This is a genomic window from Streptomyces sp. NPDC099050, assembly GCF_044759865.1.
In the GTDB taxonomy this organism is placed as follows: domain Bacteria; phylum Actinomycetota; class Actinomycetes; order Streptomycetales; family Streptomycetaceae; genus Streptomyces.
In genome coordinates this window covers 113,816-229,158 of the sequence record NZ_JBIWAE010000012.1, presented here as the reverse complement: position 1 = coordinate 229,158, position 115,343 = coordinate 113,816, and the positions used below count along the sequence as shown (strand labels likewise).

94 protein-coding genes and 4 pseudogenes are annotated in these 115,343 nt (G+C 71.8%); 58 read left to right on the top strand and 40 right to left on the bottom strand.

Features of this window, described 5'->3' with window-relative positions; all coding sequences use genetic code 11:
• The first annotated feature begins 337 nt into the window (after nt 1–337).
• Entirely contained in the window at nt 338–514 is a 177-nt protein-coding gene (locus ACIQV3_RS21755; protein ID WP_403714117.1) for a hypothetical protein, read from the top strand.
• Nucleotides 515–749: 235 nt separating this feature from the next.
• Nucleotides 750–1,733 (top strand): NAD-dependent epimerase/dehydratase family protein, encoded by a 984-nt coding sequence (locus ACIQV3_RS21750; protein WP_403714115.1) that lies wholly within the window; start codon nt 750–752, stop codon nt 1,731–1,733.
• Here ACIQV3_RS21750 and ACIQV3_RS21745 read toward each other — a convergent pair.
• The 3 genes from ACIQV3_RS21745 to ACIQV3_RS21735 are packed head-to-tail and all read right to left on the bottom strand — an operon-like array spanning nt 1,719 to nt 4,782.
• Nucleotides 1,719–3,158, bottom strand: coding sequence for a lipase maturation factor family protein (locus ACIQV3_RS21745; protein ID WP_403714113.1), 1,440 nt, complete (start codon nt 3,156–3,158; stop codon nt 1,719–1,721). The genes ACIQV3_RS21750 and ACIQV3_RS21745 overlap by 15 nt on opposite strands.
• Nucleotides 3,116–3,730 (bottom strand): DUF1990 family protein, encoded by a 615-nt coding sequence (locus ACIQV3_RS21740; protein WP_403714111.1) that lies wholly within the window; start codon nt 3,728–3,730, stop codon nt 3,116–3,118. The genes ACIQV3_RS21745 and ACIQV3_RS21740 overlap by 43 nt, the downstream gene beginning before the upstream one ends.
• A complete protein-coding gene (locus ACIQV3_RS21735; protein WP_403714109.1) occupies nt 3,727–4,782 on the bottom strand; it encodes a YndJ family protein in 1,056 nt (351 codons plus the stop codon). Before ACIQV3_RS21735 ends, ACIQV3_RS21740 begins: the two co-directional genes overlap by 4 nt.
• A 174-nt stretch (nt 4,783–4,956) precedes the next feature.
• Here ACIQV3_RS21735 and ACIQV3_RS21730 point away from each other — a divergent pair, with 174 nt between their 5' ends.
• The 5 genes from ACIQV3_RS21730 to ACIQV3_RS21710 all read left to right on the top strand — a co-directional run bounded on the left by ACIQV3_RS21730 (nt 4,957) and on the right by ACIQV3_RS21710 (nt 10,124).
• On the top strand, nt 4,957–6,261 hold the full coding sequence (locus tag ACIQV3_RS21730; protein ID WP_403714108.1) for a DUF6777 domain-containing protein: 1,305 nt from the start codon (nt 4,957–4,959) through the stop codon (nt 6,259–6,261).
• Between the two features lie 7 nt (nt 6,262–6,268).
• Nucleotides 6,269–8,332 carry a SpoIIE family protein phosphatase gene (locus ACIQV3_RS21725; protein WP_403714106.1) on the top strand — a complete coding sequence of 688 codons (2,064 nt, stop codon included), beginning with the start codon at nt 6,269–6,271 and terminating at the stop codon, nt 8,330–8,332.
• Nucleotides 8,333–8,488: 156 nt separating this feature from the next.
• Nucleotides 8,489–8,674 (top strand): hypothetical protein, encoded by a 186-nt coding sequence (locus tag ACIQV3_RS21720; protein ID WP_403714104.1) that lies wholly within the window; start codon nt 8,489–8,491, stop codon nt 8,672–8,674.
• Nucleotides 8,675–8,786: 112 nt separating this feature from the next.
• On the top strand, nt 8,787–9,647 hold the full coding sequence (locus ACIQV3_RS21715; protein WP_403714102.1) for an Fpg/Nei family DNA glycosylase: 861 nt from the start codon (nt 8,787–8,789) through the stop codon (nt 9,645–9,647).
• Between the two features lie 69 nt (nt 9,648–9,716).
• A complete protein-coding gene (locus tag ACIQV3_RS21710; RefSeq protein WP_403714100.1) occupies nt 9,717–10,124 on the top strand; it encodes a hypothetical protein in 408 nt (135 codons plus the stop codon).
• Between the two features lie 57 nt (nt 10,125–10,181).
• On the opposite strand, the gene ACIQV3_RS21705 is transcribed toward ACIQV3_RS21710, so the two are convergent.
• Complete coding sequence (locus ACIQV3_RS21705; RefSeq protein ID WP_266962692.1) at nt 10,182–10,646, bottom strand: hypothetical protein; 465 nt, start codon at nt 10,644–10,646, stop codon at nt 10,182–10,184.
• 414 nt (nt 10,647–11,060) lie between these two features.
• Complete coding sequence (locus ACIQV3_RS21700) at nt 11,061–11,600, bottom strand: sigma-70 family RNA polymerase sigma factor (protein ID WP_403714098.1); 540 nt, start codon at nt 11,598–11,600, stop codon at nt 11,061–11,063.
• Between the two features lie 328 nt (nt 11,601–11,928).
• Between ACIQV3_RS21700 and ACIQV3_RS21695 the strand changes: the two genes are divergently transcribed.
• A complete protein-coding gene (locus tag ACIQV3_RS21695; RefSeq protein WP_403714097.1) occupies nt 11,929–13,146 on the top strand; it encodes a CapA family protein in 1,218 nt (405 codons plus the stop codon).
• On the opposite strand, the gene ACIQV3_RS21690 is transcribed toward ACIQV3_RS21695, so the two are convergent.
• Nucleotides 13,088–13,903, bottom strand: a complete 816-nt coding sequence (locus ACIQV3_RS21690; protein ID WP_403714095.1) for a DUF4328 domain-containing protein — start codon at nt 13,901–13,903, stop codon at nt 13,088–13,090. The two genes, ACIQV3_RS21695 and ACIQV3_RS21690, sit on opposite strands and share 59 nt — an antisense overlap.
• Before the next feature lie 189 nt (nt 13,904–14,092).
• Complete coding sequence (locus ACIQV3_RS21685; protein ID WP_403714094.1) at nt 14,093–14,554, bottom strand: universal stress protein; 462 nt, start codon at nt 14,552–14,554, stop codon at nt 14,093–14,095.
• A gap of 84 nt (nt 14,555–14,638) precedes the next feature.
• Here ACIQV3_RS21685 and lysX point away from each other — a divergent pair, with 84 nt between their 5' ends.
• On the top strand, nt 14,639–17,953 hold the full coding sequence (gene lysX, locus ACIQV3_RS21680) for a bifunctional lysylphosphatidylglycerol synthetase/lysine--tRNA ligase LysX (RefSeq protein ID WP_403714092.1): 3,315 nt from the start codon (nt 14,639–14,641) through the stop codon (nt 17,951–17,953).
• A 127-nt stretch (nt 17,954–18,080) separates the two neighbouring features.
• Complete coding sequence (locus tag ACIQV3_RS21675; protein ID WP_403714090.1) at nt 18,081–19,001, top strand: polysaccharide deacetylase family protein; 921 nt, start codon at nt 18,081–18,083, stop codon at nt 18,999–19,001.
• A gap of 69 nt (nt 19,002–19,070) precedes the next feature.
• Here the strand turns inward: ACIQV3_RS21675 and ACIQV3_RS21670 are convergent, their stop codons facing one another.
• Entirely contained in the window at nt 19,071–19,760 is a 690-nt protein-coding gene (locus ACIQV3_RS21670) for a class F sortase (protein ID WP_403714088.1), read from the bottom strand.
• A 353-nt stretch (nt 19,761–20,113) separates the two neighbouring features.
• Between ACIQV3_RS21670 and ACIQV3_RS21665 the strand changes: the two genes are divergently transcribed.
• Nucleotides 20,114–20,629: a hypothetical protein gene (locus tag ACIQV3_RS21665; protein ID WP_403714086.1), complete on the top strand. Its 516-nt coding sequence runs from the start codon at nt 20,114–20,116 to the stop codon at nt 20,627–20,629.
• A 313-nt stretch (nt 20,630–20,942) separates the two neighbouring features.
• Here ACIQV3_RS21665 and ACIQV3_RS21660 read toward each other — a convergent pair whose 3' ends face one another.
• The 3 genes from ACIQV3_RS21660 to ACIQV3_RS21650 all read right to left on the bottom strand — a co-directional run bounded on the left by ACIQV3_RS21660 (nt 20,943) and on the right by ACIQV3_RS21650 (nt 22,835).
• Nucleotides 20,943–21,581: a hypothetical protein gene (locus ACIQV3_RS21660; RefSeq protein WP_403714084.1), complete on the bottom strand. Its 639-nt coding sequence runs from the start codon at nt 21,579–21,581 to the stop codon at nt 20,943–20,945.
• A 299-nt stretch (nt 21,582–21,880) separates the two neighbouring features.
• A complete protein-coding gene (locus tag ACIQV3_RS21655) occupies nt 21,881–22,651 on the bottom strand; it encodes a hypothetical protein (RefSeq protein WP_403714082.1) in 771 nt (256 codons plus the stop codon).
• 40 nt (nt 22,652–22,691) lie between these two features.
• The gene (locus ACIQV3_RS21650; RefSeq protein WP_403714080.1) at nt 22,692–22,835 is read right to left on the bottom strand and encodes a hypothetical protein; all 144 of its coding nucleotides are present in this window, start codon (nt 22,833–22,835) and stop codon (nt 22,692–22,694) included.
• Between the two features lie 339 nt (nt 22,836–23,174).
• On the opposite strand from ACIQV3_RS21650, the gene ACIQV3_RS21645 reads away from it, so the two are divergent.
• The 3 genes from ACIQV3_RS21645 to ACIQV3_RS21635 all read left to right on the top strand — a co-directional run bounded on the left by ACIQV3_RS21645 (nt 23,175) and on the right by ACIQV3_RS21635 (nt 26,864).
• Entirely contained in the window at nt 23,175–23,393 is a 219-nt protein-coding gene (locus ACIQV3_RS21645) for a hypothetical protein (RefSeq protein ID WP_403714079.1), read from the top strand.
• Nucleotides 23,394–23,847: 454 nt separating this feature from the next.
• A complete protein-coding gene (locus tag ACIQV3_RS21640; protein WP_403714144.1) occupies nt 23,848–24,678 on the top strand; it encodes an SAM-dependent methyltransferase in 831 nt (276 codons plus the stop codon).
• Entirely contained in the window at nt 24,675–26,864 is a 2,190-nt protein-coding gene (locus ACIQV3_RS21635) for a putative bifunctional diguanylate cyclase/phosphodiesterase (protein WP_403714077.1), read from the top strand. The genes ACIQV3_RS21640 and ACIQV3_RS21635 overlap by 4 nt, the downstream gene beginning before the upstream one ends.
• A 75-nt stretch (nt 26,865–26,939) precedes the next feature.
• Here ACIQV3_RS21635 and ACIQV3_RS21630 read toward each other — a convergent pair whose 3' ends face one another.
• A complete protein-coding gene (locus ACIQV3_RS21630; RefSeq protein WP_403714075.1) occupies nt 26,940–27,818 on the bottom strand; it encodes a LysR family transcriptional regulator in 879 nt (292 codons plus the stop codon).
• Nucleotides 27,819–27,913: 95 nt separating this feature from the next.
• On the opposite strand from ACIQV3_RS21630, the gene ACIQV3_RS21625 reads away from it, so the two are divergent.
• The 5 genes from ACIQV3_RS21625 to ACIQV3_RS21605 all read left to right on the top strand — a co-directional run bounded on the left by ACIQV3_RS21625 (nt 27,914) and on the right by ACIQV3_RS21605 (nt 32,540).
• The gene (locus ACIQV3_RS21625) at nt 27,914–28,618 is read left to right on the top strand and encodes a succinate dehydrogenase cytochrome b subunit (RefSeq protein WP_403714073.1); all 705 of its coding nucleotides are present in this window, start codon (nt 27,914–27,916) and stop codon (nt 28,616–28,618) included.
• Nucleotide 28,619: 1 nt separating this feature from the next.
• The gene (locus tag ACIQV3_RS21620; protein ID WP_403714071.1) at nt 28,620–30,572 is read left to right on the top strand and encodes a fumarate reductase/succinate dehydrogenase flavoprotein subunit; all 1,953 of its coding nucleotides are present in this window, start codon (nt 28,620–28,622) and stop codon (nt 30,570–30,572) included.
• A complete protein-coding gene (locus tag ACIQV3_RS21615; protein WP_243341339.1) occupies nt 30,569–31,315 on the top strand; it encodes a succinate dehydrogenase/fumarate reductase iron-sulfur subunit in 747 nt (248 codons plus the stop codon). The genes ACIQV3_RS21620 and ACIQV3_RS21615 overlap by 4 nt, the downstream gene beginning before the upstream one ends.
• A 118-nt stretch (nt 31,316–31,433) precedes the next feature.
• Nucleotides 31,434–32,081, top strand: a complete 648-nt coding sequence (locus tag ACIQV3_RS21610) for a hypothetical protein (RefSeq protein ID WP_403714068.1) — start codon at nt 31,434–31,436, stop codon at nt 32,079–32,081.
• A gap of 87 nt (nt 32,082–32,168) precedes the next feature.
• Nucleotides 32,169–32,540: a cupin domain-containing protein gene (locus ACIQV3_RS21605; RefSeq protein ID WP_403714066.1), complete on the top strand. Its 372-nt coding sequence runs from the start codon at nt 32,169–32,171 to the stop codon at nt 32,538–32,540.
• Nucleotides 32,541–32,631: 91 nt separating this feature from the next.
• On the opposite strand, the gene ACIQV3_RS21600 is transcribed toward ACIQV3_RS21605, so the two are convergent.
• The 4 genes from ACIQV3_RS21600 to ACIQV3_RS21585 form a co-directional block, all read right to left on the bottom strand.
• Nucleotides 32,632–35,037: an ABC transporter gene (locus tag ACIQV3_RS21600; protein ID WP_403714064.1), complete on the bottom strand. Its 2,406-nt coding sequence runs from the start codon at nt 35,035–35,037 to the stop codon at nt 32,632–32,634.
• 10 nt (nt 35,038–35,047) lie between these two features.
• A complete protein-coding gene (locus tag ACIQV3_RS21595) occupies nt 35,048–36,142 on the bottom strand; it encodes an LLM class flavin-dependent oxidoreductase (protein WP_403714062.1) in 1,095 nt (364 codons plus the stop codon).
• A gap of 58 nt (nt 36,143–36,200) precedes the next feature.
• Nucleotides 36,201–37,253, bottom strand: coding sequence for a S41 family peptidase (locus ACIQV3_RS21590; protein ID WP_403714060.1), 1,053 nt, complete (start codon nt 37,251–37,253; stop codon nt 36,201–36,203).
• 110 nt (nt 37,254–37,363) lie between these two features.
• Entirely contained in the window at nt 37,364–38,863 is a 1,500-nt protein-coding gene (locus tag ACIQV3_RS21585) for a hypothetical protein (RefSeq protein ID WP_403714058.1), read from the bottom strand.
• Nucleotides 38,864–38,949: 86 nt separating this feature from the next.
• On the opposite strand from ACIQV3_RS21585, the gene ACIQV3_RS21580 reads away from it, so the two are divergent.
• Nucleotides 38,950–39,444, top strand: a complete 495-nt coding sequence (locus ACIQV3_RS21580) for a hypothetical protein (RefSeq protein ID WP_403714057.1) — start codon at nt 38,950–38,952, stop codon at nt 39,442–39,444.
• 186 nt (nt 39,445–39,630) lie between these two features.
• Here the strand turns inward: ACIQV3_RS21580 and ACIQV3_RS21575 are convergent, their stop codons facing one another.
• Nucleotides 39,631–39,846: a dodecin gene (locus ACIQV3_RS21575; RefSeq protein WP_403714055.1), complete on the bottom strand. Its 216-nt coding sequence runs from the start codon at nt 39,844–39,846 to the stop codon at nt 39,631–39,633.
• Between the two features lie 167 nt (nt 39,847–40,013).
• Here ACIQV3_RS21575 and ACIQV3_RS21570 point away from each other — a divergent pair, with 167 nt between their 5' ends.
• The 3 genes from ACIQV3_RS21570 (at nt 40,014) to ACIQV3_RS21560 (ending at nt 43,254) form a co-directional block, all read left to right on the top strand.
• Entirely contained in the window at nt 40,014–41,273 is a 1,260-nt protein-coding gene (locus ACIQV3_RS21570) for an extracellular solute-binding protein (protein ID WP_403714053.1), read from the top strand.
• Nucleotides 41,274–41,413: 140 nt separating this feature from the next.
• Complete coding sequence (locus ACIQV3_RS21565) at nt 41,414–42,250, top strand: GNAT family N-acetyltransferase (RefSeq protein ID WP_403714051.1); 837 nt, start codon at nt 41,414–41,416, stop codon at nt 42,248–42,250.
• Nucleotides 42,247–43,254, top strand: coding sequence for a lysophospholipid acyltransferase family protein (locus ACIQV3_RS21560; RefSeq protein WP_403714049.1), 1,008 nt, complete (start codon nt 42,247–42,249; stop codon nt 43,252–43,254). The genes ACIQV3_RS21565 and ACIQV3_RS21560 overlap by 4 nt, the downstream gene beginning before the upstream one ends.
• On the opposite strand, the pseudogene egtD reads toward ACIQV3_RS21560, so the two are convergent.
• The 4 genes and pseudogenes from egtD to egtA form a co-directional block, all read right to left on the bottom strand.
• Nucleotides 43,155–44,111: pseudogene (gene egtD, locus ACIQV3_RS21555) on the bottom strand (L-histidine N(alpha)-methyltransferase); the annotation flags it as partial. The gene ACIQV3_RS21560 and the pseudogene egtD overlap by 100 nt on opposite strands.
• The gene (egtC, locus tag ACIQV3_RS21550) at nt 44,108–44,980 is read right to left on the bottom strand and encodes an ergothioneine biosynthesis protein EgtC (RefSeq protein WP_403714047.1); all 873 of its coding nucleotides are present in this window, start codon (nt 44,978–44,980) and stop codon (nt 44,108–44,110) included. The pseudogene egtD and the gene egtC, both read right to left, overlap by 4 nt.
• Nucleotides 44,980–46,308, bottom strand: a complete 1,329-nt coding sequence (gene egtB / locus ACIQV3_RS21545) for an ergothioneine biosynthesis protein EgtB (protein ID WP_403714045.1) — start codon at nt 46,306–46,308, stop codon at nt 44,980–44,982. Before egtB ends, egtC begins: the two co-directional genes overlap by 1 nt.
• The gene (egtA, locus tag ACIQV3_RS21540; RefSeq protein WP_403714043.1) at nt 46,305–47,693 is read right to left on the bottom strand and encodes an ergothioneine biosynthesis glutamate--cysteine ligase EgtA; all 1,389 of its coding nucleotides are present in this window, start codon (nt 47,691–47,693) and stop codon (nt 46,305–46,307) included. Before egtA ends, egtB begins: the two co-directional genes overlap by 4 nt.
• Before the next feature lie 72 nt (nt 47,694–47,765).
• Between egtA and ACIQV3_RS21535 the strand changes: the two genes are divergently transcribed.
• Complete coding sequence (locus ACIQV3_RS21535) at nt 47,766–48,632, top strand: TIGR02452 family protein (RefSeq protein ID WP_403714041.1); 867 nt, start codon at nt 47,766–47,768, stop codon at nt 48,630–48,632.
• Here ACIQV3_RS21535 and ACIQV3_RS21530 read toward each other — a convergent pair.
• Together ACIQV3_RS21530 and ACIQV3_RS21525 are read right to left on the bottom strand one after the other, a co-directional pair.
• A complete protein-coding gene (locus ACIQV3_RS21530) occupies nt 48,629–49,090 on the bottom strand; it encodes a type II toxin-antitoxin system PemK/MazF family toxin (RefSeq protein WP_403714039.1) in 462 nt (153 codons plus the stop codon). The two genes, ACIQV3_RS21535 and ACIQV3_RS21530, sit on opposite strands and share 4 nt — an antisense overlap.
• Nucleotides 49,091–49,189: 99 nt before the next feature.
• The gene (locus tag ACIQV3_RS21525) at nt 49,190–49,822 is read right to left on the bottom strand and encodes a TetR/AcrR family transcriptional regulator (protein ID WP_403714037.1); all 633 of its coding nucleotides are present in this window, start codon (nt 49,820–49,822) and stop codon (nt 49,190–49,192) included.
• A 74-nt stretch (nt 49,823–49,896) separates the two neighbouring features.
• Between ACIQV3_RS21525 and ACIQV3_RS21520 the strand changes: the two genes are divergently transcribed.
• Entirely contained in the window at nt 49,897–50,304 is a 408-nt protein-coding gene (locus tag ACIQV3_RS21520) for a RidA family protein (RefSeq protein WP_403714035.1), read from the top strand.
• 142 nt (nt 50,305–50,446) lie between these two features.
• Here the strand turns inward: ACIQV3_RS21520 and ACIQV3_RS21515 are convergent, their stop codons facing one another.
• Both ACIQV3_RS21515 and ACIQV3_RS21510 read right to left on the bottom strand, forming a co-directional pair.
• Entirely contained in the window at nt 50,447–51,142 is a 696-nt protein-coding gene (locus ACIQV3_RS21515; protein ID WP_403714033.1) for an alpha/beta fold hydrolase, read from the bottom strand.
• 114 nt (nt 51,143–51,256) lie between these two features.
• A complete protein-coding gene (locus ACIQV3_RS21510; protein ID WP_403714031.1) occupies nt 51,257–52,501 on the bottom strand; it encodes an MFS transporter in 1,245 nt (414 codons plus the stop codon).
• A 345-nt stretch (nt 52,502–52,846) separates the two neighbouring features.
• Here ACIQV3_RS21510 and ACIQV3_RS21505 point away from each other — a divergent pair, with 345 nt between their 5' ends.
• From ACIQV3_RS21505 to ACIQV3_RS21495, 3 genes are all read left to right on the top strand, one after another.
• Entirely contained in the window at nt 52,847–53,875 is a 1,029-nt protein-coding gene (locus tag ACIQV3_RS21505; RefSeq protein ID WP_403714029.1) for a LacI family DNA-binding transcriptional regulator, read from the top strand.
• Nucleotides 53,876–54,258: 383 nt separating this feature from the next.
• Nucleotides 54,259–55,458 carry a thiolase family protein gene (locus ACIQV3_RS21500; RefSeq protein ID WP_403714028.1) on the top strand — a complete coding sequence of 400 codons (1,200 nt, stop codon included), beginning with the start codon at nt 54,259–54,261 and terminating at the stop codon, nt 55,456–55,458.
• A gap of 161 nt (nt 55,459–55,619) precedes the next feature.
• Nucleotides 55,620–57,059 carry an aldehyde dehydrogenase family protein gene (locus ACIQV3_RS21495; RefSeq protein WP_403714026.1) on the top strand — a complete coding sequence of 480 codons (1,440 nt, stop codon included), beginning with the start codon at nt 55,620–55,622 and terminating at the stop codon, nt 57,057–57,059.
• Here the strand turns inward: ACIQV3_RS21495 and ACIQV3_RS21490 are convergent.
• Nucleotides 57,056–57,628, bottom strand: coding sequence for a hypothetical protein (locus ACIQV3_RS21490; RefSeq protein WP_403714025.1), 573 nt, complete (start codon nt 57,626–57,628; stop codon nt 57,056–57,058). The two genes, ACIQV3_RS21495 and ACIQV3_RS21490, sit on opposite strands and share 4 nt — an antisense overlap.
• A gap of 92 nt (nt 57,629–57,720) precedes the next feature.
• Here ACIQV3_RS21490 and ACIQV3_RS21485 point away from each other — a divergent pair, with 92 nt between their 5' ends.
• The 3 genes from ACIQV3_RS21485 (at nt 57,721) to ACIQV3_RS21475 (ending at nt 60,382) form a co-directional block, all read left to right on the top strand.
• Entirely contained in the window at nt 57,721–58,194 is a 474-nt protein-coding gene (locus ACIQV3_RS21485; RefSeq protein ID WP_403714024.1) for a thioredoxin family protein, read from the top strand.
• Between the two features lie 39 nt (nt 58,195–58,233).
• Nucleotides 58,234–59,664: a dihydrolipoyl dehydrogenase family protein gene (locus tag ACIQV3_RS21480; RefSeq protein WP_403714022.1), complete on the top strand. Its 1,431-nt coding sequence runs from the start codon at nt 58,234–58,236 to the stop codon at nt 59,662–59,664.
• A gap of 148 nt (nt 59,665–59,812) precedes the next feature.
• A complete protein-coding gene (locus ACIQV3_RS21475) occupies nt 59,813–60,382 on the top strand; it encodes a hypothetical protein (RefSeq protein ID WP_403714020.1) in 570 nt (189 codons plus the stop codon).
• Between the two features lie 153 nt (nt 60,383–60,535).
• Here ACIQV3_RS21475 and ACIQV3_RS21470 read toward each other — a convergent pair whose 3' ends face one another.
• Nucleotides 60,536–61,369, bottom strand: coding sequence for a PIG-L family deacetylase (locus tag ACIQV3_RS21470; protein WP_403714018.1), 834 nt, complete (start codon nt 61,367–61,369; stop codon nt 60,536–60,538).
• Nucleotides 61,370–62,079: 710 nt separating this feature from the next.
• On the opposite strand from ACIQV3_RS21470, the gene ACIQV3_RS21465 reads away from it, so the two are divergent.
• Nucleotides 62,080–62,844, top strand: coding sequence for a metallophosphoesterase (locus ACIQV3_RS21465; protein ID WP_403714016.1), 765 nt, complete (start codon nt 62,080–62,082; stop codon nt 62,842–62,844).
• Here the strand turns inward: ACIQV3_RS21465 and ACIQV3_RS21460 are convergent.
• Nucleotides 62,817–63,116 carry a DUF2087 domain-containing protein gene (locus ACIQV3_RS21460; RefSeq protein ID WP_403714014.1) on the bottom strand — a complete coding sequence of 100 codons (300 nt, stop codon included), beginning with the start codon at nt 63,114–63,116 and terminating at the stop codon, nt 62,817–62,819. The two genes, ACIQV3_RS21465 and ACIQV3_RS21460, sit on opposite strands and share 28 nt — an antisense overlap.
• 236 nt (nt 63,117–63,352) lie before the next feature.
• Here ACIQV3_RS21460 and ACIQV3_RS21455 point away from each other — a divergent pair.
• Nucleotides 63,353–63,751, top strand: a pseudogene (locus ACIQV3_RS21455) (penicillin acylase family protein); the annotation flags it as partial.
• A 46-nt stretch (nt 63,752–63,797) separates the two neighbouring features.
• Here the strand turns inward: ACIQV3_RS21455 and ACIQV3_RS21450 are convergent.
• Together ACIQV3_RS21450 and ACIQV3_RS21445 are read right to left on the bottom strand one after the other, a co-directional pair.
• Entirely contained in the window at nt 63,798–65,003 is a 1,206-nt protein-coding gene (locus ACIQV3_RS21450; RefSeq protein WP_403714013.1) for a methyltransferase, read from the bottom strand.
• Between the two features lie 104 nt (nt 65,004–65,107).
• A complete protein-coding gene (locus tag ACIQV3_RS21445; RefSeq protein ID WP_403714010.1) occupies nt 65,108–65,476 on the bottom strand; it encodes a tetratricopeptide repeat protein in 369 nt (122 codons plus the stop codon).
• Nucleotides 65,477–65,572: 96 nt separating this feature from the next.
• Between ACIQV3_RS21445 and ACIQV3_RS21440 the strand changes: the two genes are divergently transcribed.
• Both ACIQV3_RS21440 and ACIQV3_RS21435 read left to right on the top strand, forming a co-directional pair.
• Nucleotides 65,573–66,538 carry a pirin family protein gene (locus ACIQV3_RS21440; RefSeq protein WP_403714009.1) on the top strand — a complete coding sequence of 322 codons (966 nt, stop codon included), beginning with the start codon at nt 65,573–65,575 and terminating at the stop codon, nt 66,536–66,538.
• Nucleotides 66,539–66,944: 406 nt separating this feature from the next.
• A complete protein-coding gene (locus tag ACIQV3_RS21435; protein ID WP_403714008.1) occupies nt 66,945–67,376 on the top strand; it encodes an STAS domain-containing protein in 432 nt (143 codons plus the stop codon).
• On the opposite strand, the gene ACIQV3_RS21430 is transcribed toward ACIQV3_RS21435, so the two are convergent.
• Entirely contained in the window at nt 67,373–67,780 is a 408-nt protein-coding gene (locus ACIQV3_RS21430) for an STAS domain-containing protein (RefSeq protein ID WP_403714007.1), read from the bottom strand. The two genes, ACIQV3_RS21435 and ACIQV3_RS21430, sit on opposite strands and share 4 nt — an antisense overlap.
• 609 nt (nt 67,781–68,389) lie before the next feature.
• On the opposite strand from ACIQV3_RS21430, the gene ACIQV3_RS21425 reads away from it, so the two are divergent.
• The 8 genes and pseudogenes from ACIQV3_RS21425 (at nt 68,390) to ACIQV3_RS21390 (ending at nt 75,493) form a co-directional block, all read left to right on the top strand.
• The gene (locus ACIQV3_RS21425) at nt 68,390–69,205 is read left to right on the top strand and encodes a sulfite exporter TauE/SafE family protein (protein WP_403714006.1); all 816 of its coding nucleotides are present in this window, start codon (nt 68,390–68,392) and stop codon (nt 69,203–69,205) included.
• 234 nt (nt 69,206–69,439) lie between these two features.
• Complete coding sequence (locus tag ACIQV3_RS21420) at nt 69,440–69,775, top strand: ArsR/SmtB family transcription factor (protein ID WP_403714005.1); 336 nt, start codon at nt 69,440–69,442, stop codon at nt 69,773–69,775.
• Between the two features lie 2 nt (nt 69,776–69,777).
• A complete protein-coding gene (locus tag ACIQV3_RS21415; RefSeq protein WP_403714004.1) occupies nt 69,778–70,497 on the top strand; it encodes a cation transporter in 720 nt (239 codons plus the stop codon).
• 224 nt (nt 70,498–70,721) lie between these two features.
• Nucleotides 70,722–72,659, top strand: a complete 1,938-nt coding sequence (locus ACIQV3_RS21410) for an amino acid transporter (protein WP_403714003.1) — start codon at nt 70,722–70,724, stop codon at nt 72,657–72,659.
• A gap of 84 nt (nt 72,660–72,743) precedes the next feature.
• Nucleotides 72,744–72,920 (top strand): hypothetical protein, encoded by a 177-nt coding sequence (locus ACIQV3_RS21405; RefSeq protein WP_243332524.1) that lies wholly within the window; start codon nt 72,744–72,746, stop codon nt 72,918–72,920.
• Between the two features lie 373 nt (nt 72,921–73,293).
• A complete protein-coding gene (locus tag ACIQV3_RS21400; RefSeq protein ID WP_403714002.1) occupies nt 73,294–73,443 on the top strand; it encodes a hypothetical protein in 150 nt (49 codons plus the stop codon).
• 173 nt (nt 73,444–73,616) lie between these two features.
• Nucleotides 73,617–74,474 (top strand): 2OG-Fe(II) oxygenase, encoded by an 858-nt coding sequence (locus ACIQV3_RS21395; protein ID WP_403714001.1) that lies wholly within the window; start codon nt 73,617–73,619, stop codon nt 74,472–74,474.
• Nucleotides 74,475–74,819: 345 nt separating this feature from the next.
• Nucleotides 74,820–75,493 (top strand): annotated as a pseudogene (locus ACIQV3_RS21390) (IS5 family transposase).
• On the opposite strand, the gene ACIQV3_RS21385 reads toward ACIQV3_RS21390, so the two are convergent.
• Nucleotides 75,461–76,171 carry a hypothetical protein gene (locus ACIQV3_RS21385; RefSeq protein ID WP_403714000.1) on the bottom strand — a complete coding sequence of 237 codons (711 nt, stop codon included), beginning with the start codon at nt 76,169–76,171 and terminating at the stop codon, nt 75,461–75,463. The pseudogene ACIQV3_RS21390 and the gene ACIQV3_RS21385 overlap by 33 nt on opposite strands.
• Nucleotides 76,172–76,979: 808 nt before the next feature.
• Between ACIQV3_RS21385 and ACIQV3_RS21380 the strand changes: the two genes are divergently transcribed.
• Together ACIQV3_RS21380 and ACIQV3_RS21375 are read left to right on the top strand one after the other, a co-directional pair.
• Complete coding sequence (locus ACIQV3_RS21380; RefSeq protein WP_403713999.1) at nt 76,980–77,366, top strand: hypothetical protein; 387 nt, start codon at nt 76,980–76,982, stop codon at nt 77,364–77,366.
• A complete protein-coding gene (locus ACIQV3_RS21375) occupies nt 77,363–78,697 on the top strand; it encodes a hypothetical protein (RefSeq protein WP_403713998.1) in 1,335 nt (444 codons plus the stop codon). Before ACIQV3_RS21380 ends, ACIQV3_RS21375 begins: the two co-directional genes overlap by 4 nt.
• A gap of 235 nt (nt 78,698–78,932) precedes the next feature.
• Here ACIQV3_RS21375 and ACIQV3_RS21370 read toward each other — a convergent pair whose 3' ends face one another.
• The 5 genes from ACIQV3_RS21370 to ACIQV3_RS21350 form a co-directional block, all read right to left on the bottom strand.
• Entirely contained in the window at nt 78,933–79,181 is a 249-nt protein-coding gene (locus ACIQV3_RS21370) for a hypothetical protein (protein WP_403713997.1), read from the bottom strand.
• A gap of 359 nt (nt 79,182–79,540) precedes the next feature.
• Complete coding sequence (locus ACIQV3_RS21365; RefSeq protein WP_403713996.1) at nt 79,541–80,014, bottom strand: MarR family winged helix-turn-helix transcriptional regulator; 474 nt, start codon at nt 80,012–80,014, stop codon at nt 79,541–79,543.
• 206 nt (nt 80,015–80,220) lie between these two features.
• Complete coding sequence (locus ACIQV3_RS21360) at nt 80,221–80,775, bottom strand: hypothetical protein (RefSeq protein WP_403713995.1); 555 nt, start codon at nt 80,773–80,775, stop codon at nt 80,221–80,223.
• A gap of 144 nt (nt 80,776–80,919) precedes the next feature.
• Nucleotides 80,920–81,300 (bottom strand): BlaI/MecI/CopY family transcriptional regulator, encoded by a 381-nt coding sequence (locus ACIQV3_RS21355; protein ID WP_403713994.1) that lies wholly within the window; start codon nt 81,298–81,300, stop codon nt 80,920–80,922.
• Nucleotides 81,301–81,455: 155 nt separating this feature from the next.
• On the bottom strand, nt 81,456–82,082 hold the full coding sequence (locus ACIQV3_RS21350; RefSeq protein WP_403713993.1) for a hypothetical protein: 627 nt from the start codon (nt 82,080–82,082) through the stop codon (nt 81,456–81,458).
• A gap of 285 nt (nt 82,083–82,367) precedes the next feature.
• Here ACIQV3_RS21350 and ACIQV3_RS21345 point away from each other — a divergent pair.
• Nucleotides 82,368–82,949: pseudogene (locus tag ACIQV3_RS21345) on the top strand (ABC transporter permease); the annotation flags it as partial.
• A gap of 51 nt (nt 82,950–83,000) precedes the next feature.
• Here the strand turns inward: ACIQV3_RS21345 and ACIQV3_RS21340 are convergent.
• Both ACIQV3_RS21340 and ACIQV3_RS21335 read right to left on the bottom strand, forming a co-directional pair.
• A complete protein-coding gene (locus tag ACIQV3_RS21340) occupies nt 83,001–89,342 on the bottom strand; it encodes an amino acid adenylation domain-containing protein (RefSeq protein ID WP_403713992.1) in 6,342 nt (2,113 codons plus the stop codon).
• Complete coding sequence (locus ACIQV3_RS21335) at nt 89,339–97,225, bottom strand: amino acid adenylation domain-containing protein (protein ID WP_403714142.1); 7,887 nt, start codon at nt 97,223–97,225, stop codon at nt 89,339–89,341. The genes ACIQV3_RS21340 and ACIQV3_RS21335 overlap by 4 nt, the downstream gene beginning before the upstream one ends.
• 195 nt (nt 97,226–97,420) lie before the next feature.
• Here ACIQV3_RS21335 and entS point away from each other — a divergent pair, with 195 nt between their 5' ends.
• The 8 genes from entS to ACIQV3_RS21295 all read left to right on the top strand — a co-directional run bounded on the left by entS (nt 97,421) and on the right by ACIQV3_RS21295 (nt 105,645).
• Entirely contained in the window at nt 97,421–98,680 is a 1,260-nt protein-coding gene (entS, locus tag ACIQV3_RS21330) for an enterobactin transporter EntS (protein WP_403713991.1), read from the top strand.
• Nucleotides 98,681–98,857: 177 nt separating this feature from the next.
• Nucleotides 98,858–99,802, top strand: coding sequence for a FecCD family ABC transporter permease (locus ACIQV3_RS21325; RefSeq protein WP_403713990.1), 945 nt, complete (start codon nt 98,858–98,860; stop codon nt 99,800–99,802).
• A complete protein-coding gene (locus tag ACIQV3_RS21320; protein WP_403713989.1) occupies nt 99,802–100,890 on the top strand; it encodes a FecCD family ABC transporter permease in 1,089 nt (362 codons plus the stop codon). Before ACIQV3_RS21325 ends, ACIQV3_RS21320 begins: the two co-directional genes overlap by 1 nt.
• 1 nt (nt 100,891) lies before the next feature.
• Nucleotides 100,892–101,734: an ABC transporter ATP-binding protein gene (locus ACIQV3_RS21315; RefSeq protein WP_403713988.1), complete on the top strand. Its 843-nt coding sequence runs from the start codon at nt 100,892–100,894 to the stop codon at nt 101,732–101,734.
• 103 nt (nt 101,735–101,837) lie between these two features.
• Complete coding sequence (locus ACIQV3_RS21310) at nt 101,838–102,893, top strand: ABC transporter substrate-binding protein (protein ID WP_403713987.1); 1,056 nt, start codon at nt 101,838–101,840, stop codon at nt 102,891–102,893.
• Nucleotides 102,894–103,160: 267 nt separating this feature from the next.
• Nucleotides 103,161–103,982 carry a thioesterase II family protein gene (locus tag ACIQV3_RS21305; protein ID WP_403713986.1) on the top strand — a complete coding sequence of 274 codons (822 nt, stop codon included), beginning with the start codon at nt 103,161–103,163 and terminating at the stop codon, nt 103,980–103,982.
• Entirely contained in the window at nt 103,982–105,355 is a 1,374-nt protein-coding gene (locus ACIQV3_RS21300) for a lysine N(6)-hydroxylase/L-ornithine N(5)-oxygenase family protein (RefSeq protein ID WP_403714140.1), read from the top strand. Before ACIQV3_RS21305 ends, ACIQV3_RS21300 begins: the two co-directional genes overlap by 1 nt.
• Before the next feature lie 83 nt (nt 105,356–105,438).
• Nucleotides 105,439–105,645, top strand: coding sequence for an MbtH family protein (locus tag ACIQV3_RS21295; protein ID WP_243340400.1), 207 nt, complete (start codon nt 105,439–105,441; stop codon nt 105,643–105,645).
• Nucleotides 105,646–105,732: 87 nt separating this feature from the next.
• Here the strand turns inward: ACIQV3_RS21295 and ACIQV3_RS21290 are convergent, their stop codons facing one another.
• Nucleotides 105,733–107,373, bottom strand: a complete 1,641-nt coding sequence (locus ACIQV3_RS21290; protein WP_403713985.1) for a (2,3-dihydroxybenzoyl)adenylate synthase — start codon at nt 107,371–107,373, stop codon at nt 105,733–105,735.
• 239 nt (nt 107,374–107,612) lie between these two features.
• Between ACIQV3_RS21290 and ACIQV3_RS21285 the strand changes: the two genes are divergently transcribed.
• The 4 genes from ACIQV3_RS21285 to ACIQV3_RS21270 all read left to right on the top strand — a co-directional run bounded on the left by ACIQV3_RS21285 (nt 107,613) and on the right by ACIQV3_RS21270 (nt 114,861).
• Entirely contained in the window at nt 107,613–111,110 is a 3,498-nt protein-coding gene (locus ACIQV3_RS21285; protein ID WP_403713984.1) for an amino acid adenylation domain-containing protein, read from the top strand.
• Nucleotides 111,103–111,891, top strand: a complete 789-nt coding sequence (locus ACIQV3_RS21280) for a thioesterase II family protein (protein WP_403713983.1) — start codon at nt 111,103–111,105, stop codon at nt 111,889–111,891. The genes ACIQV3_RS21285 and ACIQV3_RS21280 overlap by 8 nt, the downstream gene beginning before the upstream one ends.
• 102 nt (nt 111,892–111,993) lie before the next feature.
• Nucleotides 111,994–113,373, top strand: a complete 1,380-nt coding sequence (locus tag ACIQV3_RS21275) for a salicylate synthase (protein ID WP_403713982.1) — start codon at nt 111,994–111,996, stop codon at nt 113,371–113,373.
• Nucleotides 113,374–113,619: 246 nt separating this feature from the next.
• The gene (locus ACIQV3_RS21270) at nt 113,620–114,861 is read left to right on the top strand and encodes a 3-deoxy-7-phosphoheptulonate synthase class II (RefSeq protein WP_403713981.1); all 1,242 of its coding nucleotides are present in this window, start codon (nt 113,620–113,622) and stop codon (nt 114,859–114,861) included.
• Nucleotides 114,862–115,343: the final 482 nt, after the last annotated feature.

Genomic DNA, 115,343 nt, shown 5'->3' with positions numbered 1-115,343 from the left:
AGTTCCCCGACGCTCCTGACGACCACCGGCACCTCGGACTTCGCCACTGTCGTTCCTTCCGTCGCCGACCGCGTATCACCCGTATGGCGCCGTCGAGCAGATCAGCCGTACGCGACGCGCCGCTGTGCGAGGTGATGAACTCGTGGCGAAAACAAGCTTTCCGGAGTGGATTTTACTATTCTATCGAGCGGGAGTGCGCTCATATGTGTACTCTGATCGCCATGAGAGCCCCACACGGGCCCTCGCTCCACCAAGGCGCCACCGCGTCCGGAAACCTTCTCTTCCCGCACCGGCGCGCGGTTCGCCCGCCGGGTTACGCGACCCAAAGGAGTGCGCGGTGACACCAGAACTGACGACGACGGACCAGGCGCCCAGGGAACGGACGGGGACGCGGAACAGCAAGCGCCCCGAGACCCTCGGCAACCTGGAGGTCTGGGCCCGGTCCGCTCCGATCCGCCTGGCCGGCTACGAGGACGACCTCGCGGAGCCGCACATCCTGCCCGGCATCGACTGACCGCGCGGGCGCGGTCCGCCAGGAGCGGTCCGCCCCCACGCACACGGCGCGGTCCGCCCGTCGTCCCGGAGTCAGGGCCCGGGACGACGGGCGGCGGCCTGTGGCGGCTGTCCGCCCCGTGTCGCCGCAATGCCGGACGGCGCCCGGAAGTTCCCGGTACGCGTACGCCGAGGGCGTCATCGCTCTGGGCGATCAAGGGTTCCGCGCACCCCCGGTGCCGGGCAGGCTGACCAGCATGAAGCTGCTGATGCTGGGTGGAACCGAATTCGTCGGGCGCGCGATCACCGAAGACGCCCTGAGCCGCGGGTGGGACGTCACCGTCTTCCACCGCGGGCACCACGCGCCCCCGCCGGGGACCACGGCCCTGCACGGGGACCGCACCGCCCCCGGAGGCCTGGACGCCCTCGCCGAGGGGGAGTGGGACCTCGTCGTCGACACCTGGGGCGGCGCCCCCACGGCGGTCCGCGACAGCGCCCGCCTGCTCGCCGACCGGGTCGGCCGGTACGCGTACATATCCAGCCGCTCGGTGCACGCGTACCCCGCCCGGGCGGGCCTGGATGAGGACGGACCGCTGGTCGACGGCTCGCCCGACGCGGACTCCGTCGCCTACGCCGAGGACAAGCGCGGAGCCGAGATCGCCGTCGTGGACGCCTTCGCGGACCGCGCCCTGCTGGTCCGCGCCGGGCTCATCCTCGGCCCCTACGAGAACGTGGGCCGGCTGCCCTGGTGGCTGAACCGCACGGCCCGCGGCGGTCCGCTGCCCGCCCCCGGGCCGCGCGACCTCCCGCTCCAGTACGTGGACGTACGCGACCTCGCGCACTGGACCCTGGACGCCGCCGAGGCCGGGCGCGGGGGTCCGTACAACCTGGTCTCCCCGACCGGCCACGCCACGATGGGCAGCTTGCTGGAAGCCTGCGCGAAGGTGACCGGCGGCGGCGCCGAGCTCCGCTGGACCGATCCGGCCCGGATCGAGGCGGCCGGCGTACAGCCCTGGACCGAACTGCCGGCCTGGATGCCCGAGGGCGAAATGCACGACCACATGTACGGCGCGGACGTCACCAAGGCGCTCGCCGCGGGCCTGAAGTGCCGCCCCGTCGGGGAGACCGTCGCCGACACGTGGGCCTGGCTCCAGGAGTTGGGCGGGATCGCCCCGCAGCGCCCCGACCGGCCGGCCCCCGGGATGAGCGCCGAGCAGGAGTCCGCGCTACTCGGACTCTGACCGGGCCGCCTCCGCGAGCCGGGTCGGCGGCAGGTACTCGCGCACCAGCGTGCGGTGCCACCACGCCCCGGTCTCGCGCAGCTCCCGCCAGGTCGTGAACCGGTAGCGGTACAGCCGCGCCCGGACGTAACGCGGCGGCGCGTCCGGGAAGGGGTTGTGCCGGAGCAGCTTCAGGGTGTCCCGGTCGCCCGCCAGCAGCCGCTCCACGAACGGCCCGAACCAGTCGCGGGCATAGCCGGGGGAGAGCGCCGCGAACCACATGAGCCAGTCCAGGCGCAGGTGGTACGGGGCGAACTGGCGCGGCATCCGGCGCACGTCACCCGGCTTGCCCCGGAACCCGTACTCCTGCCACGCGCCGTCCTCCCGAGGCTGCCGGTCCGCGGTGCCCTCCACCACCACCTCCTCGCGGATCCGGCCCACCGTGCCGAACGCGCCGTAGGTGTTCACCAGGTGGAGGGGGTCGAAGGACCGGTTCATGACCTGGCCGCGGGAGACCATGTTGGCCACCGGGTGCCGGCTCAGCACGAGCACCAGCGCGGTCACGGCGCACACCAGCACCACGTACCAGAGCGGCCCCTGCCGGGAGGCGGCCGGCGGTGGTGCGCCCGCGAGCGCGCCGAAATCGAAGGCCGGCAGGGCCGCCGTGATCGTGATCCAGTTCAGCCAGGCGAAGTTCCCCGACACCACCAGCCACAGCTGGGTCGCCACGATCACCGCGGCGGCGTACGAGGCCACCGGCTGCGGAGTGAACAGCAGGACGGGCACGACCAGTTGGGTCACGTGGTTGGCGGCGCACTCCACCCGGTGCAGCGGCTTCGGCAGATGGTGGAAGAACCAGCTCAGCGGGCCGGGCATCGGCTGCGTCTCGTGATGGAAGTACAGGCAGGTGAGCCGCCGCCAGCAGGGGTCGCCGCGCATCTTGATGAGCCCCGCGCCGAACTCCACCCGGAAGACCACCCAGCGCAGCAGCCACAGCACCAGCACCGGCGGCCCGGCCCGCGCGTTGCCGAGGAACACGGCCAGGAAGCCGACCTCCAGCAGCAGGGACTCCCAGCCGAAGGAGTACCAGGTCTGCCCCACGTTCACGATCGACAGGTAGAGCAGCCACAGCAGCGCCCACATCGCCATGGCCGCGCCCAGGGGCACCGCGTCCCCGGCCCCCGCGGCGAGCGCCGCCGCCAGGGCCGCCCCGGTCCAGGCGCAGGTGGCGAAGAACCGGTCGGAGTAGTGCAGGTGGAACAGGCTCGGGGCGCGGCGGAAGGGCACGTACCGCAGATGTCGCGGCACGGGCAGCATGCCGTGCGCCCCGATCAGTGCCCGGAACTGCAGGGCGGCCCCGGCGAAGGCGAGGAGGTAGACACCGGCCAGGGCCCGCTGGAAGATCAGCCGTCCCAGCCAGTATCCGGGCGCCGTGAACCAGTCCATCGCCTCCAGTATCCGGCCGGCGCGGGCCGGGCGCCCGTGGCGAGACGTCGGACGTACCGCCCGAGGTGGCGTGCGTAGGCCTGCTGGAGGAAGGGGACGAGCGGGCCGGCGAGCTGGGTGTACCAGGTTGCGGGGCGGCTGAAGGCGTTCACCTCGAACCACACGGAGCCGTCCGGCTCCATGTCGACCACGAAGGACTCCTCGCCGCACTCGGGGTGTCCGGCGAGCGTGCCGTAGGCGAAACCGGTCCGGCGGGGTTCGTACGCGGTCCAGATCACCTCGCACGGGGCGTCGACGCGCACCGGGCCGATTCCGATCCCGACCACGACCCGGTCGCCGGGCCGGACGGGGAACGCCCCGGCCGTGACGAGCATGCCCGAGGCGCGGTGCGCACGGAAGCTGGTCAGGGCGGCCCCGGCGGCGTCGAAGGCGGCCTGCCCCTGTCCGATCCGGGTGCGGTGGTGGGTGAAGTTGTACCCGGTGGGCAGCGGCCGCCGGGCCGTGGCGCCCCGGTCGGGGTAGTTGAAGGTGCTTCGGACCTCGCTGCGGCCTTCGCTGATGAGGCGGGTCATGCCGGGATCTCCGTTCGGTCGGGCAGGGCGGCCGGTGTGGGCGGGGCGACTGGGGTGGGCAGGGCGGCCGGTGTGGGCGCGGCGACTGGGGTGGGCGGGGCGGCCGCCGCGGGCAGGGTGACCGGTGCGTGCGGTGCCGACGTCGGCGGTCCGGGTGGGCCGGCGGTCAGGCGGCGCCAGGCCAGCAGCGAGCACAGGCCGAAGCCGAGGGCGTTGCCGAGGCCGTGGGTGGCGGCCATCCAGGTCAGGGTGGGGTGCGCGATCCCGGTGGCCTCGCCGAGCGCCCACCACAGGGCGAGCAGCATGGTGGCCACCAGGACGGCCGCCGAGCCCGTGAGCAGCGCGCCGGTGACCCGGTCCCTGGCGCCGGCCCCGGTGCGGACGTCCCGCCAGGTCAGCAGGGCCACCGCCCACATGCCGCCGGTCAGCGTCACCGCGCCCACCAGCTCGGCCCAGTCGTCGATGAAGTAGCCGAGGAGCACGAGCCCGGTCCCGGCCGGGACGCTGTACGCCGCCCAGCGCGCGAGGGCTCCGGCGGCGCAGGCCCGGCACACCAGCCCGGCGACCAGGGCGGCGGCGAAACCGGCGAAGTGGAAGTGCGGCACGGTCAGGGCCAGGATGTCGAGGTCGAAGCCGAAGAGCCGGTACCCGGCGCGTTCGGCGACCAGGGCGGTCCCGGCCACCGAGGGCGCCACGAGTGCGGTGAGCACGGCCACCCCGGCGGGGCCCGGGCCGAAGCCGGAGCTGGCGCCGAAGCCGGAGCCGAAGCCGGAGCCGAAGCCGAAGCCGGAGCCGGAGCTCCGGCCGGGCGCGGCCCGTACAGCCGGGGCCAGGGCCCGGACCGCCAGGGCCAGCGTCGCCGCCGCGTAGACCGCGGCGAGGGCCGTGGCCGGGGCTCCCCGGGGCAGCCACAGGCAGACCGCTCCGGGAGCCGCGAACAGCGGCCAGAGCCGGGCCGTCCGTCCGAACCGGACCGGATCGATCAGGCGCAGGCCGGCCGGGACGACGTGGAGCCTGCCCAGCGCGACGATCAGATTCACCAGCACGGTCACCGCGGATCCCCCTCCTCGGACCGAACGCATTGAACGTGTTCAACTCACGATCGTGAGCCTAGACCCCCTCTTGAACATGTTCAAGAGGGGATCGGATTCGTGATCTCCGGTTGCGGCCGCCCCGTACATACGGCAGACAAGAGGAAGCAACCGGGGCGAAAAGGGAGATGCAACGTGTACGCACCGACACCTCGTCAGGCGCCGCGTCGTCACGCACCGGCCCGTGCGGCCCTCTTCACCGTCCTCGGACTCCTCGCCGCCGCCTGCGGCGCCTCCGCCGACGAGGGACGGACCAAGGGCCCCGGCGCCGAGAGTCAGGACGTCCACCTCCAGCCCGTGGCCACGGCCGGTCCCGACCCCTTCACCGCCTCCTCCACCACCGGCGAATCCGCCCCCGTCCAGCCCCCGCTGCCCAACACGACCGGCCGGGGCATCCGTACCGTCAACGCGGCCACCCCCGGCCTGTACGGCGGAACCCAGCGCCTCGGCAGCTGCGACGTGGAGGCGCAGGCCCAGTCCCTGACCGCCGACGACGCCAAGGCCCGCGCCTTCGCCGAGGCCTCCCGGGTGGAGCAGGAACAGATCCCCGATTTCCTGCGCGGCCTCACCCCGGTCGTGCTGCGCGCCGACACCCGGGTGACCAACCACGGCTTCGTCGGCGGCAAGCCCGATGCCTTCCAGTCCGTGCTCCAGGCCGGCACCGCCGTCCTCGTGGACAACCACGGAATGCCCCGCGTCCGCTGCGCCTGCGGCAACCCGCTGCTCGCGCCGCGCGCCGCCAAGGGCTCACCGGTGCTCAAGGGAGACCCCTGGAGCGGCTACCAGCCCGCCCAGGTCGTGGTCATCGAGCCGACCATGGAGGTCATCGACAACCTGGTCATCGTCAACATCGCCGACAACACCTGGATCGAGCGCACGGCCGGCGACGACGGAGCCCAAGACCGCGCTCCGCGGACGCCGCCCCCGTACGATCCGGCCGACGGGATCCCCGCCAGTCCCGCGACCCCGCCCGGCACCTCGCCGGCCGAACCGTGCAGGACCCCGGACAGCAACAGCCTCGCCCGCACCGAGCCGCCGCCCACCGGCCCGCCGAGCCCCGGCGCCGCCCCGAACGCGGCCGACTGCCCGCCGGGCTCCCCGCAGACGGCTCCCGTCACCCCCGACAGCCCGACCGGCCCGAACACCCCGACGGCCCCCGACCAGCCCTCGTCCGGCGTGCCCACGGGCCCGCCCACGGCGCCGCCGCCCACCACCGACCAGCCCGCCGACATCCCCTCCGACCTCCCCGGGCAGACCCCGAGCGACCCCGGGACCCTGGTGGGCCCCGACGGGGCGTCGCCGCAGCCGAGCGACCCGTACGCGGACCCGTACGCCAACCCGGACGCGGACCCCTACGCCGACCCGTACTCCGACCCCTATTCCGTCCCCGAGCAGCAGCCCTCGGCCCCGTACGACGGCGAGTACCTGGAGAGCGCCTGACCGGCCCGTGTGTCATGGTGGACCGGTGCCGATCGCCGTATCGCTGCCGGAGGACTGGCCCGCACACCCGGACCGCTCGCTCTCGCTGAACCGCATGGGCAGTTTCGACTGGGACCTCGTCACCGGTCTCATGCACATGGACTCGGCCGCCCTGGAGGTCTTCGACACCACCGTCGAGGAGTACGACGGCAGGCCCGGGTCCCTCTCGCCGCGCGTCCCGCCCGCCGAGGGCGCCCGGCTCGACGCACTGGTCTCCTCGGCCCTCAAGAGCGGGGTGGACAGCTACGGCGCCTACTTCCGCATCCGCTGCCACGACGGCACGCTGCGCTGGACGCACACCCAGGGCCGGGTCATGCGCGGCCCGGACGGCCGCCCGTACCGCATCATCGGCATCGTCCGCGACGCCACCGAGGAACTCAGTCATTCGGCGGAACGCCTCGGGCTGGACGAGGAGCGGCGCCGCCAGACGTCCGTGGTCGAGTCCACCACCGCCGCGCTCGCGCACGCCCGTACCGTCCAGGACGTCATCGACGCGCTCGGCGACGCCCACGGCCTGGAACGGCTCGGGTCCATGGGCATGGTGATGGGACTGGTCGAGGCCGGCCGGATCCACCTCGTCGCCGAGGGCCCCGCGGGCAGCTTCGTCCCCGGCACCCGTTATACGCGCATCGACGAGCAGTACCCGATGAGCGAGGTGGTCCGCTCGCTCCAGCCGCGGTTCCTGGACTCGGCGGCCGAGTTCGCCGCCGGGTACCCCGGGCTCTGGGCGAAGATCTCCTCGATGCACATCTCGGCGGCCGCCTACCTGCCGCTGATCGCCCAGGCCCGTCCGATCGGCGCGATCGGCCTGCTCTACCAGGACAAGAACGGCTTCACCCAGGAGGAGCGCAACCTCCTCGTCGCACTCGGCAGCAGCATCGCGCAGAGCCTCCAGCGGGCGATGCTGCTGGAGCAGGAGCACGATCTGGCGGAAGGGCTCCAGCAGGCGATGCTGCCGCGCCGGATCCCCTCGGTGCCCGGCGCCGAGATCGCCGTACGGTACCGCTCGGCCAAGATGGGCCAGGACATCGGCGGTGACTGGTACGACGTCATCCCGCTGCCCGGCGGCCGCGTCGGCGCGGTCATCGGGGACGTCCAGGGCCACGACACCCACGCGGCGGCGGTCATGGGTCAGCTGCGGATCGTGCTGCGCGCGTACGCCGCCGAAGGACACTCGCCGGCCACCGTCATGGCCCGGGCCTCCGTCTTCCTGCACGAGCTGGACACCGACCGCTTCGCCACCTGCACGTACGCCGAGGCCGACCTCTCGACCGGGGTGCTGCAACTGGTCCGGGCCGGCCACATCGACCCCCTGTTGCGCACCCGCGACGGGGGCTGCGAGCGCCTCGCCCTGGAGGGCGGTATGCCGCTGGGGCTGTCGGCGGAGTTCGGGCTGCTGGAGTATCCGGTGACCACGGTCGAACTGGGGCCCGGGGAAACGCTTCTGCTGTGCACGGACGGTCTGGTGGAACAGCCCGGAGCCGACCTCGACGACGGCGTCCGGCTCCTCACCTCCCTCGTGCGCACCGGACCGGCGGACCTGGCGCTGCTCGCGGACCGGCTGTGCGAGGTCGTCGACGACCGGGGCGGGGCCGACGACATGGCGCTGCTGCTGCTCCGCCGCGAGGCCGAGGAGGTCCAGCAGGCGGGCGGGCGGCTCCAGCAGCACGTGGCACCCGGCGACCCGGAGGCCCTCGTATCGGCCCGCCACATGATCGGCGCGGCGGTGCGGGCGTGGGGCGCGCGGGACCGGGCGGACGAGATCGAGCTGATCGCCGACGAACTCATCGTCAACGCCCTCATGCACACCGACGGTCCCGCCATCGTGACGCTGCGGGTGCTGACCGGCCCCGAACGCCGGCTCCGCGTGGAGGTCGAGGACCGCTCCAGCGCCCTGCCGCGCCGACGGGAGGCGGGGGATTCCGGGGTCTCGGGACGCGGCCTGATGCTGGTGGACCGGCTGGCCGACGTCTGGGGCGTGGAATCGCGGGGGAACGGCAAGTGCGTGTGGTGCGAGTTCACGATGCCGTGACCCCTCCACGGGTACGAGGCTGACGGCCTCGCACTCTTCGCTCATGCATCCCGGAAGATCCATAGCCCTGCTGATCGGCGCAACGCTCCTGGTCAGCGCCTGTTCCACCCCGTCCGCCCCGCGCTCCGCGGACACCAGCGGTACGAAGCGACGGACGTGAGGATCATCGCCGTCGACGGGAATCCGCTCTCCCAGGACGGCGGGCGCTTCCTCACCAAGGGCTGCGGCCTCTGGGTGCAGATGGAACCGCTGGCACCCGGCAGCCACACGCTGAGCATCAGGGGAGCATCGGGCTCCTTCGCCACCGGCGTGGACTACAAGCTTCAGGTCGCGGCCGGCTGAGGAGCGCTGAGGAGCGCTGAGGAGCGGCTGAGGAGCGGCCCGCGGGACCGGATCGGCTCCCGCGGCCCCCTCCCGGCTCGCGCTCGGCCCGGGGCCACGGCAGGCTGGGGGCATGCCCGAGCTGCCCGAAGTCGAGGCCCTGAGGGAGTTCCTCGACGAGCACCTGGCCGGGCGGGTGGTCGAGCGCGTCCTCCCGCTCGCCGTGAGCGTGCTCAAGACCTACGACCCGCCGCTGACCGCACTCGAGGGGCAGCGGGCCGGAACCACGGCCCGGTACGGCAAGTTCCTCGCCCTGCGCATCGGCGAACTGCACCTGGTCACCCACCTCGCCCGGGCCGGCTGGCTGCGCTGGATCGACACCTTCCCCGACCGGCCGCCGGGCCCCGGCAAGGGGCCGCTCGCGCTGCGCCTCGTCCTGGAGGGCGGCGGCGGGTTCGACCTCACCGAGGCCGGCACCCAGAAGCGGCTCGCCGTGTACGTGGTCCGCGATCCGCAGGAGGTTCCCGGCATCGCCCGGCTGGGCCCGGACCCGCTCGCCGAGGCCTTCGACCGCGAGGCCTTCGGCGAGCTCCTCGCCGGGGAACGCCGCCAGATCAAGGGCGTGTTGCGCGACCAGAGCGTCATCGCGGGCATCGGCAACGCCTACAGCGACGAAATCCTCCACCACGCCAAGGTCTCGCCCTTCAAGCCGGCCGCCTCCTTCGACGAGGCGCAGGTGGACCAGCTGTACGAGGCCGTCGAGGAGACCCTGCGCACGGCCGTCGAGCGGGCCCACGGGGTGGCCGCCGGACGGCTCAAGGCCGAGAAGAAGAGCGGGATGCGGGTCCACGGCCGCGCGGGCGAGCCCTGCCCGGTGTGCGGGGACACCGTCCGCTCGGTTTCCTTCGCCGACTCCTCGCTCCAGTACTGCGCCACCTGCCAGACCGGCGGGAAGCCGCTCGCCGACCGCAGGCTGTCGAAGCTGCTGAAGTAGCGGCCGGGGTTGCGGAGGCCCCTTCCCGGGAGGGTCCCGGCCGGACCGGCTCCGGTTAGACTCCGGCCCATGGCCGAGGAGGAGCAGCCGCAGCCGCCCCGGCGGGAGGTCGTCACCGGGGTTCCGCGCGGCAGCCGCAGGAGGGCCCCCGCGCACGCGCCGGCCCGCTCCGAGATCTCCGAGCAGACCACCCTGGGCGCCACCTACGTACGGGCCCTCATGCGCAGCCAGCTGCGCGCCGGACTCGCCGCCCTGGCCGCGCTCGTCCTCCTGGTGGGCCTGCTGCCGCTGCTGTTCCTCCTGCCGCGGGTCGCGTCGGGGCCGCTGGTCTGGATCGTGCTCGGGGTGCTGGTTTATCCGGTGCTGTGGTGCGTCGCTCGTGCGTACGTGATCCGGGCCGAGCGCAACGAGGCGGATTTCACCGGGCTCGTCACCGACCCGACGGAGCCGCCGCCGGGGCCGCGGCGGCCGGAGTAGCGGGGTCCGGAGTAGCGGGGTCCGGAGTAGCGGGGTCCGGTCCTCCCCGAGGCCCGCTCAGAACAGGTGCATGGCCAAATGGCCGAGCGGGAGTCCGAGTTGCCAGGCCGGGGTCCAGACCCGGGCGTTCTCGTCCAGGCCCGGCGGGGTGTCGGCGTGGCCGTGGCGTCCGGGGTCGAGGTTCGTGGCGAACAGCTCCGTGTGGTCCAGCCAGCGCCAGGCGGCCCGGGCCAGTTCCAGGTCGGGGTCCTCGCCCTGGCCGCGCTCGCGGGCCTCCTCGCCCAGCGCGAGGAACCGGGTGTGGACCCAGTCGCGCCAGGGGTGACCGTACGCCGTCAGCGACATCCACTCGTCGAGCTGCGAGACGACCCTGATCCCGGAGAGTTCGCCGGCGGCGTCCGAGAGGTAGATGGTCAGCGCGAGCGTGTCGCGTCCGGCGCGGAACTCCAGGGTGCTGACCGGGATCAGCCGGCCCGTGCGCAGCAGTTCGTCGGCGATGTACTCCGCGTAGAGCCATGCCATGGGCACCGCTAGCCCACCGTCACTGGTGCCGTTCGTACCCTCGGGCTGCACCGTTCCACCTTCTCCCGCATGCGTCGCGTCTTCCCGCCGTCAGCGCCGAGCCTTCCTTGCGCGGCTCGCGATGCGGGGGATGTTTACTCAACTTGAACGTTCCGATGCCGGTTTCGATGCGGTTCGTGTCCGGTTCGCGGGCGTTCAGGCCATTCTTTGACGCGTTCGCCGCCCCTCGGGCCGAGAGGCCCCTCGCAGGTGCGGGGCCGGTCAGACCGTGGCGATCACGGCATGGCGTTCGCCGGTCACCGCCCGTCCCGCAGGACCGCGTTGTCGCCGGGGGGCTCGACGCGCAGGGCGGTGACGAGCGGCGGCCGATCCAGTCGCCGAGCGCGGCCTCCGGGGCGGGCAGGGTCCCGCCCCTCAGGCGCCGAGTCCGTACCCGTAGCCCTGGAGGTCCTTCCGCAGGGCGCGCAGGGCGTAGTACGTACGGGACTTGACCGTTCCCGCCGGAATGCCGAGCTCGGCCGCGGCCTCGGCCACCGAGCGGTCCTGGAAGTAGACCTGCACCAGGACGTCGCGGTGCTCCGGCCCCAGGGAGCCCACGGCCCGCCGTACGTCTATGGCCGTCACGGAGCCCGCTACCGCGTCCCCCGGCGCGGGTGCCTGGTCCAGCCCCTCCGGGTCCACCTCCAGGGGCCTGGACAGGCGTGCCCGCCGGGCGTCGATGGCGAGCCGCCGGGCCACCGTGAACAGCCAGGGTCGCAGGGACTCGTAAGCACCGCCCAGGACCTCGGGATGCTGCCAGAGCCGCAGCAGGGTCTCCTGGGCGAGGTCCTCCGCGCGCTGGGCGTCCCCTGCCGTGAGGCCCAGCAGGAAACCGAACAGGGCCCGTCCGTGTTCGCGCTGGAGTTCGGCCAGTGCCTCGGGGTCCGTGCGTCGGAGGGTGGGGGCAAGGGGCACGGGGGGCTCCTTCCGGGGGTCGGTGCGGGGGCGGTCGAGGTCGACGGATCCACCCTGACCTGCACCGGGCCGCCCGGGAACCGTCCCGTCCGGACCGTGCGCCCAAGCACCCGGGTCATCCGGTGGGCGGCCGCGCGGGGCGGTGAACGGTCGAACGGCGCGCCGAACGGCCATTGGAGTGAGCGCGCGGCCGGGACCGGAGCCGTTTCTTGACTTCGGGCGTCTCTTTCTATGGATTGACGGAAGATCAGATAGTCGTATGAAGCGGGCCAATCGAGCCAGCCAAGCCAATCGAGCCAGTCAAGCCAGTCAAGGAGAGCCGGGACAGATGACCGCACGCACCCGCCACGCCCTCGCCCTCCTGACCGCCGTGGTGTTGTCGGCCGTCGCCGGCTGCTCGGCCGGCGGGGACCCCGCGCCGGCCCGCCTCGCCGGTTCCCCGTCCGCCGCCCGGGCTGCCTCCGGCGCTCCCGGGTCGACCACGGCCCCCGCCGCGGGCTCGCAGAAAGGGTTCACGCTGGTGGCGAGCGGCGACGTGCTGCCCCACGAGTCGGTCATCCGGCGGGCCGCCTCCGACGCGGACGGCGACGGCCACGACTTCCGGCCGATGTTCTCCGCGGTCAAGCCGATCGTCTCGGCAGCCGACCTGGCCCTCTGCCACATGGAGACCATCTACGGACCGGAGGGCGGCCCGTTCACGGGCTACCCCGCCTTCCAGTCCCCGCCCGAGGTCGCGGACGGCCTCAAGGACGCCGGGTACGACGGCTGTTCCACGGCCTCGAACCACACCCTCGACGGAGGTGGCGCCGGCCTGAAGCGCACCCTCGACCGCTTCGACAAGGTCGGCCTGAAGCACGCGGGTTCGGCCCGCACGGAGGCCGAGGCGGGCACCGTGACCATGTACACCGCGGGCTCCGCGAAGGTCGCGCACCTCGCGTACACCTACGACACCAACGGATACCCCATGCCCGAAGGCCAGCCCTGGGCGGTCAACCTGATGGAGCAGGAGAAGATCGTCGCGGACTCGCGGGCGGCCCGGAAGGCGGGCGCCGACGTGGTCCTGGTCAGCCTGCACTGGGGGACGGAATGGCGGACCGAACCGGACGAGAAGCAGCTCGCGCTCGGCAAGGCGCTGACCGCCTCGCGGACCGGCGGGCGCCCCGACGTGGACATGATCCTCGGCACGCACGCCCACATCCCGCAGGCGTACGAGAAGGTCAACGGGACCTGGATCGTCTACGGCATGGGCGACCAGGTCGCGGGCGAGATGTTCAACTACGGCGGCGCACGGGACATGCGCGGCAACTACGGATCCATCGGCCGCTTCACCTTCGCCCCGCCGGCCGCCCCCGGGCAGCGCTGGCAGGTCACCAAGGCCGAGTTCGTCCCGCAGATGATGGACCTCGGAGCGGGCCGGGTCGTCAACCTCCCGGCCGCCCTCGCCCAGTCGCCGGGCCGCGAGGACTACGAGGAAGCGCGCGACGAGATCACTGATGCCGTCCTCGGCCGGGGCGCGGCGAAGGACGGGCTGACGATGGCGCAGTAGGGCCGTGGGGGTGCTCGGATCGCGGCGGCCAGACCGCGGCGTTCGGAACCTGGACGGCCTTGGCGCCCTGGAGCGCGGTCAGCTTGTGCACGAAGAGGACGGCCAGTACGGAGGCCACGAGGATGAGCAGGTCCGCGACCACGCCGAGGGAGGCGGCGTCGCGGATCGCCGCGGCGCCCACCGCCATCCCGTACTTGTACCTGGCGATCCCGTCGATGAGCCAGGCGGCCAGGCACGCCAGCCACCACATGACCACCGGCGCGCCCGAGACGGAGCGGTAGGAGCCGTCGGGCGCGTTCTGCGTGCTGGCGTTCCAGGTCTCCCGCGCCGTCCGGTAGACGAGGAAGATGTTGGCGATCGGGACGAACCACCCGCCGATGGCCCAACCGGCCGACTGGCTGAAGCCGTCGGGGCGGAACACCTCGGCATTGCAGCGGACCCGGTGGAACCACACGAGGAAGACCACGGTCGTTGCCAGGATGATCAGGCTCTGGAGGAGTCCGATCAGGGAGTTGATGATGTCGCCCGCCGCCAGCACGCTGCCGGGGTCGGTGCCCGGGGGAGTGGCGAGCGCCTCGTTCATGTTCTGCCACTTGCTGAACTTTCCCCAGGCCGAGAGCAGGGCGACCGCCGCTCCCACGGACAGCAGCGCCATCGCGGCGTTCGCGATCCCCTGCGGGGAGCGCAGGACCCGGGCGGGCTGGGACGGCGGATACGGCGCCAGTGGCGGCGGCTGGCCGGGCGCGTTCGAGGACATGACGGAGGACCCCCACGGGACAATGCGTGACGTGTGACAGGGAATCGGGCAGGCACGCGGGCGGCCCAAGTCGCCCGAAGATACGTCAGTCCCGAGTCCGCCGTCTACGGTGATCAGGTTGCGGGGGCAAACGGCCGCCACGGGGCAGGGCATACCCGGGCGACAGCGGCGGACTCCCAGCCTCCTCCGCTACGGAACCACCGTGACCGGCCAGCGCCCCGCCTTCACCAGACGGATCGCCACCGAGCCCACGATCCGGTGCCCGGCCTGCTCCGAGGCCCCGACCACCACCGCGTCCGCCATCAGTTCCTCCGCCGCGCTCACCAGCCCGGCGTACGCGTCCCCGCGGAAGGTGTGGAACTGCCACCGGACGTCGTAGACGCCCTTCAGCCGCTCCGCGGACTCCCGGATCTCGGTCACCAGCCCCTGCGCGATCTCCTCGGTGGCCCCCGACACCGGCGCTCCCAGCGAGGCCCCGGCCGGCATCACCGGCTGGACGTACACCAGCGCCAGCAGCGCGTTCTGCCGCCGGGCCAGCCCCGCCGCGTAGGCGGCCGCGCGGAGCGAGGGCTGCGACCCGTCCACTCCGGCGAGGATCACCTTCGGACCGTCCGTACCGCGCTCGAATCCCTTACCCGCATGCTCCGTCACCCTTCCGAGGTTAGGGCCTGCGCGCGGATCGGGCCGGGCCCGCTCGCCGCGCGAAGGGGCGTGGCCCTCCCTACAGTGCGAACCATGAGTGCCACCGTGGAGGAGACGCGCGGGACGCGCGGCAGCCGCAGCCGCTTCCTGAACCGGGTGCCCGATGCCTTCGGAGCGTTCTTCGGAACGCTCGGGCTGTTCTGCGCGCTGCTGGCGCTCTCCCCGACGCTGCGCCGCCTGCTGCGGCCCGTCGTGCGCTTCCTCGACGCCATCGTCGTACCGGTCAGCGCCAACCTCGCCTACGCCGTCTTCCTCTTCCTGCTCGCCGCGGCACTCGGCATGCGCAAGACGGTCGCCTGGTGGATCGTCGTCACCTATTTGGCCCTGCTGGTCCTGGTCGACGTGCTGACCATCGCCGCCGAGGACTACTGGGTGGGCTTCTCCTCCATGGCCCTGGCGGTGGCCGCCCTCGCGATCCTGATCGCCGCCCGCAAGGAGTTCAACGCCGCCTCCCGGCCGGGGGCCCTGTGGCGGGCCCTGCTCGTGCTCGGACTCGGCCTGCTCGCGGCCGTCTTCCTCGGCTGGGGCCTGGTCGCGCTCTTCCCGGGAACCCTGCCCAAGGGGCAGTGGCTGGACTGGTCCGCCAAGCAGGTCTTCGGCGGGCTGTTCTCCGCCCGGCAGTTCGACGGCCACCCGGCCAGACCCCTGTACTTCCTGCTCGGCCTCTTCGGCGCCCTCGCCCTGCTGAACGCCGCGGCCACCCTCTTCCGCTCCCAGCGGCTGACCGCCGCCCTGCACGGGGACGAAGAGGCCCGCATCCGGGCCCTGCTGGGCGCCTACGGGCGGGGCGACTCCCTCGGCTACTTCGCCACCCGGCGGGACAAGGCCGTCGTGTTCGCCCCGAACGGCAAGGCCGCCGTCACCTACCGGGTCGAGGCCGGCGTCTGCCTCGGCAGCGGCGACCCCGTCGGCGACCCCGCCGCGTGGACCCCCGCCATCGACGCCTGGCTCGCCGTCGCCCGCCGCTACGGCTGGCAGCCCGCCGTCATGGGCGCCTCCGAGGACGGCGCGACCGCGTACGCCCGCTCCGGACTCGGCGCCCTCCAGCTCGGCGACGAGGCCATCCTGCACGTCGCCCACTTCGACCTCGACGGCCGCGACATGCGCGTCACCCGCCAGGCCGTCAACCGGGTCAAGCGCACCGGAGCCAGTACGGTCATCCGCCGCCACTCCGCCCTCTCCGAGGACGAGATGCAGACGATCGTGGACCGGGCCGACTCATGGCGCGACACGGAGACCGAGCGCGGGTTCTCCATGGCCCTCGACCGGCTCGGGGACTCCGCCGACGGGGACTGCCTGCTCGTGGAGGCCTTCGACGACAAGGGCGAGCTGATCGCCCTGCTCTCCTTCGTGCCCTGGGGCAGGGACGGCATCTCCCTCGACCTGATGCGCCGCGACCGGGCCGCCCCCAACGGGGTCATGGAGTTCATGGTCGCCGAGCTCTGCGCGGCCGCCCCGGGCCTGGGCGTGCGCCGCATCTCCCTCAACTTCGCGGTCTTCCGCTCCGCCTTCGAAGAGGGCGGCCGGATCGGCGCCGGTCCCGTCCTCAAGGTGTGGCGCAAGCTGCTGCTCTTCTTCTCCCGCTGGTGGCAGCTGGAGGCGCTGTACCGCTCGAACGTCAAGTACGGCCCCGAGTGGTACCCGCGGTTCCTCTGCTTCCAGGACGCCGGCTCGCTCGCCCGGGTCAGCCTCGCCTCCGGCATCGCCGAGGGGTTCGTCTCCGTGCCGAGCATGCGCACCCTGTGGGGCAACGGCCACCCGCGCGGGCTCACCGCCCCCGCCACCACCGCGGGCCTGCCGCCCATCGAGTCCCTCGGGCTGGAATCCGTGGGGGAGGAGGACGGCGAGGGCGCGCGGGGCGGGCGGATGCCCGAACAGGTCCGGGTCCGGCACGACAAGCTGGAGCGGATCCGGGCCGCCGGCACCGACCCGTACCCCGTCGGCATCCCGCAGCGCACCCACACGGTCGCCGAGCTGAAGGCCGCACACCCCGGCTACCCGCCCGGCACCCGCACCGGCTCGCCGGTCACCCTCGCCGGACGCGTGATGGTCGTGCGCGACCTCGGCGGCGTGGTGTTCGCGGTCCTGCGGGACTGGTCCGGGGACGTCCAGCTGATGTTCACCCGGGACGAGGCGGGCGCCGCCGTGCTCGACACCTTCACCTCCCAGGTGGACTTCGGCGACCACGTGGTCGCGAGCGGCGAGGTCGGCGCCGGCAAGAGCGGCGAACTGTCGGTGGTCGTCGACTCCTGGCAGCTCACCGGCAAGTGCCTGCGCCCGCTGCCCGACAAGCGCAAGGGCCTCGCCGACCCGGAGGCCAAGGTGCGCCGGCGCTACCTCGACCTGGTCGCCAGCCCCGAGGCGCGCGATGTCGTACGGGCCCGCTCCAGCGCAGTCCAGGCCCTGCGGCAGGGGCTGCTGGACCGGGGGTACCTGGAGGTCGAGACCCCGATGCTCCAGCAGATCCACGGCGGGGCCAACGCCCGGCCGTTCCGTACCCACATCAACGCCTACGACCTCGACCTGTACCTGCGCATCGCGCCCGAGCTGTACCTGAAGCGGCTGTGCGTGGGCGGCATGGAGAAGGTCTTCGAGATGGGCCGCACCTTCCGCAACGAGGGCGTCTCCTATAAGCACAACCCCGAGTTCACGATGCTGGAGGCCTACCAGGCCTTCGCCGACTACGACGTGATGCTCGACCTGACCCGCGAGCTGATCCAGGGCGCCGCCACGGCCGCCTTCGGCTCGCCGATCGCGCACAAGGCCGGACCGGACGGAAAGCTCGTCGTCCACGACATCTCCGGGCCCTGGCCGGTCAAGACGATGTACGGGGCGATCAGCGAGGCCCTGGGCGAGGAGGTCGACGCCGACACCGAGGAGCACGTCCTGCGGCGGCTGTGCGACCGCGCGGCCGTGCCGCACACGCCCGACAACACCCGGGGCGACGTGGTCCTGGAGATGTACGAGCGGCTCGTGGAGGAGCGCACCAAGCTGCCCACCTTCTACAAGGACTTCCCGACCGACGTCTCCCCGCTCACCCGCCAGCACCGCAAGGACCCCCGGCTCGCCGAACGCTGGGACCTGGTGGCCTTCGGCACCGAACTGGGCACCGCCTACTCGGAGCTGACCGACCCCGTCGAGCAGCGGCGCCGGCTGACCGCGCAGTCGCTGCTGGCGGCGGGTGGGGACCCGGAGGCGATGGAGCTCGACAACGACTTCCTCGACGCGCTGGAGTACGCGATGCCGCCGACCGGCGGGCTGGGCATCGGGGTCGACCGGCTCGTCATGTTCCTCACGGGCCTGACGATCCGCGAGACGCTGCCGTTCCCGCTGGTGCGGCGGGGCTGACCGGCAGGGCTGACCGGCGGGGCTGACCAGCGGGGCTGACCGGCGGGATTGCTCCGGTCGGGTGAGCGCGCGGGGGTGCGTCCGCGCCTCTCGACATCTGTGGCGATGTCGTTGATACGTAGTAGTAATGAAAAATGACGAGCCGACAGTAGGGCGACGCGTGCTCCTGCGCTCCGCCGTCTTCCTCGGAGTCGCCGCCGCCGCAGGACTGCTGACGGGCGGCGAAACAGATCTGCCGGCACCGGGCGCCGGAGGCACGGGGACTCCGGCGGCGGGACCGCCGCCCGGCGGGGCCGCGGGACCCGGACCCCTCACCGGAGCCCCCGCCGGGCTGCCGCAGTTCCCGCGCGGATCCCCGTACCGGCTCGAACCGATGACCTCCGAAGGGGCCCCGGAGCGTGTCCCCGCGGCGCAGCCCGCCGTACGGACCCGGCCGATCCTGGAACTGCCCGCCGGGGCCCAACGAGGAAGTGGGTCGGCGAGCGCCATGACCCTCACCTTCGACGACGGCCCCGACCCCCGCTACACCCCGGGCATCCTGGACACGCTCGCGCGCCACGGCGTCCGAGCCATGTTCTTCGTCTGCGGGGAGATGGCGGTCGACAACAAGGACCTGCTGCGCAGGATGGTGGCCGAGGGACACGTCCTCGGCAACCACACCTGGACCCATCCGCAGCTCACCAAGATCAGCCGGCCGGCGATGGCCTCCGAGATCGGCCGCACGAGCGAGGTCGTCCAACAGGCCGTCGGCACCGCTCCGCTGTGGTTCCGGGCGCCCTACGGTGCCTGGAACCGGGCCGCCTTCGAGATCGGCGCGGAGCTCGGCATGGAACCGCTCGCCTGGACCGTGGACACCCTGGACTGGAAGGAGCCCGGCACCACCGCGATCGTGTCGCGGGTCCTCAGGCAGGCCGCGCCCGGCGTGATCGTGCTGAACCACGACGCGGGCGGCAACCGCTCGCAGAGCGTGCAGGCGCTGGCGAGCTACCTGCCGCAACTGCTCGGACGGGGATTCCGGATGACGCTGCCCGAGCTGCCGCCGCACTGAGGCCGTACCCCGCGAGGGGCCGTACCCCGTGCGCGGCGGCGGCATCGTCCGCCGCCGCGCACGAGTCGGTCAGCGGGCCTCCACCATCCGCGCGAACACCACGACGTTGCCGTCGTAGCCGCGCCCCTTCGAGTAGCCTCCGCCGCACGTGATCACCCGGAGTTCCGGGTGCCCGGTGTCCCCGTACACCCGGGATCCGGGGAAGGTGTTCTTGGAGAAGACCTCCACGCCGTACACCTCGAACACCGCCGTGCGACCGTCGTAGCGCGCCACCTCGACGCGGCTGCCCTTCTGGACCGAGCCCAGCCCGTAGAAGACCGCGGGGCCCTGCGCGTTGTCCACGTGGCCCACGATCACCGCCGAACCCCGCTGGCCCGGCGAGATGCCGTTGAGGTACCAGCCGGCCAGGTTCCTGTCCTGCGGGGGCGGCGCGTCGATCCATCCCTGCGCGTCCAGCCCGACCGTCATCGCCGGTGCGTCCACGCTGATCGACGGGATCCGGATGCGCTGGACCGACGAGTGGTCCAGCACCTCCATGCCCGGCGCCGGAACGGGCAGCTCGGCGGGTGCCTGATCGGCCGGCTGCCCGACCGTCGCCCCGGCCGGTGCGCTGACCGCCGCGGCGGCGGCCGGCTGCGGGGGTCCGTCGCCGGCCTCGGCTCCGTTGCGCATCATGGCGAGGCCGGTGAGCATGACCAGCGCGATCGCACCCCAGGGGGAGTGCCTCCTCGATGGCCTCTCACCCTCGTCCTCGAGCATGGTTCTCCCTTCCCGGACGCGGGGGTCCCGACCCGCGTTCCTGTCCCACCCCTTCACGCCCTACTTCACGCACGCTAAGGCGGTGCGTGCGGGACGGCGATCGGGGAGGGGCGAACGGGTGGTGGGGCCGGAAGGGGTGCGGCCATCCAGGTAATCGTCACATAAATGCCTGACGGGTCGTGACCTGCGGATCCGTCAGCGAACGCCTCCGCGCACCGGCGTGTCGCTCAACCTTGCGGCCCAAAGCTGGACATGCGCTGGTTGCGGACCGAACCGAGGGTTCGTGGTGGGAGGCGTTCTCGTCGATCTGCCCGGGCCACCGCTCCGGGGCGCTTCCCGCTGGAGGTTCCACCATGCGTGTTCTCCGCGCTCTTACCGTGACCGCGGCGGCCACTTGCGCCGCCATCGCCCTCAGTGCCCCATTCGCCTCCGCGAACCCTGCGGGCGGTCCGCCATCGGGAGGCAACGGCGGGCCCAGCAATGTCACCGTCAACCCGTACTCCGTGCACCAGGGCTCCACGATGCAGGTCAGCGCGGCCGGTTGCCACCACGGCGGCATCGTCTTCTCGCACGGCAACTTTCCGCAGACGAACCTGTCGGCCGGCTCCATCGGCTTCGCGACCGTCCGGATCTTCAACCACGCCTCGCCCGGGCACCACACCCTGTCGGTCAAGTGCCACGACAACAGCCTGGTCGCCACGCACCGCTTCACGATCCTGGACGGCCGAGGCGCCCAGGGCGGCATCGGCGGATCCCTCGGCCCGTCCACCGCCGAGACCGCCATCGGCGCGAGCCTCGTCGGCGCGGCGGCCCTCGGTGCCGGTGCCCACGTGTTGCGCCGTCGGCGCCCGCTCCGCGGCCGGGCCTGACCGGCCGACCTCCCCGGTCGGCCCGGACAACCGCCGGTCGCCCCCGGGGCGGGGCCGGGCCCCGGGGGCCCCGCGGTGCGGGGGGGGCGCGGGGGGGGTGAGACCCGGGGGGCCCCGGCCCGGGGGGGGGGGCGCGGGCGCCCCCGCCCCCGCGCCGGGGCCGCCCGGCCCCCCCCCCCGGGGGGCCCGGCCCCCCGCGGGGCCCCCGGGGGCCGGGCCCCCCCCCGGGGGCGACCGGCGTTCCGGGGGAGACGCGGTGGTGATGAGACCGGGTGGGCCCTGCCCGTGGGGGCGGGCCCGTGGGGGCGCGCGATCAGTGGATGCGGCGGATGTCCCGGCGGCGCAGGGCGTAGCCGAGGCCGACCAGACCGCCGAGGACGAGTCCCGCGCCGGCGCCGAGTTCCAGGGGATCGAGCCCGGCGATGCTGCCGCCGAGGCCGCCGCGGACACCGAGGGTGGCCCGGCGCGAAGCGCCCGTACCGGTGCCGGCTCCGGTACCCGAACTCGTACCGGCGACCGCGGTCGCGCTCGCGCTCGCGCCAGGTGTTTTACGGGCGCCGACGGTGGAACTGGTGGTGGGCCTGCCCGTGCCGCCGGTGATGCTGAGGTCGGCCGAGCCGGTCTCGCCGGCGCAGGTGAAGGAGACGGAGTACTGGGCTCCGCGCCGCGCGTCCCGGTCCACGGTGACCCGTGCGGTCTTGCCCCGGTCGATGCTCACGGTGTCGAAGACGCCGGAGGAGACGGTGGCGAAGGCGGCGTCGCAGCCAGTGACGGACAGCACCACCTGGCCGCCCGGGGCGACCGTAGAGGGGGTGATGGCGAAACCGAAGGAGGTGATCGGCGCGGCCTCGGCCGCGTGCGCGGCGGGGGCGGCCACTGCGCCGCAGAAGAGGAGGGCGCCCGCCGCGGCGGCGCCCAACAGGGCTGTGGGGGAGGTGGGTATCGCGCCCATGGTTGATTCTCCGGATCCCCGAGGAGCAGCCGCGGAACGGTTTCCGCACGTGGGGGGTCGTGCGCCTCGATGTCCGCCACGCTAGGTCCGAGCGGGGTGGCCCGCGATCAGGAACGGGCGAATGGGGCATGGTGCTAGGCCGAACCGGGGACGGGAGGCCCGTCCCCGGTTTGCCGGGCCGCGGTGGGGGACGGTCGTTTCCCCGGTGCGGTGCGGTGCGGTGCGGTGCGGTGCGGTGCGGTGCGGTGCCGTGCGGTGCCGTGGTGCGGTGTACTACGGCCGCAGGGGGCGACGCCGTGTCAGTCGCTCAGGCCCAGATGTGGGAACTGGGAGAGGAACGGCTCCGCGGTGGCGGCGATGCCCCGGCCGAAGGGTGCGTCGAAGTCCCAGATGAGGAACAGCAGGAACGCGATCAGCGCGCTGAACAGCCCCGCCAGCAGCAGTTCCCGGAACGAGCGCCTGATCTGCAGGGTGAAGATCAGCCCCACCGTCACCAGAGCTCCGGCGATCAGGCCGAACCAGACCACCCCGGGCATGGTGGCCCCGGCGCTGAGGCCGCGCGCGTTGCGTGCGTCGTCGACCACGGCGACCTGGTCCACGAGCGGCTGGTACGCCTGGCCCTCGTGGTCGGTCTGCGGTTCGTAGTCCGTCACATCGCGGCGGATGCGTTCCAGCAACTCCCCGCTCCGGTCCGTCAGTTCGCCGTTCTCGGCCATCTCCTTCCATTCGGTGTCGACGACGTAGGTCACGTAGGCGTCCACGTCGGACCTGATCTTCTTGCGCACGTCCGCCGGGTATACCTCGGAGCGGACGCTGATCTCGTGCAGGGCCTGCGATTCCTGGCGCACGTATTCCTGGGCGGCCCCGCGGCCCTCCCAGACGCCGGCGATCGCCAGGCCCAGCACGATCGCGTAGATCACGCCGATCATCATCGTCATGTACTCGATGACGTCCGGGGTCTCGCTGGGATCGTCGTCCTCACCGATCCGGCGCTGGTTGAAGAAGGCGATGGACAGCACCACGGCACACGCGGCGGCCATCGCCAGGGACAGGACGAGCCATTCCGACAAGATGACTCCCAATCGATTACGGGGGTGGAATGCGGCGGCTCTAGCGCGGGCGCAGTGCGACGACCGCGATGACCGCGGGGGCCGCGGTCATCAAGGTGAAGGTCACCGGTGAGATGTGGCGCTCGACCGGCTTGCGGGCCGCCGCGTGGTACGTGGGGCGCTCGACCGGCTTGGGGGCGGCCACGGGGATCACCCAGGGTGGCGCCGGAGGTGCCGGTGGCTCCGCGACGGGTTTCGGGATCGGCTTCGGAGTCGGCTTCGGAATCGGGACCGGCTCGGGGGCCGGGGGAGCGGGGGCCGGGCGCACGGGGGGCGGGGCCGGTTCGGGGGGTTTGGGCACCGGCTTCGGGGCGGGCGGCGGCGGGGACGGTGGGGGCGGCGGTGGTGGGGGTGGCGGTGTCGGGGTGGGCGTGGGCTTCGGGTGGGGCGGCGGAGGGGGCTTCGGGGTGGGCTTGGGCGGGCACGGTGGGGGTGGCGGCGGCGGGCAGGGCGGGTGGCCGTGGTGGCCGCCGGGGCCGTGCCCGTGACCGTGACCGTGTCCGCCACCGTGTCCGCCACCGTGTCCGCCGGGACCTTGACCGTGGCCTTGACCGGGTCCGCCGTGGCTGCCGGGTCCGCCCCGGTTGCCGCGATCACCCCGGCCGCCCTGGTTGCCGTGGTCGCCCCGGCGGCCCTGGTCGGCCTGTTCGCCGTGACGTCCGCCACCTCGGATGCCCCCGGTCGCGCCGCCCAGGGCGGTTAAGGCCTGCCTGACGGCGGCCCTCCCGTCGCCGGGGTCGATCGTCGCGTATGCGCTGCTATCGGCCATGGCCGGTGTCGCGGTCAGGGCCGCCCACAGGAGGACCGGTACTGCCAGCAGGCGCCTGGAAGAGGCTCTTTTCACCCGGGGATCATGGGGTCGCGCGCGCCCGCGCGCGGGAAGGTTGCCCTTGGTTCGCCTGAACGGGTGAGGCTTTGGCTACGGAGGTTTGAGCCAGATTCGCGTCGTCTCCGATCGTTCACCGACCTTTTCTCAAAAGGTATTTGTCGGTTTCGATCATTCGGCGGATGTCGATCGTCCGGCCTTTGGCGTGTGACGAAGAACGGATCGCCAATTTCCGCTTTCGCTCGCTCCGTTGGGCAATGATCAGTACATTCGGCTCGGACAGGAGTCCGACCCGTCCGGACCGCTGCAGGACTACGGCTTGGAGACCCCGATGGAGCGCCCCTCCTGGGCCCCGCAAGGCATCGACATATCGGTGCCGAGCGTGTCCCGCATCTACGATTACTACCTGGGCGGCTCCCACAATTTCGAGGTCGACAGGCAGGCAGCCCGTCGGGCCATGGAATTCATGCCGGGGCTGCCCAAGATCATGCAGGCGAACCGGGCATTCATGCGCCGGGCCGTCCGCTACGCCGTCGCCGGGGGCGTGACGCAGTTCCTCGACATCGGCTCCGGCATCCCCACCTTCGGCAACGTCCACGAGATCGCCCAGGCCGCCAGCCCCGAGGCGCGCGTGGTCTACGTCGACCACGACCCGGTGGCCGTCGCCCACAGCCAGGCCGTCCTGGCCGGCACCGAGCGGACCGGGGTCGTCGCCGCCGACCTGCGCAAGCCGCAGGACATCCTGGCCGCCCCCGAGGTCGCGCAGGGGCTCGACCTGAGCCGCCCCGTCGCCCTGTTGCTGGTCGCCGTGCTGCACTTCCTGGAGGACACGGACGAGCCCTACGCCGCCGTCGCCCAGCTGCGCGACGCGCTGGCCCCCGGCAGCCTGCTGATCCTCACGCACGCCTCGTACGAGGGGATCCCGCTGTCGGAGGAGGTCGCGAGCGGCACCGTCGGCGTCTACCGCGACATCCGCAACCCGCTCGTCATGCGGGACGCGGAGCAGATCCGGGGCTTCTTCGACGGCTTCGGCCTGATCGAGCCCGGGCTGGTGTCCATGCCCGACTGGCGGCCCGACACGACCGGCGGGCAGGAGGGCGAGTCCGCGGACGAAGACCCCTACGCCTTCTCGGGATTCGCGGGCGTGGGACGCAAGGCGTGAGACTGCCGACGCAGACGGCGGACGATCCGGCCGCGCCGCAGGGCGGTCTGGAGGACCGGATCGGGCGGTTCGCGACCATCTGGGGAAGGGCGATCTTCCCGGTCACCGCGACCTCGCTCACCCGCGCCGAGTTCGAACGCCACCTCGTACCGCTCACCCGCACCCTCGTCGAGGCCCTGCGGGCCCGGCCCTTCGACTCCTCCGCCGGCCAGCGGGTCGGGGAGGATCTCGTCGCCGTCCACTGCACCGACCCGGAGGCCCTGGCCGGCACCCTCGGCGTCGTCGAGTCCTACCTGGTGCTCTACTGCGGTCCGCAAGGCCCCGACGCCGAGAGCGTCGAAGGGACCGAGGAGTACCGGTCCCGCTGCGCCCGGCTCCAGCACGGCATCGCGTCCGGGTTCGCCCGCGCCCTGCGCGAACGCACCCTCAAGGAGCAGGAGGCCATCGCCCGCTCCGCCCTGACCGCCCGCGCCGACGCCCAGCAGGCGCTGCACGCCAGCGAGGCCCGCTTCCGGGCGGTCTTCGAGGGGGCGGCCATCGGGATCGGCATCGCCGATCTCGACGGCAACGTCCTGGAGATCAACGACGCGCTGCTGCAGATGTTCGGAGGCATGGACGGGCACGTCCGCGGCCGCAACGTCAGCGAGTGGAGCCATCCCGACGACACCCCGCACGTCTGGCGGATGTACGGGGAGCTCGTGCGCGGCGAACGCGACAGCTACCGCGTGGAGAAGCCGTACTACCGGCACGACGGGACCGTGCTGTGGACCAACCTGACGGTGTCGCTGCTGCGCGACGCCGAGGGCGTGCCGCAGTACCAGCTGGCGCTGATGGAGGACACCACCGAGCGCCGGCTGCTCAACCTGCGCCTGCGCTACGAGGCCACCCATGACGCCCTGACCGGCCTGCCCAACCGGACGCTCTTCTTCGAACGCCTGGAGAAGGCCCTGAGCGGAGCCGGCGGATCCCGATTCGGCCTGTGCTACCTCGATCTCGACGGATTCAAGGCCGTCAACGACAGCCTCGGCCACTCGGCCGGAGACCGGCTGCTGGTGGAGGTCGCCGACCGGCTGCAGAGCTGCGCGACCGGGCCGGGCGAGGTGGTCGCCCGGCTCGGCGGTGACGAGTTCGTGGCGCTGACCACCGGACCGGACACCGAGGAGAAGGCCACCGAACTCGCCGTCCGGATCCTCTCCGCGCTGTCCGTCCCGATCCGGCTGGAGGGCCGCGAGCTGACGGTCCGGGGCAGCATCGGCATCGTCGAGGGCCCGGCCCGCGAACGCACCCCCGCGGAGGTGCTGCGCAGCGCCGACATCACGATGTACCGGGCCAAGGCGGCCGGCGGCAACCGGTTCGAGTTCGCCGACGCCGCCGCCGACGCACGCGCCATCACCCGGCACGGGCTGACCAACGCCCTCCCGGCCGCGCTGGAACGCGGCGAGTTCTTCATCGAGTACCAGCCGCTCGTGCACATGCACGACGGCAGCGTGCACGGCGCCGAGGCGCTGGTGCGCTGGTCGCACCCGCAGCACGGGGTGCTCGGCCCGGACCGGTTCATTCCCCTCGCCGAACGCACCGGACTGATCGTGCCGCTCGGCCGCTGGGTCCTGGAGGAGTCCGTCCGCCAGGCCCGCGCCTGGCAGCACCAGCAGGGCGGCGCCACCCTGCGGATCAACGTCAACCTGTCACCGACCCAGCTGCACCACCCCGGCCTGGTCGCCGACACGATCCGCGTCCTGGAGTCCTCCGGCCTGTCTCCGGGCACGCTGTGCTTGGAGGTCACCGAGTCGGCCCTGATAGGCGCGGACGACGAACTCCTCGAACCGCTGCGCCGGCTCGCCGCCCTGGGCGTGGACATCGCCCTCGACGACTTCGGTACCGGTTACTCGAACCTGGCCAACCTGCGCCGCCTTCCCGTGAGTGTTCTGAAGCTGGACCGCTCCTTCACCAAGGGCATGCAGCAGCACCCGGCCAACCCGGTCGACGTCAAGATCGTGGAGGGCATAGTGGCGCTGGCCCACAGCCTCGAACTCGCCGTCACCGTCGAGGGCGTGGAGACCGGCGCCCAGGCCGACCAGCTCCGGGCCCTCGGCTGCGATACGGCCCAGGGCTGGTACTACGCCCGCCCGGGCGCCGCCGACCGCATCCACACCCTGTCGCTGTCGGACGCGGTGCCCACCCTCTGACCACGCTCCGCGATCCGGGCCGGGGTCACTCCGGGCCCGCCTCCGTCCGGACCGGTCCCCGCCGGCCGAGCGGCCTCAGCCCAGCAGCATGCGCTTCAGCTCCCGGGCCGCGCGCGGGGGTGCCACGTCCGTGCGGTGGGCCAGGGCGATCGTACGGCGCAGGGGGGAGCCCGCCAGGGGGGTGGAGCGGAGTCCGGAGCCCGCGTGGCCGACCACCATCGCCGGAACCACCGCGATGCCGAGCCCCGCGCGGACGAAGCCCAGTACCGCGTCCATCTCACCGCCCTCCACCGTGAACGCCGGCTCGAAGCCTTCCGCCCGGCAGGCCGCCACGGTCAGGTCCCGCAGGTCGTAGCCGTGCCGGAACATCACCATCGGCTCGTCGCGCAGGGCCGCCACCGTGAGCGGACCACCGCCCGCCGGAGGGGGGAGGGCCGCGGAGGAGACCACCACCAGGTCCTCCGTCAGCAGCTCCATCGTGGTCAGCGCCGGCGCCGACGGGGGCAGCGGCAGGGCGATCAGCGCGAGGTCCAGGGAGCCGCGCGCGAGCTCCCGTACGAGGTCCAGCGAACCGCTCTCCTCGATCAGCAGCTCGATCCCCGGGTGGGCGGTGTGGAAGGCGCGGAGCACGCCCGGCAGCAGGCCGGTGCACAGGCTCGGGGTGGCGCCCAGGCGGATCCGGCCGCGCCGGAGCTGCGCCAGCTCCTGCACCTCCAGCCGGGCCGTGTCCGCGTCCGCGAGGATCCGCCGGGCCAGCGGCAGCAGGGTCTCGCCGGCGTCCGTGAGCGTGATGTTCCCGCGTGCCCGGCTGAAGAGTTCGGCGCCCAGCTCCCGTTCCAGCGCTTTGATCTGCTGCGACAGGGAGGGCTGCGCCACGTGCTCGCGTTCGGCCGCGCGCGTGAAGTGCCGGGTCTCGGCGACGGCGACGAAGTAGACCAGCTGCTGGAACTGCATGACCCCAGGTTAGCGCCCTGCATAGGCTGATCCTATTGACTTGAGCTCTGCCATGTCTTGGACCTTTCGGGACCTTCGTCCTTACCGTCAATGTCATGGCTCTGGCAACGCGGACGGATCGACGGCCGTCCACCACGCGCACGCTCTGGGACTCCTCCGTCGGCAAGAAGTCCGTGATGGCCGTCTCCGGCCTGATCATGCTCGGCTACCTCGTCGCGCACATGCTCGGCAACCTCAAGATCTTCTTCGGCGCGGACGAGTTCAACGGGTACGCCCACTGGCTGCGCACCCTCGGCTCGCCCTTCCTGCACCACGAGTGGGCCCTGTGGATCGTCCGCGTGGCCCTGCTCGCGGCCGTCGTCGCGCACGGGGTCTGCGCGTACCAGCTCAGCCGCCGCGACATCAAGGCGCGCCCGGTGAAGTACGTCCACGCGCGCCGCCGCGCGAGCTACGCCACCCGCACCATGCGCTGGGGCGGCATCATCCTCGCCCTCTTCATCGTCTGGCACCTGCTCGACCTCACCACGCTCACCGTGAACGAGCGGGCCTGGGCCGGGCATCCGTACGAGAACGTCCTGGCCACCTTCTCCACCTGGTACGGCAACACCATCTACCTCGTGGCGATGGCCGCCCTCGCACTGCACGTCCGCCACGGCTTCTGGAGCGCCGCCCAGACCCTGGGCGCGGGCAACGCCCGGCGGGACAGGACGCTGAAGTTCCTGGCCAACGCCCTGGCCCTGGTCCTCTTCGCGGGCTTCGTGTCCGTGCCCGTCGCCGTCATGACCGGAGTGGTGAGCTGACATGAGCAACGATTACGCCGACTACACCACCGGGGCCCCGATCGCCGACGCGAAGGCCCCCGAAGGCCCGATCGCCGAGCGCTGGGACCGCCGCCGCTTCGAGGCCAAGCTGGTCAACCCGGCCAACCGGCGCGGACACACCGTCATCGTCGTCGGCACCGGCCTGGCCGGCGGCGCGGCCGGCGCCACCCTCGCCGAACAGGGCTACCACGTCGTCCAGTTCTGCTTCTCCGACTCCCCGCGCCGCGCCCACTCCATCGCCGCCCAGGGCGGCATCAACGCGGCCAAGAACTACCGCAACGACGGGGACTCCGTACACCGCCTCTTCTACGACACCGTCAAGGGCGGCGACTTCCGCGCCCGCGAGTCCAACGTCCACCGCCTCGCCCAGATCTCCGTCGAGATCATCGACCAGTGCGTGGCCCAGGGCGTCCCCTTCGCCCGCGAGTACGGCGGCCTCCTCGACACCCGATCCTTCGGCGGGGTCCAGGTCTCCCGCACCTTCTACGCCCGCGGCCAGACCGGACAGCAGCTCCTGCTCGGCGCCTACCAGGCGCTCTCGCGGCAGATCGCCGCAGGCAACGTCGAGATGCACGCCCGCACCGAGATGCTCGACCTGATCACCGTCGACGGCGTGGCCCGCGGCATCGTCGCCCGGGACCTGGTCACCGGCAAGATCGACACGTATTACGCGGACGCCGTCGTCCTCGCCAGCGGTGGCTACGGCAACGTCTTCTACCTCTCCACCAACGCCATGAACTCCAACGCGACGGCCGTCTGGCGGGCCCACCGGCGCGGCGCTTACTTCGCCAACCCGTGCTTCACCCAGATCCACCCCACTTGCATCCCGCGCACCGGCGACCACCAGTCCAAGCTCACCCTGATGAGCGAGTCCCTGCGCAACGACGGCCGGATCTGGGTCCCCAAGGCCAAGGGCGACACCCGCCCCGCCGCCGACATCCCCGAAGCCGAACGCGACTACTACCTGGAGCGGATCTACCCCTCCTTCGGCAACCTCGTGCCCCGCGACATCGCCTCCCGCGCGGCCAAGAACGTCTGCGACGAGGGGCGCGGCGTGGGCCCCGGCGGCCAGGGCGTCTACCTCGACTTCGCCGACGCCATCCGCCGCATGGGCAAGGAGAAGGTCGCCGAGAAGTACGGCAACCTCTTCGACATGTACGAGCGGATCACCGCGGAGGACCCGTACGAGGTCCCCATGCGGATCTATCCCGCCGTGCACTACACGATGGGCGGGCTGTGGGTCGACTACGACCTCCAGACCACCGTCCCCGGCCTGTTCGCGATCGGCGAGGCCAACTTCTCCGACCACGGCGCCAACCGCCTCGGCGCCTCCGCCCTCATGCAGGGCCTGGGCGACGGCTACTTCGTGCTGCCCTCCACCATCAACGACTACCTGGCCCGCAACCCGCACCTGGACACGGTCGACGACGCGCACCCCGAGGCCGCGGCCGCCGTCCGCGAGACCCGCGACTGCCTCGCCAAGCTGCTCGCCGTCGACGGGGACCGCACGCCCGACTCCTTCCACCGGGAGATCGGCGAACTGATGTGGGAGTACTGCGGGATGGCCCGGACCGACGAGGGGCTGCGCAAGGCCCTCGCCCGGATCCCGGAGATCCGCGAGGAGTTCTGGAAGCGGATCAAGGTGCCCGGCAGCGGCGAGGAGTTCAACCAGTCGCTGGAGAAGGCCAACCGCGTCGTCGACTACCTGGAGCTCGCCGAGCTGATGTGCCTCGACGCCCTCCACCGCGCCGAATCCTGCGGCGGCCACTTCCGCGAGGAGTCCCAGACACCGGACGGCGAAGCCGCCCGCCGCGACGAGGAGTTCGGGTACGCGGCCGCCTGGCAGTACGCCGGGACCGGCGCCGCGCCCGTCCTGCACAAGGAAGACCTCGTCTTCGAGTACGTCCACCCCACCCAGCGGAGCTACGCATGAAGCTCACCCTGCGCGTCTGGCGCCAGAAGAACGCCGACGCCCCCGGCGCGATGGCCTCGTACGAGGTCGACGGCATCTCGGAGGGCATGTCCTTCCTCGAAATGCTCGACACCCTCAACGAGGACCTCATCCTGAGCGGGGAGGATCCGGTCGCCTTCGACCACGACTGCCGCGAAGGCATCTGCGGCGCGTGCAGCCTCGTCATCAACGGCGACGCCCACGGGCCGGAGCGCACCACGACCTGCCAGCTCCACATGCGTTCCTTCGACGACGGCGACACCATCGACGTCGAACCCTGGCGGGCCTCGGCCTTTCCCGTGGTCAAAGACCTGGTGGTGGACCGGGGGGCCCTCGACCGGGTCATCCAGGCCGGCGGCTACATCACCGCCCCGACCGGCGCCGCGCCGGAGGCGCACGCCACGGCCGTCCCCAAGCCGGACGCCGACTACGCCTTCGAGCACGCCGAGTGCATCGGCTGCGGGGCGTGCGTGGCGGCCTGCCCCAACGGCTCGGCAATGCTCTTCACCTCGGCCAAGGTCAACCACCTGAACGTGCTCCCGCAGGGCTCGCCGGAGCGCGAGACCCGGGTCCTGGACATGGTGGCCACCATGGACGCCGAGGGCTTCGGCGGCTGCACCCTGACCGGTGAGTGCGCCACCGCCTGTCCCAAGGGGATCCCGTTGCCGTCGATCGCCGCCATGAACAAGGAGTGGTTGCGGGCCGTCCGCCGAGGTCCCCGCTGACCCGGACCTCGTGGGCGGGACCCGGCGGGAGCAGGGCGCGTGCGCCGATCGGATGATCGGAGCGGCTCCCGTCGCGCCGCGACCGGACGCCCCGGCGGGCGTGGGCGACAGTGGGCGCATGCCTCAAGCCCATGCCGGATCCGGCCCGCGCCGCCGTTCCCTGCTGGCCGCCGCGCTCGCCCCGCTGGCGGTGGCCGGCTGCGCCGGGGAGGAACGGCCCCCGACGCCGCGTCCCGGGCCCGAGGCCGCCAAGGACGCGCTGGTCATGATCATCCGGCACGCGGAGAAGCCGTACGCCGGAGACACCGGCGAGGACGACGAGGGCAACGAGGACCCCGGCTTCCTCGCCGTCCGCGGCCGGCGCCGCGCCCAGGAGCTGCCCGCCCTCTTCCCGCCGGCCAGGGGCGCCGCCCTGCCCCGGCCCGGGGCCGTCTTCGCGGCCGGCGGCAAGGCGGGGGCGCCCGCGCGGTGCCGCCAGACCGTCGAGCCGCTCGCCACCGCGCTGGGCACGCCGGTCCGCGCGGAGTTCCCGGTCGGAGCCGAGCCCGCCCTGGCCGGGGCGGTGCTGGCGGCGCGGATGCCCGTCCTGGTCTGCTGGGAGCACCAGGGGATGCCCCGCCTGATCCGGGCCCTCGGAGCGCAGGACGTCCTGGGGCTTCCGGCCACCTGGCCCGACCGCTACGACCTGGTCTGGATGCTCGGCCGGAGCCGGGGCGTCTGGAGCTTCCGCGAACTTCCGCAGCACCTGCTCCAGGGGGACGCGTAGCGGCCCCGTACGCCGGGAGCGCACCCTCGTACGGGCGTAAGCTGAGAAGTGGACTCGGGGCAGTCGTGCGCCGGGAGGTCGACGATCATGACGGGAATCGTCCGAAGGGGCTTCGATTCCGCCGACGAGACACGTCGGTTCGAGGACGGCAAGGGCAGGCTCGACCTGCTCAACACCGACCATGGGCCCGTGGGCCGGGCCGTGTTCGAGCCCGGATGGCAGTGGTCGCAGCACATCAAGCCCATCGCGGGAACCGACAGCTGCGAGGCCGCCCACGTGGCCTACATCGTCAGCGGCCGGATGAAGGTCGTCATGGATGACGGTGAGAGCATCGAGGCGGAGCCCGGGGACTTCATCCAGATCGACCCCGGCCACGACGCCTGGGTGCTGGGCGACGAGCCGTGCGTCGTCCTGGACTGGCAGGGCTACGGGAACTTCGCCAAGGCCGCGGAGGCGTGACCACCGGCCCCGGAGACGACGGCGTGACGGCCACCGGCGCGACGGCCGCGGGTGTGACGGCCACCGGCGCGGCGGCCCACCGGCGCGACGGTTACCGGCCCGCCGCGAGGGCCCGTGCCAGGTAGGGCGCCGTACGGCTGCCCGTGGCGCCGGCCACCTCGGCGGGCGTGCCCGCGGCCACCACCCGGCCGCCGTCCGCGCCGCCTCCCGGGCCCAGATCGATGACCCAGTCGGCGCCCGCCACTACCGCCATGTCGTGCTCCACGACCACCACCGAATGCCCCGCGTCCACCAGGCCGTGCAACTGCCGCAGCAGCACCGTGACATCGGCCGGATGGAGACCGGTCGTCGGCTCGTCCAGCAGGTACAGGGTGTGGTCGCGGCGCACGCGCTGGAGTTCCGTCGCCAGCTTGATGCGCTGCGCCTCGCCGCCCGAGAGTTCCGTGGCGGGCTGCCCGAGCCGCAGGTACCCCAGGCCGATGTCCGCAAGCGCGCCGAGGCTGCGGGCCGCGACCGGGACCCCGGCGAAGAAGGAGGCCGCCGACTCCACGGTCAGGGCGAGCACTTCGGCGATGTTCAGGCCCGAGTAACGGACCTCCAGGGTCTCGGAGTTGTACCGGGCCCCGGCGCACTCCGGGCACGGGGCGTAGGTGCTGGGCAGGAACAGCAGCTCCACCGAGACGAAGCCCTCGCCCTGGCAGGACTCGCACCGCCCGCCCGGGACGTTGAAGGAGAAGCGGCCCGCCTTCCAGCCCCGCGCCTTCGATTCCGGCGCCGCCGTGAAGAGCCGGCGGACCACGTCGAACAGCCCCGTGTACGTGGCCAGGTTGGAGCGCGGGGTCCGGCCGATCGGCTTCTGGTCCACCTCCACCAGCCGCCGTACCGGGAACTCCGGCTCCGCCAGCCGTTCGTGGACCTCCCGGGCGAGCACCTGGCCCACGAGCGTGGACTTCCCGGACCCCGACACCCCGGTCACCGCCGTGAACACCCCGAGCGGGAACTCCGCCGCCACGTCGCGCAGGTTGTGCCGCTCGACACCACTGAGGCGGACCGATCCGGTCGCCTTCCGCGGCGCCGCCGAGCGCCGTTCGTCCGGCTGCCGGGCCCCGAACAGGTACCGGGCGGTCGCCGATTCCGCCACCGCGGCCAGACCGTCCGGAGGCCCGCTGTGCAGCACCCGTCCGCCGTGCTCACCGGCCAGCGGGCCGACGTCCACCAGCCAGTCCGCGTGCCGCGCGACGGCCAGATCGTGCTCCACCACGAACAGTGTGTTCCCGGCCTCCTTGAGCCGGTCCAGGACGCCGAGCAGCGCCTCCGTGTCGGCCGGGTGCAGCCCCGCCGACGGTTCGTCCAGTACGTACACCACGCCGAACAGCCCCGAACGCAACTGCGTGGCCAGCCGCAGCCGTTGCAGCTCTCCCGCCGACAGGGTCGGGGCGCCGCGGTCCAGGCTCAGGTAACCCAGCCCCAGCTCGGTGACCGGGCCGATCCGGGAGCGCAGGTCCTCCGTGAGCACCCGGGCCGCTTCGCCGCCGCCGCCCGCGGTGGCCAGTACCTCGTCCAGCTCCGTCAGCGCCAGCGCCGCCAGCTCCGCGATGGTGCGGCCCGCGAAGGTCACGGCCAGGGCCTCCGGGCGCAGCCGCCTGCCCTCGCACACCGGGCACGGCGCATCGGTCAGGAACCTCTCGGCGCGGGCCCGCAGGGTGGGGCTCTTGCTGTCCGAGAAGGTCCGCATCACGTACCGGTGGGCGCTCATGTACGTGCCCTGGTAAGGCCGTTGGATCCGGTCGGCCTCCCGCACCGGATGCACCGTCACCACCGGCTGCTCCTCGGTGAACAGGATCCACTCGCGCTCCGCCGCCGGCAGCTCCCGCCAGGGCGCGTCCACGTCGTGGCCGAGGGCCTCCAGGATGTCGCGCAGGTTCTTGCCCTGCCAGGCGCCCGGCCAGGCGGCGATGGCGCCCTGACGGATCGACAGGCCGGCTTCGGGCACCAGTAGTTCCTCGCTGGTGCCGTGTACGCGGCCGAGGCCGTGGCAGGAAGGGCAGGCTCCGGCGGCGGTGTTGGGGGAGAACGCGTCGGAGTCCAGACGCTCGGCGCCCGGCAGGTAGGAACCCGCCCGTGAGTACAGCATCCGCAGGGAGTTGGACAGCATGGTCACCGTCCCGACCGAGGACCGGGACCCGGGGGAGGAGCGCCGCTGCTCCAGCGAGACGGCCGGCGGGAGCCCGGTGACGGAGTCGACCTTCGGCGCGCCGATCTGGTGGATCAGCCGACGGGCGTACGGGGCCACGGACTTGAAGTACCGGCGCTGGGCCTCGGCGAAGAGGGTACCGAAGGCCAGCGAGCTCTTCCCGGAGCCGGAGACCCCGGTGAACACCGTCAGCGCGTCCCGCGGAACGTCCACGTCGACCCCGCGCAGATTGTGCTCCCGGGCTCCGCGGACGCGGACGTAGGGATCATGGGCGTGCGGGGTGGGGGTGACCGGCTGGTGCATTCGTCCTAGTTTAGTGTCCGGCGCCCGCGGCCTGCTCCGGGGCCTGCCCCGGGGCCTGCCCGGGCGACCGGCCGACGAGGTCCGGGTGGCCGTTCGCACGCCCGTCCCGGTGCTCCGTGAGGCCCGTGAGCCGGGCGAGCCGTCCGAAGGAGTCCAGCAGCGCCGTCCGGTCGTACGTGGACGTGGTGACCAGCAGCTCGTCCGCCCCGGTCAGCTCCGCGACCTCGGACAGCTCCGCCGCGACCTGCTCCTCCGTGCCGTGGATGTGCCCGGCGAGGGCGCCCTCGTACAGCTCCCGTTCCTTGGGGCTCATGCCGAGGGCCTCGACCTCCTCGGCGGGGCGGAGCGGCGGGAAGCTGCCCCGGGTGCGGGAGTACGCGACCGCCCAGGCCTCCGGCACCAGGATCCGCCGGGCGGCCTCGGCGGTGGCGGCCACCGCGACCGTCCCCGAGGCCACGACGTACGGCCGCGCGCCCCAGGGGGAGGGCCGGAACTCCTCGCGGTACGCCGCGATGATCTCCGCGACCCGGGCCCGGCTCCGCAGGTCCCCGACGACCAGGGGCAGTCCGGCGCGGGCCGCGATCCCCGCCCCCTCGCCGGTGGCCAGCACGTACGCCGGGATCCGCATCCCCTCCGCAGGGCGGGCGTGCACCTCGGGGTGCGCACGCTGGGAGCCGTCGAACCAGCCCAGCAGCTCCGCGAGCTGCTCCTCGAACCGGTCGGCGTCGGCGGTGTCCCGCCCGAGCGCGCGGCGGATCCCGCCGGTGAAGCCGACCGAGCGGCCGAGCCCCATGTCGATCCGGCCGGGGAACAGCGACTCCAGGACCCCGAACTGCTCGGCGACGACCAGCGGCTGGTGGTTGGGCAGCATCACGCCGCCGGTGCCGACGCGGATCCGGTCGGTCGCCCCGGCGACGGCGGCGGCGAGCACCGTGGGCGCGGAGCCGGCGACCCCGGGCACGCTGTGGTGCTCGGAGACCCAGAACCTGCGGTAGCCGAGCCGTTCGGCGGTGCGCGCGAGTTCCACGGTGTCGCGCAGGGCCTGGGCCGCGGGGTGTCCCGCGCGGGTGCGGGACCGGTCGAGTACGGAGAGGGAACGGATCACACAGGGATCAACGCGCGGAGGGCGTCAGGATTCCCCGGGCGTCAGGATTCCCCGGGCCTCAGGATTCCCCGGGCGTCGGAGCGGGGCCCGGGGCGGTGGCGGCCCGGCCGCGGAGCCAGCGGGCCGCGGCTTCGAGTGTCCGGTCCTGGCCGCTGCCGAGGTCGCGGGAGTCGTCCGGGACCACTTCGTCGGGCGGGAGGGGGCCGTTGTGGATCCGGCCCGTGCGATCGGCCTCCCGGGCCTGCGTGAGGAGGATGAGCGCGCCGTCGGGGAGGGCGTGGGAGTCGTTGCCCGTGGGGACGCCACGGGTGGCCTGGCCGAAGCTGCGGGTGTCGGGGCGCCCGAGGAAGGCGATGGTCACGGCCTCGGCCGCGCTCGCGGTCCGGCTGCTCGTGAGTACCGCCACGGGGGGAGCCGCTTGCGCCAGCGGCTCGGCGGGGCCCCAGGTGGCGAGGTACTGGCGCGGCGTACCGTTCTCGATCGTCCACGGGGTCCGCTTTCCGCCAGCCTCCACGAACGCCCCTACGTCCCCGTCGCCCAGGATGGCCCCCACGGCGGCCAGCGGCCCCCACATGTCCCCGCCCGAGTTGCCGCGCAGGTCCACGATCCACCCTGCGGCCCCCTGTCCGTCGGCCGCCGCGACGGCCTTGCGGGCCTGCCGCACGTAGGCCGCCGCGGCACGGTCGGAGGACACGGCCGGCAAGGACAGGTATCCGAGGGAACCGGCGAGCACCTTCGCCTCCGGCACCGCGGAGGTACCGGGTGCGGGGCTCAGCGCCTGCTCGGCCTCCTGGGGGGTCATGAACTGGCTGTGCCGGTCGCCCAGGGCCCGCAAGGCCCCCCTCACAGCCCCGTACGTGTCGGCGGGGACCTGCGCGCTTCCGGCCCGGGCGAAGGCCTCGCGGCGTACGGTCGGCCAGTCGGTGTCCGCCGCGAGGAGCGACTTGGCCTCCATGACGTCCAGCGCGGCGGTGAGGTATCCGCGCGCTTCCGAGGACATGGCCGTGCCCTCCGCCCCGTCCCGACCGGCGCAGCCCGTCGCGGCGAGGAGGATCGCCGCCGCCGCGCCGATCAGCCGGCGGCGGGCTACGGGCCTCGTGGTTCGTGTCATGCGGATCAGCCGTCCTCTCGCCGTCCGGGCCGGCGAGGTTTGCCCAGGTCAGGGCAAAGATACCGAAGAGCCCGGCGAGCTCACCGGCCCGTCCCGGCTCCGCGGACGATCTACGGCGCCACCGTCGCCACCAGCCGGTGGATCACCTTGGGATCCAGAGCGGGATTCGCCGCGGCCGCGTGGGCCAGTTCCTCGTCGTCGAGGAGTTCCGCCAGCCGGGCCCGCGGAAGGTTGGGGTGGCGTGCCAGCGCGGCGCGCACGGCGGGGTCCGGGTCCCGGGTGAGGCGCTCCACGGTCGCCGGCGCGGTGTGGGGGTCGCGGGCGGCCAGGGCGCGGACCTCGGGGTCCTCGTGGTCGGCGAAGGCCGCCAGGCCGGCCGTGGGGAAGTTCGGCCGGGTGGTGAGGTGCGCGCGCTCGTGGCCGGTGTACTCGATGAAGCTGCGCAGCAGGAGCGGGGCGGGGGCGTCGGGATGGTACTGGGCCAGCAGGACGCGTACGCCGAGATCCTCGTCGGCGGCCAGGCGCTCCAGCAGGTCGGGCGGCAGCGCGCGGTCCTCGGCCGCTCTCCGGCGGATCAGCGGGTGACCGGAGTTCGCGTCCCGGCGCACGTGCCGCGGGTCCCGGGGTACGAGGGGCCCGGGCCAGGCTCGGAAGGAGCCGTCCACGGGGACCTCGTAGTCGATCGAGGCCCGTTCCCGCTCGCTCAGCTCGGGGTGCACGGACAGGGCGAGGCGTACCTCCGGATCGGGGTCCACGGCGAGCGCGCGGCGCTCGACGGGTCCGAGGTCCGCGCGGTACGCGATCCGCTCGCGCACGGAGGGGTCCGGATCGCCCGCCAGGAGGACCACCACGTCGGCGGGCAGGCCGGGGTTGCCGGCGATGGCCCGCCGCTCCTCCCTGGCGCCCGGGTCGGTCAGGATGTTGTCCAGGACGGTCCTGCTCAGGGCCTGGTGCATCAGCATGTCCCAGCGTGCGTGGCACGGCCAGTCGGGCAGTTCGCGTTCCACCCACGCCGGATCCTGGGACTGCGCGTATCGCCGCGCGCTGCTCCGCGCGCTCTCCCGGACGTCCTCGTCGGGATCCGCCAGCAGCGCGGCCTGGATCTCGGCGGGCAGTTCGTCCCACCGGCCGATCCCCCAGCGGCGGACCTCGGCGACCGGATGGGTGGGCATGGACAGGAGCAGCGCGGTGGAGATCTGTCGGTAGAGGGCGCCCATCAGGCTGTCGTTGTCATACGTGGTGATCATGCGGACCACGACCTCGTCGGGCAGCGGCCTGCACACACGACCGAAGGGCAGTTTGGGACCTTCGGCGAGGTGGGCGCGGACGAACCACTCCGGATCGTCGACCAGTCGGGCCCGTTGGGCCGGATCGACGTGGGGGTTGCGGGCGAAGAAGCTTCGGGTACGAGTGTCAGGGTGCTCGAGCACGGCCTCGACGACGGCGTCGGGCAGGATCCGGTCCCGGCACAGCACCATCCGTACGGCCGGCGGACCGTCGGCGAGCAGGCGCAGCAGGACGTCCTGCGGAGAGGACGGATTGAGGGCCACCCCGGCGAGCCGGCGCGCGGGCAGGTCGGCGGCTTCCCAGATTTCCTCGGGCGTAGGCATGTGTCGTGACCCCCGTCTGTGAGCAGCCCCCCCCGGGACCTCCAGGTCACGACCCTACCGGCCGCCCTGCTGCTTAGGCTGGCGGAGTGACCGAGACTCAGAACCGAAGGCCCCTGGCCGTCTTCGACATCGACAACACCCTGGCCGACACGGCCCACCGCCAGCACTTCCTGGAGCGCCGGCCGCGCGACTGGAGCGGGTTCTTCGGTGCGGCCCCGGCCGATCCGCCCCTGGCCCGCGGGATCGCGCTCGCGGTGGAGAGCGCGGCCGACTGCGAGGTCACGTACCTCACCGGCCGCCCGGAGCGCTGCCGTGCGGACACGGAGGACTGGCTCGCCCGCAACGGGCTGCCCGAGGGGCGGGTGTGGATGCGGGGGAACCAGGACAGGCGGCCCGCCCGGACGACCAAGCTGGAGGTCCTGCGGCGGATCTCGCGGGGCCGCGAGGTGCGGGTGCTGGTGGACGACGACGAGCTGGTGTGCCAGGCCGTGCGCGCGGCGGGCTTCCGGGTGGTCCTGGCCGACTGGGCGGCGGACGCGCCGGAACTCAAGGACGCGCAGGAGGGGGAGGGGCGCACCTGACGGGTCCCGGCGCCCCATAGGGCGGGCTGGGGGCCGTGCGTGCTGGGCCGGGCGTGCTGGCCGTGCGTGCTGGGCCGTGCGTGCTGGGCCGTACGGGCGCTCTTCCGGGACCCGAGTCGGCCCCGCAGGCGCGCCCGCGGACCGCGGGAGCGCCCGCGGACCCGTACGGTCCCGGGAAGCCGGGTCTCAGGCCTCGGCGTCGAGACGGAAACCGACCTTGATCCCCACTTGGTAGTGCGCGATCTCGCCGTTTTCGATGTGCCCCCTGATCTGAACGACTTCGAGCCAGTCGAGATGGTGGAGCGTCTCGCCCGCGCGGGCGATGCCGTTGCGGATGGCCTGATCGATGCCCTCGTGGGACGTGCCCACGATCTCGGTCACCCGGTACGTGTGATTGGACATGGGGGTCTCCCGACACTGGGTGGCTGTTGCCTTGTTCTACGGTGCCCCAGTAAGTCCGGGTCCGCGAACTTTGTGTGAACAATCCATAGCGATACCCCCTTGACCCACCCATTGGTCTATGCCAATTTCAAGCCATCTGAGATCAATCCCCCAGAAGGTGACCCCTCGTGAAGATGCGCTTGCTTGCCGTGTCCACCGCTCTCGCGGCCGCGACCGCCCTCACCGGCTGCAGTCTCACCGGGTCGGGCGGGGGTGCGCAGAAGGTGACGCTCTGGTTGATGAAGGGCAGCGCCTCCGAAGACTTCATCACTCAGTTCACCACCACCTTCGAGGCGGAACACCCCGGTGTGGACCTGGAAGTGAAGATCCAGGAGTGGAAGGGCATAGGCGACAGGGTCAATGCCGTCCTGGCCGGTACGAGCGAGGAGAGCGCCGACGTCATCGAGGTCGGCAACACCCAGGTCGCCCAGTACGTCGAGGGCGGCGGAGTCTCCGAACTCACCCTGGAAGCACTGCGCGAATGGGACGGCAAGGACTGGCTGAAGGGCCTCTCCGAACCCGGAAAGGTCAACGGCGCCCAGTTCGGCGTCCCGTGGTACGCCGCCAACCGCGTGGTGATCTACAACAAGGACCTCTTCGCGAGCGCCGGGGTCAAGTTGCCGATCAAATCCCGCCAGGAATGGATCCAGGCGACGACGAAGCTCGACAAGGGCAGCCAGCAGGGCATCTACCTCGCCGGGCAGAACTGGTACGTCCTCGCCGGGTTCGTCTGGGACGAGGGCGGCGAACTCGCCGTCGAGAGCGGCGGCCGCTGGATCGGCACCCTCGACGAGGAGAAGGCCCTGGCCGGAATGGAGTTCTACAAGCAGCTCCAGGCCCTCGGTGACGGCCCCAAGGACGCCGACGAGGAGACGCCCCCGCAGTCCGACGTCTTCGCCCGCGGCGGGATCGCCCAGATCATCGCCCCGCCCGGCCAGGCCGCCGCCGTCGAGGCCGCGAACCCGGCCCTCAAGGGCAAGCTCGGCTTCTTCCCGATCCCCGGCAAGACCGCCGACAAGGTCGGCTCGGTCTTCACGGGCGGCTCGGACCTGATCATCCCCGAGAAGACGAAGCAGCGTAAGCACGCCGTCGACGTGATCACGGCCCTGGTCAGCGAGAAGTGGCAGACCGAGCTGGCGAGCACGATGAGCTACGTGCCGAACAAGACCACCCTCGCGCACGTGGTCGCGGGCAACGAAGGCGCCACCGCGATGGCTCCCGGCGCCGCCCAGGGCCGCGCCACCCCGCAGTCCCCCTACTGGGCCGAGGTGGAGGCCAAGAACCCGATCAAGCCGTTCATGACGGCCGTCCTCACCGGTGGGGACCCCCAGCGGGCGGCGAAGGCGGCCTCCGACACCATCAGCAAGGTACTCAGCTCCGACCGCTGACCGGCCGCCCGCCAAGTTCAGCGTCCGCACATCCAAGGGCCGCGAAGCGGCCATGTCGAATCCAGCCGGTCACGGAAGAAGTAAAGAAGCCAGGCCACACACTTGCCGGCCTGGCTTCCCGTGCCGGACCAGGAGCCGTCATGACCATCGCCCCGCTGTCCCCGTCGGTCGTCGCCCCCACCTCCGCCGTGCCCCCCGCCCCCCTCTTCACCCCCGCCGCGCCCGCCCCGCGGGCGGCCGACACCCCCGCACCCCGCTACGCCGTCCGCCTGGCCCGCGACGAGGCCGAGGTGCGCGCCGCCCAGCGGCTGCGCCACCTGGTCTTCGCCGGAGAGCTCGGTGCCCGCCTCGACGGCCCCGAGCCGGGCCTGGACTCCGACGCCTTCGACGCCTACTGCGACCACCTGCTCGTCGTGGACGAGGAGACCGAGCAGGTCGTCGGCACCTATCGGCTGCTGCCCCCCGAACGGGCCGCCGTCGCCGGCCGCCTCTACTCCGAGGGCGAGTTCGACCTCTCCTCCCTCGCCCCCATCCGCCCCGACCTGGTCGAGGTGGGCCGCTCCTGCGTCCACCCCGACCACCGCAACGGCGCCGTCATCGCCCTCATCTGGGCCGGCCTCGCCCGCTACATGGACCGCTCCGGGCACAACTGGCTCGCCGGCTGCTGCTCCGTACCGCTCTCCGACGGCGGGGTGCTGGCCGCAGCCACCCGCGAGAACGTCCTCACCCGCAGCCTCGCGCCCGTCGAGTACCGGGTCACCCCGCACCTCCCGTGGAGCCCCGAAGGCATCGACTTCCCCGGCCGGATGGAGCTGCCCCCGCTGCTGCGCGGATACCTGCGCCTGGGTGCCTGGGTCTGCGGCGAGCCCGCCCTGGACGCCGAGTTCGGCTGCGCCGACCTGTACGTCCTGCTCTCCCTGCGGCGCACCAACCCCCGCTACCTCAAGCACTTCCTCTCGCTCGCCCCGGCCGCATGAGCGGCTGGCTCCCCACCTCGCCCTGCACCCCCGCGGACTGCGCCGGCCACGAGGGGCGCACGGCGAGCGTGCCGCGCGCGGTACTGCGGCTCGCCGCCGCCATCGCCCTGGTCCTGCTCGGCATCCTGGGCGCCCCGCCGCTGCGGCTGCTTCCGGAGCGCCCCCGCCACGTCCTCGTACGGACCTGGGCCGCCGGCCTGCTGGGCGCCCTCGGCCTGCGGATCACCGTGCACGGGATCCCCGGCCCCGGGGGTGGCCGGCTGATCGTCGCCAACCACATCTCCTGGCTGGACATCCCGCTCGTCGCCGCGGTCCTGCCCTCCCGGATGCTGGCCAAGAGCGACATCCGCGGCTGGCCGGTCCTCGGGCCGCTGTCCCGGCAGGCCGGCACCGTCTACATCGAACGCGACCGGATCCGCAGCCTGCCCGCCACCGTCGGCGTCCTCGCCCGGGCCCTGGCCGACGGTGACCGCGTCACCGTCTACCCCGAGGGCTCCACCTGGTGCGGGCGCGCCCAAGGGCCCTTCCGCCGGGCCGCGTTCCAGGCCGCGCTGGACGCGCGGGTGCCCGTACAGCCCGTACGGATCAGCTACCTGCTCGATGACGGGGGGACCGCGGGGGCGCCCGCCTTCGTCGGGGACGATCCGCTGACCGCCTCGCTGTGGCGGATCGCGCGGGCCCGCGGGGTGCGCGCCGAGGTACGGCTGCTGCCGCGGATCCCGCCGGGCCGGTACGCGCACCGGCGGGACCTCGCGGCCGCGGCTCAGGCGGCCGTGCTCGCCGAACCGGGATTCGCGTCGCCCGCGTCACCCGTGTCGCCCGCGTCACTCGAGCCGCCCGTGTCACGGCCGGCGGCGCCCCTGCTGCCCGGCGTGCCCTCCCAGCCGTCGGTGCCGATGCCGTCAGCCACCGACAGCGACAGGGCGAAACGGCCCGCCGCGTCCGTCCACCAGTGGGTCAACTCCAGCCCGGCGGCGGCCAGTTCCCTACGGACTCCCTCCTGACGGAACTTCGCCGAGATCTCCGTCAGGATCTCCTCGCCCGCCTCGAAGGGCACCTCCAGATCCAGCGCCCGGACCTTCACCACCAACGGCCTGCGGGCCCGCAGCCGCATCTCGATCCACTCGTGCTCTCGGTTCCACACCGCCACGTGGGCGAAGTCGGCGGTGTGGAAGTCCGCGCCCAACTCCCGGTTCACCACGGACAGTACGTTCGTGTTGAACGCGGCCGTCACGCCCTGCGCATCGTCGTACGCCGACACCAGGACGGCCGGGTCCTTCACCAGGTCCGTCCCCATCAGCAGCGCGTCCCCGGGCGTCAGCATCGCCCGTACGTCCGCCAGGAACACGGCACGCTCCGGCGGCAGCAGGTTCCCGATCGTGCCGCCCAGGAACACCACCAGCCGGGGCCCGGGGGAGTCCGGCAGCCGCAGCGCGCGGGTGAAGTCGGCCAGCAACGCGTGCACGCGCAGCCCCGGATGCTCCTCCAGCAGGGCCTTCGCCGCCCCGGCGAGCGCGCTCTCGCTCACGTCGACCGGTACGTAGGTGTCCAGCGCGGGCAGCGCCTCGATCAGGTGCCGGGTCTTCTCCGAGGAACCGGAACCCAGCTCCACCAAGGTGCGGGCCCCGCTCACCGAGGCGATCTCCCGGGCCCGTTCGAGCAGGATCTCCCGCTCCGCGCGCGTCGGGTAGTACTCGGGCAACCGGGTGATCTCCTCGAAGAGTTCACTGCCCCGGGCGTCGTAGAACCACTTGGGCGGCAGCGACTTGGGGGACCGGGTCAGGCCGTCGTGCACATCCGCGCGCAGCGCCGTCTCGGCGGCGTGCTCGTCGAGGGTGCGGGTCAGCTCGAAGTCGTTCACTGGCCGTCGTCTCCTTGGTGCGGTGCGTGCGGTGCGTGCGGTGCGTGCGATGCGTGCGGTGCGTGCGGCGGTGCGTGGGTTCCGTGCGATGCGTGCGTTCCGTGCGGTGCGCCGGCGGGGGTCTCCTTCAGGGAGGCCAGGCCGACCCGGGTACGGGTGGCGGTCAGCAGGGTCCCGTCGGGCACCTCGCACCAGCGCGGGTCGTCGTCGTAGGGCTCCGAGGCGACCACCGTCCGCTGCGCCGGCGGGTCGGCCAGGTACCACAGGGAATCCCCCCAGGCCGTCGCGGCTATGGTCCGGCCGTCGGTCAGCAGCAGGTTCAGCCGGGACCCGGGCGCGGCCCCGGCCACCTCCCGCACCGTCCCGGCCAGCGCCGCACCGAGGTCCGGGTCCGCCCGCAGCCGGTGCAGGACCAGCGCCCAGATCAGCGCCGAGTCCGTCCGGGCGGCCAGCGACAGCAGCTCCCGGGGCGGCAGGCACGCAGCGACGGGTGCCGCCGCGTCCGGCCAGTCCCGCAGCGAGCCGTTGTGGCTGAACAGCCAGTGGCCCTCCGCGAACGGAGCCGCCGCCGCCTCCCCGTCGGCCCCGGGACGCGTGGCATCCCGTACGGCGGCCAGCACGGCCCCGCTGCGGACCACCCGGGCGAGGTCGCTGAAGGTCAGGTCGCCCCAGATCGGCCCGGCCCGGCGGTAGCGGGCGGGCACCGGGTCCCCCTCGGCGTACCAGCCGACTCCGAAGCCGTCGGCGTTGACCGTGCCGGAACGCTGGCGGCGCGGCTCCCACGACTGCCGCACCAGCGAGTGCTCGGGCTCGCTCAGCACCCGGCCGAGGCTCACGGGCGCCCCGAGATAGGCGAGGTGACGGCACATCAGGCCTGCCCGGCGGAGCCTGCGGGGACGGCTCCGCGCGCGGTCCGGAACCCGGAGAAGATCTGCCGGCGCACCGGCAGGTCCCAGTTGCGGAAGGTGCCCCGGCAGGCCACCTGGTCCACGGCGAAGGAGCCGCCGCGCAGCACCTTGTGTTCCGGGCCGAAGAACACCTCCGAATACTCGCGGTAGGGGAACGCCCGGAAGCCGGGGTAGGGGAGGAAGTCCGAAGCCGTCCACTCCCAGACGTCGCCGATGAGCTGGCGCACCCCGAGCGGGGAGGCACCCGCCGGATAGGCACCCGCCGGGGCCGGCCGCAGGTGGCGCTGGCCGAGATTGGCGTGCGCGGGCGTGGGGTCCGCGTCGCCCCACGGGTAGCGGGTGGAGCGCCCGGCCCGCGGATCGTGGCGGGCGGCCTTCTCCCACTCCGCCTCGGTGGGCAGCCGCCGCCCCGCCCAGCGGGCGTACGCGTCGGCCTCGTACCAGCTCACGTGCAGCACCGGCTCGTCCCCGGGCACCGGCTCGGTGACCCCGAAACGGCGGCGCAGCCAGGTGCCGGCCTCGCGGTGCCAGAACAGCGGTGCCTCGATCCCGTGCCGCCGGATCTCCGCCCAGCCGGCCGGCTCCCACCACCGCTCCTCGCGGTAACCGCCGTCCGCCATGAACTCCTGGTACGCGGCATTGGTCACCGGAACGGTGTCGATCCAGAACGCCTCGACCTCGCGCTGGTGCGCGGGCCGCTCGTTGTCCAGCGACCAGGGCTCCGCCGAGGTGCCCATCGTGAACGGGCCGGCGGGCACGAGCACTTCGGCCGCCGGTGGAGGTCCCTGAGGGGCTTCTGGGTCGGGCGCGGTCAGTACCGGCGCGCCCTGCCGAAGCTGATGGGTGATCAGCATCGTCTCGTCGTGCTGCTGTTCGTGCTGGGCAATCATTCCGAAGACGTAGCCGCCGTCCAGCAGGGCCGTGCCCTCCAGGGGGGTGCGCTCCAGCAGGTCGAAGACCCGGCCGCGGACTTCGGCGGCGTACCGGCGGGCCTCGCCGGGGCTCAGCAGCGGCAACTTCGGGCGCTCCGCGCGGGGATGCTCGAAGGCGTCGTAGAGCGGGTCTATCTCGGGGTGCATGGACTCGCGGCCCGCCACGTTGCGCAGCAGCCAGAGCTCCTCCATGTTCCCGATGTGCGCCAGGTCCCAGACCAGCGGCGACATCAAGGGGGAGTGCTGGGCGGTCAGTTCCGCCTCGGTGACCGGATCGGTGAGTCCGGCCGTGCGGACGCGCGCCGCGGTCAGGGCGGCGGCGGCCCGCTCGCGCAGGAGCTCCGGTTCGGCGGTCATGAGCGTGCCTCCTCGCCCGTCGGCTTCGGTCGGGTTCGGGGGTGCGGACGCGCGGGCTGCTGCGCCTGCTGCGGATGTGGGTGCTTGCGGGTCTGCCGGTGCTGCGGCTCGGTCCGGTCGTCGGCCGGGCAGCGGCCGCGGGACACGTAGCGATCGGTGAACTCGCCGACGGTGTCGAGGACGTGGCCACTGGCTCCCATCCGGGGCAGCGCCGAGATCGCGGCCCGGAAGCAGGCCCGGGCCGCGGACCGCAGCTCCGGATCGGACAGCGCGTCACGGGCGGCGGAGCGCCACAGCGGATTGCGCGGCGCGGGCCCGGCGCCGTAGGAATCGGCCAGCCCCTTCGCCACCCGGTACGCGGTCTCCGCGGCCTCCGGGTCGTCGAACAGTGCGTGCACGACCGCCACCGGGACCAGCCAGCCGTCCTCGCCGGGCTGCGCGTCGATCATCCGCAGCTCCAGATGACCCCGGGGCCGTACCGGTGGGAAGAGGGTGGTCAGGTGGTATTCCAGATCGGCGGCGGTCGGCGGCCGGTGGCCACCGCCGGAGCGCAGCCAGTCCCGGAAGGTCAGCCCGCGCGGTACCTCCCAGGGCGGGCCCTCCTCGTGCGTCCGCACGCACATCACCTCGGTGTCCAGCGCCTGCCGGGTCCACGCACCGCGCGGCTCCGCCTCCAGCGGCGGGGCGAGGGAGCGCCGGGTGTCGATATCGCTCCAGTTGCCCTGGCGGGCACACCGCCAGCCGGCGTACGGGCCCTCGTGCGCGGGGGAGTTGGCGAAGGCGGCGACCAGCACGGCACCGAGGAGGTGGGACAGGCGCCAGCGCCTGCCGTGGCCCAGCGGGCCGGGCTCCTCGTGACCGGCGTCCACGTTGACCTGGACGGAGGCGGAGGCGCGCATCATGGCGCGCCCCGCCGGGCCGGTGCGGTCGAAGTAGGCCTCCATGGCCTCGTACCGCGGGCTGGTCAGCATCCGCCGTAGCGGGCGGCGCGGGTCCTGGCCGAGTCCGCTCAGCACCAGCCCCTGGTCGCGCAGGGCGCCCCGGACGGCGGTCAGATCGGCCTGGAGGCCGTCGACACAGCCGGTCAGGGAGGTGGCGGGGGGCGAGCTGAGCTCCAGCTGGCCGCCGGGCTCGACGGTGACGCCGGAACCGAGCGGGAGGGCGCGGGCCGCGTCGTGCGCGGCGGCGAGGCGGTCGTGGGAAACGGGCCGGCCGGGGTCTTCCGCGTCGAACACCAGCCATTCGAGCTCCGCGCCCAGCAGGCGGGGCGGGCCGGTCTTGAAGCAGATGCCGTGGATCAGCTCCTCGGCGGTGGGTTCGGTCAGTCGGGTGAGTGAGTCCTGGGGCATGACGGGGCCCTCGTCTCCTGTCGTCGGCTCTGACATCACCCGTGCCTACCCGTCTCTTGGGGCGCAAATCCCTTGCGGGCGCCCTGCCGGAGCGCCGAAGATCACTGCATGAGCGGCAGATTGCGCGAGATCGCGCGGGAGAACGCGGACATCGTGGCGGCCGGCGGTTACCGGACGCGGTCGGGACGGCAGGTGTCGCTCGCCGCCGCCGTGGCGGAGGCCAAGGCAGGAACCAGGATATATGGCCCAAACCCGGTCATTCCAGGTGAGACGGACGCGCGGCACACCCGCCGGACCGTCGTCGAGGTCACCGGCGAGAGCAGCACGGTCGCCGCCCGCAGGCTCGCCGGGGACCTCCCGGGACCTGCCTCCGTAGCCGTCCTGAACTTCGCTTCGGCCCGGAATCCCGGGGGCGGCTACGTCCGCGGGGCCAAGGCACAGGAGGAGGCCCTCTGCCGCGCCTCGGCGCTGTACGAGACGCTCTTGCAGGCCCCGGAGTACTACGAGATCCACCGCGCCGAGGTCAGCACCTTCTACACCGACCGGGTGATTCACTCGCCCGGGGTCCCCGTCTTCCGCGACGACCGGGGCACCCTCCTGGACACCCCGTTCCGCGCCGGGTTCCTCACCTCGCCGGCCCCGAACGCGGGCACCATCCGCCGCCGGGAACCGGACCGCGAGCCCGAGATCCCCGCCGCCCTCGCCCGCCGCGCGCGGCTGGTGCTGGAGGTGGCGGCACTGCACGGGTACCGCGGGCTGGTCCTGGGCGCCTGGGGGTGCGGGGTCTTCCAGAACGACCCCGCCCAGGTGGCGGAGGCCTTCCGCGAACTGCTGTCCGGACGGTTCGCGGGAGTCTTCGAACGGGTGGTGTTCGGCATCCTCGACCGCAAGCCGGAGACCCGGGAGGCGTTCGAACGGGTCCTGGCGCCGGTGCCGCCCGGACGGCCGCGCCCGGACCCCTGCGACGGGCCCTAGCGCCAGCCGTACAGCTCGCGCAGCCGGTCCACGACGAGCCGGAACCGTCCCAGGTCCAGCGCGCACGCCTCGCGCCGCATGCCGTCCTCGTGTACGCGCAGCACCCGGTCCACGTCCACCCAGGACTCCCGGCCCGCGCTGTCCCACGGCCCGGTCCCGATGGGGACCCACTCCCGGTCGTGGTCGTGCCGCTTGCTGGACAGTGGTACGGCCAGGAGCGTGCCGCTCTCCTCGCGGGCCACGACCAGCACCGGCCGGTCCTTTCCGCGCCCGTCGTTCTCCTCGAACGGAACCCAGGTCCACACGATCTCACCGGGATCGGGATCCCCGTCGCGATCGGGGGCGTACGAGGTCCGTACCGGCCCGATGGCATGCGGATCGGCCTCGGCGGTCGCGGTGTGCCCGTCGCGGCCCGGTTGCTCTACGTGGCCATTGCTGTGGTGGGAAAGTGCCGTCATTCGGGCGAGGTTACCGGGTGGGCGGGTGCCCGGGAGGTGCGTGCGCCGGTGGGTCGGCGGGATCGTCGAAACGCCGCGCGGCTCTCCTCGGCCCGGCGGCTACGGGCCGTCCGTGGTGGGGACGGGCGCCGTCTGCCAGCCCCGCTCCACGGACCGTCGGCACCGGTCGGCGGCATCGCCGGAGCTCGTGAACAGTGCGGTCAGCATCGGCACGCCCTGGGCGAGGACTTGACGCGGCAGGGGGCCCGTCGCGACCAGGGACGCGAGTCCGTGGCCGATCACCCAGCTTTGCGTTGCCAGGGTCAGGGGGTCGGTGCCGTCGTGGAACCGGCCGGCCGACTTGGCCCGTTCGACGGCGCTGACCAGGCAGTGCAGGGTGTCGTCCGCGGCCTCGGCGTCCTCGAGTTCGAACCCGGCGTCGAACATGATGCGGTAGAGATCGGGGGCTGCGAGGGCGTTGCTCACGTAGGCGGCTCCGAGGGCGGCCAGGTCCCGTACCGGATCCGTGGACAGCTCCACCGCGTCGAGCCTCGCGGCCAGGCCTCTGAAGCCTTCCTGGCGCATCGCCGTCCACAGGCCGTCCATGCCTCCGAAGTAGGTGTAGACGGCCATCGTCGATACGCCCGTTCCGGCCACGAGGGAACGGAGCGTGACCGGCTCCCGGGTGCGCAGCATCATGGCGGCCCGTTCGATCAGGAGGGAGCGGACCGCCGGGTCCTTGGTTCGTGCCATGCCCCTACATTACATAGCAGCGCTATGGTTTGCGGGGAGCGCCGGAACGCGCGCTCCGACGACAAGGAGCTGTCATGACCGTGAAGCTGGTCAATCCCAACGGGTTGCCGAAACCCGACGTCTACCGTCAGCTCTCGATCGCCACCGGGTCGAAGCTGGTGTTCCTCGCGGGCCAGGTGGCGCGCGATGCCGAGGGCCGTCGTGTCGGCGAGGGGGACTTCGCCGCTCAGGTCGAGCAGTGCTATCTCAACATCGGCACCGCCCTGGCCGAGATCGGCGGATCCTTCGACGATGTGGCGAAGTTGACCGTCTACGTCGTCGACTGGAGCCCTGAGAAGATGCCGCTGCTGGGGGAGGGCGTGGCCCGGGCGGCCGCCACATTGGGCATCGACCCCGTCAAGCCGATCACGCTGCTGGGCGTTGCGGCGCTGGGGGAACCCGATCTTCTCGTCGAGGTCGAAGCCACGGCCGTTCTCGACTGACGCGGTGACGGCCTCCGGCCTGGTGGCGGGCCGGGCCGCGACGCACTGCCCCGCCCGCTCGGCCGAACGGGGAGTTCTGCCGGGAGGGCGGGGCGGTGGGTGGGGTGTTGGGTGGGGTGGCTCCAGGTGGTGGGGCCCGCCCTTAGATCCAGCCCTCCAGCGAAGTCATGAAGCCGTCGAAGTCGTCGCGGTGGATGGTGTGGCCGGCGCCGGTCACCGAGCGGACCTCGAAGCCGCGCTCCTTGAGGAGCGTCGCGCGCTCCGGCGAGATCAGGAAGCTCGGGTCCGCCAGCTGTACGAGCGACGGGACCACCGGTGCGGCCGGCAGCAGGTCCGTGCCCATCAGCGGAGTCAGGCTCAGGGCGGTCGCCTCGTCCCAGAGGGCCAGGGTGGCCAGTTCGACGTCCACGTCGGCCTCCTCCCAGCGCGGGTTCATCGCCTGGATCTGCTCCTTGGGCGCGGACTTGAACTGGGCGAACATCTCGGGACCGAAGCCCTCGCCGAGCTCCGCCAGATGCCAGGCGGGGTCGGAGAACACGGCGCGCTCCGGCTTCAGGCGGTCGACGGCCTTCGAGAGGGTCAGGCCGCCGAGGGAGTGGCCGATGGCGAGTTCGGCGCCGACCGGAAGCGTTTCGGCCACGTCGTCGGCGAAGGCCTCCGGGCCGTACTCGCCCCGGCCGCTGGCGCCGTGGCCGCGCAGGTCCACGGCGATGACGCGATAGCCGCGCTCGGCGAGGGCGGGGCCGACCCGGCGCCAGGTCCGGTGGTCGGCCATGATCCCGTGGATCAGGAGGGCGACGCGGTCGCCTTCGCCCCAGGTGTGGGTGTGGAGCTGCACGGTGGTGCCTTTCGTCGTCAGGGGTGATGCGCAGGGCATCGGTTGAGTGGAGCGAGGAGTGGAAGGGGGCGGGGCGCCGGGCCGGGAGCCCGCCGGGCCGGGAGCCCGGCTCCCTCAGCGGACGCTGCGGATCGGCTTGACCGCCAGGGCGCCCGCCACCGCCAGGGCGGCGGCCGCGATGAACAGGGCCGTGTAGCCGCCGCTCACGGACACGATCACCGAGGCGATGAAGGGGGCGACGATCTGCGGGCCCGCGTTGGCGATGTTGAGCACGCCCATGTCGCGGGCGGCGTCCTCGGCCTTGGGGAGCACCATCGTCACCAGTGCGGTGTCCACGGCCATGTAGCAGCCGAACGCGAGGCCGTTGATCACGGCGAAGGCCAGCATCGCCGTCCAGCTGGTCGACAGGGCCGGAATCACCAGCGCGACGGCGGACAGCAGCGCGGAGGCGCCGACGAAGAGCTTGCGGCGGTCGTACTTGTCCGAGAGCCATCCGCCGAGGACGGTGGAGACGACCATCGCCACGCTCGTCAGCGGCATCATGATGGCGACCGCCGCCTCCGGCTTCATGCCCTCGGGCAGCACGGTGTGGTCCTGGAGGATGTACAGCTGGTAGCCGCTCACCGCGAAGTAGCCGAGGACCAGCAGGGCGCGCCCGATGAACGCCCAGCGGAAGTCGTGGTCCCCCAGGGCGCTCGCGAAGGCGGCGAGCTGCTCCCTGACCGGCATGGAGGGCTTGGCCGGGCGCCGCTCCTCACGGGTGCAGACGGTGAACAGGACGGCGGCGCCGGCGACGAGCGCGCCGAAGACCAGGTACCCGGTGCGGTAGTCGTCCGAGAACGCCGCGCCGATCAGGGCGCCGACGGTCGAACCCAGCGGCAGGCCGAGGCCGACGGCGGCGGAGGCCTTGCCGCGGGCGCTCATGGGCACCCGGTCGGGGACCACGGAGGTGATCGCGGCCTGGTAGATGTTCATCACGGCCTGGCCGAGGCACCAGGCGATGGTGATGAGCAGGATCGTGTCCGCGACGCCGAGCAGGAACATCGCCGGTATCGCGGCGAGTCCACCGCCCAGGATCCAGGGGTTGCGCCGCCCGCTGCGGTCGGACAGGGCGCCCGCGACCGGGTTGAAGACCGTCGCGAAGATCGCCGAGACCCCCGCGATCAGGCCGAAGTTGGAGACCTTGTTCGCCGCGTCGATGTCTTCGACCTGGAGTGCGAGGAGTACGCCGGCGACGCCGATGTAGAGGGCGTACATGGCTCCGTTGCCGACGAGCAGCAAGGGGAGCAGGCCGCGCCGGGCGGCGGGGGCGTCGGTGGTGGCGTCGGCGGTGCCGGTGCCGGGGGAGGAAAGGGCCACGGTGCCCTCCTGGGCAGTTTGGAAGGGATGAGGGGTACGTGAGACGAGGGGTGCGGGAGGGGTGCGGAGGGTGCGCTGAGGGGTGTGGGGACGAGCGTGGGGACCAGCGTGGGGAGGAGTGCGCGCCGCCCTGTCGCGACGGCGGGGGTGCGACGGAACGCGGCAGGGCGGCGGCACGGCTGGGCACGGCACCGGCACGTGGGGAGGCACCCGGAGACACCTTTGGCGAAGCTCGGGTGACGTCTGGGTTACACGTGTCAGTGAATCGTGTAACCACTGTGTAGCATTGGTTTCCGGCCATCCGCTAGCCCCCGGGCACAAACGGTCTGGAAAGATGCCACGGCAATGTCTCAGTCATCGAAGCCCCCCACACCGCCGTCGCAGCCCCAGCCGGCCGTGCCGACCAGCGCCGACGTCGCCCGTCTCGCCGGCGTGTCGCGCGCGACGGTCTCGTACGTCCTGAACAACGCGGAGGCCGTACGCATCAGCGAGCCGACCCGCCGCAAGGTGCGCGAGGCCGCCGAGGAACTCGGCTACGTCCCCCACGCGGCCGCCCGCAGTCTGCGCGCCGGGCACACGCGCATCGTGCTGCTGCCCACGTCGCACGTGCCGATCGGTCCGCTCTACAGCACCTTCCTCAACGAGTTGCAGTGGGCGCTGCGCGCCCTGGACTACACGGTGGTCCAGTACGGCAGCCTCGGCCTCACCGGTGACGAGGCCGCGCGGGCCTGGGCCGAACTCCGGCCGGTCGCGGTGCTCTCCCTGGGGGAGATCGCCCTGTCCGCGCACAACGTGGCCACGCTCAAACGGGCCGGGGCGCGCGCGGTGCTGACGATGGGACCCGAAGCCGTATCCGGGGCGCACGCGCTGGTCATGGACCAGGCGGAGGTCGGCGCCCGGGCGGCGGAGCACCTGGTGGAGCGGGGCCGGCGACGGATCGGCGTGGTCGTTCCGCAGGAGGAAGGGCTCGGGCTGTTCTCCGCGCCCCGGCTCCAGGGCGCGCGGTCCGTTGCGGGGGCGGAGATCGTCGCCCTGCCCATGGCCTACTCCGAGGAGTCGGCCGCGGAGCTCGCCGAGCAGTGGAAATCGCTCGGTCTGGAGGCGGCGTTCGCGTACAACGACGAGTACGCGATGCTGCTGATGCGGGCGTTCCAGGACGCGGGTCTGCGGGTGCCGCAGGACGTGGCCGTCATGGGCGCCGACGATCTGCTGATCGGGCGGTTGCTGCGGCCGAGGCTCAGCACGGTGCAGATGGAGATGCCGACGGGGGAGCGGCTGGCGGCGCTGGTGGACGAGGCGGTACGGGACCCCGCGGCGGTCGCGCTCAGGCACGACCTGATGGCGGCGGTGGCGGTGCCGCGGGACTCGACCTGAGCCGTCGCTCCGCGCCGGGCGGGCTGCGGCCGCGGCGCCCGTGCCGGCCGGTCACGGGTGACGGCCCGGGGCTCCGCTCAGGCTTCCGGGGCTGCGCCCAGGCTTGCGGGGCTCCGCCCCGGATCCCGCGCCTCTAATGTCGGCGGGGCTGAAATCGCCCTGCGGGCATCCAGCCCGCCGGCGCGGCGGGCGTACGACAGGCGTACGGCAGGCGTACGACAAGGCGCAGGCCGGGACCTCGGCGGGGCCTGGAGACCGTTGACAGCGGGGCCGGGGCGACGGAGACTCTGGGCGCGCCCCACCGGGCGCGGGCGGAGCGTGCGCCGGGCCGGACAGTTGCGTCGGTGTGCCGCGCCGCCTCCCGCTCGCTCCGGAGGGACTCCATGAGCATCCGTACCGTCCGCGACGTCTACGTCGTCGACGCCGTCCGCACCCCGATCGGGAAGTTCGGCGGCGCCCTCGCCGGTGTCCGCCCCGACGACCTGGCCGCCCACGTGGTGCGCGCGCTCGTGGACCGTACGCCCGCACTGGACCCGGCCCGCATCGACGACGTCGTCTTCGGGGACGCCAACGGCGCGGGCGAGGACAACCGCGACGTGGCCCGCATGGCGGTGCTGCTCGCCGGACTCCCCGTGACCGTGCCCGGGGTCACCGTCAACCGGCTCTGCGGCTCCGGGCTCGAAGCCGTCGTCCAGGCGGCCCGCGCCATCGCGCTCGGGGACGCCTCCGTCGCCATCGCCGGGGGCGTCGAGTCCATGAGCCGGGCCCCCTGGGTGGTGCAGAAGCCGGAGCGCGCCTTCCCCGCGGGGCACCAGCAGATGTGGTCCACCACGCTCGGCTGGCGGATGACCAACCCCCGGATGCCGGCGGAGTGGGCCGGTTCCCTCGGTGAGGGGGCCGAGCTCGTCGCCGACAAGCACGGCATCACCCGCGAGGCGCAGGACGCCTTCGCGCTGGAGAGCCACCGCAAGGCGGCCGCCGCCTGGGCGGCCGGGCAGTACGACGCCGAGGTGGTCCCGTACGCGGGTGTGGACCTGCCGCGCGACGAGTGCATCCGCGAGGGTTCCGGCCCGGAGGCGCTCGCCCGCCTGAAGCCCGCCTTCCGGAGCGACGGCACCGGCACGGTCACGGCGGGCAACGCCTCGCCGCTCAACGATGGAGCCGCCGCACTGCTGTTGACGGACGAGGAAGGGCTCGCCGCCACCGGACGGGAGCCGTTGGCCCGGATCAGCGCGTCGGCCGTCACCGGGATCGAGCCCCAGCTCTTCGGTCTCGGTCCGGTGGACGCCGTGGAGCGCGCGCTCGCCAAAGCGGGCCGCGGGCTGGCGGATCTGGCCGCCTTCGAGCTCAACGAGGCTTTCGCCGCGCAGGCGTTGGGTTGCCTGGCGGCCTGGCCCGAGCTGGATCCGGCCGTGGTCAACCCGCGCGGCGGCGCCATCGCGATCGGACACCCGCTCGGCGCTTCGGGTGCCCGGCTGGCCGGTTCGGTGGCGCACCAGCTCGCGGCGGCCGGATCCGGTACCGGGATCGCGGCCCTCTGCATCGGTGTGGGGCAGGGCATCGCCCTCGTCCTGGAGCGCTGACGCGACTTCGGTCCGTCCGTCGATCGTTTCCGGTCATAGTCGGGCGTCAACTGCCCGGTAAGCGAAGCGAATTGATGCCTCCGGTGCGCTGGAGTGGCACGATGGCGTCGCGTGCTGCCGCCCCCCGCGCCACGCTCCCCCGCATCCGGAGGCCCCGCGCCATGCCGCTCCTCGATCCGACGCTCTGGCAGGACGGACCCACCCTCACCGGAGGTACCGCCCCGGTTCTCGAACCCGCCACCGGCCAGACCCTCGCGACCATCGACCTGGCCGCTCCGGCCGATGTCGCGGAGGTCGCCGTACGGGCCCACGCGGCCCAGCGGGTCTGGGCGCGGGCCACCCACCTGGAGCGGGCCGCCGTGCTGCGCCGCGCCGGGGACCTGTTCACCGCCCACGCCGACGAGCTGCGGGATTGGCTGGTCCGGGAGTCCGGGTCCATCCCCGGCAAGGCCGCCTTCGAACTGCACGTCGCCGCGCAGGAGTGCTACGAGGCCGCGGCCCTGGCCTCGCGCCCGTCCGGTCAGGTGCTGCCGAGCGAGGCGCCGCGGCTGTCCTTCACCCGTCGCGAACCGGTCGGTGTCGTAGGGGTGGTGGCGCCCTTCAACGCACCGCTGATCCTCTCGATCCGCTCGGTCGCCCCCGCGCTCGCCCTCGGCAACGCGGTCCTCCTCAAGCCGGACCGCCGTACCGCGGTCAGTGGCGGGCTCGCCCTCGCGGCCGTCTTCACGGCGGCCGGCCTGCCGGGCGGACTGCTGCACGTGCTCCCCGGCGGGGCCGAAACGGGCGCGGCGGTGGTCGCCGATCCGCTGGTCAGGGTGGTGTCGTTCACCGGCTCCACCGCGAGCGGCCGGATCGTCGGCGAGCTGGCGGGACGTCACCTCAAGCGCGCCCACCTGGAGTTGGGCGGAAACTCGGCGCTCGTCGTACTCCGTGACGCCGACGTGGAGGCGGCCGTCGCGCAAGCCTCCTGGGGCTCCTTCTTCCACCAGGGCCAGATCTGCATGACGGCCGGCCGGCACCTCGTGCACGCCTCGCTCTACGACGAGTACGTCGAGCGGCTCGCCGCGCGCGCGGAGGAACTCGCGGTCGGGGACCCACACCGGGAGCAGGTGCACCTGGGGCCGCTCATCGACCGCTCCCAGCTGGACCGGGTCCACGCTCTGGTGGAAGCCAGCGCCGCACTGGGCGCCAAACTCGTCACCGGAGGCTCGTACCGGGACCTCTTCTACCGGCCGACGGTGCTGGCAGGCGCCGGAGACGACAGCCCCGCCTACGCGGAGGAGGTTTTCGGGCCGGTGGCGCCCGTACGGTCCTTCGCGACGGAGGACGAGGCCGTGGAGCTGGCCTCCGCCGGCCCCTACGGGCTCTCCCTTGGGATCGTGACCGGCGACGGGGCGCGCGGGCTGGACCTGGCGGCGCGGATCCCGGTCGGGATCGCGCACGTCAACGACCAGACGGTGAACGACGAGGCCGTGGCCCCCTTCGGCGGGGTCGGCGCGTCCGGGACCGGCGCACGCTTCGGCGGCGAGGCGAACCTCGACGCCTTCACCGAACTGCGCTGGACCACGCTCCGGGCCACCCCGGGCGGGCATCCGTTCTAGGAGGTCTCCCCGGAGGCCCCGCCCGCGTCCTCGGAGGTGTGGTCATCGGTGCCGTGGTCGCCGGAGACGGAGAGGAGCCCGCGCCCGGGGAACCGGACCGGATCCGCCAGGGCCCGGTCGTAGGCCGGGCGCGGGAACACGTAGGGCCCCATGGCGAGGATTCCCCACTCGGGGCGGTAGGGCTGGTGGAAGCCGGACCAGGTGACCAGGTCCTGCGTCAGGGTGACGGTGGCCATCATGGGCCAGCACTCGTCCGTTCCGCAGATGCATCCCAGCAGGGCCATGGCGCCGGTCTCCGGCTCGCGCCGCTCCGGATCGGGGTCGCCGAGGAAGTGGCGGCGCGCGTGCGCGTCGTCGGCCATGACCAGGGGGGCGTGCTGGGTCATGAGGTACGCCTCCCGTCCGTCCGGGGGTTCCTTGGAGCCGTCCCACTCCTGTGACCAGCCGGCCCGGGTCGCCTCGGCGACGAGGGCGCGCAGGTCCGTACCGTCGATCCGGACGCCCCAGCCCGCGCGGTCCTGGTCGTCGCCGGGGTACAGCCGGCGGAGGAACTCCACGGTGTGCGTCATGGTCTTATTGTGCGCGGTTGTCCGCGCATATCGCTGTTATCCGCGGTTATCCGCGGGTGTCCGGGGTTGTCGGTGGTTGTCCGTGGTCAGGAATGCTTCGAGCCGGTCGTTCGTTCAGGGAAAACAAGCAGCACAGCACTCTGGAGGTCTGGAAAACCGTGGCTACTGTCGAACTCACCAAGGAGAACTTCGACCGGACGGTGAGCGAGAACTCGTTCGTCCTGATCGACTTCTGGGCGGGCTGGTGCCGTCCCTGCCTGCAGTTCGCCCCGGTCTACGAGAAGGCGGCCGAGGCCAATCCCGACCTGCTCTTCGCCAAGGTGGACACCGAGGCGCAGCAGGAGCTCGCCGCCGCCTTCCAGATCAGCTCGATCCCGACCCTGATGATCGTCCGGGACCAGGTCGCGATCTTCTCGCAGCCCGGCGCGCTGCCCGAGGCGGCGCTGACGGACCTCATCACCCAGGCCCGGGCCCTCGACATGGAAGAGGTGCGGACGAAGATCGCCGCCGAGCAGGCGGGCGCGGCAGGCGCCAGGGCCGAGGAGCCCGGCACGCCGGACGCCTGATTACGTGACGGGCCCCCGCCGTGCGGTGAGACTGGCCCGATGAGCGAAGCGGTGGAGTACGACGTAGTGGTCCTCGGCGGGGGGCCGGCCGGCGAGAACGTGGTCGACCGGACCCGCGCCGCAGGGCTGAGCACGGCGCTGGTCGAGAGCGAGCTGGTGGGCGGCGAGTGCTCGTACTGGGCCTGCATCCCCAGCAAGGCGCTGCTCCGCCCGGCCCTGGCCCGGGCGGATGCGCGCCGGGTGCCCGGTCTGGCGGGCACAGCGGCCGGTCCGCTGGACGCGGAAGCGGTCTTCGCGCACCGCGACTACTGGACCGGGAGCTGGAAGGACGACGGCCAGATCGACTGGCTGGAGTCGGTCGGCGCCCACGTGTACCGGGGCCACGGGCGGCTGTACGGAGTCCGCAAGGTCGCCGTCACCAGCCCGGCGGGGGAGCACCACGTGCTCTCCGCCCGGCACGCGGTCGTCGTCGCGACCGGCACCCGGGCCGTGATCCCGGAGCTGCCGGGCATCGGGGACGCACGGCCGTGGACCAGCCGCGAGGCCACGTCGGCGCAGGCGGCGCCGGGCCGGCTGCTGATCGTCGGCGGGTCGGTGGTGGCCGCGGAGATGGCCACGGCCTGGCAGGCGCTCGGCTCCGAGGTGACCCTGCTCGTACGGGGCTCCCGGCTGCTGCCGCGCATGGAGCCCTTCGCCGGGGAACTGGTCGCCGAGGCGCTGCGCGAGGCGGGCGCGGTGGTCCGTACGGGCGTGGCCGTCGAGTCCGTCGTACGGGACGGCTCGACCGGGCCCATCACCGTGGTGCTCGAAGGCGGCGAGACGCTGGAGGGCGACGAGCTGCTGATGGCGACGGGGCGCGCTCCGCGCACCGAGGACATCGGTCTCGACACCGTCGGGCTCACCCCGGGCGGGTGGATCGCGGTGGACGACAGCTGCGGGGTCCCGGGGATCGACTGGCTGTACGCGGTCGGCGACGTGAACCACCGGGCGCTGCTGACCCATCAGGGCAAGTACCAGGCCCGGATCGCGGGCGCCGTCATCGCCGCCCGCGCGGCGGGCAACGTCCCACTGGAAACCGGCCGTTGGGGAGCACACGCGGCGACGGCCGATACGCAGGCACTCCCGCAGGCCGTGTTCACCGACCCGGAAGCCGCATCGGTGGGCCTGACCCTCGGGGAGGCGGAGCGCGCCGGTCACCGGGTCCGGGCCGTGGACTACGACCTCGGCAAGGTCTCCGGCGCGGGCCTGTACGCCGACGGCTACCGGGGCCGGGCCCGCATGGTGGTGGACCTGGACCGCGAGATCCTGCTCGGCGTCACCTTCGCCGGACCGGGCGCGGCCGAGCTCCTGCACGCGGCGACGATCGCGGTCGCCGGCGAGGTCCCCATCGAGCGGCTGTGGCACGCGGTCCCGGCGTTCCCCACGATCAGCGAGGTCTGGCTGCGGCTGCTGGAGGAGTACAGGCCCTAGGTGTATTGGCCCGAAGCCTGGTCCCTGGACGCGTAATGGACGTACCCGGTCTTCGCCCGGTCCCGGCCACGGGGGTGGCGCCCCGCGGGGTGTCGGAGACCGGGCGGGAGCCCTATCGTCGGTTCACTGCACTCACGCGGGGGCACTCATGGCAGCGCAGACCATCATCGGCCTGGTGGGAATCGTCATCCTGGCAGGCGGGTTCGTGGCCGTGGTGGCCATCTGGCGGACGGGCTCGCCCTTCCCGGAGCTGACAGGCGCCGGTGACACCCGACCACGAGGGGGCACCCCACCACGAGGGCCGGACTGTGTGACCTGCGGTCACGGGGAGCACCGGGGCCGCTGCTCCGAGAGGGTTTCGGCCTCGGGGGACATCTACGACGGCGCCGGTGACTGGGTCGGCTACAGGAACGAGACCTACTGCGGCTGCGATCAGTACCGCACCAAGGCCTGGCCGCCGTGCACCATCTGCGACCACCGTCGCGAGGAGCACTACATGCTCCTCAAGTGCAGGCACGTCGGGGGCTACCCCAGGGAGAGCGCCTGCCCTTGCGGCAACTACCGTGCCGAGCCCGGGCCGAAGCCTTCTCACTACCTGGAAGCGCTGAGGACGGCGAGTCGCCGCTGTCCTTTTCCCGCCGACGAGCACGGCGTCCGCACGCACCGGTGCCTCACGTGCGCACTGCTGGACGGCCGGTGCCCGTACGACCGACCATGACCGTCCCGTGTCGGTGACGGCGACCCAGCCACGTGCCACGAGGTCGGCAACTCCACTGACGAGTCCATACGGTGATGGTGCCTCAGGTGACGCCTCCCCCCGGCACGGATGTGGAGGGAGACGGTCACCGAGCCCCGCGCGGCGACCCGTGGATCAGCGCAGTCCGGCGAAGAGATCGGTCTCGGGTACGGTCGCGCCGGTGGCGTCCTTGACGCGCACGAAGGTCTCCACGCCCATCAGCTCGCCGAACCGCTCCTTGCCCATCTTGAGGAAGAAGATGCTCTCGCCCTGGCTGGCGTGCGCCGCCAGCGAGTCGAACTTCTGGCCGCTGAACGGGGTGGTGTCCACCCAGGTGGTGATTTCGTCGTCCGGGAGGCCGATCTCGGCCAGCGCGGCGGTCTCGGCGGGATCCGGCTCCGGCATGTCCTCCCCGAACTCGCTCATGATCTCCCCGAAGCGCCGAATCGCCGACCGGGGCATCGTCGTCCAGTACACCTTCGGCGTCAGATCGGTCATCTCCAGTGCCGCCATCGTGATGCGGTGGGCCTGGATGTGGTCGGGGTGGCCGTAGAAACCGTTCTCGTCGTAGGTGACGACCACGTCGGGCCGGTAGTGCCGCATGAGCTCCGCGAGCCGGGCGGCGCCCTCCTCGACGGGGGTCTGCCAGAAGGCTCCGGGGGCGTCGTTGCTCGGCCAGCCCATCATCCCGGAGTCGCCGTAGTCCAGGGTTTCCAGATCGCTGATCTTCAGTACGTCGCGGCTCACCTCGAGCTCCTGCCGGCGCATCAGGGCGACGGCCGCCGGATCGTGCCCGGGACTGCCCGGCTTGGCACCCCCCGGTCCGTCACCGCAGCGGCCGTCGGTACAGGTCACGAGAACCGTGCGGATGCCTTCCGCGGCGTACTGGGCGAGGACCCCTCCCGTGCTGGTGGCCTCGTCGTCGGGGTGGGCGTGTACTGCCATGAGCGTCAAGGGCCGGTCAGTCATGAAAAGCAGTCCTCCTGCGGAAATACGTGTCGGTCTGAGCGTGCGCGACGGCGTCGGCCCCTCTGTCGGTGCAACCGTGCCGGCGGGGCCGGTTGTTCCCGGCGCCGCCGCATCGCCTCCGGTGCCACGGGCACGGGCACGGGCCCCGAGCGCCGGGTCGTAGGGAGCCCGCGTGCCGGGGGTGTAGGTCACCGAACGCAGGCGGCCCGTGCAGCGGAAGCCGCGGTGGCGCTCGCAGACCGGCCAGGAGACGGGGGACCTGCGGTCCACGCCCACGCTGATGCCCTGCAGCGGAGCCATGCCGATGAGCTGGTGCACGCTGTCGACCGGCCGGTCTCCACGCCGTCGACAGCGCCCATTCGCCGTCGTCGTACGGCCCGCCGGCACCCCCGGTACCCCGGCACCCCGGGTACCCCGGCACCCCCGGTACCCCGGCACCCCGGGTACCCCGGCACCCCCGGTACCCCGGCACCCCGGGTACCCCGGCACCCCCGGTACCCCGGCCCCCCCGGTACCCCGGCACCCCCGGCGCCGTCCGCCGCCCTGTGGGCGTCGTCGCCGAAGAGCCGACGATGCTCCGCGAGCTCGAAGAGGATGGCTTCGCTGTCGTCGACGGGGCGGCGGCAACCCGATCTCGCCACGCCTTGCCCGGGGGTCACGGAAGGCCCCCGCGTACAATCCCAGCTTCCGGACCGAAGGAGCCGCCGCCCGTGATCGTGATAGCGCACCTCAGCGACGTCCACCTCGACGGCGGGCAGCGGGCCGCCGAGCGGACCCGTACCGTCATGGAGTACCTGGAGGGGCTTCCGTACGCGCTCGACGCGGTGCTGGTGAGCGGCGACATCGCCGATCACGCGCGCCCGGAGGAGTACGAGGAGGCGCGCAAGGCCCTCGGCTCCCGCCACCCGCTGGTCGTCTGTCCCGGCAACCACGATGACCGCACGGCCTTCCGGCGCGGCCTGCTGGGGGAGGAGCGCGCTTCCGCGGCGCCGGTGGACCAAGTGCTGCGCGGTGCGGGCTTCGTCCTCGCGGTGTGCGATTCGTCCGTGCCCGGTGAACACCGGGGGCACCTGGAGGACTCGACGATCGCCTGGCTGGACGGGGTGCTCGCCGACACCCCGCACGAGGTGCCCGTCCTGGTCGCCTTCCACCACCCGCCCGTCCCGCTGCACATCCCGTACGTGGACGGCATCCGGCAGTTCGGCGAGGAACGGCTGGCGGAACTGGCCGGGCGCCACCCGCATTTGACGGCGTTCCTGTGCGGGCACGCCCACACCGGCGCGGCGACCACCTTCGCCGGGCGGCCGCTGCTCGTGGCTCCGGGCGTGGTGTCCACGACGCGGCTCCCGTGGGAAGCGGCGTCCGGGGAGAGCGAGTACATCCACACGGACGAGCCGCCGGCCGTGGCCTTCCACGTGATCGGTGAGGACGGCCGGCTGACGACCCACTACAGGGTGGTCGTCGCCCGCCGGTAGCCGGAGCCGTCGCGGGTGCGGGTGAGGTGCCCGGCGATGACCAGGTACCGCCGCAGCGCCGCGCAGTCCTCGTGGACGGTGAGCAGCAGCCCGTTCACCTCCGGCTCCGTGTAGGCGCGTTCCGCCGCGAAGAGCGTCTCGGTGAGGTGGGCGAGCAGCTGCTCGCGGCGGGCCGCCTTGCGCGGGATCGCCGTGAGGCGGCCGTCGGCGGCGAAGAGGTCGGTGACGCCGCGCCGGGTGCGCGTGCGGGTCCCTGCGGTGCTTTGTGACATGTGGTGGAGCCTCACCCGGGCGGTCGCCCCGGGGCAACGCATTTTCCGCACGGGCGAAAAGTGACGGTCGTTCATCTCACTGCGCGGTAGCACCTGCCGGTGCCCTCCCCGGGACCGGTTCCTGCCCCCACGGCGGAGCACGTATGCCACGCCCCACCCCGCACACGAGCGCCCGTACGCGAACTGCCGTCGCCACCGCCCTGATCGCCCTCGGAGTGGCCCTGCTGACCCCGGCCGCCGTCCGGATCGTGGACGCCTGGTGGCCGCTGCTCGTCGAGGGCGAGGCCGAGTTCGAGCCCGGCCCCGGAGCGCCGCTCTACGATGCCCCGCGCGCCTCGCTCACCCTCGACGAGGCACCCAACGCGGGCCACGGGCCCACCGGTTCACACGCCGGCTCGGCCTTCCAGTACGGCTGGTGGAGCTACGTGGACAAGGACCTGCGTACGCTGCTCGGCCGCCCGGTGTCCGGACCGCCGGCCCGGCCCCACTGCGCGGGCGGCTCGCTCCCCGGGTGCCGGGACACGATGACGGCAACGCTCGAGCAGGCCGCGGCCGCCACCCCCGCCGCCGGGTACCCGGCGGACGGAGCCTGCGCCGCGGGCAACCAGTGGTGCGCGGACTCGATCGCGCCGCGCCCGCCGGCCCCGGAGTGTTCCGGGGCCTGCGGGCCGTACGCGCAGGTCACGCGCCGCGGGGCTGCTCGCGCCGCTTGACCGCCCGCAGGACCACGAACTTCGGCTCGCTCGCGGCGACTTCGCTATTGCCGAAGAGGCGTCGCAGGTGGGTGTGGTACCCCATGTGCCGGTTGGCCACCACCCACAGCTCGCCGCCCGGACGCAGCGCCTTGCGCGACTGCGCGAACATCCGCAGAGCCGTCGCGTCGGTCGTCGCCTGGTGGGAGTGGAAGGGCGGATTGCAGAGCACCAGGTCCACGGAGCCGGGATCCAGCATCGCCACCCCGTCGCCGACGAGGAAGTCCGCCCGATCCCGTTCGTGCGTGACATTGGCGCGGAACGTGGCCTTGGCCGAGGCGATCGCCTGGTACGACTCGTCGGTGAAGACGACCTCCGCACGCGGGTCGGCCACCGCGACCGCCGTGCCGACGACCCCGTTGCCGCAGCCCAGGTCGACGACCCGGGCCCCGTCCGTATTGGTCGGGATGCTCTGGAGGAAGAAGCGGGTGCCGACATCGAGGCGGTCCGCGCAGAAGATGCCCGCGTGGTTGACGACGGTCAGCCCGGCGCCCGAGCCGCCGTCCTGGTCCACGACGTACGTCAGCGGCCAAGGCCCGGGGGTCGCGGGACGGGTCGCACCCGGGGTGCCCGGCGTGCAGAAGATCAGGCGGGCCTTCTTCTCGGCCAGAGAGGTCTTCGTCGGTCCGAGGATCTTCTCGAAGAGCCGCAGGGTGGAGGTGTGGATCTCCTTCACCATGCCGGTGCCGACGACCACGGTGCCCGCGTGCACGTGCGGGGCCACCCGGTACAGCTGGTCCTCCAGCAGGGCCAGGCTCTTGGGTACCCGGACCAGGAGCACGTCGATCCGCTCCGGCGGCGTGTCCTGGCTGGTCAGCAGGGTCACGGTGCCCTTGGCGGTGCCGATCCCGTTGCGGTCCAGGTTCGCCATGGTGGCGGAGCGGGTCAGGCTGGAGTCGGTGATCTGGGTGGGGTGGTGCGCGGCCAGCGCCGTCGTCAGTGCCCCCCAGCGGTCCCCGATCACGGTGATCTGCCCGGCGCCGGCCAGATCCACCGGGCCGCGGTCACCCGTACCGGATTCGAGGTGGCGGAGCAGGTACTCGTCGGCGGCGTCCCATGCGAAGAGCCGGTCGCGCGGGTCCTCGGGGAAGCGGGCGAGCTCGTAGGAGCCGAAGGGCGTGGTCAGACGGTTCATATTGCCCCCAGGCTAACCGAGGGACCGCCCCGGTCCCGCACGGGCGGGGCCGGGAGAGTGGGCGGGGCGGTACGCGGCCCCGCCCGGGGACGGCCGCGCCACCCCTACTCCGGGAAATCCCCGGCCATCGCGGCGGCGAGCCGCAGGTACGGCGCCGCCTCGGCGGCCCGGCCCTGGCGCTCCAGGGTCCGCCCGAGCATCAGCTGCGCGTAGTCCTCCACGGGCCAGCGCTCCAGAACGGCGCGGAGCTCGCGCTCGGCCTTGGAGAGCTGGGCGGAGTGGTAGTAGGCCCGGGCCAGCAGCAGCCGCGGAGCCAGCAGCTCGGGGGCCTCGGCCGCCACGCCGTGCAGGACACGGGCGGCGTTCGCGTACTCCTTCGCCTCGAAGAAGAGCCGGCCGCGGTCCCAGCGCTCGGCGGCGGTCCCGTGCTCCAGGTAGCCCTGCTGCCCGTCGATCGCGCCCATGACGTCCATCGGATCCCTTCGTCACTGTGTCGGGCTGCTCAACACGCGGATCCGTACGCACATTCCCATGACCGCGGCGGCTGCGCCGGGACTAAGTTGTGCGGTATGAGCAATCTCGATCGCCAGCCCGCTCTCTCCACCTGCGGCGGCCGCGGGTTCGTCGTCGCCGAGCCGGTGCGCGAGCTCCTGAGCCCGCGCACCGTCAAACTCGGCGAGTCCACGGAGGTCCGCCGCCTCCTGCCGAACCTGGGCCGCCGCATGGTCGGCGCCTGGTGCTTCGTCGACCACTACGGTCCCGACGACATCGCCGAGGAGCCGGGCATGCAGGTCGCGCCCCACCCGCACTCGGGGCTCCAAACCGTGAGTTGGCTCCACGAGGGCGAGGTGCTGCACCGCGACAGCGTCGGCAGCCTGGCGACGATCCGCCCGCGCGAGCTCGGCCTGATGACCTCCGGCCGGGGCATCAGCCACTCCGAGGAGAGCCCGCGCCCGCACGCCCGCCTGCTGCACGGCGCGCAGCTGTGGGTGGCCCTCCCGGACGCGCACCGCGACGTGGACCCGCACTTCCAGCACCACGCGGACCTCCCGCAGGTCACCGCCCCGGGCCTGACGGCGACGGTCATCCTGGGCACCCTGGACTCGGCGACCTCGCCCGGAACCGCGTACAGCCCGATCGTCGGCGCGGACCTGACCCTGGCGGCGGGCACGGAAACCCGGCTCCCGCTGAACCCGGACTTCGAGTACGCGGTCCTGTCGATGTCGGGCGAAGCCCACGTCGACGGCGTCCCGCTCCTCCCGGGCGCGATGCTCTACCTCGGCTGCGGCCGCACGGACCTCCCCCTGCGCGCGGTCTCCGACACCGGCCTGATGCTGCTGGGCGGCGAGCCGTTCGAGGAGGAGATCGTGATGTTCTGGAACTGGATCGGACGGTCCCAGGAGGACATCGAGGGCTTCCGCGAGGACTGGACGAAGGGCACCCGCTACGGCGAGGTCAAGGGCTACGACGGCGCTCCGATTCCAGCTCCGGAACTGCCCCCGACTCGCTTGAAGCCTAGGGGAAGAGTGCGTTGAACTGCGCTGATCTTGTCAGGGTTAGGTCGGGCGGAGAGGCTGTCCTTTCGTTCCGGTTCCCATGGGCTGGTGGACGCAGGCGAGATCTCCGGGCAGGGTTCTTGATCTTGGGTTCCCATCCCATGTAGAGCAGGGTGTGGTCAGGTCTGGTCGGACTAATGCTGCCCCTTTGCTGACTTTGCTGACGAGTAGTTAGATTCCTTGGATCTGACCGATCCGGGCTTCGTGGAGTGGCGGGGCGCCGGCCCCGAGGTGTGGGACCCCTCTCGCTGAACCGCCGGGGTGGCTTCTGGTGGGGCGGGCTTGCGGATGGCTGGAGAGCAGGGGGAGGGTCGGAGCGGGCCACCCCGTGCTCGGATCTGGGCGGGCGCACCTCAGCTCGTCGGTCACGGCGAGGTGAGATCGCATGAACATTCAGCTGACGGTGCGGCGCTACGGGCCGACGGTGCATCTCACCCCGGCCGGCGAGCTCGACCTGCACACCAAGACCGCTCTGGACGGGTTGCAGACAGCCCTCGACCGGATCGACGTGGTGGCCTGCGACATGCAGCACCTGACGTTCGTGGACGTGAGCGGTCTGCACGGTCTGATCGACTTCGCCAGCCGTCTCCAGGCCCGCGGGATCGCGTTCTTCGCCTACAACTGGCGGCCGGAACCGCAGCGTCTCCTCGACCTCGTCGACGGCCTCGACCTGGAGATCGGCCGCGAGCGGAACCGTGTCGGACCCACCGGCCTGCTGCGCCGGTCCCTGCAGGACTCCGCTGCCGCCGCCCGCGCGACAGGAGCCGCCCGGGCCAGGCGGGACGTACTGCGCCGGGCCGTGTGCTGGTCGCGTTAGGCGTTAGGCGTGGGCAGAGAGCCGGCGTCGAGCTCGGCGCGGTCGCGTGCGCGCTGCGCGCGGTCTTGGAGGAGCCGGCGGAAGCCCGCGACGGCGTAGCGTTCCCCGGCACCCGCTCCGGGGGTGCCGGCGACGGTGGCCATGAGCTGTTGGGGCTGGGGCTGCCAGCCGACGATGAGGGTCCTCAGGCCCAGACATTCGGCACGCCGATGGAGGTCCAGGACGTGCAGTAGCCCGTCGGCGTCCATGACGGGCACCTGGTGCATGTCGATCATCAAGACACGGTCGCTGTTTTCGACGGAGTCCAGGGCGCGCTGCAGAGCAGCGCCGGCATCCTCGCCGAGGGTTCCGGCGATGCCGAGGAGGACCGAGGTGCCGTGGTACTGGAGGCTGGTGGTGATCAATGCGGGTTCCTTCCCGTCACCGGCGGGCGCCGGGCGCCCGCAAGGCCCACCATCCTGGCGGCCCCCGTTGCAAGGAGGAGCGGGACACACGGCCACGTGGCCCAACTCATTGCGCATCTTCGGGTGGAGCACTTCCTTACGGATGCGTCGCCCACGGCAGTCCGGGCAGGAGACCGCGGATGCGGCCGATGCACGCGGCGCTGAGGAGGTTCGCCCGATCGAAAGACCTCTGCTTTCGCATTGGGTTCACGCGAAAGAGCCACCGGTCGGCGGGGCGTACCGGGGGTGCACTGTTCGTTGAGGACGGCCGCGCCCAACACGGCATTGACGGGACGTCCGTGCGCCGTCGAAGCTCCGGGTACCTCCAGCTAACGCCCGTCCACGGGAACGCGCCCGGCCGCGCCGTGCGGCGCGGGCCGGGCGCAATGACGTACGTGGCTGTGTCCACGGGTGGTTCGACAGCACCAGGACTGCTGGGTGGGCCTGGTCCACCGGGTCGATTCCGGGCCTCGGAGGTCCTCACAAGTCCTGGGACCGTGGCCGGTGGCTTTCCCCGAAGGTGCAGCCGCATCATGGAATACGGGCCCGTGGCCAGCAAAGATTCTCGTCATGTCTTCTGACCAGAACGTCGGTTCCCTCCGCTCGACGCACACTGCACCCTCGGTGTTCGGTGCGGGAGCTGCCATCGGCGTTCTGGGCGGAATGATCGGTCTGGGTGGTGCGGAGTTCCGGCTGCCGCTGCTGATCAGCCTCTTCGGGTTCGCTGCGCTCTCGGCCGTCATCCTGAACAAGGCGATGAGCCTGGTCGTGGTCCTGGTCGCACTGCCCGCCCGGCTGGCCGCGGTTCCTGCTGCCGAGGTAGCCGAACGCTGGCCCGTGGCGGTCAACATGCTGGCCGGAAGCCTGCTGGGCGCCTGGGCCGGAGCCTCCTGGGCCGTGCGCATGCGCTCCTCGACCCTCTACAAGGTGCTGGCCGCCCTGATGGTGCTCATGGCGGCCGCCCTGGTGGTCACGCACACCACCGCCCTGGGCACGCTCGACCTGCCGCTGTGGGCCAAAGTGCCTGCCGGTGTCGTCACAGGGTTCGGCATCGGCGTTGTCGCGGCGATCATGGGCGTGGCCGGCGGCGAGCTGCTGATCCCGACGATCGTGCTGCTCTTCGGTCAGGACGTTAAGACAGCCGGAAGCCTCTCGCTGCTGGTGTCCCTGCCGACGATGCTGGTGGCGTTCGCCCGTTACAGCCGCGACGGCAGCTTCGCCGTCCTCGGCGCGAACGGCCGTTTCACCATGGTCATGGCCGCAGGATCGATCACCGGGGCAGTGCTGGGCGGCCTGCTGCTCGGCGTGTTCCCGGACGTGGTCCTCATCCCGGCACTGGCCGTCATCCTGCTCGTCTCCGCGGTCAAGCTCGCCCATCACAACTGAAACGGATGAGGGCCGGTGGCGCGCGGCAGGTGCGCGGTGACCTGAACACGGCCGGGAAACGCTTGGCCCCACCGTGGGAGTACGGGCCGATGCGACCGCGCGCCCGGTCAGCCGTCGCACACCACATGAGCTGTCCGGCCCCAGCGGGGGACAGGCGCCGGACGCCTCATGTGGCCAGGCTCTACTCGACTATCCAGAGTTCCCTGAATTCAGGACTTTGTGTACTCTCGTGGCGTGCTGACTGTTGCCCCCGACATCGAGGTGCTGGCCAGGTTCGGCCGCGCGCTCGCCGACCCCATCCGCTGCCGCATCCTGCTCGCGCTGCGCGACGCCCCGGCCTACCCCGCCGACCTCGCCGACGCGCTCGGCATTTCCCGCACGCGGCTGTCCAACCACCTGGCCTGCCTGCGCGACTGCGGCCTGGTCGTCACCGTGCCGGACGGCCGCCGCACCCGCTACGAGCTCGCCGATGAACGCCTCGGCCACGCACTCGATGACCTGCGCACCGCCGTAGTGGCCATCGAAGCCGACCGCACTTGCCCGGACGCCGCCGAGAAGGGGTGCTGCTGACGATGACCGCCGAGACATCCATATCCCTCGGTCCCTCTCCGGCCCGGCGTGACGCGCTCGCCCGCCGGATACGGCTCCTCGTGGCCGCGACCATCACCTACAACGTCATCGAGGCGATCGTCGCCATCACGGCCGGCGCCCTCGCCTCCTCCACCGCCCTGGTCGGCTTCGGCCTCGACTCCGTCATCGAGGTTTCCTCCGCCACCGCGGTCGCCTGGCAGTTCTCCGCCCGCGACCACGTCGTACGCCAGGCCCGTGAGCAGCGCACCCTGCGGATCATCGCCGTCTCCTTCTTCGCGCTCGCCGCGTACGTCACCGTCGATGCCGTCCGCGCGCTGGCCGGGACCGGCGAGGCCGAACGCTCCGTCCCCGGCATCGCCATCGCCGCCCTCTCCCTCGCGGTGATGCCCTTCCTCTCCGCCGCCCAGCGCCGAGCGGGCCGCGAACTCGGCTCCGCCTCCGCGGTCGCCGATTCCCGGCAGACCCTCCTGTGCACCTATCTGTCCGCCGTCCTCCTCGTCGGCCTGGTCCTCAACGCCACCCTCGGCTGGTCCTGGGCCGACCCCATCGCCGCCCTGGTCATCGCCGCCATCGCCGTCAAGGAAGGACGTGATGCCTGGCAGGGCAAGGGGTGCTGCGCGGCCCCCGTTTCGACAGCTCCGGCCGCTCCTGCACCGGCGGCCGCGTGCGGTTGCCGCCCCGGCGGCGACTGCTGCGGGTGAGCCGCCGAGCTCCTTGAAGGACCGAACGGTCCCGGCCGGCTGTCGACCTGGCGGGCGGGACTTCGCCTGCGTCGAAAGTGCGTCCACTACGCCACCGGGAGGGTGTGTGTTAAGGACGCGTCAGGATTGGCTCAAGTCCGGGCATAAGTGATCAGGCTGCGTACGCTTGCTCAGCCGTCGACGCCGATGGCTGATTCTTTGCCGTACGACAGGAGCCCACCACGATGGCCACCCCTGCCCGCACGTCGCGCCTGCGGGCGTGGATGCTGGAAGGCTTGACCGCCGAGAGCAGTTCGCCCGCCGCCAAGGAGGCGGCGGCCCAGCCGCACGGCCGTCCGTGGTGGCGGGTCATGTGCCTGACGGGTCTCGACTACTTCTCCACCCTCGGCTACCAGCCCGGTATCGCGGCGCTCGCGGCCGGCCTGCTGTCGCCGCTGGCGACCATCGTGCTCGTGCTCCTCACCCTCTTGGGTGCGCTGCCCGTCTACCGGCGGGTCGCCCAGGAGAGCCCGAACGGTGAGGGCTCCATCGCGATGCTGGAGCGGCTGCTGACGTTCTGGAAGGGGAAGCTGTTCGTCCTGACCCTGCTCGGGTTCGCGGCGACGGACTTCCTCATCACCATCACCCTCTCCGCCGCCGACGCCACCGCGCACCTGGTGGAGAACCCGCACCTCACCAGCACCCTCCACGGTCACGAAGTACTGATCACCCTGATCATGATCGCGCTGCTCGGGGCCGTGTTCCTGAAGGGATTCAGCGAGGCCATCGGCGTCGCCGTGGTCCTGGTGGCCACGTACCTCGGCCTGAACGTCATCGTGGTGGCCGTTGGGCTGTGGCAGGTGATGACCGAACCCCACGTCATCACCGACTGGACGACCGCGCTGACCACCGAGCACGGCAACCCGTTCATGATGATCGCCATCGCCCTCATCGTCTTCCCGAAGCTCGCACTCGGCCTCTCCGGCTTCGAAACCGGTGTGGCGGTCATGCCGCACGTCAAGGGCGACCCCGAGGACACCCGGGCCAACCCGGCCGGCCGGATCCGTGGCGCCAAGAAGCTGCTGACGACCGCGGCCATCATCATGAGCGTCTTCCTGATCTGCTCCAGCTTCATCACCACGCTGCTGATCCCGACCGATCAGTTCAAGCCAGGCGGCGAGGCCAACGGCCGTGCCCTGGCCTACCTGGCGCACGAGTACCTCGGCTCCGCCTTCGGCACGGTCTACGACATCTCCACGATCATGATCCTGTGGTTCGCGGGCTCCTCGGCCATGGCCGGCCTGCTGAACCTGATGCCGCGCTACCTGCCCCGCTACGGCATGGCCCCGCACTGGGCCCGCGCCCTGCGCCCGATGGTCATCGTGTTCACCCTGGTCGCCTTCCTGGTGACCTGGATCTTCGACGCGGACGTCGACGCCCAGGGCGGCGCGTACGCCACCGGTGTCCTGGTCCTGATCACCTCGGCGGCCGTCGCCGTGACCATCGCCGCCCGCCGGGCCGGTGAGCGCGGCTGGACCATCGGCTTCGGCGTCATCTCGGCCGTATTCATCTACACCACGGCCGTGAACGTCGTGGAGCGCCCGGACGGTGTGAAGATCGGTGCCTGCTTCATCGCCGGCATCATGGCCCTGTCCCTCCTCTCCCGCCTCGCGCGCGTCTTCGAGTTGCGCGTCACGGACGTGGAACTGGACGACATGGCGCAGCGCTTCATCCGCGACACGTCCAACCGCACGATCCGCTTCATCGCCAACGAGCCCGACAACCGGGACCTCGACGAGTACCGGCAGAAGAAGGAGCAGATCCGCGCGGACAATGACATCCCGTCCGGCGACGACGTCATGTTCGTCGAAGTCACCGTCCTGGACGCCTCGGAGTTCGAATCGGGCATGCGGGTCCGCGGCGAAGTGCTGCACGGCCGCTACCGGGTTCTGACCCTGGAGAGCTCCAGCATCCCCAACGCCCTGGCGGCGTTCCTGCTCCACGTCCGCGACGAGACAGGCCAGCGCCCCCACATCTACTTCGAGTGGACCGAGGGCAACCCGATGGCCAACTTCCTGCGCTTCTTCCTCTTCGGCCAGGGCGAAGTCGCCCCCGTCACCCGCGAGGTCATCCGCGAGGCCGAACCCGACCGGGCCCGCCGCCCGCACGTCCACGCCGGCTGACGTCAGGCGACGGGGCGTCAAGAAGCCGACAGGAATCCCGCCGGCTCCTCGACGAGAGGAGGATCCGGCGGGATTCTCGCTGCTGTGACCATCGACTGGCGTCCCGACCGCGGCATCCACCGGACCGTACTCGCCCTCGGGGCGGGCGGCCTGGTGGTCGTCACCACCGGCGCGGCCCTCGACGTCATGTGGCTCTTGGGAATCGGCGTCTGGGGGCTCATCGCGGCGATGGTGATCGAGCTCGTCTACCGGCCCGAGTGAATGCCCAGTTCTGCGCGAATGAGCGGGTCGAGTCGCTGCCATGCGGGGGACGCGGCGTTGACCGTGCCCTGGATGAGGCCGGGGATCTGCGAACCCGCGTCCACTTGGGGAGGCTCGTCGGCGCCATAGCGTTCCCGATGCGCCCCGGCGATTCGGTGGGCGAGGTCGTCGAGGCGGGGGTCGTCGGCGTCGAGGTCGTACGCGTGGTCGTAGTCCAGGAAGAGCTGTCGTAGCCGGGGTCGGCCAGGCTCCCGGACTGGTCGCGCAAGAGCGTGTCCGCGTTGTCGGGGTGGGTGGCGAAGACGAGGATCCACAGGTCGCGCTGGAGGTTGACCCAGCGTGGTGTGAACCCCCAGCGGGCGAGGTCCTCCAGATGGGCGCCGACCTCGGCGGGCAGTGGCGTCAGCTGCCCAGCGGCGAGCCTACGCAGACGCCCTTGCGTTTCCCGCAGGCCGCGGATGCGGGCGGTGAGCTCGTCGTCGATCTCGTGCAACGTCTGCTGGAGCTCCCCGCCGGTCGCTGATCTCAGGTCCCGGATACGGGACAGGGGGACGCCGGATTCGGCGAGCGTCCGGATCTTGACCAGGTCGACGGCATCCTTCGCGCCGTACCGCCGATAGCCGGACGCGTCGTACTCCCGTGCGCCCCCATGTGCCCCTTCGGCGGCCCGAGCGACTCCGTTTACGGTTCCGGGCCATGAGTGGATACGCGAAGGAACCGGCCACGCCGACGGAAATCAGCACCCGCGACCTGCCTCCCTCCGACCAGTGCTCCACGACCCCGGTAGTACCGGCCCCGGTCTGCCGTCTGGAGAACTTCCTCGGCGCCGACCGCGCCGCCCGCCTGCTGAGCTACGCGATCTCCCGGGAGCCGGACTTCCGCGCCGGAACGGTCCTGGACCCGCTGTCGGGCCAGGTCTCGCACAAGGGCCGCAGCTCCCTCGTGCTCCCGGTGACCAGCCCGGTGCTGAGCCGGCACCTAGCCGACTGCCTGCCGCTCGTCCAGGAGGTGCTCGGCCACCGGGCCGCGCTCACGCAGACTTTGACGGTGCTGACCGCGCACGGGGAAGGAGGCCACTACGGCATGCACACGGACGCCTCACGGGTCCGCGACGTGAGCACGGCCCTGTCAGCCGTGTACTACCTCCACCGCAAGCCCCGAGGCTTCGACGGGGGCCAACTCCGGCTGTACGACACCCTGCTCACCGACGGCGGGGCGCAGCCCGCGGAGTCCTACCGCACCGTGGAACCCGAGCACGACACCATCGTCTTCTTCCCGGCGAGCGCCTTCCACGAGGTCGTCCCGTCCACGTGCCCCAGCGGGCATTTCGCCGATCACCGGTTCACCCTCACGACGTGGATCAGCGGTGCCGAGACCACGGAGGCGGTGCAGGGCTCTTCGTTCCGGATCCTTCCGTGGATGGCCCGGGCGGCCGAACGTACCCGCCCGCTCGCGGATGTCGAGCACGACCACGACGGTGCCCGCCCCATCGCGCTTCCGCCAGCTGCCCCTGCCACGCGACTCACCCTCCCCACATTCCGCACGACGCCCTGAACGTGGTGCTGCGAGCTCAGTCCGAGTCGGACCCTCGGACTGAGCCAGGAACGCTCCGAGCAGCTCGGTTGACAGCACGACGGAGGGGATCTGTCGAAAATCCCGAATGCCCAGGTCACCGCCTCAGCGCGCAGAGACCCAAAACGGCACCCCCCACTTTTCAGAACGCCCCCAGCCTGAACTCACCAGACGCACTGCTGCGCGGCGGGCGCAGTCGGCCCATCCGAGCCATCGCCAACGAGCGACACCGTCCGGCCGCCCTGAGCGCCTGCCGGATCTAGCACCTACCCCCCTGGCCGATGGCCTTAGGTCATGTCTCTCCGATCATCGGATCGTTAGCTTGGTGTGACTGGTCGCGGTGATCTGACGGACGCGGAATGGGCCAGGCTGGATCCCCTCCTGCCCGTGAGCAATGGACGTTGCGGCAGGTGGCGGGACCATCGACAGGCGATCAACGGTGTCCTGCACCGAGTTCGGACGGGCGTGCAGTGGCGCGACCTGCCGGAGCGGTTCGGCCCGTGGAAGACCGTCCACAAGCGGCTCCTGCAGTGGTCGGCCGACGGGACCTGGGAGCGGCTGCTGCAGCAAGTCCAGGCTGCTGCGGATGCCGAGGGCGCGATCGACTGGGACGTCTCGGTCGACTCCACGGCCATGCGCGCCCACCAACGGCGCCGGGCGGCCCCGCACACGCCCTGACAGCGTGAGATAAGGCCTACAGCAATCGACGCACGCGGGCCTACCTGCGTAGACGCGGTATCCGGCACGTCATTCCGGAGAAGGCGGACCAGGCGGCCAACCGCGTGACACGTGGCTCCCGCGGCGGTCGGCCTCCCGGCTTCGACAAGGAGCGGTACAAGAAGCGCAACGTCGTCGAGCGAGCGATCAACAGGCTCAAGGGTTTCCGGGCCGTGGCCACGCGCTACGACAAGCGCGGCCACGTTTTTCTTGGCACTGTGACCTTCGCGGCCATTATCATCTGGCTCCGCTCATGGATGGTGGGGCATGGCCTGGCCGAGTGAAATCCGTTCCACCTCGAAGAACCGGGTGGCCCCGATCCGGGCAGCGCCCAGGGAGAGCAGCCAGGGCACCAGTTCGACAGTGGCATCCAGCTCGTCGTAGAAGCCCAGCCGCAGGGTGGTGAGTCGCGTCTCGAAGAGCCAGGCGTCGAGGGCGTCGTCCAGGTGCCGGTCTGCAGCCTCCGTCCGGGTGTCGGCCCAGATCGTCAGCCATGGTGCCAGGGTGCGGGTGCGGGTGCTGACGGCGATGGTCTCCAACACCCCCATGATGTACGCGGGGCCGGGGTGTTCGTGCAGAGTCGAGCGCCACCAGGCGTGCCAGACCTGCTCCAGCGCGTCCCGCTGAGGGACGGGCCAGTCGTGCCAGCCTGCGGTGACCAGCCGGGAGGCGATCAGCCCGTGATCGACGTGGAGCTGGTCGGTTGCCAGGAGCCGTACGATCCGGGGCGTCATTCGGCGATACAGCGCGGGGAAGTCATCCCAGTGGCCGACCGACTTGGCCGCGATGGAGGAGATCAGGTCATCCGGCACCTGGTCGACGGGCCCTTCGAGGGCCGCGAGGTCGCTGTCGGCGTAGCAGTGGGTGCAGCCGCCAACGGTGATTGCATCCGATGTGAGGGGCGCGAAGGCGACGTCCAGTGCGTCGAGTGCGTTCCTGAGTCGACGGTGGGGGTCGGTCATGAGGATCCTGCCCGGGTACTCCATCCGGCAGACCGGTGAAGATCCCGACGCTACCAGTTGGGCAGCCGGTGCGGCATCCAGATTCTGCCGGAGCTCGCCCAGTGGTACAGGGTTACTACCCACCACCTCTGGTGGCAGCGATCTGACGGGCACGAAGATCCTGTCGAGTCGCGCAGGGACACCAAGTCAGATGATCAGAGAGGCATGGCCTAGACAGCTGGCAGCCCGCAGCACTGCGGCCGTGGGCACAGCGGTCCACGGCCGGCACTCCGACCATTGCACCCCGCGGCGGGCAGCAGCACTGACGCAGCCCGACAGTGGGATCAGACTTGGGTGACCGCGACCCTTTCACCTACAGGCTCGAATTCGAACGCGACCCTCACCCCGGGCATTGATTCTTCGCGACACGCGGAGAATGGGAGATGCGAATTGCCCAGCCGTTTTAGCTGGTATGGATCGCATCAACTTCCCCATAGGCCCCATCGGACACTTCGGTTTCTGCGTCACATCCACCTTTCGGCCACATGTTATTCGAACGCTTTCGGCAGAAATAAACGAACCGACGCCTCATTGAACCCCATGCCACCTGCACTCCTCCTGTCCTGATTCGCGACATCGCACGTCAGGGACTTCCAGGTTTCCCGCGTGCATGACGATCAATTTTCGGACGAGAAAGCAATTTCGATTGCCGGACTCCTCGGCCACTCGCACTCTGAGCTCTCCATGCGTCGACAGTTCATGGTCAGAGGGGGATGTGTTGTGACGGATGCGTTTAACGTGATGGAAGTCGCCTCCAGCGGTGCGGGGGGTGCTGGTTGCCGAGATGGCGAGGACCAGCTGGCAGAGCGCGCGCGATGCCATGGCCCGTTTCTTCCACCTGGGCGGGGAAGAGTCAGCTCCCGAGGAACTGCGGGTTCTCGATCTTCGGCACGCCACGTTGGTGGGAAGCCCGGAGAACGAGCGTGCCGCTGTGTCGGAAGAGCTGCGCACCCAGGTGGCGATCCAGCTGGCTGCGTTCCTGATGAAGCACCCCGAGGCTGCAGCCGTTCTGCAGGCTCTGGTTGCCGACAGGACCAGCGAGTCGAGTGGATCCGCTCCGCAGGTGACCGCGACCGGAAACACGAACTCGCAGGTCGTGACGGCAAACGGGTCGATCGGGTCGGTCAGCTACAACAGCCCGGGGGTGGCCCGTTGACGGAGGTCAACCCGTTCGGGCCCCAACGATCGGAGCCCGAAATCTCCGGCCCCGCGGCACCAACAACTGAGGGCGACTTCGCCGGAGGAACGGTCGAAGAATCCCCCGCGGTACTTTCGCCGACTGGTGAGCTGAGTGAGCTGATCCGGTCGGCAAGCGTGAACGTGGCCAACCTCGACAGATCGATCGTCGTCGTGGCCGGCGGTGCCGTCGGCCACGTGAGCATGGACAGCAGGCAGCCGCTTCCAGTAACCGATATCCCCGAGCTTGAGCTTAAGGCTGTCGAACTCGCATGGGTGGGCCAGGGGCCACACGACGAACACCTGCCGACGGTCGCGGAGGCAGAAAGGCTGCTGAGGACAGCGGGGCCGGCCCTGACGGTCATCGCTGGCGCTCCGGGCCTAGGCAAGCGATCCATCGGCCTGCGAACGGGTTGGCTCGTGGCTCACGATCCGCCGACTGCCGACGGCAAACCATTACAGATGACGGAGATCCGGCCCGACTGGGAGAAGCCGGAGGCTCCGGATGTCTCCTTGCTTCCCCAGAAGTCCGGCGTCGTGTACCTACTGGACGTCGCGTCCGAAATCGATGGTTGGGCGGACTCCGTTTCGACGGCCTCCGCGCTGATCAAGCACGCGGAGAACCTCCGACGGATCAATTCGTACCTGGTCGTCATCGCCGACGAGCGGGGCTGGCCCGAGGAGCAGTCGGGTGCACTGGGTGGAGTACTCGTTCGCGCGAAGACAAGGCCGTCTCCCCACCGTGTGGCTGCGGAACATCTCAAGCACGTCTATGGCGTGCCGGATCGCGCTTCGTGGGTTGAATCCTTCCCTCCAGGTCCACTGGCCCACCTGCTGACGAAGGGCACGGGGCCCGCCGACGCCGTGCGTCTGGCGGCGGTGGCGGCTTTCGTCGAGGACTCGGAGACCGGCCGCGAAACCGCCACCAACTCGTTCCAGCAATGGAGCAAGCGTGTTGAGGAGGTCTTCACCGCGACCCAAGAACTTCCCGAGGAGAGGGCATTGCTCGTTTCGGCCCTGTTCTTGGGGGGCGAAGAGGCAGTGACCGTCCAGAGCCACGCTCGCCAGCTACTCAGGGAAGACGCGGAGAGTAGCGTTCGCAAGATCTTGACCGGCCCAGATCTGACGACGCGCCTCAAGGCAGTGGGCGCGACAGTCACGGGGAGGGCCATCTCCTTTGACGACAAACCGGGCTATGCCAGGGCTGTCTCCGTCCATCGCGTACAGCGCCAGCATCAGAATCGGCCTCTCAGAACAGGATCAAGCAGCCGTGGCGGCCCTGCTGGCGACACGACGCAACCAGGCCATTGAGGACGCGAGGTCACGGCAGCGTACCGAAGCCGCCGCCGCGCAGTACGCCCACCCCGCCGCAGTCCTGGTGCGGTGGCTCGAAGCAGAGGACGTCAACTTGGCCAGTCCGCCTAAGCCGCAAGATCTCGAAGCAATCAGCCAGAGGTTCGCGCAGTACAGGCCAGAAGGGGCTCGGGACACCGAATACGAACTCCTGGAGATCCTCCGTGGCTTCCTGGACACATTTTCCGCGCCATCACAGAAGGAGATGCTCTTCACGGTTCTGGCTGCCGGTATGCGCGGCGCACATCGACCTCAACACGCGGAGCAGGTCGATGCCCTGCGCGATCGCCCCCTTCAAACGGCGATAGGCGACGTAGGTGCCGCACGGACCCAGCCCCCGGAGGTGCTCACGTGAGGTGTCCTCGTTGAGCACAGCAGTCTGGCGCTGGCTGCTTTCTCCCAGGACCAGCTGGCGAGCCCGGCGAATGTCCAAAGCCAGCAACGGCAACGTCTCCTTCGATGTGGCATGGCGACACTTACGCGTTCAAGGACATCCTGATGAAGCCGGGTACAGAGCGGCTGGTCACCAGGCCACGCAAGCCGGCACTGATGAGCCGGTCCTCGAACCTCCTTCATCCACCTGAGGTCGGGCCGTCGGGGCCTGCCACCGCCTCGACGCCCTCCTGCGTGGTGAGTCGCCTGGCTACTGATCGCGTGGATCCGCCCGCGGCCCCAGGCGCCCGACACCCACTACCGGCATCATCCGACGACGGAGCCCGGCTCTGGTTATGGAGCGCGATGCGATGCTCCAGTTCCTGCGGAGGCACTTCGAGGTGCCGCACGCTCGTTCTCTACGCGCGCCTACGGCGAGGACGGTGGCAGCACGCCCGCGCGGGTGGCCGATGCGCGCACTCGCCGTAGAAGGTAGCGCAACTGGGCGCGCTCGCCCTTGGTCAGGGATGCCAGCAGTGTGTTGTGCAGGGATTCCAGATCGTTCTGCATCGTCGTCATTGCCGCGGTTCCGGCGGGAGTGAGGGTCACCACCTCGTGTCGACCGCCTATGTTGACGACCATGGCCTGCAGCAGGCCCTGCGCGAGGAGCTCGTCTATCACCTGTGCGATGGCGGCCGGCGGTACCCGCAGTTGCTCGGCGAGATCGAGCCGGGCGTGCGGTCCCAGATCGGCCAGCGTCCTGAGGACCGTCTGATGGAGGGGGCCCAGGAGGCGCATGCCCGGCCGCTCGGCCATCAGCGCGTCCACTGCCCTGCCTGCTTCGGCCAGCAGGTACGCGATCTCCTCCGAGGGGCTCGAGGATCCGCTACCCCTGTCGTACACGTCGCATCCAATCGCCGGGCCGTAGGCAACCCTCCGGCCCGGGACGCACAGACAGACGTCGTTCGTGGCGTAGTGCCGTGCGAGGAAGCCGGCGCACTCAGCTGGGGTGAAGGAGTCCCTTCGGTTCCGGCAAGGTGAGGTAAACCTAGGCTCACGATACGTGACCTGGGGCGATTGGTCTACGTCGATGTCGTCAGTCGCGTGGTTCAGCCGGCGAGGAGAGCCCTGGCGGTGACCTCGACGTATTCGTGCAGCCAGTAGGCCAGGGTCAGGCCCAACAAGGCCGATACGGACACCGCCGCTACGAGTCCGGCGACGGCGGCCCGGGTCCGGTGACTCTGGGGCCGGACGGGAACCGGCCGAAGCAGCGCTTCGACCCGCTGCGGAACGAGCCCCGTGCCGACCGCCAGCAGGGGACCGTGGTTCTCGGGCTGCTTCGTTCGGAGCATGCCCGTCGTCACGACGACCCGGGCGGCGCGCTTGCGCCATGCGGGCAGCGCGAAGGCGTGCGGGTCGCCATCCCGTACGACCAGGAGGTTGCCGTCGGACACGGCGTCACCAGTGGACGCCCATGTCCGCGCGAGTACCGAGCGGTGCTCGTACCAACGGCGTGCCATGCGCACCGCCTGGAACGCCAGAGCCGCACCGGCCGCGGCGGAGACCGGCACGGCGGCGGGCCACTCGGCAGCCGCCCGCGCCAACGGGATCTGCTCCAGGGACGCGAGGAACGGTACGTGGAACAGGCCGATCAGCGCTGCCACGGTGCCACCGGCCAGAAGGACGGCCGCTGCGGTCAGGGCCGCGCACGCTTCGCGCGGCGGCAGGAGTGAGGCGAGCCTGCGGGTCGCGGCCTCCGCACCCCCAGGGAAGGGCCAGGGTCAGCATGACCAGGGCGAGGGCGAGGGTCATGCGCCTTCCTCGGCCTCCAGGAGCAGGCGCCTGAGCGCGTCCTCGTCATCTCCGGACAGTGAGGACACGAACCGCTTCAGGACCAGGTCGCGTTGTGGTCCCCGGTCGAGTTCCCGGTGCATGCGGCCGGCGGCAAGGCCTGCGGCGTCGTCCGCCGCGGCGTAGGCGAAGCCCCGGCCCTCGCGGGTCCGCAGGACCGTGCCCTTCTCGTACAGGCGCCCCAGGATCGTCGTCACCGTCGTTCTCGCCAGGTCCCGGCCGAGGGCGGCGTTGATCTGCTGCGGCGTCATCGGCTTGTCGGCCGCCCACAGGATCGCCAGAACGTCCGCGACGAGCTCACCGTGCGGGCGCCTCGCGTCCTGGCCTTCCTCCACCATCCTGCTACCGCCCCGCTACTGCCCGGACCGTTACGTCCGACGTCTAAGGTTTGCCTTACCTACTGTACGGGGGTGTGGGCGTGGCACCGTACGGCGCGAGTCCGCACTCGGAGGGACCGGGTTCGTCGCCAAGCGGCCGGTGATCCGCAGACGTATCAGCGTCGGTGCTCGCGGCCCTCCGGACGGTCTTGCGGGTCCGCCGTAGCGGGCGGGGTGCCAGCGCTGGAGGCTTCGGCGCGGTCGACCAGCCGGTAGGAGAACGGGTGCTTGAGCCGCCGCTTGGGGCGCCGGACTCGCCCCTGGGCCACGGCAGTATCGATGAGACTGTCGATCAGTGGATTCTCGCGGCGTATCCGTAGGATCTGGTCGCCCCTCAGGCCGATGCTCGCAGCCGCAGTGCCGAGGAAGGCCCCTTGGAGGATGGATCGAAGAACCAGGTGGAGGCCGAGTCCGTTGATCCGTCCACGCGGGGCGACCTCGTGCGCGACGGCGAGAGCCGCTGCCGACGCCATGGCGTTGTCGAAGTAGGGGTCCTTGTGCCAGCTCGCGAGAATGGACTCTGAGACTCCCGCTGCGGTGGCGCATCCTGCGGGCCCGAGCCCCATCGCAGCCGCGTGGAGCGCGTTGGCGCGTCGGAGGTTCGTCTCGGCGGCGAGATCTCGCCGGCCGTGGACCGCAGTGGTCAAGGCCTCGTCGATGTCGGGGGACGAGGCGAGCTCGGCGATCAGCAGTTTCGCCCATTCCTGGCGCTGGGCCGGCTGATCCGGTTCCGGGTTTTTCAATTTCCGCAAGCCTCCTGCCGGACTATGTCGTTCTCCGCATTCATTGTGGGGCTCGTGGCCCGCTGAGGGAGTGATCCCATGAAATGGATCTTCTGCATGGTGGCGAGGTCGATGCGGAATCCGCCCCGACTGCCGAGGGTGTACGGACGCGGCCCGCAGCGGCGGCAACGAGCGTCGGCTTCCGAGGAGTTGATGGGTCATCTCGTCGAACTTAGGTAAGGCAAACCTTAATATTTGATGGGTGTGGGAGGAAGGGGGGTTCTGGCCGATCAGCGAGATGACACGGTCATTGACCGTGCCGTTCGTACCAGTTGGGGCCTGCTCGCAGTCGTGGCTGTCATGTTCTCCGTCGACGTGTGGACGGCGGGCAAGCGCATCACGAAGGGCCCGACGTGGTGGCTCGCGGCGATCCCCATCGGAGTAGGGGTCTTCCCCGTCATAGCCGCCCTGTTGTTGACCGGGCTGGTCCCCCTCGAAGGCATGGCGCTGATCCCCATTGCCGGAATCCTCATCGACGGCGCGCTGACCGTCACCGTTCTGCCCGGGCGGCGCGCCCCCGACGAACTCGCCGGCCGACGGGGCGAGGCCGAAGCCGCCATGGCGCTGGGATTCACCGACCGTGAGGCGCGACTGGAGATCGCCCGCCCGGCCGCCTCCGAAGCTCTCCTTCCGGGCCTGGACCAGACCCGTACCGTCGGTCTCGTCACCCTCCCGGGCGCCTTCGTCGGCATGCTGCTCGCCGGGGCGAGCCCGCTGCTCGCGGGGGCGGTTCAGTTGTTCGTCCTGGTCGCGCTCGTGGCGGTGCAGTCCCTGGCCGTGGCCGTCACCATCGAACTCGTGGCGCGCGAGCGCATCTTCCGCCCGTGACGCGACCGCCTACGGGGACCCGGGCCGTTGTGAGCCCGGGCCCCCGCAAGGTCAGCTGCCGCTCGTCTGCCGTTCCCGGATCAGTACCGCCAATGCCTCCGCCGTCGGATGGGCGAAGAAGTCGGCGATCCCGAGGTGGACGCCGGCGGCCTCCTTCAGCCGCTCACGCAGGCGGACGAGGAGCATGGAGTGTCCGCCCAGTTCGAAGAAGCTGGCCTCGGCACTGACCTCCGGCACCTCCAGGAGGTCTGCGAACACCGAGCAGACCAGCTTCTCCTCCTCGCCCTGCGGGCGCCGGCCGGTCGGGCGTACCTCCTCGCGCGGGGCCGGAAGGGCCGCACGGTCGAGCTTGCCGTGATCCGTCAGCGGCAGTTCGTCCAGGGAGACGAACGTCGACGGAACCATGTAGTCGGGAAGCGAACGGGCCAGCGCGACGCGCAGCACCGAAGGATCCACCACGGCGCCGCGCGCCGGCACGCAGTACGCGACGATCCGCTTTCCGCGTGCGCCGTCCTCCCGGACCACGACCGCCGCCTGCTCGACGGAAGCCTCTGATGCCAGCGCCGCCGTGATCTCGCCCAACTCGATGCGGAAGCCGCGGATCTTCACCTGCTCGTCCGTGCGGCCGAGGTAGTCGACCGAACCGTCCGGCATCCAGCGAACGAGGTCTCCGGTCCGGTACATCCGCGTCCCCACCGGGCCGTGCGGATCGGCGACGAAGCGCTCGGCCGTCAGGGTCCGGCGTTCCAGGTATCCGCGGGCCAGCCCCGCGCCCGCCAGGTAGAGCTCGCCGATGACGCCCGGCGGCACCGGCCGCAGCGCCGCGTCGAGGACGTAGGCACGGGTGTTCGCCGTGGGGCGTCCCACGAGCGGTCGGTCGCTGTCGCCGACGCGCGCGGCGAGCGCGTCCACCGTGCCCTCGGTGGGCCCGTAGAGGTTGAAGGCCGCCGTCCCTGAGAGATCCCGCAGCTGCTTCCACATCGGAGAAGGGACTGCCTCGCCGCCGACCCCCCAGGCCAGCAGCGGAGAGCGGCCGTCCTTCACCAGCCCGGCACCCGCCAGTTGCATCGCGTGCGAGGGCGTGACTTCGATGAAGTCGATGCGGTGGTCCTCGATGAAGGAGACGAGCAACGACGGGTCGCGCAACGTGTCTTCGGTGATGATGTGCAGCGCGTGGCCGTCGAGCATCCACAACTGGGGTTGCCAGGAAGCGTCGAAAGCGAACGACCAGCCGTGCGCGACCCGCAGCGAGCGGCCCCCCGCGGCGGTGACCGTCGGCCGGTAGAGCAGCTCGCGGTGGCTGTGGAAGAGGTTCGCGATGCTCCGGTGCTCCACCACCACGCCCTTGGGCAGACCCGTGGAACCCGAGGTGTAGATCACGTACGCCGGGTGGTTGCGGGACGGTGTGGGCAGGGACGGCCCGCCCGCTCCCGTGGCACCCTCCCCGCTGAGGGCTGACTGGACCTCGGCGGAGTCGAGCAGCAGCACGTCCGTTGTGACGGACCCGGCCCGTTCGGCCAGCTCCGCCGTCGTGATCAGGAGTCGGGGCGCGCTGTCACCGAGGATGTGCTCGATGCGGCCGGCCGGGTATCCCGGGTCGATCGGGAGGTACGCGCCCCCCGCCCGCATGACGGCCAGCAGTGCGACCACGGTGTCGGCGGTACGCGGCAGCAGCAGGGCCACGATCCGCTCCGGCCCGACGCCGCGGTCCGCCAGCAGCCGCGCCAGGCGTGCGGTCCGCTCCTCCAGCTCGGCGAAGGTGTAGGAGGTTTCCCCGCACACCAGGGCCGTGCTGTCGGGGGTGCGGCGCACCTGTTCCTCGAACAGCTCGGTCAGCGTGCCGGCGCCTCCCGGCAGCGAAGTCCCGCTCCACTCCCCGAGTACCAGGTTCCGTTCCTCGGAGGAGAGCAGGTCCAGGCTGCCCAGCGGCCGGTCGGGTTCCGCCACGACTGCCTGGAGCAGACGCACGAGCCGGGTGGCCATGTTCGACACCGTCGCCGCGTCGAAGAGGTCGGTGCTGTACTCGATGCCGAGGGTCATGCCGTCGGCGCCCTGCACCTCCACGACCTCGAACGCGAGGTCGAACTTGGCCGTGCCCATCTCCACCGGCTCCTGAACGGCCGTGCACGCGCCGAGCGACAGGTCGAGGGCGGGCCGGCTCTGGTGGCTGAGCATCACCTGGAACAGGGGATGGCGTGCCATGGAGCGCGCGGGGTTGAGCAGCTCGACCAGCCGCTCGAACGGGATGTCCTGGTGGGCGTAGGCGGCGAGGTCGGTCTCCCGGGTCCGCGAGACCAGGGTACGGAAACCGGGATCACCGGAGGTGTCCGTACGGAGCACCAGGGTGTTCGCGAAGAACCCGACGACCTCGTCGACGGCGTCGTCGGTCCGGCCCGCGATCGGAGTACCGATCGCGATGTCCGTGCCGGCCCCCAGACGCGTCAGCAGCGCCCCGAGCGCCGCGTGCAGGACCATGAAGACGCTCGCGTCACAGCGCCTGGCCAACGTCCGCAGGGAACGGTGTAGTTCTGCGGGGATCTCCGTCTCGACGGTGGCGCCGCGCAGCGTGGGGATCGCGCGCCGAGGGCGGTCGGTGGGCAGCGTCAGCTCTTCGGGCAGCCCGTCCAGGGACTTGCGCCAGTACGCGCTCTGCGCTTCCAGGAGCCCGGGTGCGTCCTCGGACTCGCCGAGCAGCTTCCGCTGCCACACCGCGTGGTCCGCGTACTGCACGGGCAACGGGGACCAGCCCGGGGTCTTCCCGCCCGCACGGGCCGTGTACGCGTCCGCGAGGTCCCGTAGGAGCGGCAGTGCGGACCATCCGTCGGCCGCGATGTGGTGCAGGACCAGAAGGAGCACCTGCTCCTGGGGGCCGACCGTGAACAGCTCGGCCCTGAAGGGCTGTTCCTCGTCGATCCGGAAGGGGTGGGCGGCGGCCCGCGCCAGCCGGTCTGCGAGGTCGCTCCCTGCCACGTGGCTGACCGGCATCGAGGGCCGGGCCGACTCGGGGGAGAGGATGAGCTGACGAGGTGTGCCGTTCTCGTCGGGGAGGACCGTCCGCAAGGCCTCGTGGCGGTCGGTGAGGTCACCGAGGGCCGCCCGCAGCGCATCGGCGTCGAGGGGCCCGGACAGCCTCGCGGCGAAGGCCATGTTGTAGGCCGGGTTGGGTCCCTCCAGCCGGTACAGGAACCACATGCGGGCCTGCGCGAACGACAGCGGGAGCGGATCGGGCCGCTCGCCGCCCCGCAGCACCGGCCGGTCGGCGCGGTCACCGAGCCGCGTGCCGAGCGCGGCGACGGTCGGGTGGTCGAAGACGGTGCGCAAGGGCAGCTCGACGCCGAGCACCGTGCGTACCCGGCTGGCGAGCCGGGTCGCCAGCAGCGAATGGCCGCCCAGCGCGAAGAAGTCGTCGTCGATGCCGACCTGGGGCAGGCCCAGCACCTCCGCGAACAGATCGCACAGGATCTCCTCGGAGGGGGTGCGGGGCCTGCGGCCGTCCGTGGACGGTTCCTGGTCCGGGTCCGGCAGCGCGGACCGGTCCAGCTTGCCGCTCGGCGACAGCGGGAGCGAGTCCAGGACGACGTACGCGGACGGGAGCAGCTGCGGCGGCAGGCTCGCCGCCAGCGCGGTACGCAGCACGGACGGATCGGGTGCCGAGCCGGGTGCGCCCACGACGTAGGCGACGAGGACCGGATCGGACTGCCGGAGCACCGTACGGGCGACCACGGCCGCCTCGGTGACCTCGGGCCGGCTCAGCAGGGCGGCCTCGATCTCCCCCGTCTCGATGCGGAAGCCGCGGATCTTGACCTGGCCGTCGGTGCGGCCCAGGTACTCGATCACGCCGTCCGCGGTGCGCAGGGCGAGGTCACCGGTCCGGTACATGCGCGTGCCGGGCGCCCCGTACGGGTCGGCGACGAAGCGTTCGGAGGTCAGGTTCGGCCGGGCGAGGTAGCCGTCGGCGAGCTGCGCGCCCGACAGGTACAACTCGCCGGGCACGCCTGCCGGCACCGGCCGCAGCGCGGCGTCCAGCACGTACACGCTGGTGTTCCAGACGGGCCGGCCGATCGGCACCGCCGCTCCGGGGGCACCGGTGGGAGGGCACGGCCAAGAGGTGACGTCGACCGCGGCCTCGGTGGGGCCGTAGAGGTTGTGCAGTTCCACCTGTCCGCCGTACAGCGCGTGGAAGGTCTCGACGAGGTCGCCGACCAGCGCCTCTCCACTGCACAGGACGCGGGTGAGTCCCGTGCAGCCGGCGCTCTCCGGTTCCTGGAGGAAGGCCCGCAGCATCGACGGGACGAAGTGCGCGGTCGTGACCGCACGCTCCTGGATCAGGCGTGCGAGGTAGCGCGGATCCTGGTGGCCGCCGGGCTTGGCGACGACCAGGGTGGCGCCCGTGATCAGCGGCCAGAAGAACTCCCACACCGACACGTCGAAGCTCGACGGGGTCTTCTGCAGGACACGGTCGGAGGCGGTGAGGCCGTACTCGTCCTGCGTCCACAGCAGGCGGTTGACGATGGCGCGGTGCGGCACGACCACGCCCTTGGGCCGTCCGGTCGAACCCGAGGTGTAGATCACGTACGCGGGATGCTCGGGGCGCACCGGCACCCGGGCGCCGGTGGCCGCCGGCAGCGCGGCGGCGTCGGCCGAGTCCAGCGCGAGGACGGCGGCGCCGGGCGCGAGGGCGTCGGCGGGCAGGAGAGCCAGCGTTGCCGAGTCGGTGAGCAGCGCGGCCGGCTCGGCGTCCTCCAGCATCAGGGCCAGTCGCTCGGCGGGATATCCCGGGTCGAGCGGCAGGTAGGCGGCTCCGGCGCGCAGTACGGCGCCCAGGGCCACGATCAGCTCCACCGAGCGGGGCAGGGCGACCGCGACGATGTCACCGGCGCCGACTCCGCGGGCGACGAGCCAGTCGGCGACCTGCCCGGCGCGCGCCTCCAGCTCCGAGTACGTCAGCTCCTGATCCTCGAACAGGACTGCCGTTGCGTCCGGCGTCCGCACGGTCTGGTCGGCCAACAGCGCCGTCAGCGTGGTGTCGGGGACGGCCCTGGCGGTGTCGGAAGAGGTCAGTGCGTGCGCTTCGGCCGCGTCGAGCAGGTCGATCCGGCCCAGGGGAGTGTCGGGTGCCGTGGCGAACGTCTCCAGTGCCCGGCGCAGTCGCTCGGCGATCCGCGCCACGTCCTCCCGGGCGATGGCGTCCGGGCGGTACCCCAGCTCCAGGCGCATGCGCCGGCCCGGCAGGACGGTCAGGGCCAGCGGGTAGTGCACGCCCTCCCCGCCTCCCGAATCCGTCAGGCGCAGACCGGGGGCGAGCTCGGCCAGGCTGTCCGGGTCGAAGGGATAGTTCTCGACGACCGCGAGGGTGTCGAAGAGGTCGCCTCCGCCGGCGATCCGCTGGATCTCGGCCAGCCCCAGGTGCTGGTGGTCGGCGAGCCGGGACTGTTCTTCCTGAAGCCTGGCCAGTGCGCCCGCGTACGGCTCGGCGGGCGGCAGAGTGACCCGTACGGGAACGGTGTTGATGAAGACGCCGACCATGGCCTCCACACCGGGCAGGTCGGCCGGCCGGCCCGAGACGGTCGTCCCGAAGACGACGTCGTCGCGGCCCAGCGAGCGGGCCAGGGCAAGGCCCCAGGCCCCCTGGGCGACCGTGCCCAGGGTGAGCCCGCGAGAGCGCGCGGTGGCGCCGAGCGTGCTGGTGAGCTCTTCCCCCAGCTCTACGACCAGGCCGAGGGGCAGCTCCGTCACCGTCGAGCCGGCCCCGGGGGCGATCAGGGTGGGCTGGTCCTGGCCGGCGAGCGCGGTGCGCCACGCGTCCGCCGCCGCGCCCTTGTCCTGGGCTCCCAGCCACTCCGCGTACCGGCGGGGCGAGGCGACGGGCGGCAGGGTGGTGCGGTCGCCGCCCGACGTGTACAGGGCGAACAGGTCCTGCACGAGGATCGGCTGCGACCAGCCGTCGAGGATGATGTGGTGCACCGTCAGCGTCAGCCGGTGGTGCTCCGGTCCGAACCGTACGAGGGCGAACCGGATCAGCGGCGGTCGGCCGAGATCGAAGCGCTGCTCCAGATCGCGCTTCGCCAGCCGGTCCGCCTCGGCCTCGCGCTCCCCCTCCGCGACGGCAGCGAGGTCGGTGAACGTCCACGGAACGGTGGCCCGCCTGGGTATCAGGGCGGCGGCGCGGCCCTGCTTGTTGCGGCGGAAGGCGGCACGCAGAGCGGGGTGCCGGTCGAGCAGGCGCTGCGCGGCGACGTGCAGCCGGTCCGGGTCCAGGAAACCGCGCAGGGTGAGCGAGAGCTGTCCCGCGTACACGTCGTGGCCCTGGTCGTCCAGTTCGGCGCGGAAGAGCAGACCCTCCTGAAGGGGCGTGAGGGGGAGGATGTCTTCGAGGTCGGACCGGGCAGTCACGAAAGGCTCCAATCGGATTCAAAATCGTCGATCTCGTCCTGGCTGAGACCAGTCAAGGAGAGGTCGGAGGGCGTCCAGCCACCGGCGTCGGGGTTTTCCGCGTGCAGGGCCAGCGCGTCCAGGTAGGCGAGCCAGGCGTCCGCCAGGGACCGGACCTCGGCTTCGTCCACTGCCTCCCCGGCCCAGGAGAAGGTGGCGCGCAGGACCGGACCGCGGGGGTCTGCGGCGACGAGGGCGTCGATCTCCAGCCGATGCCCGAGGGGCAGGGCCGGGTCGGTGCGGTGGAAGAGGCCGGCCTCACCGGCGATGGGCTCCCATGGGGTCCGTCCCTCACCACCACCGATGCGTCCGAGGTAGTTGAAGCAGATCTCGGGCACGGGCAGGGCGGCGAGTTCGCCGGCGGTGTCCGGGTTCAGGTGGCGCAGGGCGCCGAACTCCAGCCCGCCGTCGCCGCCGTCCTGGAAGGCCCGCACCTGCTCCTTCACGGCCTTGAGTGCCTGGCCGACTTCCGGCCCCCCGGACCTGGCGGCCGTGGGGTCGACGCGGCCGGCGTCCAGACGTACGGGGTGCACCGTGGTGAACCAGCCGACGGTGCGCGACAGGTCGGCACCGGGAACGGCGTACTCGTAGCGGCCGTGGCCCTCCAGCTGTACGACCACGCCGGTGTCCGAGCCTCCGGAGCCCGGCCGGCTACGGCTCTGCTCGGAGAGCGACAGGGCAAGGGCGGTCAGCAGCACGTCCTCGGTGCCGCAGTGGAACGCGGCCGGGATCTTCGAGAGCACTGCTCCCGTCAGCTCCGGTCCGACCTCCACCGTGTGACGGCGCGAGGTGGCTGTGGTGTCGCGTGCCGGGTCCAACGGGCGTCCGGGCAGGCTGATTCCGTCGCTTAGAGCTGCCGTCCACTTGTCGGCACGGGTCGGCGTGCCATCGGCCGCGTAGGCGCGGAGCCGGTCGGACCACGTCCGTACGGACGTGCCCGCCGGGGCGGTCGCCAGGCCTCCCCCCTGCGAGGCCGCCGCGAGGTCGGCGCACAGGATCCGCCACGACACCCCGTCGACCACGAGGTGGTGGATGACGAGGACCAGCTGTCCCGTGGCAGCCGCATCGGCGCCGGGCAGCCACACCGCCTGAAGCATCGTTCCCTCTGCCGGCCGGAGCCGGTCGGCGGCGGCAGCGGCCTCGCCCGCGAGGTCTTCGGAGGCGGCGGTCCGCAGCAGGTCTTCGGCCCGGACCGTACCGGGCTCCGGCACGTCCAGCTCCCACCGGCGGTCATCCGTGCGCACCAGGGCCGAGCGCAGCACCGGATGCGCGTCGAGCACGGTCTGGAGCACCGCGGCGAGCTGTTCCCGCGTCAGTCCAGCCGGCGTCACGAGCGTCATGCCCTGGCTGTACGCGTCGATCGGCGCCGGCGGGTCGACGGACTCGGAGAGCTCGCGCAGCCAGGCCATGATCGGGGTCTCGGCGATTCGACCGGTACCCGGGTCGGCGGGCGCCGTGGCGGCGCCGGCCAGCGGCGTGGCGACCGCCGCGAGCGCGGCCGGGCTCTGGTGGCGGAACACCTCGCGGGGCCCGACGGACCAGCCCGCGGCGCGGGCCCGGCTCACCAGCTGGATGGAGACGATGCTGTCCCCGCCCAGTTCGAAGAAGTTGCTGTCGACGTCCACGTCCTCCTGGCCCAGCAGGCCGGCGAACAGGTCCCGGAAGACGCGCTCCGCCTCCGTCGCCGGGCTACGGCCGCCGCCCGCGACGGGCAGCTCGGGCAGGGGCAGCGCGGCCCGGTCCAGCTTGCGGTTGCCGGACTGGGGCAGGCTTTCCAGCGCTACCCAGAGCGACGGCACCATGTGCTCGGGGAGCAGCGCCGAGGCGTGCGCGCGCCAGCTTTCGGGATCGGCGGCGCGGCCGGGGGCCGGAACCACGTACGCCACCAGGCGGCGCGAGCCGGGCAGGTCGTCGCGGGCGATGACCGCGACCTCGCTCACGCCGTCGTGCCGGCCGAGGACCGCCTCGATCTCGCCGGGTTCGATGCGGAACCCCCGGATCTTCACCTGGTTGTCGGCGCGACCGAGGCACTCCAGCTCGCCGTCGGCCGTCCACCGGGCGAGGTCACCCGTGCGGTACATCCGCTCGCCGGGCTCGCCGAACGGGGCCGCGACGAACCGCTCGGCGGTCAGGGCGGCGCGTCCGAGGTATCCGCGGGCGAGCCCGGCGCCGGTGATGTACAGCTCGCCCGTGACGCCCGCGGGAACCGGGCGCAAGCCGGCGTCGAGCACGTACGCTCCCGCGCCCGCGATGGGCCGCCCGATGCGGGGCGCGCCCCGACCGGTGACCTTGGCGACGACGGAGTCGACCGTGCACTCGGTCGGCCCGTAGAAGTTGTAGGCGGTCACCGCCTCGTTCTCACCGAGCTCCCGCCACAGGGCGTCCGGCATGGCATCGGCGCCGGGGCCGAGCAGCACCGGGCGGTGGCGGTCCTCGGCGAGGAGGCCGTGCTTGATGAGCTGTTGCAGGTGGGCGGGGGTCAGGTCCAGATAGTCGATCTCCTGGGCCGCGACGTAGGCGGCCACCGCTTCCGCGTCCGGGTAGGTGTCCTCGTCGAGGACGTGCAGTTCGTGCCCGCCCGCCATCAGGACCACCGGGTCGAGCGAGGCGTCGAAGGCGAAGGAGGCGATGTGGCCCACGCGGATGCGGCGGCCTCCGGCCTCCGGCACCTCGGCCGGGAACAGGGTCGAGGTGTGTGCCGAGAACAGGTTGGACAGGTTGGCGTGCGATACGACCACACCCTTGGGCTTCCCCGTGGAGCCCGAGGTGTAGATGACGTACGCGGCGTTCCGCGGGTCCACCGCACCCGTGGGCACGGGGAGTCCGGCCGGAACCGGGTCGTCCAGGAACACCGTCGGGACGTCGACGCCGCCGGGCGGAGTGAAGCCGAGCTCCCGGGAGGACAGGACGCACACCGGTGCCGCGTCGAGCAGGGTCTCGGCCAGGCGCTCCGGGGGGTAGGTCGTGTCCAGGGGAAGGAACGCGGCGCCCGACCGCAGCACACCGAGCAGCGCGGGCACCATGTGGCGTCGGGGGAGGGCGAGCGCGACCAGCTTCTCCGGGCCGGCGCCCCGGCTCGCGAGCAGCTGGGCCACCCGATCCGCCGCGGCGTCGAGTTCCGCGTACGTCATGTGCGCAAGGACACTGGTGGCGCTCTTGGTCACCAGTGCCACGGCGTCGGGAGTCAGCGCTGCCTGCCGCGCCACCGCCACGTGCAGGGCGGGCGCGGAGGGAGCGGGGACGGGCGGGGCGAGCAACGACGCGCGCTCCTCGGCGGAGAGCAGTTCGTGCCGGTCCACGGGCAGTTCGGGCCGACCCGCGAGGGAGGTCAGCAGTGCGCCCAGGCGGGCGGTCAAGGCGTCCACCGTGGAGCGGTCGAAGAGGTCGCGGCTGTACTCGGCGAAGCCGCTGACGTCGCCCGGCTCGGTGTCGGGGTCGAAGTCCTCGATGAACGTCAGGCTGAGGTCGAAGGTCGCCGTCTCGGTGGCCACGACGTGCGGCCGCGAACGCAGGCCCTCGACGGGGAGTTCGGAGGCGGTGCCGCTCTGGTGCACCACCATCACCTGGAACAGCGGGTGGCGGGCCGTGGAGCGCGGCGGATTCAGGATCTCGACCAGCCGCTCGAACGGCAGGTCCTGGTGGTCGTACGCGTCGAGGTTGGAGCGCCGGACCCGGAGCAGCAGCTCCTCGAAGGAGGGGGAGCCCGAGATGTCGGTGCGCAGCACGAGCGTGTTGACGAAGAACCCGACCATGCCTTCGAGCGTCGCGTCGGGGCGGCCCGCGACCGGGGTGCCGAGGGGGATGTCCTCGCCCGCGCCGAGTCGTCCCAACAGGACGGCCACGGCGGCCTGGTACACCATGAAGGGCGTGACGCCCAGCCGGCCCGCCAGCTCGCGCACGGCGCGCGCGGTGTCGTGGCCGACCTCGAAGCGGGTCAGGCCGCCGGTGTTGCCGGACTCGGCCGGCCGCGGCCGGTCCGTCGGCAGCCGCAGCTCGTCGGGAGCACCGTCGAGTGCCGCCCGCCAGTACGCCGCCTGCACGGCGGCCGGGCTCTGCGGGTCGGCGGGGTCGCCCAGCGCCGCACGCTGCCAGACCGCGAAGTCGGCGTACTGCACCGGGAGGGGCTGCCACGCGGGGGCCGCGCCGCCGAGGCGGGCCTCGTAGGCCTCCGCGAGCTCGCCGACGAGGACCTGCAGGGACTGACCGTCACCGGCGATGTGGTGGAGGAGCAGGAGCAGGACGTGGTCGTCCTGACCGAGGTGGAAGACCGTGGTCCGCAGGGGCGGTTCCTCCGCCAGGGCGAAGACGTGCGCCGAGGCGGAGGTCAGCGCGGACTCCAGATCGGCCTCGGCGACGGTGCGCACTTCCAGGCCCGCCGCCCGGAACTCGGGCAGGACGACCTGCACCGGGCTGCCGTTCTCCTCCAGGAAGACGGTACGCAGGATGTCGTGACGACCGGCCACGTCCCGCACGGCATTGTGGAGGGCCGCGGTGTCCAGCGGCCCCTCGATCCGCAGGGCCAGCGGAATGTTGTAGGCCGCGCCGGCCTCCTCCAGACGGCTGAGGACCCACAGTCGCTGCTGGGCGAAGGACAGCGGCGCCGGGCCGCCGCCGTCACGGGGATGCAGCTCAGGAAGTCCGGTAGCCGGGCCGGCGGCCGCCGCACTGGACAGACGGGCGATACCGGCGGGGGTCGGTGCGTCGAAGAGCGCGCGCAGCCGCGGCCGGAAGCCCAGTTCGGAGTCGATGCGGCTGATCAGCCGTGCGGCGAGCATGGAGTGCCCGCCCAGCTCGAAGAAGTTGTCGTCCGGGCCGACTGCGTGAAGTTCGAGCACCTCGGCGAAGAGCAGGCACAGCCGGGCTTCCTCGGCGTTCGCCGGCGCGCGGCCTGCCGTGGCCTTGTACACCGGTACGGGCAGGGCCCGGCGGTCGAGCTTGCCGTTGCTGGTCAGCGGCAGCTTCTCCAGGGGCACGATGGCGGCCGGAACCATGTGGTCGGGCAGCGTCCCCGCGAGTTCCGCACGCAGCCGCGCGGCGTCGGGCCGGCCGCCGGGCGCCGAAGGCGTGACGTAGGCGACCAGGCGGAGGTCGCCCGGGGTGTCCTCACGGGCGATGACGGCCGCCTGCGCGACCTCGGTGTCCGCGCGCAGCAGCTGTTCGATCTCGCCGGGCTCGACGCGGAAGCCGCGGATCTTGACCTGGTGGTCCACGCGGCCCAGGTATTCGAGGATCCCGTCGGGCGTCCAGCGGGCCAGGTCTCCGGTGCGGTACATCCGCGACCCCGGAGCGCCGTAGGGGTCGGCGACGAAGCGTGAGGCCGTGAGGTCCGGCCGGTCCAGGTATCCGCGGGCCAGGCCCTCGCCCGCCACGAAGAGCTCACCCGGAGTGCCGGGGGCGACGAGACGGAGACGGTCGTCCAGGAGGCGCACCGAAGTGCTGTGCACGGGGCGCCCGATGGGAACGACCGGGCGCGGGTGATCCGGTGAGCAGGCCCACAGGGTGGCGTCGACGGTCGTCTCGGTGGGGCCGTACGAGTTGAACATGCGGGTGGTCGCCGACCACCGCCGCATCATCTCGGGCGGACACGCCTCACCGGCCACGATGAGGGTGACACCGGCGGGCAGGGCCCGCTCGTCCGGCAGCGTGGCGAGTACGCCGGGCGGCAGGGTCAGGTGGGTGACGGCATGGCGGGCGCAGAACTCCGCCAGCGGCACCCCGAGCCGCTTGTCGGAGGGAACGATGACGAGCGCGGCACCGGTGAGCAGACCCATGGTCCATTCCCACACCGAGGTGTCGAAGCTCATGGACGCGAACTGCAGGACACGCGCTCCGGGCCCCGCGCCGAGCTCCTCGGCCATGGTCGACACCAGGCTGGGTATGCCCACGTGGGTGACCACGACACCCTTGGGACGCCCGGTCGAGCCCGAGGTGAAGATGAGGTACGCGGCCTGCTCGGGGGTGGCCGGACACGCGCCGATCGGGGGAAGCGCGTCGGCGCCCCTGTCCGTGCCCCCGTCCGCGTCGTCGATCCGCAGGACGGGGACGCCGGTCGCGGGAATCCGCGGAGCCGTCCCGCTCTCGGTCACGAGGAGCGCCGGCCGGGCGTCCTCCAACATCATGGCGATCCGGTCCGCCGGGTAGTCCGGGTCGACCGGCAGGTAGGCCGCTCCGGTTTTCAGCACGGCCAGGGCGCTGATCAGGAAATTCTCGGAACGCGGCAGCGCGATGGCCACGACCCTCTCGGGAACGGCGCCGAGCGCGGCGAGTTCGGCCGCGAGGAGGTCCGAGCGCTCGTCCAGCTCCCGGTACGTCAGGGAACCGCCGGCGGAGCCCGGCCCCTCGGCCTCCCAGACGAGGGCTTCGGCGTCGGGGGAACGCCGGACCTGTGCGCGGAACATCTCCGCGATGGTCGCGTGCTGTTGCGGACGGCGGTCGCTGCCCCAGGTGTCGAGGACGAGCTCGCGCTCACCCGGGCCCAGCAGGTCGATGTCACCGAGCGGTGTGTCCGGCTGGTCCAGCGCGGAGGCCAGCAGGGTTTCGAACCGACGGATGAGATCTTCGACCGTGGCCTCGGAGTAGAGGTCGGTGCGATAGGTGACGTCCAGGCCGAGGGTCCCGTCGGGGGACAGGATCGCGGCCATCGCCAGGTCGAACGCGGCCGCGCCGTTGTCCACGGGACGTTCGGTGACCCGTACGCCGGGCAGGTCGAAGCCCTCCCAGACATCGCTGCGCAGGGAGAACATCACGTCGAAGAAGACCTGGTGGCCGGCGGCCCGTTCGGGCCGCAGCTCCTGCACCAGGGTGTCGAACGGGACGCGCTGGTGTGCGTAGGCGGACAGGCAGACCGCGCGGACGTCCTGGAGGAAGGAGCGGAACGTGGTGTCGGCCGTGGTGCGGCTGCGCAGCACGAGGGTGTTGCCGAAGTTCCCGACGAGCGCGTCGGCTCCGGGGTCCTCGCGGTGGACGGTCGGAGAGCCGACCATCAGGTCGTCGGTTCCGCCGACGCGGTGCAGCAGGGCGTTGAACGCCGCCAGCAAGACCATGAAGGGAGTGGCTCCCTCCGACCGGCCGGTCGCATGCACGCGCTCCCGGAGGGCCGCGGGCAGCGTACGGGTGATCCGGCCGCCCTGCTCGGCCCGTTCGCCGGTGCGGGAGAAATCGGTGGCGAGGGGCAGCGGCGGGGGAGGGTCGGCCAGGGTGCGCCGCCAGTAGCCCAGATCCTCATCGGTCCAGCCGGGCCGCTTCGCCTCGCGGACGGCCATGTCGGCGTACTGCGCGGACAGCGGAGGCAGCTCACTGCCCGTGTAGACGGCCCGCAACTCAGTGAGGAGCACGGACCAACTGGCGTCGTCCCAGGCGATGTGGTGGGCCACCAGCAGCAGGACGTGCTCCTGCGCCGAAAGGCGCAACAGCTTCAGCCTGACCGGAAGGTCGGTGGTGAGATCGAAGGGCTGGGAGGCGAGTTCGGACGCCGCCCGGTCCACCGCACCCTCGCGTTCCGGCGCGGGCAGCGAGGACAGGTCGGTGGTATCGAAGCGCAGTGCCTGCGAGTCCACCACGACCTGCGTCGGCTCCCCGTCATCGGCCGCCCGGTACACGGAGTGCAGCACCTCGTGACGGTCGATGACCGTCCGCAGCGCGCGCTCCAGGCCTTCCTCCGACAGGGGCCCGGTGAGGCGGGCGCCGACGCAGACGTTGTACGCGACGCCTTCCGGGTCCAGCGCGTGCTGGAGCCACATCCGGCGCTGGGCAGCCGAAAGCGGAGCCGGGCCGAAGTGGCGGGCCGACACAGGAGCTTGACCGGAGGTGGCTTTCACCCCTCGCTCGGCCAGGCGGCGGCGCATCAATTCAGCACGCTGAGCTGCCAAGTCGCCGATGTTGTCGCTGCTCGCACCCGACAAGAAGTTCACGTCCCCTCGAAACCACACAGTTCGTTGGGCACCTTAACTTAGGCTAGCCTTATTCAGCCATAGCGCATGGCGGGGGAAATGACAATCAAGTGGGGCAAAGGGGACTTGGTGCGCCTGAAAGAACTGAGCTTGGACCTGACTCCGATACGCCGGAGCCGGGCGTTGGCGCTCGTCCTGGCGGCCCGGATCCTCTCCTTGCTGTGCATAGGACTCACCTCGGTGGGCGTGGTCGTCCAGGTGTACGGGCAGTCCCGCTCGTCCACCCAGGTGGCAGCTGTCAGCCTCGTGCTGGGAACCGGCCTGCTGGCCGGTCTGCTCGTCGGCGGCATCCTCGCCGACCGGCAGAACCGCAAGCGCCTCATCATGGTCGGCAGTTGCTGGGCGGTCGTCACCTTCGCCGCGCTCTCGTTCAATGCCGCGTCCGATCACCCCCAGCTGTGGGTGATCTATCTCCTGGGCGGTCTCTTCGGCCTCACCGAGGGAGTGGCCGAGACGGCCATGACCGCCGTGGTACCCAGCCTCGTCTCCGAAGAACTCCTGCCCGCGACCGGTGCTCTGATCACGGTCACGACCACCATCGGAGCGATCGCCGGTCCCGTCCTGGGAGGCCTGCTGATCGCGGGCCCCGGGCTCGCCGCCACCTTCGCGGTGGCCGCCGCTGGAACCGCCGTGACCGTGCTTTGCCTGGCCGGCCTCGGCCCGATGCCCCCGGAGGGCGTGGACGAGGAACAGCCCGGCCCGCTGGACGCCCTGCGCGAGGGATTCGCCTTCGTGCGCGGCAGCCGCATCGTCGGCGCAGTGCTGGTCGTCGACCTCTGCGCGGCACTGTTCGCCACGCCGGCCGCCCTCTTCCCGCAGCTCGCCGAACAGCGGTTCGGCGGAGGGCCGGAGCTGGTCGGCATTCTCACCACGGCCCCGATGGTCGGCGCGACACTGGCGTCGGTCACCTCCGGGTGGACGGGGCGCCTCGGCTCCCCGGGGCGTGTACTGTTCGCCGCCGTGGCCGCCTTCGGGCTCGCCTGCATGGCCTTCGGACTGAGTCCGCTGCTCGGATTCGGCCTCGTCTTCCTCGCGCTCGGCGGCATGGCTGACACCATCTCGGAGATCCTGCGGCGCACCCTGCTCATGCAGCACACGCCCGACCGCCTGCAGGGGCGTGTCGGAAGCCTGTGGCTCGCACAGGCGATGACGGCTCCCGCCCTCGGCGGTGTCCTGGCCGGTCTCGGGGCCTCGTTCTTCGGCCCCGCCACGACCGTGGCCGTGGGGGGCGCCGTCTGTGTCGTCGGTGCGGGGTTGGTGGCCCTGTTCTATCCCGAACTGTGGCGACTCGACGCGCAGCTGAAGACCTCGGACGGGGCGCAGGCGGCCGAAGCGGGTGCCGCGGGATAACGGTGGAGCAACGGCTTTGTCCGGAACCTGTCTAGCAGAGTTAGGTATGGCTATCCTTTGTCCGTGATTCATGAGGCACCAAGCGCGACCGCTCCACCAGACAGGCCGCCGGTGAAGGCATCCCGCCTTCTCCGCTCCCATCTCCTCTGGCTTGCAGCCTCGTTCGTCATCCTGGCAATGCTCTGCCTGCTGTCACTGGCGCTCGGTACCAAGTCCATACCCCTGGACCGGGTCGTCAGCCTGCTGTTCCAGTCGGACGGCTCCGAAGAGGCCGGAATCGTACGGGAGATGAGACTCTCCCGTACGCTCTACGGCCTTCTCGTGGGCTCGGCCATCGCCGTCGCCGGAGCGCTCATGCAGGCGCTCACCCGCAACCCGCTCGCGGACCCGGGGATCCTCGGCGTGAGCGCCGGCGCCGCGCTGGGAATCGTCGTCACCACCGGCATCCTCGGCATCACCTCCGTCTACGGATACGTGTGGTTCGGCTTTGCCGGCGCCCTGCTCGCCATGGCCTTGGTCTACGCACTGGGATCGGCCGGACGCGGCGGCGCCACCCCCGCCAAACTCGCCCTGGCCGGCGCGGCGGTGTCCGCGCTGCTCCAGTCCCTGGTCAACGCGGTGCTCCTGTTCGACGCGGCCTCGCTCGGCGACTACCGCTTCTGGGCCGTGGGTTCGCTCACCGGTCAGTCCGCCGGGATACTCGTCCAGGTCCTTCCCTTCCTGGCAGCCGGAGGCGTCCTCGCCGCCTTCACCGCGCCGGCACTGAACAGCCTCGCGCTGGGTGACGGGGTCGCGAAGTCCCTCGGACAGCACGTCGGTCTCATCCGTCTGCGCGGCGCGGCAGCGGTGACGCTCCTCGCCGGCGGAGCCGTCGCCCTCTGCGGCCCCATCGCCTTCGTGGGTCTGGTGGTTCCGCAGGCGGTACGGCACTTCACCGGGCCCGACAACCGCTGGATCCTCGCGCACTCGGCGCTCGTCGGTCCCATCCTGCTGCTCGCGGCCGACATCCTCGGACGGCTGGTCGCCCGGCCCGACGAACTGCACGTGGGCATCGTCGTCACGGTCATCGGTGCGCCCTTCTTCATCGCCCTCGTCCGCCGCCGTCGCCTCCAGGAACTCTGATGACGAGCACAACCGAAGCCGTGAGCGGGGCGAAAGCCGTTCGGCGGGCCGGAGCCGTGGTGGTCAGAGTGCCGCGGACCCGGGCGTCCTGGGTGGTGCGGCCCCGATCGGTCGCCGTCTGCGTCGCACTGGCCGTCACGGTCGCCTGCGCCTTCGTCGTCGACCTCGCCCTGGGCGAGCTGAACCTGCCGTTCACCGAGGTCGTCGCCAGCCTGGCGGGCGACGGCGACGAGGTCACCGCCATGGTGGTGCACGATCTCCGGCTGCCCAGGGCGCTGGTCGCCCTGCTCTGCGGAGTCGCCTTCGGAGTCTCCGGGGCGATCTTCCAGTCCATCACGCGGAACCCGCTGGCCAGCCCCGACCTCATCGGGATCTCGGCCGGCTCCGGAATGGTGGCGACCGCGGGCATGCTGATGGGCCTGGGGGCCGGACTGGGCCTGCAGGTACTGGCCCTCATCGGCGGTCTCGGAGCCGCGCTGCTGATTTACCTGCTCGCCTGGAACGGCGGTACCACCGGCTTCCGCATCATCCTGGTCGGCATCGGGATCGCCTCGCTCTGCGCCAGCGTCACGAGCTACCTCCTGCTCAAGGCCGGGATCTACCAGGTCCAGCAGGCACTGATGTGGCTGACGGGCAGTCTCAACGCCCGCGGCTGGGAGCACGTCGGACCCCTGGCGCTCTCCCTGGCGCTGCTGCTGCCCTGCGTGGCAGCCCTGACCCCGTGGCTGATCGGGCTCCAGCTCGGCGACCAGTCGGCGCGCGTCCTCGGCGTGCCCGTACAGGGCGCGCGCATCGCCCTGCTCGCCGCCGGCGCGGCACTCGTGTCCTTCGGCACCGCGGCGGCCGGGCCGATCGCCTTCGTCGCGCTGATCTCCCCGCAGATCGCGCTGCGTCTCGTCCGGACCCCTGGGCCCGCCCTCGTGGCGTCCGGGCTGGTCGGGGCGCTCGTGGTCCTGGTCGGCGACGTGCTGGGCCGCGAGCTGCTGTCCGGCATAGAACTTCCCGTAGGCGTCGTGACCGGTGTCATCGGCGCCCCTGTTCTGCTGTGGCTTCTCGGCAGAATGAACCGAACCGGCACAGGAGGCTGACGTGGAGCGACCGAAGAAGGGCCTGAGCGCCGAGGGCCTCACCCTCGCCTACGACGGCCGGCGCGTCGTGGACGGCCTCGACGTGGCCATACCGCCCGGCAAGGTGACGGCGGTCGTCGGCGCGAACGCCTGCGGCAAGTCGACCCTGCTCCAGGGACTCGCGCGACTCCTCACCCCGAAGGAAGGCGCCGTCTACCTGGACGGAGAGGCCATCCACACCCTGCGCGGCAAGGACCTCGCACGCCGCCTCGGCATGCTTCCCCAGACGCCCTCCGCTCCGGACGGGATCACCGTGCTGGACCTCGTGAAGCGTGGCCGCAGCCCGCACCAGTCCTGGTGGAGGCAGTGGTCGCCGGAGGACGAGAAGGTCGTCGCCGACGCCCTCGCCGCGACCGGCCTGCTAGCCGAGGCGGAACGCGACCTCGACGAGCTGTCCGGAGGCCAGCGCCAGCGCGCCTGGATCGCCATGGCCCTGGCCCAGGACACCCCGGTGCTCCTGCTGGACGAGCCCACCAACCACCTGGACCTCATGCACCAGATGGAGATCCTGGACCTGGTCGTCGACCTGAACCAGCAGCGCGGCAAAACCATCGTGCTGGTCCTCCACGACCTCAACCACGCCTGCCGCTACGCCGACCACATCATCGCGATGCGAAGCGGAGCGGTGGTGGCCGAAGGCCGGCCGGACGAGGTGATCACGCAGCGCCTCGTAGAGGAAGTCTTCGGGCTCCAGTGCACGTTGATCGACGACCCGATCAGCGGGGGCCCGCACATCATCCCCTTCGGCCGGCACCACGGGAGCAAATCTCCCCGAGACGCCGCCTCCCCGGCCCGCTCGCTCTGACGGGGCGGGCGCCCGCCGCCCGCCCCGCACACCCCACATCACCGGTGCCCGTCACTGCGCCCTGCCGTGACCACGCCTGCCCGTACTCCGAAAGGACATCACCATGCCCACCTTCAGCTCCCGCTCCTCGGCCCCGATCGGCCGCCGCAACTTCCTCGCCCTCGGCGGCGCCCTCGCCGCGAGCGGTCTGCTCGTCGCCTGCGGCAGCGGCGACGACAAGAAGAAGACCGACTCCGCGAAGCCCTCCACGTCGGCCGCGCCGGCCGGGCCGTGGTCGTTCACCGACGACCGGGGCAAGAAGATCGAGTTGCCGAAGCGTCCCGAGCGCATCGTCGCCCAGGCCCACCCAGCCGCGGCGCTGTGGGACTTCGGCATCAAGCCGGTCGGCCTCTTCGGCCCGCAGAAGACGGCGGACGGCAAGCCCAGCCCGCAGATCGGCAACATCGACCTCACCAAGACCGAGTCGGTGGGCACCGCGTTCGGCGAGATCCAGCTGGAGAAGCTGATCGCCCTCAAGCCCGACCTCATCGTGACCATCGCCTACGGCCCGATGGTCTGGTACCTGCCGGAAGAGGTCTACGCCAAGGTCGAGAAGATCGCGCCCATCGCGGTCATCCAGCTGATGGGCGTCGCCGTACCGGACGCCGTGAAGCGCTTCGGCGAGCTCGCCGCGGCCCTGGGCGCCGACCCGAACAGCCCCGAGATCGCCAAGGCCAAGGCCGACTTCGAGGCCGCCGCCGAATCCGTGAAGAAGGCCGCCGCAGCCAAGCCCGACCTTTCGGTCGCGGTCGTCTCCGGCACCAAGGACACCCTCTTCGTCGCCGACCCCACCTTCCACGGCGACGTCAAGTACTTCGAGCAGCTCGGCGTGAAGCTGGTCAAGCCGCAGACCCCCGAGGCCGGATTCGAGTCGCTGAGCTGGGAGCAGGGCGGCAAGTACAAGGCCGACCTCCTCCTGGAGGACGCGCGCCCCGAAGGCGGCCTGGACAACGAGCAGATGAAGGCCGCCTACCCGACGTGGAAGGCCAGCCCGGCGGTCGTGGCCGGTCAGGTCGAGCCCTGGCAGACGGAAACCCCGTTCACCTACCAGCGGTTCACCAAGGTGCTGACGGACCTCGCCGCGGCCATCGGCAAGGCCGACGTCAACGTCGTCAAGTAGCAGCTGGGCGGCCCTCCGCGCCCCGGATCCGCGGGGAGGGCCCGCCGACAGCCGTGAACAACCGGCAGATGACGTAAACCCTTTGCGTGAGTTAGGTTAGCCTTACCGAGGTTCCTGCGGCGGAATCCGTACGTCAGCTGCCGTGCGCGGCGACCATACGGAGCGCATCAGGACGGCTATCGGGGAAGGACCAGCGCACATGCCCGCCACAGACCGGCTCGGCCGTCGCGGATCCGTACCGGGAGCCATGTCAGGACGGGGGCGGCCGTGGTGAACGGCCCCTGGTTCCGCAGCTACGTACCGAGGCCCGACGCACCCTGCCGCGTCATCTGCTTCGGCCCGGCCGGCGGCTCCCCGGCCTTCTTCCTGGAGTGGGCGCGCTCCGGGCCTCCCGAACTGGAGGTCCTGGCATGCGTCCTGCCGGGGCGGGAGGCGCGCGCGGCGGAACCGCCGGCGACGGACCTGTCCGTCCTGGTGGGCGAGGTGGCCGCCGCCGTGCGCCCCTTCATGGACCGGCGCACGGTCCTGTTCGGTCACAGCATGGGGGCCGTACTCGCGTGGGAGACCACGCGGAGGCTGGAGGCGGACGGGGGTCCATCGCCGGCCGGCCTCGTGGTGTCGGGCTGTTCGAGTCCTGAACCGCCTGGTACTTCTGCCGCGCAGGAGTACCGGGAGCCGGACGACCAGGAGCTCGCAGCCTGGCTCGTCGAGCTGGGCGGAACCCCTGCGGAGCTGCTGGCGGACCCGGAGGCCCGCGCCGTGATCCTCACGGCGTTCCGGGCCGACCTGGGCCTCCTCGGGACACACCGCCCGCGACCGGCCCCCCGCCTCCGTACGCCCCTGCGGGTACTGGTCGGGCAGGACGACCCCACGGTCTCGGTCGCGGACGCCGAGCGCTGGTCGGGCGCCACCGAACGCTTCGCAGGTGTCCGGGCCTTTCCGGGCGGCCACTTCTACCTGGTCGGCCGCACCTCGGGCGTCATCGCCGAGGTACTGGCAATGACGGAACCGAGTAACCGGCCAGACCGTTCCGACGACACCCCTCGGACGAGTCCGGCCTCCCATCATGAGCAGACGAGAGGACGATGATGTCGATACGCCGCCCCGACGCGAGCGCCGAGGACCTGGTGGGCATCGGCTTCGGGCCGTCCAACCTGGCTCTGGCCATCGCCATCGCGGAGCACAACCAGCAGAGCGAGGCCGCCGGAGTCGTACGGTCCGCGTTCGTCGAGAGCCAGCAGAGCTTCAGCTGGCACCCCGGCATGCTGCTCGAAGGCGCGACGATGCAGGTTTCCTTCCTGAAGGACCTCGCGACCATGCGCAACCCCGGAAGCCGCTTCACCTTCCTGCACTACCTGCAGGAACGGGGACGCCTCGCGGACTTCATCAACCAGAAGTCCTTCTTCCCCACCCGGCTGGAGTTCCACGACTACTTCCGTTGGTGCGCCCGCCAGTTCGACGACAGCGTGGCGTACGGAACTGCGGCGGTGACCGTACGCGCCGCCGCCGGCGACGGCCCGGTCGATGCCCTCGAAGTGCTCGCGCGGCCGTCGGACGGGACCGAGGGCGAGACCGTCCTGCGCGCCTACAACGTCGCGGTCGGGACCGGCCTCCTGCCGCACGTCCCGGACGGGATCACCGAGGGCCCGCACGTCTGGCACAACAGGGAACTGCTCTTCCGCGCTCCCGAGCTGGCGGAGCGTCCGCATCGCAGGTTCGTCGTGGTCGGCGCCGGACAGTCCGCGGCGGAGACCGCGGACTACCTGCACCGAACCTTCCCCGACGCCGAAGTCTGTGCCGTGTTCACCCGCTACGGGTACAGCCCCGCCGACGACAGTCCGTTCGCCAACCGGATCTTCGACCCGAAGGCTGTCGACGAGTTCTACGTGGCTCCCGATGACGTCAAGCAGAGCATGCTGGCGTACCACGGGAACACCAACTACGCGGTGGTCGACGGAGAACTGATCGAGCAGCTCTACCGGACCTCCTACCAGGAGAAGGTCGCCGGCGTGGAGCGGCTCCGGATCCTGAACGCCACGGCGCTGGCCGGTGTCGAGGAACTGCCCGACGGAGCACGCGTCGTGGTCCGCTCCCTCACCAACGGCGAGCAGTACGTGCTCGACTGCGACGCGGTGGTGCTCGCCACGGGGTACAGGCCTTCGGATCCCGCCGAGCTGCTGGGGGACCTGATGGACGACTGCTTGACCGACGGCCGCGGCCGGCTCCGGATCTCCCGTGACTACCGTGTGCTCACCACCGACCGGATCCGTGCCGGCATCTACCTCCAGGGCGGCGGCACCGAGCACTCCCACGGCCTCACCGCGTCGCTCCTGTCCACCCTCGCGGTGCGCTCGGGCGAGATCTGCGACTCCTTGCTGCTCGGCCGCGCGAAGCGCGAAATGCGCGCCCAGCAAGACGCCGAGGCGGGATCCGTCGAGGGTGTGGCCGCCGCCTTCGGCTGAGCGGAGCCGGCCTCGCTGCCCCGAGAACAGAACACCCTCACGCAACACCGACACCGTCACTGAAAGCGCAAGGAGCAACAACGATGGCCACCAACCCGTTCGAGGATCAGGACGCCCGCTACCTGGTTCTGGTCAACGCGGAGAACCAGCACTCGCTTTGGCCCGCCTTCGCCGAGGTGCCGGCCGGCTGGACGGTCGTCCACGGCGAGGAGTCCCGCGAGAGCTGCGCGTCGTACATCGAGGCGAACTGGACCGACATGCGGCCCGCGAGCCTGATTGCCCAGGGCTGACCTGCCGGGCAGCCCACGCGGCAGGCCTGCGCAGCCACGAACCCTTCAAGGGGTCGTGGCTGCGCAGGCCTTGTTCCGTTCGGTCACTCAGGCCGTCGGTACGCGCTGGGCGAGGACCTTCTTGTCGATCTTGCCGATGGCGGTGAGCGGCAGTTCGTCGACCGCCATCAAGCGATCGGGGAGCTTGAAGGCCGCGACCCCGCGTTCGATCAGGAAGCGGCGGATCTCGGCGACCTCCAGGGGCTCGCTGCCCTTGACGGGCAGGTACGCCACGCAGATGATCTGGCCTTCGCCGTCGACGTCGGCCAGGCCGAAGGCCGCGCACCGGTCGACGTCGGGATGCGACTGGACGTGGAGCTCCACCTCCTCGGCCGAAACGCTCTCACCGTTGCGGTCGATGGTGTCCTTCACCCGGCCGGTGACGATCAGGTGACCGGACGGCAGGCGGCGCACCAGGTCTCCCGAGGCGTAGTAGCCGTCGCTCGTGAACGCGTGGGCGTTCACCTCGGGCGCGCGGTAGTAGCCGCGCAGGGTGTAGGGGCCGCGGACCAGCAACTCGCCGGTCTCGCCCTCGGCGACGTCGTGGCCGGCCGCGTCGACGATGCGGAGCTCGTCGTCGGCGCACATCGGCCTGCCCTGCGTGATGGCCACCGTATCCTCGTCGTCCTCGGTGCGCGTGTAGTTGAGGAGGCCCTCCGCCATGCCGAAGACCTGCTGGACGCGGCATCCGAGGGCGCCCGGAATGGCCCGTGCGAGCTCCTCGGAGAGCTTGGACCCACCGGCCTGCAGGACTTCGAGGGAAGAGAGGTCGGCGGTGTCCCACTGGGCGGCCTCCACCCACAGCGGGATGAGGGGCGGGACCAGAGCGGTGTGGGTCACCCCCTCCTCCTCGATCAGCGGGAAGGCGTCGCCCGGAGCCGGCGAGGGGGAGAGGACGACGGTGCCGCCGACGCTGAAGGCGCCGAGCATGCCGGGGCAGGCGAGCGGGAAGTTGTGGGCGACGGGCAGGCATGCCAGGTACACGGTGTCACGGTCGAGATCGCACGCCTCCGCGCTGGCCCTGGCGTTGAAGCCGTAGTCGTTGTGCGTGCGGGGGATCAGCTTCGGGACCCCGGTGGTTCCGCCCGACACGAGGAGGAGCGCGATGTCGTAGGGGTCGGGATCGTCGAACTCGCGCGGCTCCCCGTCCACCGAGGTCAGGGCCGTGTGCTTGCCGGGGTCGCCATCGACGAGGACGTGGGCCACCGTGGGGGCCTGGGCCCGCACCTGATCGGCGAGTTCGCGGTAGTCGAAGCCGGAGACCTCATCGGGAATGACGTACGCGACGGCCTCGGAGAGCCGGGCGAGATGCCCGATTTCGGTGATCCTGTGAGCCGGCAGGGTGAGAACGGGGATCGCGCCCATCCGGGCGAGGGCGAAGAACAGTACGGGGAAGGCGGCCGTGTTGGACAGCTGGACCACCACGCGGTCGCCCGAGCGAATGCCGAGATCCACCAGCCCCGCCGCCATGCGGTCCGCCCGCTGGTCGAGTTGCCGGTAGGTGAGACGTTCCTCACCGGCCACTACGGCGAGACGGCGGCCGTGGGAATCCGTCCAGTCCCGTAGGAGGCGCCCCAGGGTCCTGCCGTCCCAGTACCCGTCGGCCGTGTAGCGATCCCTGTCCTGATCCGGCCAGGGGGTGAGGCCAGAAGGCAGTGGTGCGACGGGCGTTGGGACGTTGGTGCTCATTACTTGCTCAATCTCCTTCGATTCCGTCCCGGCAACTCGATCTGACGTGCGGCCACTACGGGCGAATCGGGACGTGCCGATGTCCGAGTTGGGGGATGCCATGGGGCAATGGTTAGGCTAGCCTAACTATGCCTACACTCGCCGGGTTCTTTCGAACTCCGTTGAAAGGTATTCGGGTATGACCGGATATGCCCGTCAATAGCCCGTTTCCGAGCCGAACCACGATGAAAGGCCAGCTCATGCCCACCCTGGACGATCTACGACGCATAGTCGCCGACCTGCTTCCCGGCAGTCCGGTTCCGGGCGACGATGATCATCTGATCGCGCTGGGCATGGACTCGCTCCGCCTGATGCGAGTATCCGGGTTCCTGCGACAGGAGGGCCTCGACATCGGGTTCGCCGCCCTGGCCGGCAATCCCACCCTGCGAGCCTGGGCTCAGCTGCTGGCGGACGCGGCCGGCTCGGAGGGTGTGCGCCCCGCAGGGAGCGTCAGGACCGCCGAGACCCTCGTTCCCGAGGGCGAGGCGTTCCAACTGGCGCCCATGCAGCACGCCTATTGGGTGGGCCGCGGCGGCAGCCAGACACTTGGATCCGTTGCCGCCCACCTCTACACGGAGTTCGACGGCAAGGACCTGGACCCGGACCGGCTGGGCGCGGCCGTGGCCGCGCTGGCGGGCCACCACCACATGCTGCGGGCCCGCATCCTCGACGACGGCCGCCAGGTGATCGAGCCCTGGCGGCACGGCAGCGTCCTTCCCGTCCTCGACCTGCGCGACGCGGGCGAGGAAGAGATCGCCGAGAGGACGGAAGGGCTCCGCAGGCAGCTCTCCCACCAGCTCCTCCCGGTGGAGGACGGCCATGTGATCGACGTCAGGGTGACGTTGCTCCCGGAAGGCCGCACCCGGGTACACGTCGACGTGGACATGCTCGCGGCGGACGCACGCAGCTACCGGACCCTGCTCGCCGACCTCGTGACCCTGTACGAGGAGCCGGGAACCCCGCTCGCCCCCTTGGACTACCAGTACGCCCAGTACCTCGCCGAGCGTCGCGACCAGCGGCCCCGTGACGAGGACATCGCATGGTGGCAGGGAAGGCTGGCCGACCTGCCCGGCGCCCCCGACCTGCCGGCCCGGCCCGAGGCCCAGCGCAGCGACCCGAACCGGGTCGTGCGCCTGCACCACTGGCTCGACCCCAAGGAACGGCGCGGCCTCGTACGCCAGGCACGCAGGCACGCCGTCACCCCCGCTGTCGCCGTCGCGACGGTGTTCGCCGAGACCCTCGGCGCGTGGAGCGGTGTGCCCCGCTTCCTGCTGAACGTTCCGATGTTCGACCGGCGTCCGCTGCACCCCGATGTCGACCGTCTCGTCGGTGACTTCACCAGCTCGGTCATGCTCGACATCGACGTGTCGGCCCCCATGGAGTTCGCGGAGCGCGCGCAGACCGTGCAGGACTCGATGCACGAGGCCGTGGCCCACTCCTCGTACTCCGGCGTGGATGTACTCCGGGACCTGTCCCGGGAGCACGGCGCCCAGGTACTCGCCCCCGTGGTCTTCACCAGCGCCCTCGACCTCGGCGAGCTCTTCGGAGCGCGGGTCGAACGCGTCCTGGGCGAGCCCGTCCACATCATCTCCCAGGGTCCCCAGGTCGTTCTCGACGCCCAGGTCACCGAGCTCCACGACGGGCTGCTGGTCAACTGGGACGTACGCGCCCACTCGCTGCCCGACGGTGTCCCGGACGAGATGTTCGCGGCGTTCCGCACCCTGCTCGGGCAGGTGGCGGACGGATCGGCATGGGACGTCGCCGCCACGGAGACGCTGTCCGCCACGAGCCGGACCGTCCGGGACGAGGCCAACGCGACGGACGGCCCGCTCCCGCGGCGCCCCCTGCACCACGCCTTCTTCCAGCACGCCGAGGCGGAGCCGGACCGGCCCGCGCTCGTCAACGCCTCCGGTCTTGTACGTACCTACGGACAGCTCGCGCAGGAGGCCCTCCGGGTGGCAGGAGCCCTCGCCGCGCACGGCGTGGGCCAGGGCGACGCCGTCGCCGTGCGTCTGCCGAAGGGCCCCGAGCAGATCGCGGCCGTCCTCGCCGTCCTGGCCGTCGGCGGGCACTACGTACCCATCGGCATCGAGCAGCCGGGCGCCCGGGTCCAGCGCATTCGCGAGCGCGCCGGCGTCAAGGCCGTCCTCTCCCGCGCGGGCGAGGAGCCGGACGCGATCGCCTACACCGTCGCCGCGGCGCACGAGCCCCTGCAGGCACCCCACTTCGCCGACCCGGCCGAACTGGCCTACGTACTGTTCACCTCGGGCTCCACCGGCGAGCCGAAGGGCGTGGAGGTCTCGCACCGCGCGGCCGCCAACACCATCGACGACCTCGTGGAGCGCCTCGCGCTCGGCCCGTCGGACCGCACCCTGGCCCTGTCCGCACTCGACTTCGACCTGTCGGTCTTCGACCTCTTCGCCCCGCTCTCGGTGGGCGGCGCGATCGTCACCGTGGACGACGACACCCGCCGGGACACCGCCGCCTGGGCCGCCCTGGTCCGCGAGCAGCAGGTCACCGTGCTGAACTGCGTCCCCAGCCTGCTCGCCATGCTCCTCGGCGAGGGCGAACGGGCTCCGCTCGGCCACGGCCTGCGTGCCGTACTGCTCGGCGGGGACTGGGTCGGGGCCGATCTCCCGCGCCGTCTGCACGCCCAGGCTCCGGGCTGCCGGTTCCTCGCCCTCGGCGGCACGACCGAGACCGCCATCCACTCCACCATCCAGGAGGTCGTGGAGGGATCCGTGCCCGACGGCTGGACGAGCGTCCCCTACGGCACACCGCTGCGGAACGTGCGGTGCCGCGTCGTGGACGCACAGGGCCGCGACTGTCCCGACTGGGTGGCCGGCGAACTGTGGATCGGTGGCGCGGGCGTGGCCGACGGCTACCGGGCGGACCCCGAACGGACCGCCGACCGCTTCGTCGATGTCGACGGACTGCGCTGGTACCGCACGGGCGACCGGGCACGCTACTGGCCCGATGGCACGATCGACTTCCTCGGCCGGGCCGACGACCAGGTGAAGATCCGCGGTTTCCGCATCGAGCTCGGCGAGATCGAAGCGGCACTCGCCGACCACGCGGAGATCCGCTACGCCGCCGCCATGGTCCTCAAGACGTCCGCCTCCCAGCAGCTCGCGGCCGTCGTCGTGACGCGGGAAGGCAGCCAGGTCTCCGACACGGACCTCGCCACCCATGCCGCCACACGCCTGCCGGCCCACATGGTCCCCGACCGCCTCGTGGTCACCGACTCCCTCCCGCTGACACCGAACGGCAAGCTCGACCGCAAGGCGTTGCGGGCCATGGCGGAAGAGCAGGTCGGCAAGGGCGTCCACGCCCCTCCGGTTTCCGCCTTGCAGAAGGTCATCGCAGGGGTGTGGGAGCAGGTCCTGCGTACGAGCCCGATCGGACTGGAAGACGACTACTTCGCCCTGGGTGGCGACTCCATCCTGGCGGCCGCGCTCACCGGCCGGCTACGCGAAGCCCTGGACACACAGGACGTCCGGATCCACGACGTGCTGGGCAGTCTGACGGTCGGCCGTCTGGCCGAGACGCTGGCCGGCCGGGTCGAGGACCCGGAGACCCTGGAGATCGTGGCCGAGGTCTACCTGGAGGTCTCGGCCCTCAGCGAGGACGAGCTCGCGGCCCAGCTCCGGGAAGAGGCCCCCCACGGTACGACGCAGGGCGAGCCCCTTCATGGCTGAGCCGGCACACCGCCGAGCCGCAGGGCCCGAGTGGCTTCCTTGCTACTCGGCCCTGCGGGCCCCCGCAGCACGTCTCGTGTGCTTCGGTCCCGCAGGGTCGTCCCCGGCGTTCTTCCGGGGATGGTCGGAGCTGGTGCCGGCGGACGTGGAGGTGCGGATCGTGGGCCTCCCGGGAAGGGAGCGGCGCGTCCGGGAGGAACCGGTCGAGGAGATGACCGTCCTCGTGGCCGCAGTACGGGACGCCCTCCTGCCGTACCTGGACGTGCCCACGGTCCTGTTCGGCCACAGCATGGGAGCGTCCGTCGCCTTCGAGACGGCCCGACTGCTGGAGGCGGCCGGCACGCGGAACCTGGCCGGCCTGGTGGTCAGCGGACGCTCCAGTCCCCGTACCCAGATCGACGTCCCGTCCCGGATCTCGGAACTGGACGACGCGGGGCTCATCGCGTACCTGTACGGGCTGGGAGGGATTCCTCAGGGGCTCTTCGAGGACGCCGACATGCGGGACGCCCTCCTCCCGCCGTTCCGCACCGACTTCCGCCTCCTCGACCACTACGTGCCCGAGCTCAGGCCGCGCGTCGCCGCACCCGTGACCGTCATGTACGGCAACCAGGACCCCAGGGTCTCGGCGCAGGACGCCGCGCGCTGGGACGAGGTCGCCGAGAACCCGGTCGAGGTGGAGTGCTTCCTCGGAGGCCACTTCTACCTCTCCGACCGGGCCCCCGAGGTCGTCCGGAGCGCCACTCGAACGCTCTCGGACCCGCACGTCCGCAGTCTCCACTGACCGGTGCGACTGACCCACAAGCCGCCGGTTCCCACGGGGCAGAACAACTCCTCCACGACATCAGGACCTCCTGAAAGGGACGACAAGTCCGTGACTACCCATATGACCTTTCACGAGCGGCAGCTGCCTTTCGACCGCGACGCACTCGCCGTGGCCGCCGCACTCGCGGCCTCCAGCACCTCCGAGTACGTGCTCTACGAGAACCGGGGCGTGATCGGATGGGCCGAGAACCCCTGTGCCACGGTGCGCGCGACCTCGTCCGGTGCGGTTCTGGAACAGGGCGACGACGTCAGCCACTTCCCGGCCGGCGCCACGGGTTTGGTCGTCGACGCGGTGGCGCGAGCTCTCGCGGCCCTGCCGTCGGCCGACTGGAGGGCCTACGGCTGGGCTCCGTTCGAGCTCAGCCACGTGATCCACGGGAGCCAGGAGCTCGCCCGAGAGGTCCCCGTCATGCACCTCGCGGTCCCGTCCCGCGAGATCCGCTTCGAGGAGGGCTCCGTACTCCTGCGGGCGCTCGCTCCGGGTGACCTGGACGCGCTCGAACTGCGCCTCTCCGAAGCCATCCTGGACGCCGCCTCCGAGCAGGCCGCCGTCCGCGACGAGGTCGACGCCGACGCCGACGTCCAGGAATACGATGCGGAGAAGTACCAGGCCGACGTCGCCCTCGCCGTCGACGAGATACGCGCGGGCCGCCTGCAGAAGGTCATCCTCTCCCGACGGGTGCCCGTGGCCGGGCCGGTGGACATTCCGGCGACCTACCTCGCCGGACGGCGCGGCAACGACCCCGCCCGTTCCTTCGTGCTGAACCTCGGCGGCTGGCAGGCGGCAGGCTTCAGCCCGGAGATCGTGACCCGCGTCACGGTCGACGGGGAGGTCACCACTCAGCCCCTGGCCGGCACCCGGGCCTTCGACGGAGACCCGGTCTCGGACCTGGCCCGGCGCCGCGAGCTGTACAGCGACCCCAAGGAAGTGTTCGAGCACGCCATATCGGTGCGGCTCTCGGTCGACGAGATGGAGGCGGTCTGTGACCCGGCGACCGTCACCGTGGACGACTTCATGATCATCAAGGAGCGGGGCAGCGTTCAGCACCTGGCCTCCAAGCTCACCGGACAACTCGCCGTAGGCAGCAGCCCCTGGGACGCGCTCGTCTCCCTCTTCCCGGCCATCACCGCATCGGGCATCCCGAAGGCACCCGCCTGCGAACTCATCGCCCGGCTGGAGGACGGACCGCGCGGCCTGTACAGCGGCGCCGTGCTGACGGTCGACGCCGACGGCGGCCTGGACGCCGCGCTCGTCCTGCGCAGCATCTACCGGCGTGGCGGGGCGACATGGCTGCGCGCGGGCGCCGGCATCGTCGGCGACTCCCGCCCCGAACGCGAGCTGGAAGAGACGCGGGAGAAGCTCCGCAGCGTCTCCCGCCACCTGGTCGGCTCCGTGGCGGCGGCAGAGCGGGCACCCGAGTTCGCCGCAAGCAGCAACTGACCCGGAAGCGAAACCGTTCCGGTCCTCCCCGGCATCCCGGGGAGGACCGGAACGTGCCCACGTCCCACCCGAACACGCGGGCCACACAGACCACACCACCGGCCGCAGCGAGTGTCGTCACCACCCCTGACCACCGCAGGCCGGTCAGCAGCCACGCGCCGTCCCGTCTCCCACTCCCCACACGGGCGGGCGACACGGGCCGGCCGCGCTGGATGCCCTTCCTCCACCACGAGTCAGGACACCCACGTGCGCTTCCCCCCTGCCCGGATCCAGCCATCGGCCGAGCACCACTGGCGTTCACTGCCCGCGGCCCAGCAGCCGGTGTGGCCCGACGCCGCAGCGCTCGACCGCGTCCTTCGTGAACTGTCCTCCTACCCCGGCCTCGTCACGGCCGAGGACTGCGACCGGCTGACCTCCCGCATGGCCGAGGTCGCGCGCGGGGAGGCATTGCTCCTCCAGGGCGGCAGCTGCGCGGAGACCTTCGCGGACTCCTCGGCCGACCGTGTGGGCGCCCTGGCCGCACTCCTGAGCGACATGGCGGACGTCGTCGCCGAGGCGTCCTCGCTCCCGGTCGTCACGGTGGCACGCATGGCCGGGCAGTACGCCAAGCCCCGTTCGCAGCCGAACGAGACGCGGGACGGCGTAACGCTGCCCGCCTACCGTGGGGACGCCGTCAACGGTAGGGACTTCACCCCCGCCGCGCGAACGCCGGACCCGGTCCGCCTGCTGGAGAGCCACCGGTCGGCAGCGACGACCCTCTCCCACCTGCGCGCCATGCGACACGGACGCTCCGAGGTCTTCGTCTCGCACGAAGGGCTGCTCCTCGACTACGAGTCCGCGCTGACGCGCACCGATCCCCGCGGCGGGCGCCGCTACGCCGCCTCCGGGCACATGCTGTGGATCGGGGAACGGACCAGGGACCTCGCCGGCGCGCACCTCGCGTACTTCGCGGCCATCGCCAACCCCGTCGCGGTCAAACTCGGGCCGTCCGCCACACCCGCGATGGTGGTGAGCCTGGCCAACCGCCTCGACCCCCACCGCGAACCGGGCAGGCTCACCTTCATCGCGCGCATGGGTGCCGACAGGGTGCGCGACGTCCTCCCCGCCCTGGTGCTGGCAGCCGAGTCCTCGGGCTCACCCGTCTCATGGGTGTGCGACCCGATGCACGGCAACACGGTCGTGTCGCCGTCAGGCCGAAAGACGCGGGAGTTCTCGTCGGTGATGGAGGAAGTCCGGGGCTTCTTCGAGGTCCACCGGACGCTGGGAACGCACGCGGGTGGCGTTCACGCGGAGCTGTGCGCCGACGACGTCACGGAATGCACGGGAGGGCTCCAGCGCATCAGCGACGCCGACCTGGCGCGGCGCTACGAGACGGCCTGCGATCCGAGGCTCAACGGGACCCAGGCGCGTGAGTTCGCCGCCCGGCTTTCCGAGCTCGCCCGGGTGAACGGAACCGATCGCAGGCTTTCCGTCCTCTCCACCCTCTGACGTCTTACAGCCACAAGGCGCGGAGTGCACTATCCACCTCGGCGCTCCGGGAGCGGTCCGAGGGACCGCTCCCGCGGTCGCGGAACCGACACGGGACGGGCAGCCTGACGTGGCGGGATTGTCTCCTGGGCCAGGCCGGGCGCCCCGTCGGGGCGCCCGCGCCGCCGCCGAGGGCTGCTTTCCGTATGCGGCGGAGGTGCCGGACTCATGCCTGGCGGCGCGAAGTCGGGGCCGGTCGACGGTCACGCTCTGTAGCGAATTGCGCCGGATTGCGATCGGCCGGGGTCGGCACCCGTAGCAGCTTCGGCGTCCCGGCGGCGTCCGTGACCCAGAGCGAAGCGGGTCCGTATTGGTACTGAGCGTCGAATGGTGCGGCAACCGAAGGTTTATCATTCGATATTCTTCCGATCATCACCGTGCTCTTGCCCATGAAAGTTTTACCCGATGGGCTCGCCGCCTTGCTGGGGGTCGCACTAGCCGAT

Coding starts and splice junctions, on each gene's coding strand:
- ACIQV3_RS21415 (WP_403714004.1), top strand. CDS start 69,778: ATGACCGCCGAGACATCCATATCCCTCGGTCCCTCTCCGGCCCGGCGT.
- ACIQV3_RS21300 (WP_403714140.1), top strand. CDS start 103,982: ATGTCGATACGCCGCCCCGACGCGAGCGCCGAGGACCTGGTGGGCATC.
- ACIQV3_RS21585 (WP_403714058.1), bottom strand. CDS start 38,863: ATGCCTACGCCCGAGGAAATCTGGGAAGCCGCCGACCTGCCCGCGCGC.
- ACIQV3_RS21615 (WP_243341339.1), top strand. CDS start 30,569: ATGAAGCTCACCCTGCGCGTCTGGCGCCAGAAGAACGCCGACGCCCCC.
- ACIQV3_RS21660 (WP_403714084.1), bottom strand. CDS start 21,581: ATGGGCGCGATACCCACCTCCCCCACAGCCCTGTTGGGCGCCGCCGCG.
- ACIQV3_RS21675 (WP_403714090.1), top strand. CDS start 18,081: ATGAAAAATGACGAGCCGACAGTAGGGCGACGCGTGCTCCTGCGCTCC.
- ACIQV3_RS21485 (WP_403714024.1), top strand. CDS start 57,721: ATGCTTCGAGCCGGTCGTTCGTTCAGGGAAAACAAGCAGCACAGCACT.
- egtB (WP_403714045.1), bottom strand. CDS start 46,308: ATGACCGCCGAACCGGAGCTCCTGCGCGAGCGGGCCGCCGCCGCCCTG.
- ACIQV3_RS21610 (WP_403714068.1), top strand. CDS start 31,434: ATGCCTCAAGCCCATGCCGGATCCGGCCCGCGCCGCCGTTCCCTGCTG.
- ACIQV3_RS21435 (WP_403714008.1), top strand. CDS start 66,945: ATGAACATTCAGCTGACGGTGCGGCGCTACGGGCCGACGGTGCATCTC.
- ACIQV3_RS21385 (WP_403714000.1), bottom strand. CDS start 76,171: ATGACCGACCCCCACCGTCGACTCAGGAACGCACTCGACGCACTGGAC.
- ACIQV3_RS21560 (WP_403714049.1), top strand. CDS start 42,247: ATGAGCGGCTGGCTCCCCACCTCGCCCTGCACCCCCGCGGACTGCGCC.
- ACIQV3_RS21325 (WP_403713990.1), top strand. CDS start 98,858: ATGCTCTGCCTGCTGTCACTGGCGCTCGGTACCAAGTCCATACCCCTG.
- ACIQV3_RS21525 (WP_403714037.1), bottom strand. CDS start 49,822: ATGGCACGAACCAAGGACCCGGCGGTCCGCTCCCTCCTGATCGAACGG.
- ACIQV3_RS21310 (WP_403713987.1), top strand. CDS start 101,838: ATGCCCACCTTCAGCTCCCGCTCCTCGGCCCCGATCGGCCGCCGCAAC.
- ACIQV3_RS21355 (WP_403713994.1), bottom strand. CDS start 81,300: ATGGTGGAGGAAGGCCAGGACGCGAGGCGCCCGCACGGTGAGCTCGTC.
- ACIQV3_RS21480 (WP_403714022.1), top strand. CDS start 58,234: ATGAGCGAAGCGGTGGAGTACGACGTAGTGGTCCTCGGCGGGGGGCCG.
- ACIQV3_RS21620 (WP_403714071.1), top strand. CDS start 28,620: ATGAGCAACGATTACGCCGACTACACCACCGGGGCCCCGATCGCCGAC.
- ACIQV3_RS21285 (WP_403713984.1), top strand. CDS start 107,613: ATGCCCACCCTGGACGATCTACGACGCATAGTCGCCGACCTGCTTCCC.
- ACIQV3_RS21295 (WP_243340400.1), top strand. CDS start 105,439: ATGGCCACCAACCCGTTCGAGGATCAGGACGCCCGCTACCTGGTTCTG.
- ACIQV3_RS21445 (WP_403714010.1), bottom strand. CDS start 65,476: ATGGACGTCATGGGCGCGATCGACGGGCAGCAGGGCTACCTGGAGCAC.
- ACIQV3_RS21500 (WP_403714028.1), top strand. CDS start 54,259: ATGAGCATCCGTACCGTCCGCGACGTCTACGTCGTCGACGCCGTCCGC.
- ACIQV3_RS21520 (WP_403714035.1), top strand. CDS start 49,897: ATGACCGTGAAGCTGGTCAATCCCAACGGGTTGCCGAAACCCGACGTC.
- ACIQV3_RS21280 (WP_403713983.1), top strand. CDS start 111,103: ATGGCTGAGCCGGCACACCGCCGAGCCGCAGGGCCCGAGTGGCTTCCT.
- ACIQV3_RS21335 (WP_403714142.1), bottom strand. CDS start 97,225: ATGCGCCGCCGCCTGGCCGAGCGAGGGGTGAAAGCCACCTCCGGTCAA.
- ACIQV3_RS21745 (WP_403714113.1), bottom strand. CDS start 3,158: ATGGACTGGTTCACGGCGCCCGGATACTGGCTGGGACGGCTGATCTTC.
- ACIQV3_RS21535 (WP_403714041.1), top strand. CDS start 47,766: ATGAGCGGCAGATTGCGCGAGATCGCGCGGGAGAACGCGGACATCGTG.
- ACIQV3_RS21565 (WP_403714051.1), top strand. CDS start 41,414: ATGACCATCGCCCCGCTGTCCCCGTCGGTCGTCGCCCCCACCTCCGCC.
- ACIQV3_RS21740 (WP_403714111.1), bottom strand. CDS start 3,730: ATGACCCGCCTCATCAGCGAAGGCCGCAGCGAGGTCCGAAGCACCTTC.
- ACIQV3_RS21640 (WP_403714144.1), top strand. CDS start 23,848: ATGGAGCGCCCCTCCTGGGCCCCGCAAGGCATCGACATATCGGTGCCG.
- ACIQV3_RS21320 (WP_403713989.1), top strand. CDS start 99,802: ATGACGAGCACAACCGAAGCCGTGAGCGGGGCGAAAGCCGTTCGGCGG.
- ACIQV3_RS21470 (WP_403714018.1), bottom strand. CDS start 61,369: ATGACTGACCGGCCCTTGACGCTCATGGCAGTACACGCCCACCCCGAC.
- ACIQV3_RS21425 (WP_403714006.1), top strand. CDS start 68,390: ATGTCTTCTGACCAGAACGTCGGTTCCCTCCGCTCGACGCACACTGCA.
- ACIQV3_RS21460 (WP_403714014.1), bottom strand. CDS start 63,116: ATGTCACAAAGCACCGCAGGGACCCGCACGCGCACCCGGCGCGGCGTC.
- ACIQV3_RS21530 (WP_403714039.1), bottom strand. CDS start 49,090: ATGACGGCACTTTCCCACCACAGCAATGGCCACGTAGAGCAACCGGGC.
- ACIQV3_RS21275 (WP_403713982.1), top strand. CDS start 111,994: ATGACCTTTCACGAGCGGCAGCTGCCTTTCGACCGCGACGCACTCGCC.
- ACIQV3_RS21750 (WP_403714115.1), top strand. CDS start 750: ATGAAGCTGCTGATGCTGGGTGGAACCGAATTCGTCGGGCGCGCGATC.
- ACIQV3_RS21690 (WP_403714095.1), bottom strand. CDS start 13,903: ATGTCCTCGAACGCGCCCGGCCAGCCGCCGCCACTGGCGCCGTATCCG.
- ACIQV3_RS21695 (WP_403714097.1), top strand. CDS start 11,929: ATGACCGCACGCACCCGCCACGCCCTCGCCCTCCTGACCGCCGTGGTG.
- egtA (WP_403714043.1), bottom strand. CDS start 47,693: ATGTCAGAGCCGACGACAGGAGACGAGGGCCCCGTCATGCCCCAGGAC.
- ACIQV3_RS21395 (WP_403714001.1), top strand. CDS start 73,617: ATGAGTGGATACGCGAAGGAACCGGCCACGCCGACGGAAATCAGCACC.
- ACIQV3_RS21505 (WP_403714029.1), top strand. CDS start 52,847: ATGTCTCAGTCATCGAAGCCCCCCACACCGCCGTCGCAGCCCCAGCCG.
- ACIQV3_RS21665 (WP_403714086.1), top strand. CDS start 20,114: ATGCGTGTTCTCCGCGCTCTTACCGTGACCGCGGCGGCCACTTGCGCC.
- ACIQV3_RS21410 (WP_403714003.1), top strand. CDS start 70,722: ATGGCCACCCCTGCCCGCACGTCGCGCCTGCGGGCGTGGATGCTGGAA.
- ACIQV3_RS21625 (WP_403714073.1), top strand. CDS start 27,914: ATGGCTCTGGCAACGCGGACGGATCGACGGCCGTCCACCACGCGCACG.
- lysX (WP_403714092.1), top strand. CDS start 14,639: ATGAGTGCCACCGTGGAGGAGACGCGCGGGACGCGCGGCAGCCGCAGC.
- ACIQV3_RS21440 (WP_403714009.1), top strand. CDS start 65,573: ATGAGCAATCTCGATCGCCAGCCCGCTCTCTCCACCTGCGGCGGCCGC.
- ACIQV3_RS21670 (WP_403714088.1), bottom strand. CDS start 19,760: ATGCTCGAGGACGAGGGTGAGAGGCCATCGAGGAGGCACTCCCCCTGG.
- ACIQV3_RS21475 (WP_403714020.1), top strand. CDS start 59,813: ATGGCAGCGCAGACCATCATCGGCCTGGTGGGAATCGTCATCCTGGCA.
- ACIQV3_RS21630 (WP_403714075.1), bottom strand. CDS start 27,818: ATGCAGTTCCAGCAGCTGGTCTACTTCGTCGCCGTCGCCGAGACCCGG.
- ACIQV3_RS21710 (WP_403714100.1), top strand. CDS start 9,717: ATGGCCGAGGAGGAGCAGCCGCAGCCGCCCCGGCGGGAGGTCGTCACC.
- ACIQV3_RS21495 (WP_403714026.1), top strand. CDS start 55,620: ATGCCGCTCCTCGATCCGACGCTCTGGCAGGACGGACCCACCCTCACC.
- ACIQV3_RS21605 (WP_403714066.1), top strand. CDS start 32,169: ATGACGGGAATCGTCCGAAGGGGCTTCGATTCCGCCGACGAGACACGT.
- ACIQV3_RS21600 (WP_403714064.1), bottom strand. CDS start 35,037: ATGCACCAGCCGGTCACCCCCACCCCGCACGCCCATGATCCCTACGTC.
- ACIQV3_RS21490 (WP_403714025.1), bottom strand. CDS start 57,628: ATGACGCACACCGTGGAGTTCCTCCGCCGGCTGTACCCCGGCGACGAC.
- egtC (WP_403714047.1), bottom strand. CDS start 44,980: ATGTGCCGTCACCTCGCCTATCTCGGGGCGCCCGTGAGCCTCGGCCGG.
- ACIQV3_RS21715 (WP_403714102.1), top strand. CDS start 8,787: ATGCCCGAGCTGCCCGAAGTCGAGGCCCTGAGGGAGTTCCTCGACGAG.
- ACIQV3_RS21575 (WP_403714055.1), bottom strand. CDS start 39,846: ATGTCCAATCACACGTACCGGGTGACCGAGATCGTGGGCACGTCCCAC.
- ACIQV3_RS21450 (WP_403714013.1), bottom strand. CDS start 65,003: ATGAACCGTCTGACCACGCCCTTCGGCTCCTACGAGCTCGCCCGCTTC.
- ACIQV3_RS21590 (WP_403714060.1), bottom strand. CDS start 37,253: ATGACACGAACCACGAGGCCCGTAGCCCGCCGCCGGCTGATCGGCGCG.
- ACIQV3_RS21400 (WP_403714002.1), top strand. CDS start 73,294: ATGGGCGCCGACCTCGGCGGGCAGTGGCGTCAGCTGCCCAGCGGCGAG.
- ACIQV3_RS21705 (WP_266962692.1), bottom strand. CDS start 10,646: ATGGCATGGCTCTACGCGGAGTACATCGCCGACGAACTGCTGCGCACG.
- ACIQV3_RS21290 (WP_403713985.1), bottom strand. CDS start 107,373: ATGAGCACCAACGTCCCAACGCCCGTCGCACCACTGCCTTCTGGCCTC.